General features: G+C 61.7%; 82 protein-coding genes. 52 read left to right on the top strand and 30 right to left on the bottom strand.

From position 1 onward, the window contains the following. The first annotated feature begins 55 nt into the window (after positions 1–55). The 4 genes from O4H53_RS20045 to repC all read left to right on the top strand — a co-directional run bounded on the left by O4H53_RS20045 (position 56) and on the right by repC (position 4533). Complete coding sequence (locus O4H53_RS20045; protein WP_017470241.1) at positions 56–394, top strand: DUF736 domain-containing protein; 339 nt, start codon at positions 56–58, stop codon at positions 392–394. Between the two features lie 228 nt (positions 395–622). Further along, on the top strand, positions 623–1978 hold the full coding sequence (locus tag O4H53_RS20040) for a ParA family protein (RefSeq protein ID WP_331284246.1): 1356 nt from the start codon (positions 623–625) through the stop codon (positions 1976–1978). After that, a complete protein-coding gene (locus O4H53_RS20035; protein WP_269366631.1) occupies positions 1975–3018 on the top strand; it encodes a ParB N-terminal domain-containing protein in 1044 nt (347 codons plus the stop codon). Before O4H53_RS20040 ends, O4H53_RS20035 begins: the two co-directional genes overlap by 4 nt. Before the next feature lie 234 nt (positions 3019–3252). Then, entirely contained in the window at positions 3253–4533 is a 1281-nt protein-coding gene (repC, locus tag O4H53_RS20030; protein WP_269366630.1) for a plasmid replication protein RepC, read from the top strand. A gap of 12 nt (positions 4534–4545) precedes the next feature. Here the strand turns inward: repC and O4H53_RS20025 are convergent, their stop codons facing one another. Then, positions 4546–5661: a tyrosine-type recombinase/integrase gene (locus O4H53_RS20025; protein ID WP_269366636.1), complete on the bottom strand. Its 1116-nt coding sequence runs from the start codon at positions 5659–5661 to the stop codon at positions 4546–4548. A gap of 157 nt (positions 5662–5818) precedes the next feature. Here O4H53_RS20025 and O4H53_RS20020 point away from each other — a divergent pair, with 157 nt between their 5' ends. The 14 genes from O4H53_RS20020 (at position 5819) to O4H53_RS19955 (ending at position 31489) form a co-directional block, all read left to right on the top strand. Continuing rightward, the gene (locus O4H53_RS20020) at positions 5819–6703 is read left to right on the top strand and encodes a DUF1403 family protein (protein WP_269366628.1); all 885 of its coding nucleotides are present in this window, start codon (positions 5819–5821) and stop codon (positions 6701–6703) included. A gap of 2 nt (positions 6704–6705) precedes the next feature. Beyond that, the gene (gene scpB, locus O4H53_RS20015) at positions 6706–7320 is read left to right on the top strand and encodes an SMC-Scp complex subunit ScpB (protein WP_269366627.1); all 615 of its coding nucleotides are present in this window, start codon (positions 6706–6708) and stop codon (positions 7318–7320) included. Positions 7321–7647: 327 nt separating this feature from the next. Continuing rightward, on the top strand, positions 7648–8934 hold the full coding sequence (locus O4H53_RS20010) for a Fic family protein (protein WP_269366625.1): 1287 nt from the start codon (positions 7648–7650) through the stop codon (positions 8932–8934). Positions 8935–9050: 116 nt separating this feature from the next. Next, positions 9051–11579 carry a tellurite resistance TerB family protein gene (locus O4H53_RS20005; RefSeq protein ID WP_269366623.1) on the top strand — a complete coding sequence of 843 codons (2529 nt, stop codon included), beginning with the start codon at positions 9051–9053 and terminating at the stop codon, positions 11577–11579. Continuing rightward, entirely contained in the window at positions 11572–12879 is a 1308-nt protein-coding gene (locus O4H53_RS20000; RefSeq protein ID WP_084353833.1) for an ATP-binding protein, read from the top strand. Before O4H53_RS20005 ends, O4H53_RS20000 begins: the two co-directional genes overlap by 8 nt. Positions 12880–12884: 5 nt before the next feature. Then, positions 12885–15062, top strand: coding sequence for a DEAD/DEAH box helicase (locus tag O4H53_RS19995; protein WP_269366621.1), 2178 nt, complete (start codon positions 12885–12887; stop codon positions 15060–15062). A 50-nt stretch (positions 15063–15112) separates the two neighbouring features. After that, the gene (locus O4H53_RS19990; protein ID WP_269366619.1) at positions 15113–17719 is read left to right on the top strand and encodes a PD-(D/E)XK nuclease family protein; all 2607 of its coding nucleotides are present in this window, start codon (positions 15113–15115) and stop codon (positions 17717–17719) included. After that, on the top strand, positions 17719–21111 hold the full coding sequence (locus O4H53_RS19985; RefSeq protein ID WP_269366617.1) for a UvrD-helicase domain-containing protein: 3393 nt from the start codon (positions 17719–17721) through the stop codon (positions 21109–21111). Before O4H53_RS19990 ends, O4H53_RS19985 begins: the two co-directional genes overlap by 1 nt. A 14-nt stretch (positions 21112–21125) precedes the next feature. Continuing rightward, the gene (locus O4H53_RS19980; RefSeq protein ID WP_269366616.1) at positions 21126–24464 is read left to right on the top strand and encodes a DEAD/DEAH box helicase; all 3339 of its coding nucleotides are present in this window, start codon (positions 21126–21128) and stop codon (positions 24462–24464) included. Between the two features lie 1001 nt (positions 24465–25465). Next, the gene (locus tag O4H53_RS19975) at positions 25466–25804 is read left to right on the top strand and encodes a DUF736 domain-containing protein (RefSeq protein WP_017470241.1); all 339 of its coding nucleotides are present in this window, start codon (positions 25466–25468) and stop codon (positions 25802–25804) included. Positions 25805–26432: 628 nt separating this feature from the next. Further along, the gene (locus O4H53_RS19970) at positions 26433–26609 is read left to right on the top strand and encodes a hypothetical protein (RefSeq protein ID WP_269366612.1); all 177 of its coding nucleotides are present in this window, start codon (positions 26433–26435) and stop codon (positions 26607–26609) included. A 412-nt stretch (positions 26610–27021) separates the two neighbouring features. Then, the gene (locus tag O4H53_RS19965; RefSeq protein ID WP_269366610.1) at positions 27022–27621 is read left to right on the top strand and encodes a helix-turn-helix domain-containing protein; all 600 of its coding nucleotides are present in this window, start codon (positions 27022–27024) and stop codon (positions 27619–27621) included. A gap of 12 nt (positions 27622–27633) precedes the next feature. Continuing rightward, the gene (locus O4H53_RS19960; protein ID WP_269366608.1) at positions 27634–29562 is read left to right on the top strand and encodes a relaxase/mobilization nuclease domain-containing protein; all 1929 of its coding nucleotides are present in this window, start codon (positions 27634–27636) and stop codon (positions 29560–29562) included. 13 nt (positions 29563–29575) lie between these two features. Next, positions 29576–31489, top strand: a complete 1914-nt coding sequence (locus O4H53_RS19955; RefSeq protein ID WP_269366605.1) for a type IV secretory system conjugative DNA transfer family protein — start codon at positions 29576–29578, stop codon at positions 31487–31489. Positions 31490–31588: 99 nt separating this feature from the next. Here O4H53_RS19955 and O4H53_RS19950 read toward each other — a convergent pair whose 3' ends face one another. Then, positions 31589–32608, bottom strand: a complete 1020-nt coding sequence (locus O4H53_RS19950; RefSeq protein WP_269366603.1) for a LacI family DNA-binding transcriptional regulator — start codon at positions 32606–32608, stop codon at positions 31589–31591. Positions 32609–32761: 153 nt separating this feature from the next. On the opposite strand from O4H53_RS19950, the gene O4H53_RS19945 reads away from it, so the two are divergent. The 3 genes from O4H53_RS19945 (at position 32762) to O4H53_RS19935 (ending at position 36743) form a co-directional block, all read left to right on the top strand. Then, the gene (locus O4H53_RS19945) at positions 32762–33703 is read left to right on the top strand and encodes a dihydrodipicolinate synthase family protein (protein ID WP_269366601.1); all 942 of its coding nucleotides are present in this window, start codon (positions 32762–32764) and stop codon (positions 33701–33703) included. A gap of 64 nt (positions 33704–33767) precedes the next feature. Next, positions 33768–34766, top strand: a complete 999-nt coding sequence (locus O4H53_RS19940) for a TAXI family TRAP transporter solute-binding subunit (protein WP_269366599.1) — start codon at positions 33768–33770, stop codon at positions 34764–34766. Between the two features lie 63 nt (positions 34767–34829). Further along, positions 34830–36743, top strand: a complete 1914-nt coding sequence (locus O4H53_RS19935) for a TRAP transporter permease (protein ID WP_269366597.1) — start codon at positions 34830–34832, stop codon at positions 36741–36743. Between the two features lie 39 nt (positions 36744–36782). Here the strand turns inward: O4H53_RS19935 and O4H53_RS19930 are convergent, their stop codons facing one another. The 14 genes from O4H53_RS19930 to O4H53_RS19865 all read right to left on the bottom strand — a co-directional run bounded on the left by O4H53_RS19930 (position 36783) and on the right by O4H53_RS19865 (position 48195). Continuing rightward, positions 36783–37796 (bottom strand): ATPase, T2SS/T4P/T4SS family, encoded by a 1014-nt coding sequence (locus O4H53_RS19930; RefSeq protein WP_269366595.1) that lies wholly within the window; start codon positions 37794–37796, stop codon positions 36783–36785. Beyond that, positions 37796–39220 carry a TrbI/VirB10 family protein gene (locus O4H53_RS19925; protein WP_269366594.1) on the bottom strand — a complete coding sequence of 475 codons (1425 nt, stop codon included), beginning with the start codon at positions 39218–39220 and terminating at the stop codon, positions 37796–37798. The genes O4H53_RS19930 and O4H53_RS19925 overlap by 1 nt, the downstream gene beginning before the upstream one ends. Positions 39221–39222: 2 nt before the next feature. Further along, complete coding sequence (locus O4H53_RS19920) at positions 39223–39957, bottom strand: TrbG/VirB9 family P-type conjugative transfer protein (protein WP_269366593.1); 735 nt, start codon at positions 39955–39957, stop codon at positions 39223–39225. A 5-nt stretch (positions 39958–39962) separates the two neighbouring features. Further along, complete coding sequence (locus O4H53_RS19915) at positions 39963–40643, bottom strand: virB8 family protein (RefSeq protein WP_269366592.1); 681 nt, start codon at positions 40641–40643, stop codon at positions 39963–39965. A 17-nt stretch (positions 40644–40660) separates the two neighbouring features. Continuing rightward, complete coding sequence (locus tag O4H53_RS19910; protein WP_269366590.1) at positions 40661–41674, bottom strand: type IV secretion system protein; 1014 nt, start codon at positions 41672–41674, stop codon at positions 40661–40663. Next, a complete protein-coding gene (locus tag O4H53_RS19905) occupies positions 41675–42100 on the bottom strand; it encodes a hypothetical protein (RefSeq protein ID WP_269366588.1) in 426 nt (141 codons plus the stop codon). Positions 42101–42108: 8 nt separating this feature from the next. Next, a complete protein-coding gene (locus tag O4H53_RS19900; protein WP_269366586.1) occupies positions 42109–42876 on the bottom strand; it encodes a type IV secretion system protein in 768 nt (255 codons plus the stop codon). After that, complete coding sequence (locus O4H53_RS19895; RefSeq protein WP_269366585.1) at positions 42873–43985, bottom strand: transglycosylase SLT domain-containing protein; 1113 nt, start codon at positions 43983–43985, stop codon at positions 42873–42875. Before O4H53_RS19895 ends, O4H53_RS19900 begins: the two co-directional genes overlap by 4 nt. Further along, positions 43982–44191: a hypothetical protein gene (locus tag O4H53_RS19890; RefSeq protein WP_269366582.1), complete on the bottom strand. Its 210-nt coding sequence runs from the start codon at positions 44189–44191 to the stop codon at positions 43982–43984. The genes O4H53_RS19895 and O4H53_RS19890 overlap by 4 nt, the downstream gene beginning before the upstream one ends. Then, the gene (locus O4H53_RS19885) at positions 44188–46617 is read right to left on the bottom strand and encodes a type IV secretion system protein B4 (protein ID WP_269366581.1); all 2430 of its coding nucleotides are present in this window, start codon (positions 46615–46617) and stop codon (positions 44188–44190) included. The genes O4H53_RS19890 and O4H53_RS19885 overlap by 4 nt, the downstream gene beginning before the upstream one ends. After that, positions 46556–46834 (bottom strand): type IV secretion system protein VirB3, encoded by a 279-nt coding sequence (locus O4H53_RS19880; RefSeq protein WP_269366579.1) that lies wholly within the window; start codon positions 46832–46834, stop codon positions 46556–46558. The genes O4H53_RS19885 and O4H53_RS19880 overlap by 62 nt, the downstream gene beginning before the upstream one ends. 111 nt (positions 46835–46945) lie before the next feature. Further along, a complete protein-coding gene (locus O4H53_RS19875) occupies positions 46946–47227 on the bottom strand; it encodes a TrbC/VirB2 family protein (RefSeq protein WP_009574106.1) in 282 nt (93 codons plus the stop codon). Positions 47228–47243: 16 nt separating this feature from the next. Next, positions 47244–47777, bottom strand: a complete 534-nt coding sequence (locus O4H53_RS19870; RefSeq protein WP_269366576.1) for a lytic transglycosylase domain-containing protein — start codon at positions 47775–47777, stop codon at positions 47244–47246. A 103-nt stretch (positions 47778–47880) separates the two neighbouring features. Continuing rightward, positions 47881–48195, bottom strand: coding sequence for a hypothetical protein (locus O4H53_RS19865; protein ID WP_008335576.1), 315 nt, complete (start codon positions 48193–48195; stop codon positions 47881–47883). 132 nt (positions 48196–48327) lie between these two features. On the opposite strand from O4H53_RS19865, the gene O4H53_RS19860 reads away from it, so the two are divergent. Next, a complete protein-coding gene (locus tag O4H53_RS19860; protein WP_269366575.1) occupies positions 48328–48906 on the top strand; it encodes a hypothetical protein in 579 nt (192 codons plus the stop codon). On the opposite strand, the gene O4H53_RS19855 is transcribed toward O4H53_RS19860, so the two are convergent. The 9 genes from O4H53_RS19855 to O4H53_RS19815 all read right to left on the bottom strand — a co-directional run bounded on the left by O4H53_RS19855 (position 48900) and on the right by O4H53_RS19815 (position 59750). Then, positions 48900–49100 carry a hypothetical protein gene (locus O4H53_RS19855; RefSeq protein ID WP_269366574.1) on the bottom strand — a complete coding sequence of 67 codons (201 nt, stop codon included), beginning with the start codon at positions 49098–49100 and terminating at the stop codon, positions 48900–48902. The genes O4H53_RS19860 and O4H53_RS19855 overlap by 7 nt on opposite strands. 75 nt (positions 49101–49175) lie before the next feature. Then, complete coding sequence (locus O4H53_RS19850; protein WP_269366573.1) at positions 49176–49385, bottom strand: helix-turn-helix transcriptional regulator; 210 nt, start codon at positions 49383–49385, stop codon at positions 49176–49178. A gap of 314 nt (positions 49386–49699) precedes the next feature. Continuing rightward, on the bottom strand, positions 49700–53143 hold the full coding sequence (locus O4H53_RS19845) for a pyruvate carboxylase (RefSeq protein WP_269366572.1): 3444 nt from the start codon (positions 53141–53143) through the stop codon (positions 49700–49702). Positions 53144–53208: 65 nt separating this feature from the next. Next, positions 53209–54300 (bottom strand): ABC transporter ATP-binding protein, encoded by a 1092-nt coding sequence (locus O4H53_RS19840; RefSeq protein WP_269366570.1) that lies wholly within the window; start codon positions 54298–54300, stop codon positions 53209–53211. Continuing rightward, positions 54300–55352: an ABC transporter ATP-binding protein gene (locus tag O4H53_RS19835; RefSeq protein ID WP_269366569.1), complete on the bottom strand. Its 1053-nt coding sequence runs from the start codon at positions 55350–55352 to the stop codon at positions 54300–54302. The genes O4H53_RS19840 and O4H53_RS19835 overlap by 1 nt, the downstream gene beginning before the upstream one ends. A gap of 3 nt (positions 55353–55355) precedes the next feature. Next, a complete protein-coding gene (locus O4H53_RS19830) occupies positions 55356–56201 on the bottom strand; it encodes a carbohydrate ABC transporter permease (RefSeq protein WP_269366568.1) in 846 nt (281 codons plus the stop codon). A gap of 1 nt (position 56202) precedes the next feature. Next, positions 56203–57066, bottom strand: coding sequence for a carbohydrate ABC transporter permease (locus O4H53_RS19825; protein WP_269366567.1), 864 nt, complete (start codon positions 57064–57066; stop codon positions 56203–56205). 67 nt (positions 57067–57133) lie between these two features. Then, positions 57134–58666 (bottom strand): ABC transporter substrate-binding protein, encoded by a 1533-nt coding sequence (locus O4H53_RS19820; protein WP_269366566.1) that lies wholly within the window; start codon positions 58664–58666, stop codon positions 57134–57136. A gap of 31 nt (positions 58667–58697) precedes the next feature. After that, positions 58698–59750, bottom strand: a complete 1053-nt coding sequence (locus O4H53_RS19815) for an NAD(P)-dependent alcohol dehydrogenase (RefSeq protein WP_269366564.1) — start codon at positions 59748–59750, stop codon at positions 58698–58700. 246 nt (positions 59751–59996) lie between these two features. Between O4H53_RS19815 and O4H53_RS19810 the strand changes: the two genes are divergently transcribed. Next, complete coding sequence (locus tag O4H53_RS19810; protein WP_269366562.1) at positions 59997–61784, top strand: sigma-54-dependent Fis family transcriptional regulator; 1788 nt, start codon at positions 59997–59999, stop codon at positions 61782–61784. 21 nt (positions 61785–61805) lie between these two features. Here O4H53_RS19810 and O4H53_RS19805 read toward each other — a convergent pair whose 3' ends face one another. Continuing rightward, positions 61806–62636 carry a GNAT family N-acetyltransferase gene (locus tag O4H53_RS19805; RefSeq protein WP_269366560.1) on the bottom strand — a complete coding sequence of 277 codons (831 nt, stop codon included), beginning with the start codon at positions 62634–62636 and terminating at the stop codon, positions 61806–61808. Between the two features lie 327 nt (positions 62637–62963). Continuing rightward, on the bottom strand, positions 62964–63239 hold the full coding sequence (locus tag O4H53_RS19800; protein ID WP_269366558.1) for a hypothetical protein: 276 nt from the start codon (positions 63237–63239) through the stop codon (positions 62964–62966). A 50-nt stretch (positions 63240–63289) separates the two neighbouring features. Here O4H53_RS19800 and O4H53_RS19795 point away from each other — a divergent pair, with 50 nt between their 5' ends. The 3 genes from O4H53_RS19795 to O4H53_RS19785 are packed head-to-tail and all read left to right on the top strand — an operon-like array spanning position 63290 to position 64914. Then, on the top strand, positions 63290–63583 hold the full coding sequence (locus O4H53_RS19795) for a hypothetical protein (RefSeq protein ID WP_269366557.1): 294 nt from the start codon (positions 63290–63292) through the stop codon (positions 63581–63583). Positions 63584–63606: 23 nt separating this feature from the next. Continuing rightward, positions 63607–64716 carry a WD40 repeat domain-containing protein gene (locus O4H53_RS19790; RefSeq protein ID WP_269366554.1) on the top strand — a complete coding sequence of 370 codons (1110 nt, stop codon included), beginning with the start codon at positions 63607–63609 and terminating at the stop codon, positions 64714–64716. Between the two features lie 18 nt (positions 64717–64734). After that, positions 64735–64914: a hypothetical protein gene (locus O4H53_RS19785; protein WP_269366553.1), complete on the top strand. Its 180-nt coding sequence runs from the start codon at positions 64735–64737 to the stop codon at positions 64912–64914. On the opposite strand, the gene O4H53_RS19780 is transcribed toward O4H53_RS19785, so the two are convergent. Further along, complete coding sequence (locus O4H53_RS19780) at positions 64911–65864, bottom strand: hypothetical protein (protein ID WP_269366551.1); 954 nt, start codon at positions 65862–65864, stop codon at positions 64911–64913. The genes O4H53_RS19785 and O4H53_RS19780 overlap by 4 nt on opposite strands. An 83-nt stretch (positions 65865–65947) precedes the next feature. Between O4H53_RS19780 and O4H53_RS19775 the strand changes: the two genes are divergently transcribed. The 16 genes from O4H53_RS19775 (at position 65948) to O4H53_RS19700 (ending at position 85616) form a co-directional block, all read left to right on the top strand. Beyond that, on the top strand, positions 65948–67207 hold the full coding sequence (locus O4H53_RS19775) for an RNA polymerase factor sigma-54 (protein WP_269366549.1): 1260 nt from the start codon (positions 65948–65950) through the stop codon (positions 67205–67207). Between the two features lie 558 nt (positions 67208–67765). Next, a complete protein-coding gene (locus O4H53_RS19770) occupies positions 67766–69430 on the top strand; it encodes an aromatic/alkene/methane monooxygenase hydroxylase/oxygenase subunit alpha (protein ID WP_269366547.1) in 1665 nt (554 codons plus the stop codon). 82 nt (positions 69431–69512) lie between these two features. Continuing rightward, on the top strand, positions 69513–70571 hold the full coding sequence (locus O4H53_RS19765) for a 2Fe-2S iron-sulfur cluster binding domain-containing protein (RefSeq protein WP_269366546.1): 1059 nt from the start codon (positions 69513–69515) through the stop codon (positions 70569–70571). A gap of 51 nt (positions 70572–70622) precedes the next feature. Beyond that, positions 70623–71684 (top strand): aromatic/alkene monooxygenase hydroxylase subunit beta, encoded by a 1062-nt coding sequence (locus tag O4H53_RS19760; protein ID WP_269366544.1) that lies wholly within the window; start codon positions 70623–70625, stop codon positions 71682–71684. 22 nt (positions 71685–71706) lie between these two features. Next, positions 71707–72081: an MmoB/DmpM family protein gene (locus tag O4H53_RS19755; RefSeq protein WP_269366542.1), complete on the top strand. Its 375-nt coding sequence runs from the start codon at positions 71707–71709 to the stop codon at positions 72079–72081. A 73-nt stretch (positions 72082–72154) separates the two neighbouring features. Continuing rightward, positions 72155–73225, top strand: coding sequence for an NAD(P)-dependent alcohol dehydrogenase (locus O4H53_RS19750; RefSeq protein WP_269366541.1), 1071 nt, complete (start codon positions 72155–72157; stop codon positions 73223–73225). A gap of 36 nt (positions 73226–73261) precedes the next feature. Continuing rightward, on the top strand, positions 73262–74284 hold the full coding sequence (locus tag O4H53_RS19745) for an amidohydrolase family protein (RefSeq protein ID WP_269366539.1): 1023 nt from the start codon (positions 73262–73264) through the stop codon (positions 74282–74284). A 4-nt stretch (positions 74285–74288) separates the two neighbouring features. Beyond that, complete coding sequence (locus tag O4H53_RS19740; protein ID WP_269366537.1) at positions 74289–75092, top strand: iron-sulfur cluster assembly protein; 804 nt, start codon at positions 74289–74291, stop codon at positions 75090–75092. Positions 75093–75155: 63 nt separating this feature from the next. Continuing rightward, positions 75156–76787 (top strand): molecular chaperone GroEL, encoded by a 1632-nt coding sequence (locus tag O4H53_RS19735; protein ID WP_269366535.1) that lies wholly within the window; start codon positions 75156–75158, stop codon positions 76785–76787. Positions 76788–76849: 62 nt separating this feature from the next. Next, positions 76850–77893: an NAD(P)-dependent alcohol dehydrogenase gene (locus O4H53_RS19730; RefSeq protein ID WP_269366533.1), complete on the top strand. Its 1044-nt coding sequence runs from the start codon at positions 76850–76852 to the stop codon at positions 77891–77893. Between the two features lie 103 nt (positions 77894–77996). Further along, entirely contained in the window at positions 77997–78392 is a 396-nt protein-coding gene (locus O4H53_RS19725) for a VOC family protein (protein WP_269366532.1), read from the top strand. Positions 78393–78426: 34 nt separating this feature from the next. After that, the gene (locus tag O4H53_RS19720; RefSeq protein ID WP_269366531.1) at positions 78427–78951 is read left to right on the top strand and encodes a Twin-arginine translocation pathway signal; all 525 of its coding nucleotides are present in this window, start codon (positions 78427–78429) and stop codon (positions 78949–78951) included. An 18-nt stretch (positions 78952–78969) separates the two neighbouring features. Beyond that, positions 78970–80541 carry a GMC family oxidoreductase gene (locus tag O4H53_RS19715; RefSeq protein ID WP_269366529.1) on the top strand — a complete coding sequence of 524 codons (1572 nt, stop codon included), beginning with the start codon at positions 78970–78972 and terminating at the stop codon, positions 80539–80541. A gap of 82 nt (positions 80542–80623) precedes the next feature. Next, positions 80624–82828: a catalase/peroxidase HPI gene (gene katG, locus O4H53_RS19710; RefSeq protein ID WP_269366526.1), complete on the top strand. Its 2205-nt coding sequence runs from the start codon at positions 80624–80626 to the stop codon at positions 82826–82828. Positions 82829–83050: 222 nt separating this feature from the next. Continuing rightward, entirely contained in the window at positions 83051–83620 is a 570-nt protein-coding gene (locus tag O4H53_RS19705) for a hypothetical protein (protein WP_269366524.1), read from the top strand. After that, positions 83598–85616 carry a sigma-54-dependent Fis family transcriptional regulator gene (locus O4H53_RS19700; protein WP_269366522.1) on the top strand — a complete coding sequence of 673 codons (2019 nt, stop codon included), beginning with the start codon at positions 83598–83600 and terminating at the stop codon, positions 85614–85616. Before O4H53_RS19705 ends, O4H53_RS19700 begins: the two co-directional genes overlap by 23 nt. Positions 85617–85627: 11 nt before the next feature. On the opposite strand, the gene O4H53_RS19695 is transcribed toward O4H53_RS19700, so the two are convergent. Beyond that, entirely contained in the window at positions 85628–86092 is a 465-nt protein-coding gene (locus O4H53_RS19695; RefSeq protein ID WP_269366520.1) for an Lrp/AsnC family transcriptional regulator, read from the bottom strand. Between the two features lie 129 nt (positions 86093–86221). Between O4H53_RS19695 and O4H53_RS19690 the strand changes: the two genes are divergently transcribed. From O4H53_RS19690 to O4H53_RS19645, 10 genes are all read left to right on the top strand, one after another. Beyond that, positions 86222–88585, top strand: a complete 2364-nt coding sequence (locus O4H53_RS19690) for a 1-deoxy-D-xylulose-5-phosphate synthase N-terminal domain-containing protein (protein ID WP_269366518.1) — start codon at positions 86222–86224, stop codon at positions 88583–88585. A 126-nt stretch (positions 88586–88711) separates the two neighbouring features. Then, positions 88712–90856, top strand: coding sequence for a ParB/RepB/Spo0J family partition protein (locus tag O4H53_RS19685; protein WP_269366516.1), 2145 nt, complete (start codon positions 88712–88714; stop codon positions 90854–90856). Positions 90857–90982: 126 nt separating this feature from the next. Next, positions 90983–91363: a DUF3768 domain-containing protein gene (locus tag O4H53_RS19680; RefSeq protein WP_269366514.1), complete on the top strand. Its 381-nt coding sequence runs from the start codon at positions 90983–90985 to the stop codon at positions 91361–91363. 118 nt (positions 91364–91481) lie between these two features. Continuing rightward, the gene (locus O4H53_RS19675) at positions 91482–91778 is read left to right on the top strand and encodes a hypothetical protein (RefSeq protein WP_269366512.1); all 297 of its coding nucleotides are present in this window, start codon (positions 91482–91484) and stop codon (positions 91776–91778) included. A gap of 79 nt (positions 91779–91857) precedes the next feature. Further along, positions 91858–92241 carry a DUF6878 family protein gene (locus O4H53_RS19670; protein ID WP_269366511.1) on the top strand — a complete coding sequence of 128 codons (384 nt, stop codon included), beginning with the start codon at positions 91858–91860 and terminating at the stop codon, positions 92239–92241. A 1-nt stretch (position 92242) separates the two neighbouring features. After that, on the top strand, positions 92243–92719 hold the full coding sequence (locus tag O4H53_RS19665) for a DUF6915 family protein (protein WP_269366510.1): 477 nt from the start codon (positions 92243–92245) through the stop codon (positions 92717–92719). 105 nt (positions 92720–92824) lie between these two features. Then, positions 92825–93460, top strand: coding sequence for a hypothetical protein (locus O4H53_RS19660; protein WP_269366509.1), 636 nt, complete (start codon positions 92825–92827; stop codon positions 93458–93460). Positions 93461–93974: 514 nt separating this feature from the next. Then, positions 93975–98366, top strand: a complete 4392-nt coding sequence (locus tag O4H53_RS19655) for a strawberry notch-like NTP hydrolase domain-containing protein (protein WP_269366508.1) — start codon at positions 93975–93977, stop codon at positions 98364–98366. Beyond that, positions 98363–99409 (top strand): DUF7146 domain-containing protein, encoded by a 1047-nt coding sequence (locus O4H53_RS19650; RefSeq protein WP_269366507.1) that lies wholly within the window; start codon positions 98363–98365, stop codon positions 99407–99409. Before O4H53_RS19655 ends, O4H53_RS19650 begins: the two co-directional genes overlap by 4 nt. A gap of 299 nt (positions 99410–99708) precedes the next feature. Further along, positions 99709–100620, top strand: a complete 912-nt coding sequence (locus O4H53_RS19645) for a DUF2493 domain-containing protein (RefSeq protein WP_269366506.1) — start codon at positions 99709–99711, stop codon at positions 100618–100620. A 120-nt stretch (positions 100621–100740) separates the two neighbouring features. Here O4H53_RS19645 and O4H53_RS19640 read toward each other — a convergent pair whose 3' ends face one another. After that, a complete protein-coding gene (locus O4H53_RS19640) occupies positions 100741–101076 on the bottom strand; it encodes a hypothetical protein (RefSeq protein ID WP_269366505.1) in 336 nt (111 codons plus the stop codon). Positions 101077–101764 lie beyond the last annotated feature (688 nt).

The raw sequence follows: 101764 nt of genomic DNA, 5'->3' as shown, positions 1-101764 counted from the left end.
GGCCTTGGCCAGCTGCAAGGTGACCATCATTGCAACGCAAACAAGGAGAAGAGCAATGACCACGAACTGCATCAAATTCACCAGCGCCGACATCGAAACCGCCAAGGGCGTCGGCTCCATCTCGACCCTGACCTTCGACCTCGACATCACGGTCGAACCCGTCGCAAGCACGAACCCGATGGCCCCCACGCACCGCGTCCTCGGCCGCTCCCCGCGCGGCAAGCTGGTCGAGTGCGGCGGCATCTGGAAGAAACAGAACAAGGAGACCGGCGCCGACTACTACACGCTGACCATCCGCGACCACGGCTTCAACGCGAACCTCGGCAAGGCCGCGAACCAGGACGATCTGTCCCTGCAGGCCGTGATCCCCTGGGGGCCGAAAGACGCCGCGTAAGCCATCAGCCAGACCGCTCCGGCGGTCTGGCTGCACCAGGCTCCGAGGTTTTTGCACGCGTGCAAAATCACTTCGGCGGCTCAGGTTGCTGTCCTTATTTTCAATCGGTGTAGCCCATATTGTGCGCCGGAAATCCTGTAGGCGTACAATATCTGTACATTTCCTCAAAAACCGTGCTATTTACAACTCGGAGCGATTCCGTGAGAGAGTCGAAATGAGAGCGGTGTAATGGGCGGCAGTATAGAACAGTTTCTTCAAGAGCTCGAGCGGGGCCTTGGCCGGACCATGGTCTCGGTCAACAAGGAGTTGACGATGCGCGAGCGCATCAAGCGCTCTTGGTCGATGCGCCAATGTGCTCGCTTCCTGAACATTAGCCATCAGCATCTGACGAAGTTCGCTAAGGACAATGAGGATTTTCCTGCCGGCAGGCATGTAGGGCGCGAGCGTGTTTTCACCCTGACGGAGCTGATGCACATCCGGGCTTTGATGGCTGCCTCAGCAAAGCGGCCTGAGCATTTTCTTGCTTGGCGCAAACCCGACGATCCTTTGCCCGTCATTTCGTTTGCAAGTCAGAAAGGTGGCACTGCGAAGTCGCTTAGTGCTGCGCACTTCGCTCAGTACCTGAGTCTGCACTACGGCATGCGAGTCGGCGTCATGGATGCTGACCCCCAGAGCACGATCACGCTCTATTTTGTCGGCGGCGAAGAAATGCCAACTTTGCCAGATGACGAAACTCCGACGATGGTTGACTTCGCGGGGCTGTTTCAGACCGACGAATCCATCCCCTACACTGACTATGATGCGGAGACGCTTGACGGGTTTTTCAAGAAAACCTCCTGGCCGGGCGTGCGGCTAGTACCTGCGCATGGCGAAACCTCAGAAGGTGAAATTCAAATCGCGAGGTTGTTGCGAGCGGGCACCCCGGAAAAGCGGTTCTACAGGTTCCTAAGAGACTCCATAGATCGTTGGAAAGAGGGGCATCCACCGGTCACCCGTCCGAATGAACTGGTGAGCAACGGTAGGGTCGACCAAGCGAAGCTTGAAAGTGCCCTCAACGAGACCTTAGACTGCATCATTATCGACTATCAGCCTGCGCTGACACTGTTCCAGCTGAACTATGTGATGGCGTCTACTTCGTTGATTATCCCGCAGACGATGAAGGGGTTCGACATTGCGACCTTGTCCACCTTTGTGACTGGTCTCCTCACCATGCTGCGCCACATTTTCGCGACGGATCGGATCGATATGGGCGGTGCGGCACATATGCTGTTGCCCACGATCGTGCAGAGAACAAATGAGCAAGATCTCACACAGGTCGGCAACCTGCTCGAAAACTGCCCAGATGAGGTGCTGCCGGTATTCTATCTTCGCTCTGATGCTATTTCGAACGCGTCGGACGTTTATCAATCCGTCTACGAGTACGACCCAGATACGCCAGGCAAGCGAAAAGGCATCAACAGGTTCATCGAGAATGCTGACGCAGTGAATGACGCCATCGTCTCACGCCTCTGGCCTGGTCTTGAGCGTGGCTATGCCGAGGATTGGATGCAGAACTTCTACAATTTCGAGGAGGAAGCCGAATGAAGCGAACACTGAGCAGCTCGGTCCTCAAGAAAAAGCCCATGCGCCCAGATGAGGATGTGTCTGCGGCTCCTGGATCTGGTGCAAGCGAACAGGTTCACGAAGACGAAGCGAAACTGGTTGGTGGGGTTAAGCCAAGACTGGGCGGCTCTGGCAGTGCTTGGAAGGCCGGAGCGCTTTCAGACGCCAGCCAGATGCTTCACGTTGAGCGCGCACAGGTCGTGGAGCGCATTCTCGCGGGTCGACATGAGTTGCAGATTGATCCGTCTCAGATCGTGGACGTGATTGGATCGGACCGGCGTGAAGATTGGCGCGACCAAGAGGCATTCGAGAAGCTCAAAGAGAGTATCGAGAAGAATGGTCAAGATACACCCATTCATGTTCGGCCAGCGGATCCTGATTGGCGACCGGATGAACGTGAGCCCGAGAATGTAGAAGGCGTGACGTTCCAGTTGATCGTGGGTCGGCGACGCCATGCGATCCTTGAAGCTTTGGGATTGCCTGTCCGCGCCATTCTGGCTCCACAATCCCTTCGGGGTTCCCGTGAAGAGCAGTTCGAGATGCTATTCATGCGCTTCCGGGAGAATGAGGAACGTGAAAACCTCAGCGCTTTTGAGCGCCTGGTTTCGATAGGCGAGATGTTTGAGCGGCTACAAGATGCCAAACCGGACGAGAAGATAACTGCAACCGAGTTCGCCAAGCGTGTGGGTGTCCATAACAGCGCGGTATCACGTGGTCGCGCTGTCTATGCCGCTAGAGCTGAGATTTTGCACGCGTGCAAAGATGTCTACGATCTCAGCCACCGTGACCTCGAAAAGGTTCTTGGTGACCTGACTGAGAAGCAGTCCAAGCCTGCAAAAAAGAAATCGCAAAGCCCAAAGAAACTCACGGTACAGCGAAAGATCGGTTCGCGGAAATTGAGTGTTACAGGGCAGGGCGGGAAGCTCTCTGTCGCTGCCACGGGGTTAACATTGGATGAGGACATTCTCAGAGGTTTGAGTGATGTCATCGCTGAGTATTTGGAGAAACACGGATCGAAGTAAGAGGCAGGAGCCGCGGAGACGGTGGTCTTCGATCCAAACGAGGTAAGAAACAGGAGCGGATATGCTTTGAGATAACGGCAAAAGAAAAGCCCCCAAGCTGAGGGCCTGAGAGCTTATCAAGATTAGTTTGGTCGCTATCAAGATAGTTCTCCGGCGAATCACTGTCAACAGCAACGCTCCTGAGCGAACGGGATTCTTTTGCCCTCCATTAAGCAGAGGAGGCGAGAACTATCCATGAAACATACAGGTTGGCGCAAGCCGACACCGGGTCTTGGCATTGCAGAGCAGCTTGCCCAAGCCGGTGAACAGGTTGCTGTACCCAAAACGCGGGCCTTCGTGGCCGTGAAGCGCGTGGGGGCCTACATTGGCCTCAAGGCCGGAGACATGATGCTCCTCGACACGCTCGGTGCCTTTACTCAGGCGCAGGACTGGGAGGAAGGGCAGCGCCCGATCGTCTGGGCGTCCAACGCCTATCTGATGGAGCAGACCGGGTTCTCGCTCTCCGCGCTCAAGCGCCATGCACGGCGTCTGGCCGAGATCGGCGTGATTTCCTTCCAGGACAGCCCGAACGGCAAGCGGTGGGGCCGCAGGGACGCCGAGGGGCGCATCGTCGAGGCCTATGGCTTCGATCTGTCGCCGCTGTCGGCGCGTGTCGAGGAGTTCGAGGAGCTTCATGCCGATTTGCAGGCCGAGCGCGAGCTCTGTCAGCGCCTGAAGCGCCAGATCACAGTTGCACGACGTATGATCCGCGCTCGGATTGAGGCGGCCGTGAGCAGCGCGCTGCGCGGCCCCTGGACGCAATTCACAGGCCTTTTCGAGGAGCTTCTGGATCGGCTTCCGCGCCGCCACGAAGCCTCAGAGCAGCTTGTGCGCCTGCTGGGCTGGTTCAAGGAGCTCCAGGAGCGCGTCGAAGCGGCCTATCTCAAGGCAACCGAGGTCGTGCTGCCTGTGGAAAACATGCCTGAAACAAAGGAACAAGTTCCTGAGAAGACTCAAGAAATGAACCCCAGGGAGGTCATTTCCGACCCTCATATACTAATTACAAATCAACTTAATCCTGTAACCCGTAATTCCTCAGAAAATGAGGAAGGCGCGGCCGTGGTGCCCAATGCTCATCCCGAAGATCAGATTGATAGGGAGCTGGAAGAGTGGGTTGCAGAGGTACGCAAGAAGCGCGCGGCGCTGGATCTGCCTACTGTTATGCAGGCGTGTCCGGAATTTGCGTCCTGGGCCCGCAATATGGGTGGGTTCCTCAAGGATTGGGGCGATCTGCACCGGGTTGCGGGGCAACTCAGGCCGATGATCGGGGTCTCCCAGCATGCCTGGAACGTGGCGCAGGACCGGCTGGGCAAGCAGGTGGCGACAGCGGCTCTGGCGCTTGTCTTCGAGAAGCATTGCGCGGGCGAGGTTTCCTCGCCGGGCGGCTATCTGCGCGGCATGGTCGAAAAGGCCGGGGCAGGGGAGTTGCATCTCGAGCGCAGCTTCTATGGCAGGCTCAGCGGTCAGGCTGCGTGATGGGGCAGGGGGTCAGAGACCGGCGGCCTTGGTCAGATTCACTCGGAACCGGTCGCGTCGGCGCTGGTAGCGGCGAGTCATCTCGGCCGAGGCATGACCGAGCTGCTTCTGGACATAGCGTTCGTCGACTTCTGCTGAACTCGCGAGCCCGGCACGCAGCGAGTGACCTGAGAACAGCGCCAGTCGTTCTTTCTCGGGCAGCTCGGACCGGATGCCGGCGTCCAGAACCGTGCGCTTGATCAGGCGGGCGACATGCTTGTCGTTGAGCCGGGCATCGAGGGCGCGCTTGCCATCGCGTGAGGTGCCAACGAAGACCGGACCGAAATCGATCTTGGCAAAGTGCAGCCATTGCTGGAGCGCGTGCACGGGGCAGGTCTGCTCCTTGGAGCCGCGACCGATCTCGACTTCGCGCCAACCGGTTTTGGCATTGAGGGTCAGGAGGGCACCTTTCTCCATAATCTCGACCCAACCGCCACTGTCGGGCGTATCGTCTTTGTGCACGTCCAGGCTGACGATTTCCGAGCGGCGCAAGCCTCCGGCGTATCCCAGAAGAAGGATTGCCCGATCTCGCAGCCCGCGCAGATCATAGGGCAGGGTGGCGACCATTGCGAGGATGTCTTCCGCCAGGATTGCTTCCTTCTGCACCTGCGGTCGCGCGTGCTTACGCTTGATCCCGGCCAGCACCGTGGCGATGTGACGGTTCTTGCGATCGAGAGTGAACCCCCGTTGCGTGTAGTTCCAAGCGAGGCCTGACAGGCGGCGGTCGATGGTCGAGACGGACAGGGGGCGGGACGCCGCCTGCGAAAGGGAGGAGCCCGACCCGGAGGCCAGATCCGCGAGGTAGAGACCGATCATTTCCGGTGATGGTGGCAGCGGGTCCGCACCCTTCATCCGGCACCAGCGCGCGAAATGCGCCCAATCCTTCGCATAGGCCTTCAACGTATTGTCCGAGGCCGCGGCGCGCGCGTAGTCACGGGCGGTGTCGACCAGGCGATCCAGTGTGCCGGAACCGGCGACATGGGAGGGCAGGGCGATGTCATCGCTTTCCTCTTGATCTCTCTCGTCGACGCGAGCATCATTCAGCTCATCAGAGGGCGCTGACGTTGATTTCTCGGTCTCTGAGGGCATCTTTCCAATGAATCTGGCGGTGAAATTGAACTGCTTCCCAGCATAACTTTTTGTGTCCGATAATGCAAACTTATTGGACATAGCGGAACGCTACAGGGTAGGGCGGTTAGATTGCTATTTTCTCGAATAAAGCGCCGCGTTTGTGTAGGCTTTGGGTATGACTTTTGCCCGGCCAGACCCCATCAGCAACCTCGACACGTTACCCCGGATGCCCGCCTGGGTCACCTCTGCACGGACTGAAACCCTTGAAGATGTTGCGTTTTTGTCGGGCGCGGCGCTCAATCACCTGCATCTTGTGTTGGGATGCCAGGAAGTGCCCCAAGCCTTGTTGCGGGACCGGCTCGCGCTGCGTGCGGCCGAGGCTTGCGTCGCGTTCTCAGGACGGTCCGAGCGGGCAGGGGAGTTGCGCGATGCGGTGCACCTGTTGCGGCCCGGCGATCTGCCCGGCCCGGCGGGCGAAACCTACCTTGCCTGGCGGCGTGCGGCGGAGCGGCCGGTGTCGATCAAAGCTCTGGGCCGGGCGTTGCCGACCCTCGAGCCGGGCCCGATCGCAACCTTGCTCGACGCGGGGAAAGGCGGGCCGGTGACCCGTGCCGCAATGGTGCTGGAGGCGGTGCTGCGCGAGGCGCCGCGCGCAGACGTAGCAGGGCTGATCCTCGCGGATGCGGCCCTCGCGCAGGCGCTTGGTTGGGACCGTCTCGTGCCGCTGCTGGCCCCGGGCCTGAAGCGTGCCGACCTGCGCAAGCAAGGCGATGACCTTTGCTTGGCCTGTCATCGGGCGCTCATCTTTGCGGCGGTCGAGGCCGTGCGCCTTGCCGCCGATCTCGCGCGTCGGGCGGCGCATCTGAACGCCGTCGCGCCGAAGCTTCGGGCCAAGGGCGCTGGCGAGGCCGTCGAGATGTTCCTGACCCGCGACGCTGTCGCACCGTCGACTTTAACTTTGCCGGATCGCGCCGCGCGGCGGCTCTGCGACCGGCTGGTCGATCTTGGCGCGGTCCGCGAGCTGACCGGGCGCGACACGTTCCGGCTCTACGGGGTGTAGGGATGGCGAAGGATCGTTCCGACCTCGATCTTGACCGCGAACTTGCCGACCTGCCGCCGGAGCTGCGCTGGCGCGAATGGATGCGGCGGATCGAGGCGGTGCTTTTTGCCTCTGCCTCGCCGGTCCCGCGCGAGAATCTGGCCCGAGTGGTGGGGCAGGGGGCCACGGTCGATCTGCTGGTCGAGGATCTGGCCGCCGATCTGGAGGGGCGGGCCTTCGAGATCGCCCAAGTCGCCGGCGGCTGGATGTTTCGGACGCGAGCCGCCTATGCGCCCGCGATCCGCGCGGCTGCGGATGTCGGGGATCAGTTGCTGGACCTGAGCGAATTCGACATCGCGGTCCTGGCGGCCGTCGCCTATCACCAGCCGATCACCCGCGATGGCCTCAAAGACATCTTCGGCAAGGAAATCAGCCGCGAGCTGATCGGGCGGCTGCATGCGCGTGGCCTGATCGGGACCGGGCCAAGGTCGCCTCGGCGCGGGGCGCCCTATACATTCGTGACGACCGAGCAGTTCCTTGTCGCGTTCGGGTTGGAGAGCCTCCGCGATCTTCCCGATCGGGAGCAGCTGGTGGATGCCGGGGTTGTGGGCGAAGCACCACAAGTCGATTTCGGATAGCGAGTTGCCGATCTTGTTGGGCGCTAAGGATCTGAGAGAGCACTGTTTTACCTCACCATGGTTTCGAATCTTGCCGATCTCCGTTGCCGATGCTTGGCGCAAACTCGGTCGTTCTGGTTATCGTTTCATCTGCAGCGCAACGATTCATGTGGGGCACCAGAAATATTCACAATTTCAAGGTGATAATCGTTTCGTGTTTTTGACGAAGTTGGCTTTTGCTTCCTGACGCCTGAATCGTTGCAAAATCCGCGCAACGAAAACTTGCGCCTGGGAAAAGTGTAGGTGTATCAATATCCTAATCGTTTCACGCTTGCAGGATATCGTTTCATGGCCCTGTCGGATCAAGACATTCTCGACTTTGTCGGTGAGAACCCGGGTGCTGGACGCGATGCCATCCGGAAGGGCATTGCAAGGGATGTGAGCGAAACCACCGTATGGCGTCTCTTGAAGCGCTTGGTGGAAGAGGGGCGCCTCGAAGTAACCGGCAAGGGCAGGGCGACAGGATACAGAATTGCCGGGGGCGCGGTCGTCCGGGCGCATTTGTCGACGCCATATAACCGGCGAGCGCCGGTATCCTATCGACCGGAGTTTCTCGACGCCTACGTCCCAGAAAAGACCTGGTACCTGTCTGCACCAGACCGCGAAAGACTGTTGGAGGCCGGCCGTCCGCAGGGCGGCGCAATTCCTGCCGGAACATACGCGCGCCGGATCCTTGAACAGCTTCTGGTTGATCTTAGCTGGGCATCATCCAGGATGGAGGGCAACACCTACGATATTCTGCAGACCGAGCGACTGATCAGGTTTGGCGAAGAAGCTGCGGGAAAGGATCGAAAAGAAGCCCTGATGATCCTCAACCATAAGGAAGCCATCCAGTATGTCGTCGACAATCTCGATGAGATAGGGCTTCGGCGTCCCGATCTGTTCGCGATTCATGCGCTGCTCTCAGACGGACTCCTGGCGGATCCGGCAATGTCGGGCCGATTGCGAGCGATGCAGGTCGGGATCTCGCACTCGAGCTATCGACCGCTCGACGATGCGGTCACGATCGCAGAGGAGTTCGACATCCTGCTCCACAAGGCTGCGCAGATCACCGATCCGTTCGAGCAGTCCTTTTTCCTCTTGGTGCACATTCCGTACCTCCAGGCCTTTGCCGACGTTAACAAGCGAACTTCGCGCGTGGCCTCGAACATCCCACTTCTAAAGTCGGATCTTGCGCCGATGTCGTTCACGACGATGGACGACAGCGACTATATCGATGGGCTCATCGGGGTTTATGAATTGAACAATGTCGCGCTGCTGCGTGAGGTCTACATGGACGCGTACTTGGCGTCTGCGGAGAAATACCGAATTCTTCGCGCTGAGGTGGAGAGCCCGGAAAAGGCTGCGCTTGCATATCGGGAATTCGTTCGCGCTGCGGTCCGGCGTTGCGTTCTCGAATTCAAGGAGTTCCGAAACGATGCGGTTGATGAGATGGCTTTGGCTGCTGGCGTGCCCGACGCTGATCGAGCGGATGTTGTCGCTTACGTTCGTGAGCAGATCGCTGGGCTCCATGAAGGCAACGTAATCCGCTATCGGCTGAAACCAGACGACCTGAAAGGAGTGAACCTGCGCTAGATCGTTGATCGAACCGGACCGAAGAACGTCTACGCATCAAAAGCGCATTCAATCATTGCGATAGTCGTTGCAATGATGGGCATCCAAAATAGTGTGGTTCGGAGAGGGTTCCGATAATGTCTTCAATACTCAAGTTTTTCCGAATTACATTCTTTCTCGCCCTGTATTTTTTCTTATGCATGGTCGTGGTGACCATAATGCTTCAGGGTTGGCCGGTTGGTGGCCAGATGCTGTTTGCATTTGGTGTTCCCGTCATTCTGGTCTGGTGGCAAGAAAAACGGAGATCGCGGAAAGTCGCTGCAAAGGCGCAAGCTGAGGGGAGTTCCGAAACCCACCCCCCCCGACCTGAGCCGGTGCCGCGGCCAAGTGCCTACGACAAGCGTATCGAGCGTGAGCGCGAACGAACTCGCGAAGCCAATGCGTCTCAAGCACCGGCTGCCGTGCAGGCCTACTCTCCACCAAAGCAGGACTACGCTGAAATCGTTCGGGCTGGAAAGTCTGCGGCGCCGGCACTTGCCGCGGCCGCTGAACGAAATCAGCCCTCGCGAATGGCATCGAGCGTATCGTCCCGACCAACGAAAAGCGGGTGGGTCCCGTCTAGCGAAACAGCTAGCGTGGCCGGCCGCAACATCGGCGGGATGGTCTATGTCGGCACGCCCCCCTTGCTGAACACCTACGGGTATCGTGACAAATGCCGAGCCTATATCGATCCGTCCCTGTCGGTCGCGCGCTCTGGAGCCGACAAAGCTGGAGAAGGTATGCCCTACTGGCCTGGGTACTCGGATATCTCACCTCAGTGCCGGGCGGCCTACCTCGACTGGTTGGCCAGCGGGCGAAACGATGCCTCCTACAACCCCGGCTACATGTTCCTGTACTTCTACGGGCTAGAGCGTCGCTTCTTCGTTGATCAGTCCAATGAAGACGCAAAGGATATCGTCCAGGAAGTTAGGCGGCTGCAGTCACTTTACCCTGACAACCACTCCGTCAGGCGCTATTTGGGTGAGTTCCTCGACATAGCGATGCTTGCCGAAACCGACCTCGACGCGATCGATCCGATTTTTGAGAAGCAGGGCTGGGAACTTCCGTTCTCACTCAAATACGCAATCGGAGCTCGGATCGACAAAGGCGAGAACCTGACAGCTGACTGGTTGCTGAGTTGGCTCATCTGCCATCCGGAAACAAATCTGAGAACTCCCGCGACGCGATGCCGTGACGAGTTCGTCGCTCTTTTCCGTATGCGGTTTGATCGGCGTTTCCCTGATGGGCTCAAAGTGACCAAACCCCGGAAATCACTCACGGCTTCTTATAGGGCCGCCTCGAGCGAGTTTCAGGGGTCTGCCAACCCAACCGTTGATGGCAAGCCGGTCCCGGATATTTCCGGTCTGCGCAAACCGGTCGAGATTGCCCAGGAGTTGGCTGACGAGGTGATGAACGACCTCGACAAGCTCAGTCGCTTCCTGGGCCGAAACCCTGATGGCCGCGGAAGCGTGGAAGCGCATGCCTTATTGCCCTCTGAACTGTGGGATGCCTTCCCATCGGAGGAAATGAACCGCTTGAAATCTTGGGCTGCCGATATCGTCGATCGGGGGGGATTGGTGCCGCTAGAAGAGGTGATCGGACGTCTGGAGGGAGAAACGGACGAGAAGATCGGGAAACGGCAAATGACAGGAGCGGCCGACGCGCTCGCGCGCCTCGGTTTCGGTCTGGCGCCCGACCCTCGGTTTGCGCTCCGGTCGCCCAAGGCGGAAGAGCCTGTTGTGCTGTTTCGTCTGGGCGAGCCTATCGAGCGACTGGAGGACGTTTCCGACAGCTATCGAAGCGCCTTAATCGAATTGGCACTGGGGTCGTTCGTTGCTCATGCGGATGGTCGCATCGCGGAGCCTGAACGCAGGGCGTTGGAAGAGCAAGTTGCTGCCGCGGCCCTCAGCGATCAGGAACGCCGCAGGCTGCGTGCAAACCTTGAATGGTTCCTGGCCGTGCCACCAGACATGACACTTCTGCGGCGCAAATTGAAGGAGGTGGGCCAAGACAGCCAAGCCGCTATGCGGGCAGCGCTGGTCGGTGCAGCACATGCCGATGGCATTATTCACTCCGACGAAGTCGCAAGCATCGAGAAGATCTACAAGGCCTTGGGCCTTGATCCTGCGCTGGCCTACTCGGACCTGCATGCTGGCGAAATTGCGGATGGTCCACACACCGTTCGTGCCTCGCAACCGGGTCGCCCGGGCGAAGCTATACCCGCGCTTGAAAAAGCCAGCGGACCGAAACTCGACGCTTCGCGGATCGCGGCAATCCGTTCGGACACCGAGCGCGTGTCGTCCGTCCTCGGTCAGATTTTCGATGTTGAAGAGGAAGAAAGTGGTGCCTCCGGGCCTGCCAGCCAAAGCCAGCTGGCAGGGCTTGACCCGAAACACGGCGCCCTTGTTCTCGAACTGGTTACTCGGGAGCATTGGTCTGAGACCGAGTTCGATACGATCTGCGCTTCGCATGGCTTAATGGCGTCCGGGGCTTTGGAAGCAGTGAATGAATGGGCTTTTGAGACCTACGATGACGCGCTTCTCGACGAGTATGATGGATATGAAGTGTCTCCGGAGATTGCGGAGGCGATAAGAGAAAAGATGAGTGCGGAGGGCAGGGATGTCTAAGTTGAAACCACGTGAACGCGATGCAATCGTACAGGCGCTGCGGGCCGGGGTCGTGCCCAAGCTCGGTTTGCGCCATATCCAGGTCGGCCGCGTCCGGGAGATTGAAGAGCTCGTCAAGGACATGGACCGGATATCCGATGGCGGATCGGCGATCCGGTTCATCATCGGAGAATACGGATCGGGCAAGACGTTCTTCATGAACCTGATCCGCCTCGTCGCCTTGGAGAAAGGCCTGGTCGTGATGTTCGCGGATCTGGCGCCAGATCGGCGCATTCATGCGACAGGCGGACAAGCTCGCGGCCTGTATGCAGAGATGGCCCGAAACCTCTCGACGCGGACAAAGCCCGATGGCGGGGCATTGGCCAGCGTGGTGGAACGGTTTGTCAGCCAGGCTCACCGAGATGCTGAAGAACGGGATTTGCCCACGGGGACCGTCATTCGTGAACGCCTTGGCCACTTTGAAGAACTTACCGGAGGGTTTGAGTTCGCCGAAGTCATCCGTCGATATTGGGAAGGCCATGAGACCGGCGACGACGAGTTGAAATCCGCAGCCCTGAGATGGCTGCGCGGTGAATTCGCGACACGTACCGACGCGCGCAAGGCGCTTGGCGTGCGAACGATCATCGACGATGCCAGTGTCTACGACCATCTGAAGCTGATGTCGGCATTCGTGTGTGAAGCCGGTTACAAAGGCCTGCTCGTCGGCCTCGACGAGATGGTGAACCTCTACAAGCTCACATCTTCGCAGGCCCGCAATGCAAACTACGAACAGATCCTCCGGATACTGAATGATGTGCTGCAGGGCAGTGCCGAGAACCTCGGATTTCTGATGGGCGGGACCCCGGAGTTTCTGATGAACACCCGTCGAGGGCTCTACAGCTACGAAGCCCTTCAATCGCGTTTGGCCGAGAACACCTTCGCGCGAGACGGATTGGTCGACCTTTCAGGACCCGTTGTCCGGTTGGCCAGCCTGACCCCTGAAGATCTCTTCGTTCTTCTGGCCAATGTCCGGCGGATCATGCAGGACGATGCCGGTGCTCTGCCGGACGACGCGCTCGAAGCCTTTATGGCGCATTGCTCGGACCGGATCGGTGAAGCTTACTTCCGCACCCCGCGCAATACGGTGACGGCATTCGTGAACCTGCTTTCCGTGCTTGAGCAAAACCCCGGTGTCGAGTGGAGCGATCTGATCGAAAAGATCGAGGTCTCCGAAGACCTCGGCGAAGACATGAACGAGGTAGACGAGTCGACTGGTGCTCAAGACCCCGGTGACGATGATTTGATCAGCTTCAAGCTCTGACGCCGATGAGCAGTGCGTTCGACAAACTGGCGAGGCCTGTGCAGAAATGGATACGCCAGAAAGGTTGGCGCGAACTTCGCGATATCCAAGCGCGATCCATCCGGACTATCTGCGAAACCAATGCCGATTTAATCGTTGCGGCCTCCACGGCGGGCGGAAAGACCGAGGCGGCGTTCCTGCCGTTGATTTCACAGGTGCTTGACGAGCCGTCGGGCGGCACCGGTTTCGACCTGCTCTACATCGGTCCGCTGAAAGCCTTGATCACGGACCAAGCCATGCGGCTGGAGGGCATCTGCCAGGAAGCAGAGCTTCCGGTTGTTCCCTGGCACGGGGATGTCTCGCAATCGATCAAGACGCGCGCGTTGAAATCTCCAAAAGGGATCCTGCTGATAACCCCAGAGTCCCTTGAAGCGCTTTTCATTCGTCGCGGTTTGGAAATTGCCCGCCTATTTGGGGCCACGCGGGCGGTCGTGATCGACGAACTGCATACGGTTCTGGATAGCGAACGCGGTGTCCAGCTTCGTTCACTGCTCACAAGGCTCGAGCTCGCGATAAAGCGCCCAATCCGTCGGATAGGTCTGTCAGCTACGCTAGGCGACATGGACCTCGCCAAGGCCTATCTTCGCCCTGACGCAGCAAGCTCTGTCCAGCTGATCGAAGCAGATGGCGGCGAGGCAGAATTGAAGCTTCAGCTTCGCGGCTACCTCTCAGGCGATGAGGATGAAAACAGCCCATCCGCAACGGACGCGATATCAGCCCATCTGTTCAAACACCTTCGTGGCAGCGATAACCTGGTCTTCGCCGGAGCGCGCCAACGGGTCGAGATTTACGCAGATCGGTTGCGGGAGCTTTGCGAACGGGAGCACCTGCCACAGGAATTCTATCCCCACCACGCGAGCCTCTCCCGAGAACACCGTGACTTCGTTGAGCGGCGCTTGAAGGACCCTGCGAAACCGACGACAGCCGTTTGCACATCGACGCTCGAGCTGGGAATCGACATCGGTGACGTGACCTGCGTGGCTCAAATCGGTGCGCCATTCAGCGTCGCGGCGTTGCGACAACGGCTTGGCCGATCAGGCCGCCGTGAAGGACAGCCGGCCATTCTCAGGCAGTACGCTGTCGAAGCCAAGTTGACGCCGGAGAGCAGTTTCGTGGATCGTCTTCGCCTCGGCCTGATCAGGTCCATCGCGATGATAGACCTGCTGCTGGAAGGCTGGTGCGAACCTCCAAAACCCCAAGCACTTCATCTCTCGACGCTCGTTCATCAGATACTGTCAGTCATAGCGCAGCGCGGCGGTGCGTCTGCAAGCGCGGTTTGCAACGTCCTGTGCCGCGAAGGCCCTTTTCGAAAGGTCACAAGCGAAGTCTTCGCAGATGTATTGCGTGCAATCGGTCATCCTGAAACCGGCTTGATCGAACAGGCCGCAAGTGGGCTGTTACTCTTGGGACCGACAGGCGAAAAGCTCGTTGAGCATTACAGCTTCTATGCGGTGTTCCAGACACCTGAGGAGTTCCGGTTGGTCGCAGAGGGGCGGGATCTTGGAACCTTGCCAATCGACAATGTTCTTGCTCCTGGGATGCTGCTGATTTTTTCTGGGCGGCGTTGGGTAGTTCAAGAAATCCATGATCGGGAAAAGGTCATCGTCGTCAAACCCGCTAAGGCTGGTGTGCCTCCAGTCTTCGGCGGCGATGCGGGGGACATTCATGACAAGGTGATCGACCGAATGTTCGCCGTGCTCGAGGGGGAATCCAGCCCAGCTTACATGGACACAGTCTCTTTGATGATGCTCGAGGAAGCGCGTGCTCATTATGAACAGCTGGGGTTTAGGGCCAATAACATGCACAGCATCGGCGAGCATACATCAGTCATTGCGACGCGGGTCGGTACGGTGAAGACATCAACCCTCGCGCTCGCACTGAGAAGCGAGGGGTTTTCGGTCGAACAGCATGACGGGTTTCTGATTGTAGAGGCCGGGGACGAAACGCCCGATCTTCGATCGGCGCTGGAAGATTTTCGATCCGGCGAACCCGTCGATTTGTTCGCAGGCGCAGGCAATCTGATATCAGATAAGTTCCATCAATTTCTTACTATCGAACTTTTGGTTCGGGACGCTGAATCCTCAAAGCTTTCGACACAAGCACTTCCCGATTTGGTCAAAGCTATTCTTCAAAAAGGAACTTGAATATGTCCACGACGTGCCGGTCCACGCTTATTGTCTATGGACGACACGCAATGCGGGAAGCCCGTCTTGCGGCGGCCCGCGGTGGTCAACATGGTCTCCAGATCATGTCGTTCGAACAAGCCGCGGTGCGGCTCGCGGGGGGCTTCGCCCGCCCGATCGACGAAGAAAGCCTGCGCGCGGCGATCCAGACGGTCCTCCCCGAAACACCGATGGGCGAACTGGAAGATATTAAGATGCTGCCGGGCATGATCGGCGCGACCGCCGACACACTGCACAAGGCGTGGCGAGCCGGTATCAATCTCACCACCCGGTCAGATGATCATCCAAGGCTTGAAGCCATCGCTCGCCTGGAGGCCGCTGTTTTCACCGAACTGCCGGGCGGCATGATGCGTCCGATCGATATTGTCGCCGCAGCCATCAGCCGGATCACCCATGCGCCCGCCATATTCGGCTCGATGGAAATCGTCGGGCTGACCGAACTGTCTCCCTGCTGGCGGCCTCTTTTGAAGGCGCTCGCCGAACACATCCCGATGCAATGGACGTCAGGTCCTCGCCCTGTCCCGGCCTGGCTCAAGGAATGCGGCGTCTCCGTCGCTCGTGGCGATGCTGAGGCGCCGGCCATTCGATCCGTCAGTGCTGCGACCGCTTACCATGAGGCAGTAGAGACGCTGCGTTGGGTCCGGGCGCTGCTCGCGTCGGGCGTATCCCCAGCTGACATTGCCATCGCCACCGCGTCGCCGGCCGACTACGACGATCACTTTCTCGCGCTGCGCGCCGATGCCAATATCGATTTGCATTTCGTCCATGGCGTCCCGGCCGTCACCACACGTGACGGACAAGCGGCAGCGGCACTCGCCGACATCGTCGTGCGCGGGCTCTCGCAGTCGCGCTTGCGCCGTCTCGCCGCCCTGTGCCGGGATTCTGCACCTCTGGCGGCCCTTCCCCTTGGCTGGATGCGTGTCCTTCCAAGCGATGCTCCCTTGTCAACGCCGTCCGCCTGGAACCAACTTCTGGCGCGCCTCGCGCCGGACGACTGGCCCGACGGCATCGATCACGCCCCGGTGCTGCGAGCTGCGGTCGATCTGCTGGCAATGGGACCGGATGCGGCACGGGAGATCGGCGAAGCCTTCCTCAAGGGCCGGGCATTGTCCATCTGGCGCAAAGCCCTTCTGGCAGGGCCCGCCGGCGCGATCGACAGCACACTGGAATCACTGAAACAGGATGACGGGCTCGAGGCTTCCGTCTCCGTGGCCTGGATGCCGGCCAGCGCCCTCGCTGCGTCGCCGCGTCGCTTCGCTCGGCTGATCGGTCTCAATTCCTCCCGCTGGCCGCGCGGTATCGCCGAAGATCGGCTGATCCCGGATCACATCATTCCGATGGGCGAGCTCGACCCGCTTCCCGTAAATTTCGCAGATCGCCGTGACTTTGATACGATCCTCGCCACTACGGGCAGCGAGGTCGTCCTCTCTCGCGCCCGACGCGACAGCGACGGCCGGCTGCTGGGTCGCAGCCCCCTCCTCGCCTTCTATGGCGAGGAAACCTATCTGCGGCGCAACGCTGTTCCCACCCATGCCTTCAGTGAAACCGACCGGTTGATGGCGCGGCCGCGGGAATTCGCCGCCGATCCCCAGGCATTAAGCGCGCGTTCCTGCTGGCGCGATTGGCGCATGGCCGATGTGACAGCTCATGATGGCCTGGTCAGGTCCGATCATCCCTTGATTCTAGCAATCCTTGAGCGGACCCAGTCGGCGACTTCGCTCAAAACACTGCTGCGCAGCCCCCTCAATTTCCTCTGGCGCTACGCTCTCGGTTGGAAATCTCCACAAGGCAGTACCGAGCCGCTGGTGCTCGATGCCCTGCAAACCGGCGACCTCATCCATCTCGTCCTCGACCGCGCCCTGCGAAACCTCGAGGCGGCGGGCGGATTGGCTTCGGCTGACACGGCTGCCATTCAGGCTGCGGTGGACGACGCTGCTGGTGCGGTGTCGGCCGAATGGGAAAGCGAACGGCCCGTTCCGCCCGCTGTTGTCTGGGGCCGCACGCTAGGGGACGCGCGCGCTCTTGCCGGACAGGCGCTTGCCTATGGCAATGATCATTTGCCGGGCAGCCGATCCTTTGGCGAGGTTCCGTTCGGCGGGTCCGAGCCCAAGTCCGAGGCGGCATTGCCCTGGGACGCCAGTGTGCCAGTGATCATCCCCGACACCGGATTTCACATTGCCGGCTATATCGACCGGCTCGACATCGCTGATGACGGCAGCCGGGCGCTCGTGCGCGACTACAAGACTGGCAAGCCGCCGAAAGGCGACATCCGTGTAAACGGCGGCCGCGAGCTTCAGCGCTGCCTTTATGCGTTCGCCGTCAAGGCGCTCCTGGGTGACCACATCGCGATCAGAGCCTCGCTACTCTATCCGCGTGAACCGCTCGATCTCCAGCTCGACGAGCCGGACATCGTCCTGACGGAGATCAAGGCATATCTGCGGGCAGCGAGAAACGCATTGACCGGCGGGGCTGCACTGCCCGGGCCTGATACGGGAAGCGACTATGACGATCTCGCCTTTGCCCTGCCGGCAAACGCAAGCGCCACCTACTGCAAACGCAAACAAGCTGCCGCGACCGAGCGGCTCAGTGAGGTCGCGCCGATCTGGGAGGCGGAATGATGAGCAGCGTGAAAGTTCTGAATGATGATGGCGCCCGGCATGACGCGATCAGCCGTCATGACCGATCCATTCTGGTTGAGGCCGGCGCGGGATCGGGCAAGACCGCCGTGATGGCCGGCAGGATCGCTGTCATGCTGGCGCAGGGTGTCGCGCCAAGTTCCATCGCGGCAGTCACGTTTACCGAACTGGCGGCCAGTGAGCTCCTCCTGCGGGTTCGGGATTTTGTTGAAGATCTCGCCGCCGGCCATATCGCACCGGAGCTCCGCGCCGGTTTGCCGGAGGGACTGTCTCCGGCACAGCGCGAGAATCTGATGTCGGCCAGCACGGCGATCGACGAAATCACCTGCTCGACCATCCACGGCTTCTGTCAGCGATTGATCAAGCCATACCCGGCGGAAGCGGATATCGATCCGGGCGCAGCGGTCATCGACCGCAACCAGGCCGATCTCAACTTCCTCGAAATCGTCGACGGCTGGCTGCGCGAGCGATTGTCTGGCGATCAGGGCGGTGTCCTGGCCGAGATGGTGCTGCATAGCCCGGGAGAGACCGTTGCTCTGATGCACAAGATCGCCGAAGCCCTCCGGCGGTCGAGGAAACTGGTCGCACCGCAGGCGATGCCCTTTGCAGGTCACCTGCAAGCCTTCCAGCAGGCGGCCGACGAACTTTCGGCCTTTGTGCAAGGCGCCGGCGTTGATGAGCCGGAAACGGAGGTCGTCGCCTTGCGCTTTTCTGAAATGGCGGCTGCCCTTCCATCGGTTACAGATGGTTCCACGCCCGCCGGGCTCGTCGGGTTGCTGGTTGCACGCCCGCATCCCGACCTTACGACCGGGACGGGCAGCTTTTACGCCTACCGCAAGAAGGGCAAATGGGCGGCAGCGGCAAAGCAGACAGGGCTGTCCAAGGCAGACGGCGACAGGCTGAACGATACGGCCAGCGGTTTGTACGAAGCGTGCTGTGCCGCATGGGCCGCACTACTCCAGGCGGTTTCCGGCCAGGTCCTCACGACATTGATCGACGAAGCACGCACAATCCTTGCGCGCTATCGTGAGCACAAGCGCGCCAGCGCCCAGCTCGATTTTGACGATCTCATCTACGCCGCGCGCGACCTGTTGCGCGACCATGAAACTGTGCGACAGGCGCTCGGCCAGAGGTATTCAAAGGTCTTGGTCGACGAGTTTCAGGACACCGACCCGCTCCAGGCCGAAATCTTCTGGCGTCTATGCGGTGATCCCGGTGATGATCCGCAGGACTGGACGCGTTTCCGGATTCGGCCGGGCGCACTCTTCTTGGTTGGCGACCCCAAGCAGGCAATCTATCGCTTCCGCGGCGCGGATGTCGGCGCTTACGTCCAGGCTCGCACGGCCTTCTCGACACAGGACGCGGACGGCCTCGTCTCGATCTCGACCAATTTCCGTTCCTGTGCCTCGATCCTCACCTTCGTCAACGAACGGTTCGAGACTGTCCTGTCGGCTGATGGCCAGCCCGGCTTCACAGCGCTTGATCCCTTCCACGACGATCCGGAAGACGGCGTCTGCGTCGCGGCGATCGATATCGCGGTCGCTGACGAGAACGGCAAGGCCAGTGCCGAGCAACGACGCGACGCCGAAGCCGAAGCGGTGGCTGAACTTTGCGCACGCTTGATCGGCAGCCATCCGGTCCAGGATCGCAAAGCCGGTGCACAACGCCCCTGCCAGCCGGGCGACATCGCCTTGCTCGCCCCGACCGGCGCGGAACTCTGGCGCTATGAAGAAGCCCTAGAGCTCCGGGGCATCCCGGTCGCAACCCAGGCCGGCAAAGGTCTGTTTCGCCGGCAGGAAGTGCAGGACCTTATCGCGATCACGCGAGTTCTCGCCGATCGTCGTGATACGCTGGCGCTCGGCGCATTGCTGCGCGGCCCGCTTGTCGGGCTCAGCGAAGAGGAGCTCCTGGACATCGTCTGGGCGCTTCCGCGTTCGGAAGAGGAACCCGTCCGGATCCCACGGCTCGACCTCGGCGTCGACCCCGCGGCAATAGTGCATCCGCTGGCGCGCGATGTGATCGAGCGGCTGCAAGGGCTCCAGAAACGCGCCAACAGCACGACACCACACGATCTTCTTTCGCAGGCCGTCGACGTCCTTCGGGTACGCCCGGTTCTTCTGGAGCGGCATCGCGGTCAGGCAGAACGAGCACTTGCCAATGTCGATCTCTATCTCAGCCTCGCCGTCAGCTATGCGGTACGGGGTCTGCGGGCCTTTTCCGAGGCAATGACGGCGGCATGGGCGGATGAGGCCCGCGCGGTGGAAGGCCGGCCCGATGCGCAGGAAGAAGCGGTCGCCCTCTACACGATGCATGCCGCGAAAGGTCTTGAATGGCCGGTCGTCATCCCCATCAACACTATGACAGGGGTAATGGCGCCCGACAGCGCTGTGACCGATCGCCAGACTGATACCTTCTACTGCCCGGTTCTGGGTGTCCCTCCGTCCGGCTATGACGCGGCGCGGCAGGCAGAGAAGGATGAACTGGACTGCGAGCGGGTCCGGCTCTGGTATGTCGCAGCAACCCGCGCCCGGGAACTCTTGGTCTTGCCGCGGCTCGACGTAACGCCTTCGAAATCAGCCTGGATCGGCCTGGTGGACCTGTCCCTGACAGATCTCCCTCACCTTGACGTGTCGCATCTGCCGCTCGACACGATCGCGGCGACAGGCGATACAGAAAACGGTCAGACACGGGAGAGTTTCGCCACTGAGGCTGGTGCGATTGTCGAAAGGCAGATGCACCTGACCTGGCTTGCGCCGAGCCGCGACGAGACGACAACAGGTTCAGTGCTTCAGGAAGAAGAACCGGACATCTGGGCCGGTTCGGCTGATGCTCAGGTGCCGGACGCCTACGCGCTCGCCTCCATCCGGGGCGGACGCGAGCGTGGCTTGATCCTTCACAAGCTCATGGAAGAAGTCCTGACAGGGGAATGCAACGAGGCCGACGAGGCGCTCACCGCGCGTGCTGGAGACCTCATCTCTGCGCTCGGCAAGGAGCCTTCCTCCGATCCGGCGGACGGGCTTTCGCCTGAGGAACTGGCCGGTTGCGTGACGCGAACGCTGGCCTTGTCGGAGGTGGCGGCATTGCGTCCCTCATTGCTCGCTGAGTTTCCGGTCTATGCCTTTCAGCAAGAGGAGGCCGAACTGGTTGCGACGGCGGGCATCGCGGACGCGATTACGGTTAATCCGGAAGGTCGGCCAGCCGTCGTGATCGACTGGAAGAGCGACGTGAATCCCGCCCAGGAGACGCTTGATCACTATCGGGCTCAGGTGCGTGCCTATCTCGATATGACCGGCGCCGAACGGGGCCTGATCGTTCTGATGACGAACGGGACGGTGATCACCGTCCCGCCTTCTCCCCAGACGATTGCGGCATAGCCGAGGACGCGACCATGGCCTCCCGCAAGCGCACCGAGCCCGTCCAAGATGATCTCTTCAATCCCGAAGTCGAACTGCTGCTGCCTGCTCGGCTTGCGATAGAGGGCAAGGCCCTGGGAAGCCCTATACGCCAATTGGCGGCTCCGCCGCAGCGCGTACGGTGCCGTCTGCGTCCCTTTTCAATCCGCCGTGTGACTGGTCATGAAACCACGCTGCCGTCTGGCGAGACACTGAAGATCATCAACGCGAAGACCGCTGCGTCGCTGGAGGCGGAGCTCATTCTTCTGGTCCCCGGCGCGAGTGAGCCGGCGCAGATCGTAGAAGCACTCGACGCCGGCGAAGGCCGGTGGATGGCCCCGTTGCCCATCCGCATCGACACGTTGAGTCGCCAAGTGCGGGTCGAACGGCTGGCCGCGGTTTCGGCATCTTGGTCGGGCGCCTTTCATCTCCGCGAGGGACGAGCAGCCGAAAACGAGCGGCCAGCCCAGCCCGGTCTGCGACGTCCTCAAATCGGCGCACTGCACGCGGCTTTGGTCCATGCGACGCGATCGATCGATCCTGCCACCATCGTCATGCCGACGGGCACCGGCAAGACGGAAACCATGCTCGCGCTCAACGTCCACCAGCGCTTCGAGAGGCTATTGGTCGTAGTGCCGACGGACGCCCTTCGAGAGCAGATCGCGGGCAAGTTCGAGACCTTCGGCGTGCTGAGGCAACAGCAATGCCTGGAAGACAAGGCAGCATTTCCAGTGGTGATGCGCCTTTCGCACATTCCGAGAAGGCTAGCCGACGTGGATGAGATCTTCGACAGTGCCAATGTCATCGTCACAACGATGCAGATCGCCGGTCGCGCCGAAGCGGCGGTCCAGGAGCGGATGGCGGCACGCGCCTCGGCGCTGTTTATCGACGAGGCTCATCACATCGGCGCCCCGACATGGGCGCGCTTTCGGGGCCTATTCGCGGACCGTGAGCCACCGCTCCCGATCGTCCAGTTCACCGCCACACCATTCCGTGAGGACGGCCGGCGCGTCGACGGCGAGTTCATCTACACCTATCCGCTCAAGAAGGCGCAGGCCGAAGGCTATTTCAAGCCGATTCGCTTCGAGGCTGTCTTCGGGCTCGATCAGGCAGACGCCGATCTCGCGATCGCGGGAAAGCTCGGCGAAGTCCTCCAGGGTGATCTGGACGTCGGCCTCAACCATCTCGCCATGGCGCGTTGCCAAACTATCGACCGCGCCAGAGCCCTCCACCAGCTTTACAGCGAGATGTACCCAGAACTTCGTCCGGTCATCGTCCATAGCCAGCAGTCGATCCGTGAACGCCGTGCAAACCTTGCCGCTCTGCGGCGCTTCGAGAGCCGGATCATTGTCTGCGTGGACATGCTCGGCGAAGGTTTCGATCTGCCGGAACTGAAGATCGCCGCCCTGCACGACCCGCACAAGAGCATCGCCGTTACCATCCAGTTTGTCGGCCGCTTCACCCGCCAGGATCCACGCCTCGGCGACGCCACGGTCATCGCCAACACCGGCATTGACGACATTGATCGTTCGCTGGCCAAGCTCTATGCCGAGGATGCCGACTGGAATGCGCTGGTCGAGGCACTCAGCACCGCGAAGATCGACCGGCAAGTCCGCCGTGCCGAGATGTTCAAGGGCTTTGTCGGCGACTTGAGCGACATTCCCCTGCAGACGCTCGAACCGAAGATGAACGCCGTCGTCTATCGCACCAACTGCGACGGTTGGGAGCCTTTGCGGGCCGAGGACTTATATAGTCCCGGCGTATATCTCGGCATGAAGGTCAACCCACACCAGCGTGTCGCCATCTTCGTCACCCGCTCCGAAGAGCAGGCCGGCTGGACCACGGCCCAGCACGCGACCAATGTCACCTGGGACCTGCACATGATGCATTGGGATCCCGATAGTCAGCTCCTATATATCAGCAGCTCGATCAAGGGACCGTATGACCGATTGGCCAAGGCGGTCTGCGGTGAGGCAGCGCGCCGGGTCGAGGGCGAGGAGGTCTTCCGCAGCCTGCATGGGTTCAATCGCCTGATCCTGCGCAATCTTGGCCTGACGCACCATCAGGGACGCGGTGTCCGCTATTCCATGTATATGGGTGTCGATGTCGCCGACGGACTCGACACTGCGAAGTCCCAGTCGCGCATCAAGAACAACGTGTTCGCAACCGGTTTCCTCGACGGTGTTCCCGCCTCTCGTGGCTGTTCGGCCAAAGGCAAGTTCTGGTCGATTTCGCGGGTTCGCGATCTGACTGATTGGGTCGATTGGTGCGCGGATATCGGCAAAGCCGTCAAAGATCCAGGGATCACCACCGATGGCGTCTTCAAGAGTGCGATGCGACCGCGCCAGATCAGCGAACGCCCGCAGGTGCCTCCGGTCGCGATCCACTGGCCGGAATCCCTGTTGACGCAAATCGAGGACCGGATCGAAATCAGTTTCGGCGACAAACCCGTAGCCTTCGCTGAATGCGACATCGAGCTGCTGGATCATGAACGCACGGGTCCATTGCGCTTCACGGTGCGCAGCGATAACCACATCGCCGAATTTGAAATCGTTTTTGCTGAAGGGGGTGCCAGCTATCCGCAGCGCTCTGGGCCGAAAACAACCATCAAGGTCAGCGGCAAGACGAAGTCGCTCTCGGAATCCTTCGGCGAGGATTCCCCACAGATCGACTTTGGGGATGGTTCATTGCTGATCTACAGTCACCTTTATGCTCTGCCTGAAGGCGTCGTGGTGGAACCGTATTCCGCTGATCGGATCGAGGCTTGGGATTGGTCGGAGACCAATATACGTGCCGAGGCGCAGGGTCCTGAAAAGCGGACTGACTCAGTGCAACGGCGCGTAATCGAGACATTGCTCGCAGAGGGCGACGCCTTTGACATCATCTTCGACGATGATGGGGCTGGAGAGATCGCGGACGTCGTCACCCTTCGAGTGACTGAAGGTCTCGTCCAGGTGACGCTTCACCATTGCAAATACTCCAGTTCCGACACGCCCGGCGCGCGGGTGAAGGATCTCTATGAAGTTTGCGGGCAAGCGCAGAAATCCGCACGCTGGCGTGATCGGCCCAACAGAATGCTCATACATATGTTGAAGCGGGAGAAGATACGGCTCGAGAAGGGCCAGACTTCCCGCTTCGAACGGGGAACAGCCGCATTCCTCAAAAAGCTGAAAGCGAATTGGCAGGACTATCGCTACGAATTCGATGTGCGCATCGTTCAGCCTGGCCTGTCGCGATCGGCTGTCACAGAGGAGGGACTGCATCTACTGGCCAGCGTGGAGACTTATCTCCTTGAAACGCGCGCCATGCGGCTGAAGGTTATCGCAAGCAGCTAGAAAGCCAACCTCCAGATAACGGCCCAACCCAATTGCAGTGGAGCGAACGAAATGTTCGGCGTCTTTCTCGTTGAGAGTTGTCCTAGCTTTCCATCTTTTGGTGCGGAGAGGCTCCGGATAATTTGTGTGCAACAGTCGTCCGGATTTGATGATCTTGGCCCCTCCTGCCCTTTGGTCAGGACCGCGCCCTACTCGGTCGGCTGCGCGCAGCCGCCCTCCCCGAGCTGAACCGCCGCCTCTCCCTGCGACGTGCTGCTGGCCGTGCCGTCTCCTCCGGAGCCAGCCCGACCAGCCGTCGCATGGTCGTGGCACCGCTTCATCTCGGCCATTCCGGTTACGGTCACTGGGGCGGGCGCGTGACATTAGTGATCTCGTACCTCGCGTCTCGGCCGGTGCTGTTCCTCGCTTTGCTAGAGATGCTGCACTGCCCCGCCATCATGTGTCGCAAAAGGTGTTCGACGACCGCCGGGTTGCATTGGCCGCAGCTGGCATCAGGCCGGTGATGGTCGTGATGCGCAAATCGCAGGTTATCGGGCTGCCGTAGAGGGTCCGTTCGAAATCCGGGTGAGCCGAGCACGGTATCGATGTTTCGACGGTCTCCCCGCTGCTCTTCCAGACAACACACATCGCTTTGCCACGGAAATCAGTCGTCGCGGCACGTGAGCCAGGGTCAGGCAAAACTCTGACCCGTCCGGGTGCGGATCGGGGCAAGAGGACAGAGAATACGCCGCTCCCCGCAGCATCTCTGTTTGCAGTTCCCCTATCGTCCTTCGCGGCCACCGCACTTCTCCCTTTGTCTGAGCTGCATGACATGCTGGTCGCAGCTGTCGTCCCGTCCACAAAGGTTGTCGCCGATCTTTTTCCCCTGCCCCTGCGGGTCATTCCGCGCGGATCAAAAAGACCGGCGCCTGCCCCTCTCCGCTGCGCTTCGCCTTCGGTGTGGCCAGGCCTTGGCCAGCTGCAAGGTGACCATCATTGCAACGCAAACAAGGAGAAGAGCAATGACCACGAACTGCATCAAATTCACCAGCGCCGACATCGAAACCGCCAAGGGCGTCGGCTCCATCTCGACCCTGACCTTCGACCTCGACATTACGGTCGAACCCGTCGCGAGCACGAACCCGATGGCCCCCACGCATCGCGTCCTCGGCCGCTCCCCGCGCGGCAAGCTGGTCGAGTGCGGCGGCATCTGGAAGAAGCAGAACAAGGAGACCGGCGCCGACTACTACACGCTGACCATCCGCGACCACGGCTTCAACGCCAACCTCGGCAAGGCCGCGAACCAGGACGATCTGTCTCTGCAGGCCGTCATCCCCTGGGGTCCCAAAGACGCCGCGTAAGCCAAGGGCCAGACCGCTCCGGCGGTCTGGCTATTTCTCGTTCCGGGGAACTAGCCCTCGGCCAGCGAAATTTCGGTGTCCGAAGGATGCCGCATATTTCGGACGCGGATGCGGTTTGTCAGTCCGGATTGGTCGCAGATGCGGCTCGGATCGCCAAGTTCAGTGACAGCGTGGGTCGCGCGAACCCGAGACCGTACCGAATGTCCGCGGGGAGAACTGGTAGCCTGCTGAGCGAGGCAAGCGCACCCCTTCTCTCATTCGAGCAAGCCGCGCCTGGGTCGTGTTGGCGAAGCTGCGAGGGCGCCGAACTCACCCTTTGCCGAGAGGGTGTAAACCGCAGATCAACGTCTTGCGCCCGGGGGGCAACGTCTCATGCTAGTGTCACCGCCGCGCGCCTTTCCGTCGACCTGTTGGCCTTAGAGATCGCTAGCCCGGGGTCGAGCGGTCGGCAACGCCGGGGGCAGGTTTCTGGACGGCTGACGCCTTGAGCGCTGCGGAGCATCGCTCACAACAAACCTGCCCCCGGCGTGCTCCATTTCATTCCGCCCCGTGCCGGGTGTAGCCCGCTCTCATACCCCCGGTCTTTTCCACGATCCGTCCAACGACGATCAACGGAAAGGATCACACCATGACACTCGAACAATCCATCGACCTCGCCGAGCTGCAAGCCGACATGGCCTTCGAGGCCTACCTCGCCGCCTTCGATGAAGATGCCCACCCCGAGACACTCGACAGCCTTGAGATCGAGGCGATGATCGCCCGCAGCCGCTACGACGATCTGCGCAATCAGGGACTGGGTCACTGACCTAGACACCCCTGCGGGTCTTCGTATCCGCAGGGGTCTGACGCCGTCTCTCAGAAGCATCGTGACGCTCGCAGAGGGTGCGACCCGCGCCATCCAGCGCGGGCCATTCTCGTGTTCCTGGCGCCGATCCGTGACCGGATCGAGCGTTCGGTTTGCGTGTCGCCACGTGCGTCTTGAACACAAGTTTCGGAAGCTTTTTCGACCTGGTTGTCCTGCATTGATGAGGGCGGGACCCGTTCCATGTCGCGCCGCGACGCGGGGTCTTGATGGCGTCCAAATGCCATCAAAAAGACACATCATGCAAAACGTAATATTGCGCAATGTGATGTATTGAGGTATAAGCGAAGGAGAGAAGGAAGACGTTGGCAGGATATAGCCAATGTTTGCACATTTTGTCCGAGGGGTCTGACCCGTGCCGAGGCCAGCGAAAAACCTGAAGCTTGAAGAGCGCATCGAAGTAGCGCGGCGCTTTGCGGCGGGCGAAAGAGCGAAGGACTTGGCGGCGGCGTTTGGCATCTCTCCGCGCCACGTGACCCGGCTCGCGAAAGAGGAGGCGGGCGAGGGGATCACGGTGCGCGATCCGAGCGAGACAGTGGCGTTCAGGGCCAGCCAATCCGAGCTGGACGCCTTCGATGCGGAGTGGCGCGCGCGGGGTTATGCCAACCGGTCTCAGGCACTCAATGCGGTGCTGCGCGGTCGCTGCGGTTTCCTCGATGTACCCCGTGATCTGGTCGCGGAGTTCTGCTCCGCATGGCGTCAGGCGAAGGACATGAGCGACGCCGGATTGGTGCTCGCCAAGGCGGTCCATCGCGGTCGGCTGGAGGTCTCGGAGGCGGACCGGGCGGTGCTGATCGAGTTGCTCGATCTGGCGCAGTCGATGAGCCGTGAGATGGGCCGGATGAAGGATGCGGCGCAGGCGCTGCGTCAACAGGAGTGGCCGCAAAAGGAAGAAGGGCAGGGGCGGAGAGCGCGGTTCTGGAGGATGACCCGCGCGCGATCGGGAGCGGATTGAGGCTTGTCAGGAATGGCTGATCCGCTCGCCCTCTACACCTCGGTCATGGGGCGGCTCTGGGAGGATGAGCGCATCCGGGGCCAGGCCGCGGCGCGGATCGACGCGCGGCTGGCGGGGCGTCGGCAGGGGCGGAGTTTTGCGCGCGTCGGCTCGATGTCGTCACGCAACGCGCTGAAGGCGGCGTCGGGTCAGAGCCGCGCGGCGGTGTTCAAACGGATCCGGGCCGGGGGCTGCAAGACGCGTGCCTCGCTCGGTGCGCAGATCTCCTACATCAACGACAAGGCGGTCTACACCTACTCGACGATGACCAATGCGCTGACCGATGCGGCGGTGCTTTCTGAGGATCAGAAAGAGGACATCATCGAGGACTGGGCCGGGACCTGGCGCGGCTCGACCAAGCTCGGGTTCACCTCGCACATGCTGCTCTCGTTCCCGACCGACGTGACGGTCGACCAGGTGCGCGACATCGCCATGGACTGGACGGAGCATTTCTTCGAGAGTGGCGAATACGGCGACCAGTGGGACTATGTCCTCGCGGTCCATGACGACCGGGCGCACAAGCATGCCCACATCATCCTGAACAACCGCGGAGTCGAGAAGGGCACCTGGTTCTCTTGCTGGGCCGAGGGCGTGATGTCGCCGCAGCTCATGCGCGAGAAGCAGGCCGAGATCGCGGAAGGCTATGGCGTCATGCTCGACGCCACCACCCGGCTCGAGCGCGGCATCTTCGAGAAGCCCGCCGGGATCGAGGAAATCTACCGCGCCAAGGAAGAGGCCCGCCTGCCGCGTGAGATCGTCATGACAGCCCAGGAATCCGCCATCGCGCAGGCGCAGGTGGTGGGCTTCGTCAAGGACTACAAGAACCTCGCCGACCTGCTGGACCGGATGGACCAGCGCCACATGTCGCGCGCCGTACGCGGCATGGCGGACGGGCTTGGCTCGGGCACGCCGTGGAACTTCACCGAAGGAGAGATAGACATGAAGGACATCAAGACCGTCGGTGACGCGATCGACTATTCCGAGCGCACGATCGAGGCGCTGAGGCTCAAGGCCGAGGAACTGGACCCGACCGAGCGCGCCGCCTTCGAGGCCAAGGCCGCGCCGATCATCGCGGACCTCTCGCAGATGGTGCCGGACCCGGACCTGCGCGCGCGGTTTGGCAAGCAGCTCGAAGAACCCTATCCGCCGGGGGCGGGCAGCGATGTGCTGATCGCCGCGCTGCAGTCCGGCAATGATGAGGGGCTGCGCGACGTGCTCGAGCGCGCCGAGGAGGCAGGCATGGACAGCGAGGAGCTGGTGGCCCGGATCGCGGCGGGTGGCACGCGGAACTACGGCATGGCGCAGGACTGGGTCGAGCGGGACATGAACGCGGTGCTGGCCAAGGACGGTCTCAGCGTCGAGACGGCAAATGATGACCAACTGGATGCCGCCCTGGAAAAGGTCGACGGTGTAATGGACGCGTTGATGGAAAGAGCCAAGGAAATGGGCGTCGAGATCGGCCGGACCCTCGCGGAAGAGGAGGAGGCGACGTTGCCCCTCATCGACGAGGATGACCGGACGCCCAATCCCTACCTGCAGGATCTCGCCGACATGTTGCGGGACGGCAAGCTCACCGAGGAACAGGAGGAGACCGTCGAGCGGACCCTGCAATCTGAGCTCTTCAAGGAACTGGGCGAGGAGGGCTTGGCCGAGCTTCGTCGCGGCAACTACGAGGTGCTGGACGCGGCCCTGCCGAGCAAGCTCGACCAGATCACCGTCACGCAGGAGTTCCTTGAGATGACCTTCGAGGAGACCGGCGACCAGGTCTTCACCGACCGTGCCGCCGGATTGCAGCAGGACAAGGCGACCGAGGTTGCACGACTGCGCGGGCAGAAGGAGGCCCAGGAGCTGGGACGTGATCTCGGTCGGGACCGCGGTCTCGATGACGAGATGGAATTCTGAGGGGATGACCACCATGACCAAGACACTTCCCCTCTGGGCAGCACTTCTTTTCGGTGTGATCTGCGGCACCGTCATCGGCACCATCGTCGCCGCTTTCTACCTGACCCTTGCCCTGAAAATCGGGTTTCAGAGCTTCGACATGCTGGCGCTCTGGAAGGCGAGCGCCGGCACTCGGCTGGCGCACCCCGAAGCTTTCAAGGTAGGCTTCGGCGCCGTCGGCTTTGGGGCCATCGGCCTTGGCGCTCTCGCGCTGGCCTGGACCTGGAAGAAGGAACGGGACGACTATGGCTCGGCGCATTGGCAGGCCAAGGCGGAGCTGAAGAAGAACGACATGCTGCAGGCCCCCGGCAAGGGCTTTGTCTGCGGCAAGCTCGGCGCACCGACGTCCAAAGCTGAGTTCATCTCTTCGACCACCATTCCGCATGTGATGATGGTGGCGCCGACGCGGGCGGGTAAGGGTGTGGGTTTCGTGATCCCGAACCTTCTGAGCTTCGCGGGCTCGGTCGTGGTGCTCGACGTGAAGGGCGAGAACTTCGAGAAGACCGCCCGGCTGCGGGCGCTCAACGGCGACGAGGTCTATCGCTTCAGCCCGTTTGATTGGGCCAATGCCACGCATCGCTACAACCCGCTGGCGCGGATCGCCAAGGCCCCGAGCTTCGCGCAGCGTTTCACAGAGGTCTCGATCCTGGCCGACCTCTTCCTCGACAAGGACAACAAGACGCTCGACACTTTCTCCGAGGCAGGCAAGTCGATCTTCGTCGCGGCCTGTCTGCTGGCGATCCAGCGCGGCACGCCGAACCTTGGCGAGGTGAACAAGATTGTCGCCGGGGGCGAGTACAAGAACGCGCAGTACAAGACCTATGCCGACGAGGCCGAGGAAGACATCCTGCGCGAGCTTTGGACCAACGCGGCCTCGGCTTCTTCGCGGCTGCTGACCTCGAACATACAGGCACTGATGACGGCCGGTCTCAAGCAATGGGACAACCCGGCGGTCCGCTCGGCCACCGAGGCGAGTGACTTTGATTTCTCGACTTTCCGCAAGACCCCGCAGTCGCTCTATATCGCCGTCTCCGAGGATCACATCGCAACATTGGCCCCGCTCCTGCGCCTGATGTTTGCTGACCTCATCGCCTCGATCCGGCTCAACGAACCGGGCCTCGACGAGCCCTGGCCCGTCATGATGATGATCGACGAATTCCAGCAGATGGGGGCCATGCCCTATCTCGAGCGCGCGATCCATTCGCTGGCAAGCTACGGCGGTCGCGTCGCGATGATCGCGCAGTCGCTGGCTTCGCTCGACCGGATCTATGGCCCCGAAGGCCGCGAAAGCCTCGAGAACGGCGCAGGGCTCAAGCTCTACATCACCCCGCGCGACCAGCGCACCGTGAAGGAGGTCTCGGCGGCCGTCGGCAGCACCACCCGCGAGGCGGTGACACGGATGTATGGCCGCAATAAGGGCTTCCTGGGCGCGACGTCGACCTCGGCGCGGTTGGAAGAGCGACCGCTGCTTTCGGAGACCGAAGCGCGCCTGATGGATCCCGACGAGGTGATCATCCTCGCCTCGCCCCAGCACCCGATCAAGGCGAGCCGCATCAAGTTTTACGACGATCCGTTCTTCAAGGACATGTTGGCCCGCCAGGAAGGCAAGCCCTTCCCCTATCCGCCGAGCGTGCAGGGCGTGGGGCCTTGGGGAGGCGATGCTGGTGATGAGGCCGGCGCAGACGAGCAGGCGAAACCAGCCGAGCGCGCGCCTGTGCGGGACCGCTCGCAGCGCCGCGAAGCGCGCGCGATGAGTGTGATGGCGATGGAGGCCGGACGCGGGCAACCAGAGCCAGGGACGCTCGACCGGGAAGCGGCAGTGCCGAAGGAATGGGAGGCGACGCTCGACCGGCAGGAGGATTTCATTGAGGAGTTGTTGGGTGGGTGACGGTCGTAACGCTAAAGATGGCCCGCCAAGCCCAGTGCCTGGGTCGCAATCTTGCCATGGCCAGGCGGGACTTTGGATGGGCTTGTAGTCTCAACTCCACTATCCAATCGGAGCCGTAGATCTCCTGGGTATAAGTGTTGGTGTGACTCTGCGTATCCCGCCTTCGTTCTCACCAAATAGTTGTTGCAAAGCGAGTTCGGCAATGCGGTCGAATGGCACGCGAACAGTTGTCAATGGTACGGGCAGGCGGCTGACAATCGGGATGTCATTGTAGCCGACCAGAGAAATATCGTTCGGCACGCTGCGTCCAGATTGTATGATAGCAGACATGGAGCCGATGGCTGTGTTGTCATTGATTGCAAAAATTGCCGTGGGCGGGTTGACCAATTGCATCAAATTGCGTGCGGCTTCTTCGCCGGACTCAATGCTGAATGTCGAGGCCACGACTAACTCGGGCTCTATCTCTATTTCTGCTTCTGCAAGAGCCTGACGATATCCATCCAACCGTCCCCGCGAGCTGGTCGCATAGTCGGGGCCGGCAACAATGCCTATGCGGCGGTGGCCCAGGTCGATCAAGTGGCGCGTCGCGAGGTATCCACCGAATTGATCATCCCCTACCGAAGCTGCGCTGGCCCCGTTATGGCGCAGTGCATAGACGAAAGGCACGCCCCTTTCCCGAAGCTCGTCTCCGAAATGGTCACCTTCGCGGGCAGTCGTTAGGATCAACCCGTCAACGCCGCGACGGATCAGTGCCTCTGCGGCATTGCGGCTGGCCTCGGGGTTGTCGTCGGTGGTGGCGACAATCGCAAATCTTCCCTGTTGCGCGGCCGCAGCGCTGACGGCCTCGTAAAACATTGCCATGACGGTGTCGGTCAGGCGCGGAACGATCACTCCAATCGTTCCTGTAGACCCACGCCGCAGGCTGGCCGCCGACAAGTCACGGACATATCCAAGCTTTTGTGCAACCTCGCGGACGCGGCGTGCCTTTGGCGAATCGGAGTTCGGCAGGCGTTCGTCCAGCATCCGTGACACCGTCGACTTGGATACGCCGGCTTCTCTGGCGACGTCATGCAATGTCACGCGCGCCTTTGTTTTCATTGATGTTTGAGCGTCAGCCATGGGTCCCTCTCCGGCGTGATTTGCACCGTTTCTTAAAACTACCACTTGACAGGGCGCTCTGGCAATGCATTTTTGGGAACGTTCCCGCAATCGTTCCCAAATGGGTGCGGCACTGGGCAAACGAACACACAACCCCTTGGAGGAGACATCCAAATGCAACCCATGGACCTACGCGGCCTGAACCCCGCCCCCGTCACCGCATTCAACAAAGACGGCTCGCTGGACATCGAGGCGAATGTTCGCATCGCCAAATGGCTGACCAGCTTCGACGACGTGAAATCGCTCGTCATTCTTGGTCACGCGGGCGAAGGCACCTTCTTGACCACCGAAGAGCGTCTGGAGCTGATCCGCGCCTATAAAGATGCGGTCGATGTGCCCATCATCGCAGGCATCACAGGTGAAGGGACTAAAGTGGCTGCGGAAGAAGCCAAACGGTCCTTCGACGCAGGTGCGACGGGCGCCCTGGTCTATCCAAATCACGGCTGGCTGCGCTTCGGTTTCCAGAAGGGCGCGCCGCAGGATCGATACAAGGCGATCTATGAGGAAGGCGGTCTGCAAACCATCCTGTTCCAATACCCCGCAGCAACCAAGGCGAACTATGACCTTGATACTCAGTTGGAGATTGCAGCGCAGGAAGGTTGCGTCGCGACCAAAAACGGTGTGCGCGATATGAAGCGCTGGTATGTCGAGATCCCTGCCTTGAAAGAGGCACAACCCGATCTGCAGGTTCTGTCCTGCCATGACGAGTGGCTGCTGCCTACTATGTTCGACGTTGACGGTCTGCTGGTGGGCTACGGCAACATCGCTCCGGAATTGCTGATCGACCTGATCCACGCCGGTAAAGCACAGGACTACACCGCCGCGCGCGCAATCTTTGAGCGCCTACTGCCCGTGACACGTGCCGTCTACCACCGCGGATCGCACATGGAGGGCACGGTCGCATTGAAGATCGGCTTGCGTCATCGCGGCCTTCTGGATCACGCCACCATTCGTGAGCCGCTGAAGGACTTGGGTGAAGCCGCAGAGCGTGAAATCGAAGCGGCTTTCGAAGCTGCAGGTATCGGCCGTGTCGAGAACCTGATGGCCGCTGAGTAAGGCCAGCAGGATATTGCCCTCGGGACATCCCCGGGGGCAAAGTTATCAAAGGGAGGAAATCAAAATGAACTTCAAGTTCTCAGGATTGCGCATTGCGGCCACCGCCGTGATTACTGCAGCCATCACAGCGACGTCGGTCGCAGCACAGGACATCCGGATCGGCGCTATGCGCGAAGGCTCTGCATGGTATGTATTTGCAGCGACTCTCGAGCAAATTATCGAACCGATCATCGGGGCGAACTCTGTCGAGGTCATTGCCCGTGGCGGCGGTGTTGCAAACCCGATGGTCGTGCAGGGTGGCAAGGCCGAGATTGCCTTGTCCAACGTTGCGTCAGCGGTTTGGGCGGCTGAAGGCGCCGACGTTTATGAAGGCATGTCCGCACCTGACATCCGTGCGCTCGTCGGCGGGCTGAACTCGGTCTATGTCGGCGTCATCGCGACCGAAGCGTTCGTGAACAAGCGGGGCACATCTGACCTTGCTGAAATCTTCGCTTCTGACGAACCCGTGCGCGTCCTGATGAAACCGGTCGGCTCTTCAGCTGTTCCGGTGGCGCACATGATCTTTGAAGGCCTCGGCACTTCTGCCGACGAGATCAAGGCCAATGGCGGTGACATCATTCAGGTGGGCACCGGTCAGATTGCCGACCAGATGCGCAATGGAAATGCCGATATTTATATCGACACGATGATCAAGGGACACCCGACCATTACCGAGGTTGCCCTCACCAGTGACATTGTGTTCCTGGACATTCCAGAAGCCGCCGTCCCTGTTCTGAAGGCGAACGGACTTGGGATGGGCAGCTATGGGCCACGGTGGTTTGAAGGCCACGACGATAAAACTGTCGGCGCTAATCTTGGGACCGTCCTGATTGCGAATGCGTCGCTGGACGATGAGATCGCCTATCAGATCACCAAGGCGATCATCGAGAATGCCGACGCCTTGAAAACGTCTCACGGTGCGTGGTCGCGGTTTGACCCCACCAAGGCAATGTTGCCTGAGAACACAGGTATCGAGCTGCACCCCGGCGCATTGCGCTACTACAAAGAAGCGGGCCTGATGTAAGGCCGCTGGTACTGCCGGCCTATTGCTGGCAGTACGCCCTCCCTTTCAACTTCCAGCGCCTTTTTGGAGGAGAAAATGCGCCTCGAGCCCCCACGCAATCCCACCCTGACCCTTGCTTTTGCAACTGGTCTTGCGCTGATCGCCTTTCAGATTTGGCTGCTATTCTCACCGCAGCAACCCCTGTTCGAGCGCCCGATCCACCTTGCCGCCGCTTTGGTGCTGCTGTTTCTCTATCGTCCGCTGAGGACCGATGCCCTACCCAAATGGCTGCGGGCTGCCATTGACACCAGCCTGATCCTGGCCTCGGTCGCAGTTCTTGGCTACTATCTTACCGGGTTTGTGCGGCTGACAACCCGGATGGAAAACGTCTCTCCGATCTTCCCAATCGACATTGTTTTTGGGGCGATGCTGGTATTTCTCCTGCTTGAAGGTGCCCGCCGCGCGGTTGGTTGGGTTCTGGTATGGGTGCTACTGGTCTTCATCGCTTATGCTTTCTGGGGCGACGTCCTGCCAGGATGGCTGAAATTCCGAGGGTTCGAAACCGACGCCGCGATTGAAATCACCACCATGACCACGGCAGGGGTGCTCGGGATTACCACGTCCACCTCGGTTAGCTTTATCTTCTACTTCATCCTATTTGGAGCGTTTTACGCGGCGGTTGGCGGTGGACAGCTGTTCATTGACCTTGCCATCCGCGCCGCCGGACGTGCCACGGGTGGCACCGCGAAGGCTGCGATCATCGGATCTTCACTGATGGGGTCGATCTCTGGCTCGGCTGTCGCCAATGTCGTCTCAACCGGTGTCTTCACCATTCCTCTCATGAAACGCACCGGTGTTCCGGATCACCGTGCTGCAGGGATCGAGGCGATTGCCTCGACCGGTGGCCAGCTGATGCCCCCGATCATGGGCGTAGCCGCGTTCATCATGGCCGAACTTCTGGGCGTGCCCTATGTCGACATCGCTCTTGCGGGCCTGATCCCCGCTGTCGCGTTCTATCTGGCCCTGATGGTTGTGGTAGACCTCTCTGCCCGTCGTGAAGGCGTGCGCGCCCTGACTGCCGAAGAGGTCTCGCAGACCCCTGCCATCGGCCCGCGCCTGCACCTGATCCTCCCCCCGCTTATCCTGATCGCGATGTTGGTCAGCGGCTTCTCCGCTGCCTACTCGGCAGTGGTTGCTGCTGGCGCCTGCCTTGTCGTTCCGTTTCTTCGTCGCAACACCTGGATCGGAATGAAAGAGATCACCGAGGCGTTGCGCGACGCGCCGAAACAGGCCGCAGAGGTTGCCGTGCCCATCGCCGCAATTGGTCTGGTCATTGCCGTGGCCGTGCAATCAAACCTTGCCCTGAAATTTGCCGGATCGCTGCTGACCCTATCCGAAGGGTCGATCTACGCCTCCCTTATGTTGGCAATGGTGGGTTGCATCGTCATGGGAATGGGCCTGCCCACAGTGGCAGCTTACATCATCGGCGCGGTCCTGTTCGTCCCGGCGATTCAGGACCTGGGCGTCGAGCCTCTGGCGGCGCATTTCTTCATCTTCTACTACTGCGTCCTGTCGATGGTAACACCGCCGGTCGCACTGGCCTCATTTGCCGCCGCAGGAGTCGGCAAAGCCTCGACCGTGCGCACCAGCCTTTCGGCCTTTGGCCTAAGTCTTGTCGCCTTCTTCGTGCCTTTCGCCTTCGTCTTCGACACAGCGCTTTTGGCACAAGGAAGTCTTGCCCAGATCGCCTTCAGCGCACTGTCGCTGATCGTTTCGACAGCACTCTGGGCTGTTGCCTTCGGAGGTTGGGCGGGGCGACCACTTGGCTCGATGACCCGCCTGCCGATCGGACTTGCCGGACTTGCTGCCGTCATTGCGCCATCTGGTTCAACGGTCTGGATTGTGGCCCTCGCCATCGGGTGGGCCTTGACCATAGCCGTTGCCCTTTCCACGCGGCGCGGCAATCGGGCAGGGTTGCGGCCCGATCCGGCAGAATAGAAACCCTAGCCTCGCGCATTGCTCAAGCGCGCGAGGCTGCTATACCTTGCTCGATAGATCACAAGAATCGGTCTTCATCCCCGGCAGATAAAACTCCGTAATCCCCCGCTTCCCCTCGGCCCGCCCGAGCTGCACGATCACATCTATGGATTTTCGAATGTACTCCCGCACTTCGGCAAATGTCAGCGGGGTCCCCGCCTGCAGTACCATGATCGCAAGACGATCGATGGCAAGTGCAGCGGTTTCAGCGTGGATGGTGGAGACCGACCCGCCATGGCCGGTGTTGATGGCCTCGAGATAAGTCAGGGCCTCGGCGCCGCGCAGCTCGCCAACGATGATGCGTTCGGGGCGCATGCGAAGGGAGGCCTGCAGGAGTGCGTTGGCGCTGCGTTGCGACCCGGCACCGCGGTCGCCCAGGAGGGCGACGGTGTTTGGTTGGCCGGGGAAAAGTTCGAAGGCGTCTTCGATGGTGATCAGCCGTTCGTGTTCGTTTACATGCGTCAGAAGGTGCCGGGCGAAGGTGGTCTTGCCGGTCGAGGTGCCGCCACTGATCAGGACATTGAGCCGGGCCTCGACCAGAGTCCGCAGCGCCGCCTCGAGGTTCTCCTCGGCGAGACTGGCAATGTTCTTCATCTTCTCGGCGCGGAGTGCATCGAGCGAGACGGCCTTGCCGAAGAGATAGGTGGGTGTGTAGTCCCGGACGCTGCCCGACGCGAAGAGGCGGATGGTGATTGAGGCGCCGCGATCGATGGCGGGCGGTACGGCAACCTGGACCCGGAGGGGACGGCCCGCATATTCCACCTTGCCGGACACGAGGGGGTTCTTTTCAGAGACGCGGGCCTTGGCGTCGCCGACGATGGTCTGGGCCATGTTGAGGGCTGTGGTCCGATCCACGGTCTGACCTTCGTGGCGCATGGTGGCGTCGCCCGCGACCTCCAGCCAGACCTTGCCGTCTGGGTTGATCGCGATCTCGACCACGTCATCGCGTCTCAGCAGGTCGCGGAACGGGTCGAGATAGCGCTCGAGGTATGAGGCTGGCGACGCCTGATCCATCAGTAGATCACCACATCCCGGTCCACGAGCACGGTGACCGAGGCCCCTTGATCGACATAGATCGTCGGCGCGATCGAGACCTGGTCGGCGATGACCGAACCGACCGCGTCCTGGAGGTCGCTGCCAACATCGCCCAGAACGATGCTGGTCGTTTCGTTGTTGGCGCTTTCCGCAGCGACGGCCGGCGCCGCCCCGATCACGGAGATCAGCGCCGCCCCGCCGAAGCGCTCGGCGAACTTGGTGTCGACAAGACCGGTGAGGCCGGAGCGGCCAAGCTGATCGCCGCCAACGGCGGCGATTTCCATCGAGGTGCCGTCCGGGGTCAGGACACGGGTCCAGAGGATCAGGATGCGCTTCTGGTGCATCTCGATGCCAGAGCGGTACTGGCCAAAAAGGCGGGAGCCCCGGGGGATCAGGATCCGGTCCCCGGAAAACGCCGGGACCGGCTCGGAGACGACCGCGACGACCGAGCCAGGCAGATCGCTGTTGATGGCGGTTTGGAGCGCGGCCTGGATGACAGACCCTTGGGTCAGCGTGCGCTCGGGATGGGTGAGGCGGGCGGCTTCTTGCACTTCGAGCGGTCGCGCACTCTGCAGGAAGGCCTCATTGCCCGAGAGGACCGGTCCGCCAGTGCCAGCGGCAGCAGGATCGGCAACCGCCGCGCCACTTTGGCCACCCCGCGGACCATCGGCATAAACCACGGCGGGGGATTTGATCTGCGCGGTCAGAAGCTCATCGGCGACCCGCTCGGCCTCGCGCTGGCGCTGTTCCTCTTCCTGCCGGCGGCGTTCTTCGAGAAGGCGCTGATCGGCGATCAGACCTTCGCGGTCCAACTCTGCTTCGAGCCCCTCGCGCTGCGCGCGTTCGGCATCAAGCATGGCCTGCAGCCCTTCGATGCGGGTCTCGGTCTGGCGCTGCAGGTTGGCTAGCTCGGCCTCCTTCTCGGCCAGTGTGGCCTCAAGCGCGACCTTCTGTTGGTCGAAGGCTTCACGCAGGTCTGAGACAGCAAACTGGATTTCCGAGTTGCGCGCGGCCTGGCTGGCGGCGAGGGCCTCGCGTAGTTTGGCGATCTCGGCCAGCACTTCGGCGCTTGCCTCCGGGGCAGGGGCGGCAGGTACGTCGAGCGCCTCCTCGACGGCGATCAGCGCGTCATTCACCCGTTGCTCGGTCTCGTCGGGTGGGAACTCCAACCGTCCGCCAGTACCGGGCCGGCGGTCCTGGAAGGTCTCGACGTCGGAGGTCTCCAGCGCGCTGTCGCCCTCCTGCAGACCGGTTGCCAGGAAATACGCGACGCCGGCGCTACCAAGGGCGAGGGCGGCAGCGAGTGCGCCGACCCCGAGGTTGTTGCCGCGGCGTTTGGATTTGCCGCGTTGGCTGAACTGGTCGAGACGGTTCTGGAGATCGGGAGGGGTTTGATCGGCCATGGTCAGTTGCTCACATAGATCGCGCTCTCGTCGCGCCAGGCACAGATCGCCTCGTCGCCGATGCGCAGCGTCCAGTAGGTGTTCACCCCGAGCACGCGGACGGTGTTGCCTTGTTGGGTCCAGTTCACCGTGCGCTCGCGGCCCTGGTCATCGGCCTTGAAGAGGGCGGGCTGGCGGGCGTTTTCCGGGAAGACGAAATACGTGTAGCGCCCGTCGTCATAGATATGGCTGGGGCGGAAGTCGCCCTCGCCGGAGACGCGGTAGTTGTAATTGCGCGGGGCCTCAAATCCTTTGGGCTGGGTCGCACCCGCCGCGCGTCGTTCTTCGTCGGGGTAACGGAAGCGGACCTCGAAGAACATGCCGGTGCGGTTCGGGATCGAGCCCTCGCGCAGATGGAAAGAATAGGTGCGGCGGTTGGTGATCACCGTCATGTTGGTCGAGGCCTGCGCCACATGCGGCTTGATGGTCAGCACATTGCCAAGCTCAGGGATTGGATCGACCTGGAAGCTCTCGGTGTCGCCGACAATCACCGCCTCGAAGCGCTCGCCCGCCCCGAAATGAATCGTGGTCGAATGCCTGAGATCGGTCTCGATCCGGTAAACCTGGTTTTCATTATAGACGGCGGTGCGGATGCGGATGTCGAGCGGGCCGCCTTGCGGCGTGGCTTCGGCGTTCGCGGCAACAGGAAGGGCAAGCGCTAGGAGAAACGTGGTGAGGAGCGCGGGCAGGGGTTTCATGGGGATCAGTTCTCCAGGGTCTCGGCGTCGACGCGGTAGGAGGTCACCACGAAGCCCAAGGGGTTGGCCCAGACGTCCTGAAGGCGCTGGCGGGTTTCGGGTTGGAAGTCGTAGCCGACGGTGGCCACGTAAGACCGGGTGACGGTGCGCGTGTCGCGGGGACGGCGCAGCGTTCGGGTGAAGCGGACCTGGGCCACGCCGCGCTCGATCTGGTTCACGGATTTGATCACCACCTCGATCTTGGCGTCGCGGCCATAGACGGTGATCGGGTAGTCTTCGTTGGTCGAGGACCAGAGATCACGCAGCGTGCGGGCGGCGTCACCATCCGAGCGGTCGAGCACTGAGTTGATGCGTTGCTCACCATCGGTCAGGTCATAGGTCTCTCGGTCATCGACGTAAGCGACCAGATTGGCCTGGATGATGGCGTCACTTTCCGAGAGCGTCAGCGCCTGGACGGCAGCGACCCGGTCCATCTCGCCGGTTTCCTTGTCGACCACGACCACGAAGGTCTCGGTCGACTTGAGCGGAAAGAGGCTCGCGCCCGCGACCATGCCGGCGACGCCCACCAGCACGCCCGCCGCCGCGACGAACCACGCAAAGCGCTCGCGCCGCCGAGGCCCATAGATGAAATCCGCCTCGAAAGCGTCGCGGTCACTTGCTGCGGAACTGGTCACAAGTTTCTTCAAGTCGGTCGTCTTTCAAATCAGGGTTTTCGGAAGGCCTTGGCGGCGGAGAGCAGCGCGGCGGGGCTTTGCCGGATCAACTCGCCGGTCTTCACCACGCCCGTATTGGCCATCTGGTTCAGCTCGTGGGGCGACTTGCCGGTGACGAGGCGCGAGGTGGTGCCGGTGCCATATTGGCGCGTATTCACGAAGCCTTGGCGCGCAAGGCCGGTCAGGCCCACGGCATTGGACGCAATGCCCACGACACCGGTGAGGTTGGAGGCGATGTAGGGGACGGAGGCCATGATCCCGGCGCTGAGGATCAGGATGACGAGAAAGGGCAGGATGAGGCTGACGGTCTCGACATCGCCCGGATCGGCGGAGGCGTCCCCGATGGCCTCGGCGATGGCGACGATGATGCCCGCGGCGCCTGCGGCGGCGACGGGCATGAGCGCATAGCCGATGGTGGCGCGGGTCCAGGCCTCGAAAAGGGATTGGGTCGGCTTGAACAGCGAGGTCACGATCATGAAGGGGGCGATCACGATCATCAGCGCGAAGACGATGCGGGCGAAGGCGATGATCCCGGCGGTGACGGCGGCGAAAACGGCGGAAAGCACGAAGAATATCGCGCCCAGGACCGCGCCGAAAACCCAGCCCGCGCGGTCGCCGATCGTATCGCCATAGGCAGTGATGCGAGCGACCATGTTGTCGAGGCTCTCATAGACCCCGGCCTCGTCGCCCGAGCCAGTAAGGGCGAGGATCGAGGCGCCCACGGAGTCGGGCACGCGCGTGACGATGTCATAGATGACGCTGAAGTTGTCCCAGCTCTGCGCGAATATGCCCACGAGCGCGATCTTCATCCCGAAGGCAAAGCCGGTGCCGAAGGGCAGGGGGCGGAGTTGCATCACCGCGTTGATCCCGAGGAGCACGACAAGGAGCGCGGCCCCGGCGGAGATCACATCGCCGATAGCACCTGCCGAAGAGACAAAGCCGTCCTGCGCCACGGTATCCACCGCCGCGTCGACCTGGCTCAGAATGTCGCGAATAACGCCCATCTACTCGGCACAGGCCTCCGTAACTTGAGCCTCGAGTGCGTCGGCCTGCGCGTAGAGATCGAGCACCTTGAAGGGCAGGCGTGGGTTGTCCGAGGTCTGGAACCGGGGCAGGGCGGTGAGTGCCTGATCCCAGGTGAAGTCGCCCAGCAGGCAGGTGCAGCTCTCCGACGCCAGCGCTTCCTCGGCAATCAGGATGCGCAGGATCGCGCGGTAGCCGTTGCGGAGATAGGCGGTCTCGGCCAGATCGATGGGCGGTTTCGGGACACGGCATGCGTCGGCCTTTTCCCGCGCGATGGCCATCGAGTTGAAGGGGGTGTCACCGGAGGGCTGCGCGGTCGGAGTTTGGGCCAACGCAACACTTGGTAGGGCGGCCACGACAAGTGCTGCGAGACAAAGAGACCGGATTGGTGCCAAGCTGCGGGTCATGAATTGCCTCATGGATCCACCGCCATCGACCGGAATTTGCGCTCATCCGCGAGGGTTGCGGCATCGACAACGCCCAGCTGGCCTGCACTGACGCCCTGGGCCGCTTCCAGCCGCCAGATCTGGGTCAAGATGATGCCGAGCTCGGCGGTGACGCGGGTGTTGAGATCGACGGCGGCCTTCAGCCCGTCCTGATCGTCGATCAGCCCGACCATGGTCTCGAGCCGTTCGAGGCTTTGACCCGCCTCCTCGTGGCTTTCCTGCGCGGCGACGGAGAGCATAGCGCTGGCCCCGGCAGAGGCGGCGATGCGGTTGTCGGCGGGCTGATCCGATCCCGAGAGCGTGCTCAGGCGTTCCGAGGTGAAGCCGCTGCCCGAAAGCACGCGCTCAACCGAGGCCGAGAGTTCTGCGCCCGGATTGAACCCGCTCAGGAAATCGCCGCTGGCCAAGGACTGCGCGGTATTGAGGGGGGCCACCAGCTTGCCGCGAAGGGCGCGGAACTCTTCGACTGTGGCAAAGAGTTCACCGAGCCCGCTGCCCTCAATGAGCGAGGTCAGTTGCGCCTCGAGGTTGGTGAGCTGCGACAGCTGGGTTTCCAGTTCCAGCCGCATGGTGGCGAGCTGCTGCATCTGGACGTTCAGATCCTCAGCCATGTGCTCGAGCTGGGCCACGAGCTGACCAAGCTGTGAGCCATCAAAGGTCGGTACACCTTGGGCTCTTGCGGGCGAGGCGAGCCCGAGTGTGGTGACTGCGGCCACGGTCAGGAGAAGCTGTCTCATTCGGGAACTCCCATCTGCATGAAGTCGCGCTCGGCCAGCCGGTCGGCGACGAGGTGCTGCGCGTGGGCCGCCTCGCGCTGCTGGTTGGCGGCCATCAGCCGGACGCGGAGGTTGAGAATGCGGCCGATCTCGGCCTTGGCGTAGGTGTTGAGCTCCCAGGCCGCCTTGGCATTGGGCTGCGCATCGATCTGCAGGATGATCGCGCGCAGACGGTTGATGACTTGCTCGGTCGTGGCCGAGCTGTCAGCCGCGTAATAGACGCCGGCCTCGGAGATGCTGGCATATTCGGCCAGAGCAAAATCCGAGGGGGAGAGCGTCCCGAGCGCGTCGGCGCCACCGACCACGGTGAGGTATTCGTTGTAGAACTTCGAGATATTGCGCACGTAGCCTTGGGTCTCAGTGAAGGGCGGCACGCCCCCGTATTCGATCACCCGGCCGGGGCCCGCGTTATAGGCCGCGAGCGCATGGGGGATATTGCCGAAGCGGTTGAGCTGGGTCGTGATGTAGCGCGCGCCGCCGCGGAGGTTGTCCTTCACATCATAGCGGTCGACTCCAAGATCGGAGGCGGTGCCGGGCATGAGCTGGGTCAGGCCATAGGCCCCCACAGGGCTTTCGGCGGCGACGTTGAAGCGGCTTTCTTGCTTGATCAGGGCCTGGAAGAGGCAGCGCCACTGGGTGGCCGAAAGACCGGCGCGGGCCACGCCGGGGGCACTCGCGAACTCGCCTGCAACTTCGACAATCATCATCTCGACCGTCTCGCGGCCCTCTCCGAAAAGGCGGCTGTTCATCGGGCTTGGATCATTGTTCGGGTAGACCGCCGCCACTCCGAAATCCGCATTGCCCTCGAGCGCGCGGATATCGAAACCGGGACCGGTGATCGCTGCCGTCATCTCTTCGAGAACGCGCAGCTGGTCGGCCTGGACATCGGCGAGCGTGGACTCGGTCCGATCCTTGTCCTGCTGGACGCCCAGATCCTCGGCCAGTGCCGTCACCCGCGCGATGGCGCGACCGATCGCGGAATTGTCCTGTGTCGGCACTCCCTGGGCATGTGCGGGCAGGGCGCCGAGGCCAAGGCAAAGCCCGGCGGATATGATCGCGACACGGCTCATTCCGGACGGGGCAGGGGCTCGAAGGTGCAGTCGGGTTTGGCCGTCTCCTGAGCCGGTGCGCCCATGGTCGAGAAGGAAAGCGCGGACCGCGTCACCTGCGGCTCGCCATTGCGTCCGAAGCAGGGCGAGGTTTTCTCGGTGTATTTCTCGCATGCCGACAGAAGGCCCGCGGCGGCGCAGAGCGCGAGGAGGGGTTTTGAACTCATATCACATGTCTCCAGAAATCGGGATTGGTGCGCCAATCAGCGGGCACACGGTCCTCGCCGGTGGCACCGCCGCCAAGGATGGGGAGGAGGTCGCCAAGCGCGGAGAGATCGGCATCGACGAAGACGCTGTCGCCCGCCGAGCGAACGAGCGCGATGCGCTGGCCGATGGTGGGCTGGACGAGGAGCGCGGCCTCCTTGGCGTTCACGCGCAGGAAGTCGTAGTCCGAGACCGTGGCGCGGTCGTTCGGGAAGAGGATCTGGGTAGGGACCGTCTCGACGATGGTCTTGCCAACGCGGCTGTCGCGCAGTTGGCTCGGATACTGCGTCATCATGATCACGACGCAGTTCATCTTGCGAAGCGTCACCAGCCAGTTTTCCAGCCGCGTCCCGAAGTAGGGATCGTCGAGGAGCTTCCAGGCCTCGTCGAGCACGATGATGGTGGGACGGCGATCTTCGACCACGCGTTCGATCTGGCGGAAGATGTAGGAGAGCACCGCCATCCGCTCAGTGGTCATGTCGAGGATCTCGGTCATATCAAACCCGACGATGTCGCCCGTGAGCTTGAGGCCCCTGCCGCGTTCGGGTTCGTCAAAGACCCAGCCGTAGCGCCCGCCCGGCGTCCATTCGGCGACGCGGGACTGCAACTCGCCATCATCATCGAGCGACTGGAACAGAGTTTCGAAACTGGCGAAGCGCTGCAGGGCTGCTCCCGCATCGGCGTTCTGGCCGACGGCACTCTGGATATGGCGGGATTGCTCGCCCGAGAGCGTGCCATTGCGCGTGAGAAGGGTCGCAAGCCAGTCCGAGAGCCAGGCGCGGCCACGCTCATCGGTCTCGGTCGCAAGCGGGATCAGCCCCGTGGGAACACCGGCGCGGATTTCATTGTAGCGGCCACCAAGGGCACGCACGGCCATCTCGAGGCCGCGATCCTTGTCGAAGAAGAAGAGCCGCGCGCCGACCCGTTGCGCCTGCGCCGCGAGGAAGGCGGTGGTGAGCGTCTTGCCGGTGCCGGTGCGTCCCAGGACGAGGGTGTGGCCGACCGTGGGTTCCTTGCCGGGGCTGCTCGCCTCATGGAAATTGAACCGAAAGCCCGACGTGCCAACCGTGGGCAGGACCGAGATCGTCTGGCCCCAGGGCGACTGGTCAGGTCCACGCCCCTCGTCGCTGCCATGCAGGGCCGCGAAATCCGCGAAGTTGATCGAGGAGATCGGCGTCTTCCGCGCCCGGTACCCGAAATTACCTGGCGACTGCGCGAAGTAGGTGGCTTTCAGCGCCATGTTCTCCCGCACGATCACCGACATGATCTCCTGTCCGACGCGCTTGATCTGGGCGGCGGCACGTTCGAGCGTGTCGCGGTCTGGAGCATAGACCGCAATCGAGAGGTGATGGTCGCCAAAGGCGATGCGTCCTGCCTCCTGGTCGTCGGCGGCTTGTCCCAGCTGTTCACGCAGCGACACGGCGGCATCGTCGGAAGCCTGCATCTGGCGGATGATCCGCTGGATGCGTTCGGCCATGATGTTGTTCGGGATCGGGCTGAAGGAGTTCGTCAGCACAATGTCGAGCGGCAGGTCGAGCGCGTCGAGCAGCGTGACGTCCGTGAGGGCCGGATAGGTCTTCATCGAAAAGAGCGCGCCGTATTTGACCTGGCCGGTCACGGCGTCGGTCAGGGTGACGACGTCGCCATCGAAGGTCGCGCGGCAGTTGCTCAGGGTATGCGAAAGGGGCAGGGCGCTTTGCCCGAAGGCGATAGGGGAGAAGCTGCCTGCGTTCAGCGTATTGAGATAGCCCAGCCATTCACCGCCCGACTTCGTGAGCCTGACGGGATTGGCCGAGGCAAGCGCCACTTCGAAGAACCCCATGACCTCGTTCAGCTCCTGCAGGCGCGTCGCGCGGTCCTTGACCCAGGCCTTGCGGGCCAGGGTCCGCAGGAGCGGTATGCGCGCGGAGATATCGGGGCGTCGGATGACGCTGAGATAGAGCTGGCGCTTGGCGGGGCGGAGGTCTTTGACATGGGCCTGCCAGCGCGCGTCAATCGCGGCGGCAAAGCTGTCGCCCTCGATGGAGCGCATCCCAAGATCCTGCGGCACGGAGATGCGGTGGATGTAGAAGCCGAAGGCGTTACCGGTCTGGGCGACGATGGCCGCGACCGCGCGTTTGAGCGCGTCGAGCCGGGCGTCTTCAGTGGTCATCGGGTTCAGACCATCAAGGCGCAGGGTGGCCAAGAGGTCGCCCTCGCGCAGCACCATCACATCGTCATCGGCGAGGGCAAAATACGGCAGGTGTTCGGCGAGATAGCTCTCCCGCGCGAACGCCCCGCCGCCGGCCTGAAGCAGAGCGGTTCCGTGAGTGGAAAGAGTGCCCGCATCAAGCGCCAAAGCTGTCGCCTCCGTGCAGGGCCCGGTTCCTCGTGGGGCGCACCGAGCCATAGGAGACGCGCAGGACCTCGAAGAAATGCGGCTCGCGGTCGGCGACGAACCAGAGGATCGGATAGGCGACGAGACCAATCAGGAAGAAGACCATGGACTTCGTCCAGATGAACGGCAGAACGACCCCGGTCGCCAGCACCACGAGGTATCCGACAGGGAGACCCAGATACTTGGGCGGTCGGGCGAGGCCCAGAAAGAGGGGGGATCGTTCTGCCATTGGGTGATATTCCGGTTCAGAAGAAATTGTGTGTCCGGAGAGTGACCCGAGGCAGCGTTTGCGAAGCACAACGCGTTCGGGTCCCTCGTAGGACGCTATTTTGCCGGAATGTCACGAGAAGCCGTCGACGATGGTGCCGGCCGAGAAGATCAGCACGATCCCGATGATGACCGAGGCGAACCAGCCCCAGTTGAGGCGCCCCATCATGCACATGAAGCCGGTGCCGATGACGGCGAGCGTGGCGACCGCGATCCCGATGGGACCGGTCAGCGCGGCCTCGACGGTTTCCAGCATGGTCTGGATCGGTGACAAGTCCTGCGCGAGAGCGGGCGTTGCGAAAGCCGCCAGGGTTGTGGCGGCAGGCAAGAGGCGGCTGAGGCGATGTCGAAGCATGCGAAGTTCCCTTGTTTTACTGAAGATCGATGAGGACCGGAGCGCGCGCAGGCACCCGGGCAGCGACGCGGATGTCTGGCGAGGAAACGGGCGTGCCCGAGAGCCGGGTCCGGATCCGATGGATGCGCGCGATGTAGTCGCGGGTCTCGGCGAAGGGTGGGACACCGGAATACTCCACCACGCGGTGCGGCCCTGCGTTGTAGGCCGCGAGCGCGAAGTCGATGTCCTTGAACGTTCCGAGTTGTGCGAGCAGGTAGCGCGCCGCGCCGTCGAGGTTCTGGGACGGGTCGCGCGGATCGACCCCGAGGGCGCGGGCGGTGTTGGGCATCAGCTGACCAAGACCGTAGGCACCCTTGGGGCTCACGGCAGTCGGATTGTAACTGCTTTCGGCCTCGACCAAGGCGCGGAACAGGACCTGCCAGTCGTCCGGACCCAGACCAACCTGGCGCAGGGCACGGTTCCCCTGGTGCCGGACGGCAGTCGTCCGGATCAGGGAGAGGATGTCGTCGTGGCCAGACGGCGGTGTGGCATCCAGCGAGGCAAGAACCACCCCGGCCTCAGCGCTATCACTCAGCCCCGCCCACCCAGGCCGCGCGCCATGAAACGTCCAGGCCGATGTCCGGGCCGTGCCGTCGAGACCGAAGGTGATGACGTCAGCCGCGCTCCTCGAGGGTGATGCTGTAGTCAGGACCAAAGCGCAGATCGCGCCCGTCACCGAACTCGAGATGATGTTTGAAGAGCCCCGGCCATATGTTGAAATACCGCGGCTCTGGCCCGTGCGGGGTGATCCGGGTCGAGACCAGAATGGCTTCCGGCTCACCCTCGCGCAGGTAGATGCACTGGTAGCGCGGCTTGCCATCGTCCGTGAACCCCACGAGTTCATACCGGCAGCGGAACGCGATGCCCTTTTCGGACAGGTCTTTGACACCATCGATGGTGATCAGGATCTGGTTGCGCGCTATCGGCATGTTCGGACTCTCCCCACGAGAGCCCTTCTACTTCACGACACTAAGGCCATAAAGTCATATGGAGTCAATACGACATATTGCAGAGAAATACATATTGCGCGATAGTCTGCGCAACTTTTGCGGGAGAGCGACATGAAGCGACAGGCGATGGCAGCGGCGATGGGAGTGATGGCGGTGTTCGGAGCACCTGAGAAGGCACAGGCCTACGACATCGACTGCGCCATCATGCTCTGTATGGCGGGTGGTTTCCCGCCGAGCGCTGTCTGCGCGCGGGCCTATCGCACCATGATCCGCCGCATCACGCCCTGGCCGAGCCGGCCGCCCTTCGGGGTCTGCACCTTTGCCCATGTGCCGGTTGAGCTAGGCGGGCCCGGCGGAGAGGGCGAGCTCGACACCAACCTGCCGGAATACGAATGGCTGAACCGGACCCATGTGATCTGGTTCACCGGGCGCTCCTACGAGCCGCGCGACGAGCCGCGTCAGTGGGATTGGTCGATCCGCTCCTGCGATCGCGAGAACCGGACCTGCCGCTACATCCAGCGCGTCTACGGATCCCACACGCCGTGGCCCGCGACATTCATCTCCGAAAGCGGTCAGGAGATCGCCTATCCGACCAGCGGGGGCCTATGGCACTTCTATTCCCGCAGCATCATGGTCGAATACGGCGACTACGAGGGCAACATGGGCCACTCGGAGTGGTTTTCTTACTGATCCGGAGCCCCCGATGCCTTCAGGGAGACCGGGCGCAGATCGGCAAGGTCTGCATCAAAGCGTTCCGGATCGACATGCCAGCGGCGGCTCACTGAGCCATCATTCCAACGGTAATCGGTGAACAGGTGAATCTCCTGCGCACCATCGTTCAGAAACCCCTCCTGAAAAGGCCAGCCTGTCTTTCTTTTACCCATTGAACTCACGACGCTCCATCTGACTACCTTTCGAGACGTTCCATTCGAGGACGCATCCGTGGCTGGCAAATATGGCTAGCGTTTTGTGAAGAGCTCTTCGGGGTCGACGTTCAACGCCCTGGCGATGCGTTCGAGAAGGTCGAGCGAGGCCGCGAACTTGGCGTTCTCGACCTTGCCCATATGGCCGCGGCTCACGTCGGCCCGATGAGCAAGCTCCTCCTGGCTGAGGCCGCGGGCGCGTCTCAAGTCCTGGATGTTCAATGCTACACGGTCCCGCAAGTTCATGCCGTTGAGGCGGACATGATGCGCGAAATATCGCCACGCGATATATGTTACATTCGGAGCTGCAGAGAAGAATTGTTGGAACGGCGCGAGGTCGCCGGAGTGGGATTCCTGCCGATACGCAGGTCACGGGATGGTCCGTCTCGCAAACATTATGGGCCGTTCAATCTTTTTTTGGAAAAGGGCGGCACCGGAGGGAGATACCGGTGCCGCCAGTCGGTCTTCCACAGGGAGGTTAACAGGACGAATTCTAAAGGGAAATTTGGGGCTGACCAAAAATCGTATAAGCCAAATTATGTAAATAAATCTTCTCGCGATCACTCCAATTCAATCAAAAGATCCTTGGCGTCGATCTGCGCGCCGTGCGTCACGTGGACGGCTTTCACCGTTGCGTCGCGGTCCGCCGACAGGCCGGTTTCCATCTTCATGGCTTCGATGGTCAGAAGCAGATCGCCTTTGTGCACCTGCTGGCCGACCTGCACCGCGACCGAGGCGACAACGCCCGGCATCGGCGCGCCGACGTGGTGCGCATTGCCGGTTTCGGCTTTGGGGCGGGCGGCGGTGGCGGATTTGACCATGCGGTTCGGCACGCGCACGGTGCGCGGCTGGCCGTTCAGCTCAAAGAACACTTTGGCCTCGCCTGCATCATCGGTTTCACCCACGGCTTGCAGGCGGATTTCCAACGTCTTGCCCGGGTCGATTTCCACGCTGATCTGCGCACCTGGTTCCATGCCATAAAAATAGACCGGGGTGGGCAGGGTGCGCACCGGACCATAGTCGCGGTGGCGGCCCATGTAATCCAGGAACACCTTGGGATACATCAGGTAACCGTTCAGATCCTCGTCATCGATGTCCAGCCCCAGCAGCTTTTCCGACAGCTCGGCGCGGGTGGCTTCCAGATCGACCGGCGCAAGATGCGCGCCGGGGCGCCTGGTGTCAGGGGCCTGACCTTTCAGAACCTTGGCGACGATACCGTCCGGGAAGCCGCCCGGAGGCTGGCCCAGATCGCCCTTCATCATGTCGATGACCGAATCCGGGAACGACACATCGCGGGCGGGATCTTCGACCTCGAACCGGGTTAGGTTCTGGCTGACCATCATCAGGGCCATGTCGCCGACAACCTTGGACGAGGGTGTCACTTTGACGATATCGCCAAACATCATGTTCACGTCGGCATAGGCCTGTGCGACCTCGTGCCAGCGTTCCTCCAGACCCATCGAACGGGCCTGCGCTTTGAGGTTGGTGAACTGGCCGCCGGGCATTTCGTGCAGGTACACCTCGGAAGCGGGGGCTTCCAGGCCGGCCTCGAAGGCGGTGTACTGGTGGCGCACGGCCTCCCAGTAGTTCGAGATTTCGCGCACCGCGCCCACGTCGATGCCGGTGTCGCGGTCGGTGTGTTTGGTGGCCTCGACGATCGAGCCAAGGCAGGGCTGCGAGGTGCCGCCCGAGAAGGCGTCCATCGCTGCATCCACCACGTCAACACCTGCGTCCGCTGCCGCCAGAACGGTGGCCGCCGACACGCCGCTGGTGTCATGGGTGTGGAAGTGGATCGGCAGGCCGACCTCGTCTTTCAGGGCCTTGATCAGCTCGCGCGCCTGCGCGGGTTTCAGAAGGCCTGCCATGTCTTTCAGGCCAAGGATATGCGCGCCAGCCTCGCGCAGTTCTTTGCCCATAGCGACATAGTATTTCAGGTCGTATTTCGACCGCTTGGGGTCGAACAGATCGCCGGTATAGCAAATCGTGCCTTCGCAGACCTTGTTCGCATCAATCACCGCGTCCATTGCGACGCGCATATTTTCGACCCAGTTCAGGCTGTCGAACACGCGGAAGACATCCACGCCGCTGGTGGCAGCCTGTTTGACAAAGGCTTGCACCACGTTGTCGGGATAGTTGGTATAGCCAACCCCGTTGCTGGCACGCAGCAGCATCTGCGTCATAAGGTTCGGCATCTTCTCGCGGATGTCGCGCAGGCGCTGCCACGGACATTCCTGCAAGAAGCGATAGGCCACGTCGAACGTTGCGCCGCCCCAGCATTCCACGCTGAACAGCTGCGGCAGGTTGGCTGCATACGTCGGGGCGACCTTGACCATGTCAATCGACCGCATCCGCGTGGCCAGCAGCGACTGGTGGCCGTCGCGCATGGTCGTATCGGTCATGAGCAGCTGCTTTTGCGCCGCCAGCCAATCGGCCACGGCCTGCGGGCCCTGTTCGTCCAGCAGTTGCCGGGTGCCGGGCAGTGGCGCATCGGTGCGTAATGCGGGCACGCGCGGTTGGCGCGCCTCGGCCGAGGGTTTCGGGCGGCCAGCGGTCTCGGGGTGACCGTTCACGGTGATATCCGCGATATAGGTCAGGATTTTCGTGGCGCGGTCGCGGCGGGCCTTGAAGTTGAATAGGTCCGGCGTCGTGTCGATGAACTTGGTGGTATATTCATTCGACAGGAAGGTCGGGTGTTTGAGCAGGTTGATCACGAAGTCGATGTTCGTGCTGACGCCGCGAATACGGAATTCGCGCAGCGCGCGGTCCATGCGGTGGATCGTCTTTTCCGGCGTCGGCGCCCAAGCGGTGACTTTGGTCAGCAGGCTGTCGTAATAGCGCGTGATAACGCCGCCCGCATAGGCCGTGCCGCCATCGAGACGGATGCCCATACCGGTGGCCGAGCGATACGCGGTGATGCGGCCATAATCAGGGATGAAGTTGTTGGTCGGATCTTCGGTCGTCACGCGGGTTTGCAGGGCGTGACCATGCAGCGTGATATCGGCCTGGCTGGCGGCACCGGTAGCCTCGGCTAGCGTCTTGCCTTCAGCGATCAGGATCTGGGCCTGAACGATGTCGATGCCGGTGACTTCCTCGGTCACGGTGTGTTCCACCTGAACGCGGGGGTTCACCTCGATGAAATAGAACTTCCCGGTTTCCATATCCATCAGGAATTCGACAGTACCGGCGCATTCATAATTCACGTACTCGCAGATCTTTTTGCCCAGCTCGCAGATCTCAGCCCGCTGTTCTTCAGAGAGGTACGGCGCGGGCGCTCGCTCGACGACCTTCTGGTTGCGGCGCTGGACCGAGCAGTCACGCTCGAACAGGTGATAGATCTGGCCGTGCTGGTCGCCAAGAATCTGCACCTCGACGTGACGGGCGCGGGTGATCATCTTTTCAAGATAGCCCGCGCCGTTGCCAAAAGCGGCCTCGGCCTCACGCCGGCCTTCCAGGACTTTTTCTTTCAGCTCGTCGGGGCGGTTGATCGGACGCATGCCTCGACCGCCGCCGCCCCAGCTGGCTTTCAGCATCAGGGGATAACCGATCTCGGCGGCTTCTTTGGTGATGGCGTCGAAATCATCGCCCAGAACCTCGGTGGCGGGGATGACCGGCACGCCCGCCTCGATCGCCACGCGGCGGGCCGAGGCCTTATCGCCAAGCGCGCGCATGGTTTCGGCTTTGGGGCCGATAAAGGTGATGCCATTGGCGGCGCAGGCGTCCACAAAGACGGGGTTTTCCGACAGCAGGCCGTAACCGGGGTGGATGGCATCGGCCCCGCATTCCTTGGCGACACGGATAATCTCGGGGATGGACAGATAGGTCGCCACAGGCCCGAGCCCTTCGCCGATCCGATAGGCCTCATCTGCCTTGAAACGGTGCAAGCCTAGCTTGTCCTCTTCCGCATAGACGGCAACGGTCTTTTTGCCCATCTCGTTGGCGGCACGCATGATGCGGATCGCGATCTCCCCCCGGTTGGCAATGAGGATCTTCTGGAAATTGGTCATGGGCGGTCTTTTGTCTCAATTGCAACGGTGTCGGTAGAGGGCTAGGCGGAGCGTCCCGGGGTGGGTCAGGTTCCGGCGGTTGTTACGAGTTGTCCGTCCCGGAAAAGAAGCAGGTCCGAGCGATCGACAGACAGGCTGACTGTGTCGCCTGCTCGGAACCTTGGTCTGTGGCGGGTCTTGACCTTGAAAGTCTCCTGCCTGTGCGATCGCAGCGTATAGACTGCATCGAGACCGAGGTCTTCGACCTTTTCCACCTGGGCCGGGGCGCTACGGTTCGGTCGCGCCGGTTCGAGGCGGATATGTTCAGGCCGCACGCCGATCTGCGCGTTTTCGGCGGACAGGGTGCCGCACATGGCGACGCCCACCCCGATCGAAGGGGCGACCAGCTGGTCGCCCTCACGTTCCACCGCGAACAAGTTCAGCGGCGGCGATCCGATGAAATAGCCGACAAAGGCATTGGCGGGGCGGGCAAAGAGATCCTCTGGTGGTCCCGACTGCTGCACTTCGCCGTCCTTCATCACAACGACCTCATCGGCAAAGGACATCGCCTCGCTCTGGTCATGGGTCACGAGGATCATCGTGATCCCGGTTGCCTTGTTGATGTCTCGCAGCTTGCGGCGCAGGTTGAACTTCATTTGGGGGTCGATGACCGTGAGCGGTTCGTCCAGAAGAACCGCAGCGACATCGTCGCGCACCAGTCCCCGCCCCAGCGATATGATTTGCTTCAGATCCGCGCTCAGCCTTTTTGCCGGTTCGTCCAGCCGCTCGGTCAGATCGAGAATATCGGCTATATGCGCGATCCGCGCTGAAATACTTGCCTGATCCCAGCCTCGGCATTCTAGCGGAAACGCGAGGTTCTGGCGCACCGTCTTAGTGGTGTAGATCACCGGAAACTGGAAGACCTGCGCGATGTTGCGTTCAACTGTGCGGGTTCCGGTCACATCGCGCCCGTCAAAAAGCAACCGCCCTTCGCTCGGTGTCAGAAGCCCCGAGATGATGTTCAGCATTGTCGTCTTGCCGCAACCTGAGGGGCCCAAGAGAGAATAGGTCTTTCCGTCCTCCCAGACCAAATCGACGGGCTTGAGCGCGTAATCCTTCGGGTCGCGCGACGCGGCATGATAGGTATGGCCAAGGTGGCTGAGGGTGATTTCGGCCATCACGCAGGTCCTCCGGAATGATAGGTGCCGTCTTCGCGGAAGATCAGCAGCCGCGCCGGGTCCGTGGCAACGCCCAATTCGGTTCCCGAGTGCATTTCGTGGATGCCTTCCAGCAGCATGACCGCATCGCCGAATGGCAGATGGAGGTGGACGATGGTATCAGAGCCGGAAAACTCGGACAGGCTGATCCGTGCCGGGATTGCGCCACCGATCCTTAGCCCATCTGGGCGGATCCCAACTTGCAGGGACTTGCCGGGCGGCATTTTCAGTCCGGGCAAGGGTGCCGTGACACCACCCGCAAGGTACACCTCGCCCGGCCCGGCTGTGCCCGTGAAGATCGAGATCGGTGGGTCGCTGACGACACGGGCGACATCGACCGTAGGTGGCGCGTCGAAAAGCGCGGTCGGATCGCCCTCTGCCACGATCCGGCCTTCGTGCATCACGATCATCCGGTCGCCAAGCTGTATCGCCTCGGCTGGCTCGGTAGTGGTGTAGAGAATCACGCCACCGACAGAGTCGTGCAGCAGCTTGGGGAATTCCTCGCGCAGCTGTTCGCGCAGCTTGTAGTCGAGGTTGGCCAGCGGTTCGTCCATCAGCAGGATGCGGGCCTTTTTGACGATGGCCCGCGCCAGTGCGACCCGCTGCTGCTGCCCGCCGGACAGGGCCAAAGGTCGACGGTCTGCGAAATCGGCCAGCCCGACCAGCTGCAATGCCTCTTCGGCGCGACTCGCCGCCTCGGCCCGGCCAACGCCCTGACGGCGCAGCGGGAAAGCCACGTTGTCTAGCACGGAGAGATGCGGGTAGTTGATGAATTGTTGGTATACCATCGCCATCTCGCGGTTTCTGATGGGGACGTGGGAAAGGTCAGTGCCGTCAAGCTTGATCGTGCCGCTTGCCACTGCATCCAGCCCGATCAAGGTGCGCAGAAGCTCGGTCTTGCCCGCGCCAGTGCGCCCGAGGATTGTGTAGATTCTGCCGGCTTCAAAGCGCGCGTTCAGGTCACGTAGTGGGGATTTCGCCTGAATGGTGGAGAGGTTTTCAAGGGTCAGCATGGGTTACCTGAATGCTCCCGCAAGCGAGCCGCGCGACATGAACCGTTCGACCACCACCGCGATCAGCGCCAGCGGCGTGACCGAGATCAGCGCAAAGGCCGAGAGCGACCACCAGGGCGTGACCGAGGAGTTCAGCGAGACGATGGCCACCGGCAACAGCTGCGTTTCGGTGAAGGTGAGCGTGAAGGCGAAGAAAAAGTCGTTCCATCCGAAGATCAGGCAGAACATGCCCGCCACCACCAGCCCTGCCAGAGAATTGGGCAGGATCACCCGGAAGAAGGCGCCGATGGGGGTGCAGCCGTCGATCATCGCCATTTCGTCCAGCTCGCGCGGGATCGAGTCGAAGAAGTCGATCATCACCCAGACCGCGATCGGCAGCAGCAGCGCGATATAGACGATGACCAGCCCCCAGACGGTGTCGAGCGCCGAGATTTCTTTGAGCATCAGGAAAAACGGAATCGCCAGCACGATGGGCGGCATGATGCGCTGCGAGATGAAGAAGAAGGTGATGTCGGAGTTTTTCACAAAGCCGGCGCGGAACTTGTAGCGGCTGAGCCCGTAGGCGGCGAGCGTTCCCAGCGCCAGGCTGATGACGCTGGCCAGCAGCGTGACCATGGCCGAGTTCAGGAAGGGCGTGACGATGTTGATGCCTTGGCTGCCCGAGGCGAAGAGCGACCGCCAGCCCAGCGTGGTCGGCTCGAACTCGACCCAGGGCAGGTAGCGCGCCCCGCCGGTCACCGAATTGGCATCCTTGAACGAGGTGCTGAGCGCCCAGAGAAAGGGAAAGACGACAAACGCCGACCAGCCCAGCAGGCAGAGGTATTTCAGCAGTTGATATGAGCGGGACATCTTACCCCTCCTTGCCGATCAGAAGCCGCGCGAGCAGCTTGGCGATGATGGTCAGGGCGGCGATCATCAGCACCAGATAGGTCAGCGACAGCGCCGCCGAATAGCCCACCTGGAAATCGCGCAGACCCCGGATGTAGATGTAATAGGACGCGGTCTCCGTGGCGGTGCCGGGCCCGCCCGAGGTCATGACATAGACGGTGTCCATGATCTTCGAGGCCTCGATCAGACGGATCACCAGCGCCCCGATGGAAATCGGCGCCATCAGCGGAAAGGTCACCTGCCAGAACGTCCGCCAGGGTCCGGCGCCGTCGATGGCGGCGGCCAGGAAGGGCTCGCGCGGGAGCGAGACGAGCCCGGCCAGCAGCAGCAGGAACATGAAGGGCGTCCATTGCCAGATCTCGACCAGCGCGACGCTGACAAAGGCGCCTGCCGCGCTCGACAGCCACGGCACCGGGCCGATGCCGACATAGGACAGCAGGTCGTTCGCGGGGCCCAGGCTTTCGTGGAACACGGTGCGCCAGATCACCGACATCACCACCGGCGTGGTCATCATCGGCACCAGGAACAGCACCCGGAAGATCCGCCCGCCGCGCATCTCCTTCCAGACCGCCAGCGCCAGCGCAAAGCCCAGCACGTATTGCGCCGTCACGGTGAGCGCGCTCAGCGCCGACAGCCGCAGCAGACTCTGCCAGAAGCGGCTGTCCTGAAAGACGCGCAGATAGTTGCGCCCGCCGATGTAATCGAGCCCGGCCTGATAGACATCCCAGCTCGAAAAGCTGACCCGGACGGTGAAGACCAGCGGAAAGACGATGATCGCCAGCAGGGTCAGCAACGCGGGCAGCAAGAAGAAATGCTTGATTTTCATTGTAGGAAAACGCGTGTCCGATTGGGGAAGGCGAGCATGCCTCCTTCCCCGTTGCGGTTTGACGGGCTCAGTTGTCGCCGTCTTCGAGGCGGACGAGGTTGGCATAGGCCTCGCGCAGACGGTCTTCGCCGATCCGGTCGACGATGCCGCGCCATTCCTCGGCCACACCGTCCAGTGCCTCCTGCGGGGTCTTCTGCCCGGCCATCGCCTCGGCCACGCCATTGGCCATCGAGGACATGAACTGGCTCACCCCCGGCACGCGCAGGTCATAGACCCGGTTGGCGCTTTCCTCCATGCCGGCCAGCGTGGCGACATAGCTGTCCGCGACAGCGGCGTCCCAGCCCAGCCCCTGCCAGAAGGTGCTGTCGAAATGGCTGGTCCGATAGGGATTGACCCCGAAACGGCCGATCTGCAGATCGTGGAACGTGTTGGTTTCGTTGGCGAAGAAGCAGAGATAGTCGAAGGCCATCTCTTTTTCCTCCGATTGCGCCGAGACCGCCGAGGTCCAGCCCCAGGTCATGTAAGGCGCGCGGTTCGGATCTTCGAAGCTATCCCACTGACCGGTATCGCGGTTCCAGACCTCGTGGGCACCGGGCAGAGGCGCAGCGGCTACCATGTTGCGGATCCGGCTATCCTCCTGCTGCGCTTGGATGAAGGCGTCGTCCCAGGAGTAGCTCATCAGGGTCTGGCCGCCGCCGAAGGAAAAGATCTCGTCCCCAAGCCCGAAATTGCTGCCGCCTGGCGGGAAGGCCGCCTGAGCCTCGACAAACAACTCCAGCCCCCGCACGAAGCCTGGCGTGTTGATCAACGGCTCCATCGTTTCGAGATCGAAGAAGAAGCCGCCCGTCACGTCGGGGTGTTTGGCATAGGGGGCCGCCCGGCTGATGAAGGCCGAGAACATCAGATCGTCACGCTTGGCGACCTCCGCCGAGCCAAAGTTGACCTCACCGTCGCCATCCCAGTCAAAGCCCGAGAAATAGGCGGCGACCTCGTTGTATTCCTCCCAGGTGGCGGGCACCGTCAGCGCGCGGCCGGTATCGGCCAAGAACCGCGCCTGCAGCTCTTCATTTTCAAAGACATCGGTGCGGTATTTGAGATAGTGCCGATCGCCGTCCATCGGGTACTGGATCATCTGGCCGTTCCACGACGCCACGCCCTTGAAGCTGTCGGTGACGTTTTCCATTCCGGTCGAGGCGACATAGGCCTCGGGTACAGGCGCTAGGAAGCGATTGAAATCGCCGATCCAGAGCGAGCCGTAGAACATCACATCATAGGCGTTTTGGCCGCTCTGGAAGGGGATCATGATCCGTTGGAACAGATCACCGAACGGGACATGCACGACGTTCACCTCGGCGCCGGTCAGCTTGGCGAACTGCTCGGAATGCAGCGCCGTCGGCTCGCCGATCACTGGGATCGCATGGGTGATGATGTTCAGCTTGCGACCGGAATAGTCCTTGGCGTCGATGGCCGCGTAATTGCAGGTGCCCGGCAGATCTTGCTCGATGCCGAAGTCGGTGTAATCTTCTGCCATGGCCGGGCTCAGCGATCCGGCGACGGCAAAGGCTAGGATCGAAAGCGATCCCACGAGTTGCTTCTTCATGTTTTTCCTCCCTGGTTGTCGAACTGGTAGTTTAAGGTATCAGGACCGCGCGGCCCCGGATCTTGCCGGCATGCAGCATGTGCAGCGCGCGGTCGGCGTCCCGCAGGCTGAATTCTTGGGTTTCGAGATTGACCAGTCCGCGATGGGCCAGCTCCATCAACTCGGTCAGTTCCGCCCAAGTGCCGACCAGATTGCCGATGATGTTCTTTTCGGTGATGACGAGATCGACGCTCGGCACCACCACGTCCTCGCCGTAGCCGACGACGTAGTAGCTGCCCGCGTTGCGGGTCATGGCGATCCCGCGCGAGGTGGTGCCGCGCTCGCCGACGAAATCCAGAACCGCCTCGGCGCCATGGCCGCGGGTCAAGGACAGGATCGCCTCGACTTCGCCGCCGTCCGCCTTCACCAGATGGTCGGCGCCGCATTCCTGCGCAAGCTGCAGCGAGGCGTCGGAGGTATCGACGACGATGATTTCGGCGGCGCACATCGCCCGCAGCACTTGGATGGCGATATGCCCTAGCCCGCCGGCGCCGATCACCACGCAATATTCGCCTGGCAGAAGATGCCGTGTCGCCTTCTTGGCCGCGCGATAGGCGGTCAGTCCGGCATCGGAATAGGGCGCCACGTCCTTGGGGGTCAGCGTCTTGGGCAGCGCCACGGTATTGCGCGCCGAAGTCACCAGCGCCTCGGCATAGCCGCCATTGCTGTCGAGACCGGGGAAGCGGCCTTCGCCATGCATATCCTGGCCCCGGCGGCAGGCCAGGCAGGTGCCGTTCGACACTTTTGGATGGACGATCACCGGGTCGCCCTTTTTCAGCCCCTCGACTTCGGGTCCGATCTCCTCGATCCAGCCAGCGTTCTCATGGCCGAGAATGAGCGGCAGAAGCCTGTTTCCGGTCGGGTCCATGTGCGGGCGCCACACCCCCTCGATCACATGCAGATCAGTGCGGCATACCCCGGCACCGCCGACGCGGACGATCACATCGGTCGCGCTGGTCAGGACCGGGTCGGGTACATCTTCGAACCGAAGCCAGGACGGAGCCGTCAAGGCGTCGTCGTAGCAATGAAGCACTTGCGCCTTCATAATGTTATCCTCCCTCGAAACACGGTATCGGAGCCTTTCTAGTGACCGAAGTCCGGGTCGGGGGAAGGTGAGGGTGTTCAGTTTCCACCTTATCGTGAGGCGAAGGTGTTCAATTTCTGCGCACACAGGAGGATTACGGACGTTGGCAGAGATGTTAACGTTTCCGTTGGAGGAGATATCAGGGAACGGGAGGGGCCAGTGAAATCGCCATTGATAGAGGCTCGCAGATCACTGGAGAGCAACGGAGTGTTCGCCCATGGTGCCGTGCCCGAGGTAATCGCTGACAGCTGGTATCGCTGCCTAGATTTGGGGCTAGATGCGACGGCTAAACCTGTAGATGCGGTACTGTCCTACACCGAGTTGCGTCTGGCTCGCGAACGCGACAAGTCCCTAATCGCCGTTGTCCGTCCCGAGCTGGAGCTGCTGAGTAAACAGATCGCCGGGACCAATTTTATGACGGCCTTCGCCGATTGTGAGGGCGTCGTGCTGGACGCGATCGTGGACAATGAATTCAGAGCTTCGGAATGTTCCCGTAGTATTCGGCTCGGCTCCATCTGGCGTGAGGATGTGCGCGGTACTAACGCCCTGGGCCTGGCCTTATTCAGCGGAGAAAGCAGCATGGTCACAGGGTACGAGCACTTCTTTTCGAGCCAGTGCGGTGTCTCGTGTATTTCGGCCCCAATATTCGACAGCACTGGGCAGATAGTCGGACTACTGGACGCATCGTCAGAAATCGCAGCGCGGCAGTTCCATACCAAGGCGCTGGTCGATCTGGCGGTGATCAATATTGAAAACCGCCTTTTTGTTGAAGACCATCGCGGCGACCACATTATCCAGTTCCATCCGCGCCAAGAATACCTTGCCACCCAGAGCGTTGGAATGATCAGTTGTACCGACGACGGGGTCATAACTGGTGCCAACCGCCGCGCTGGCGACATCCTTTCCGGCATCGACCTCTCCTCCCCACGCACGTTCGGAGAAGTGTTTCAGGGCAGCTTCGGGCGGATGCTCGCTACGACGGACTCGGTTCGTCTTGTCGATTGGCTTAATGCCTCGTATTTTGCGCGTATCCGATTGACACGACCCATGCGCACCTCCAGATCGGTGGCGATCTCGCTCGCGGCGAAGCCTGTTTATTCCGTCTCCGCTTCCGGCAGCGCGCCCGTTTTTGGAGATGAACACGCCCGTAGCAGTTTTCGGAGCGCCGAACGCGCCATGAAGATCGGCCTGCCCTTTCGTGTCGTGGGTGCAACCGGAACCGGTCGTACGACCTTTCTGCGAACGGTTCATGAAAGCGTGAGAACCGATCGCCCCCTGATCGCAGTAGATTGCAGGATCGCCGGAACAGTGGACGAGGACGGTACCTTGACGGCCCACACCCAATACGACGCACAGGTCGACACTATCTATGGCGAGGTCGGAGGGACACTCGTTCTCGAACATCTGGCAGCTATGACGCCCGCGTCCGCAACATCTCTAGCACATCTGGTTGCGCAACTGTTGCAACCTGCGGCCGGGACGCGCTGGTGCATCGTGGCGACCGACGAGACCGACGAGGCACAGCCTAACGACTGGTGCGATAGGGCTTGGGCGACCCTGTCGCGCCTGACGCAGATGACTATCCATCTGCCCGCATTATCCGAACGAACCGATTTCCAGCAGATTGCCAAGGCAATGATGGCAGGCATATCGCCTTCCCATCAGCTTGGACATGCTGCACTCGCGCAGTTGGAAAAATTGGACAGGCCGCGCAACCTGGTCGATTTGGAAACCCAGCTGAGAATCCTCGCTGTGCGCTGTCCAGTTGGTGTGATCCGCGCAGAACAGGTACAGCGCTTTCTCGGCACCAGTGGGGAGCAACCGGAAGTCTGTCAGCGCTGTGCGGGCCATGCGGTGCGTGAGGCTAAATGCCGCGAAATCAACCGTGCTTTCCGGCAATGTGGGTCGAATGTCGCACTAACAGCCCGCAAGATCGGCGTATCGCGCAATACCGTTTATTCCCATATCGTGAAACCGCGCGGCACGGCCCTCTGAGCTTACCTCGTTCCTGCCCTGTCAGGCGCTGAGCCCAGGTATAGCAGCCACGAGGCCTGGCATGTAGCGAACCGCATCATCCGGCGTGAGGAACCGTACAGCGCCCACGTCGGTACCGTTTCGCAGCATCACGCCCACGAGACGGCGATGGTCATCTTCAATAACGAACAGGCCCCGGCCGGGGTAGCGGCAGCGATGCTCTTCGATAAAGCGGCTCAAGGCTTCCGGGGTGGGCCAGTCCACGTCCTCATCTCGCAACGGGAGCAGGTGCATAAGGCCTGGCGCATCCCTCTGCGTGGCCGGACGCAGAGTTGCCGGGCCGCAGACCTGCACCGGCGGGTTCAGGGCCATCCATTGCTCTGGCGTCATGACGTGATCCAGGCAGGCAAGCGCGCGGCCTTCGGATTGAAAAAACATCCGGCGGCCCTGTAGCTTTCGCGAGAACCCCAAAGAAGACAGCACCGCCCGTGACGCCTGATTGTCCTCGCGGCAGGTGGCCAGAAGCGGCGGGGCCAGAGTGGCAAAATGCGCCGTGATCGCAGCGCGCAATGAGCGCGACATGAAGCCACGGCCCCGAAAAGCGGGATCCATCCAGAACCACAGGTCCGGGACTAGGCAGAGGCAACCGACCATAACGCCACCCAGCTCAATTACCCTCAACCTGCGATCCGGGTCTTGACCAATGGCCTGGATTTCTTCCGCCTCCGCCGATCCGAACGGTTGTTTCGTCGCCGCCATCCAGCGCGCGATATCCAGATCGCCAAGGTGCCGCAGGATCGTCGGCGTGTCGCCTGCAACCATCGGTCTCATGTGGATGTCGTCGTCGGCAATGACCTCTGGAAATACGTTCATGTCAAAGTTCCGCTTGCTCGGATCACGGGTTCAGGCTTTCCCGGATCGACGCGCGAATCAACCGTGTGATTCGTTTCCCGGAAAGTTTCTCCGGGTTTCTGCGGCGCAGAAAGAATCTTTTGGAACAGAGCGTTACACTCGCCCCCGACCGGGCGTAACGATGCTTTACAGTTTCATCTTTTTTGGCGGCAATCCGCCCGGAAAAGCATGGATTGGTTTGCACTGCGTGGGCCGCTGGATAGGCTGTTGCGCACTTCATCAATCGGACGCTCAGGGGAGGGGAGGCCGATGCAGCAACTGACCATCCAGAGCGGCCTTGGCCCGGTCTCAGTGAGATCTTGGCGTGTCGGGTACGTTTGGAAGGAAATCCCAGATTGCAGACAGGTCTTTGGCCATGCGGGCATGGACCTGCGCCATGATCCTGTCGCGTGTTTCGGCCGAAAGCGCCTCGACGCTTTGCTGCACCGCCCGCAGATCCAGCGGCGCACCGTTTGCGATGGCCTTGTCTACGGTGGCCCGGCAATCTGCGACATCGGGGGCATCCATTTCGGCCAACACCTGTTGCAGGGCAACAAAGAAGCGGGTGTCGGCTGGGTCGAACATCGGGGCAGGGACTCCGTTTGCGGTGATCTTGCGGGTAACGGGTGCAGATCATGACCGCCCTGCCACGTGAGATCCAGACAATTCTGGCGGAGCGCATCGCACTGATACAGGCGCTTTCGAAAGCCAACAGCGAAAACCTCCGCCTCAACCAGATCGCGAGCGGCCTGATGTTCCTCGACCAAAAGGACGGGGTCGACGGTGCCGAGCAGGATCCGCGCAGTACCGAACGCGATGCCAACGACACCGCGCTGGACCGTTGCCGCGATCATATCGAAACGCTCGAAGCGCAGCTTGCTGCGCTGGACCTGGAACTCAAGAAAGCCACGGAAAGTATGCCAGAATGACAATACAAGATGCCGCACCCTCTATGTCGCTATTTGACCTGATTGCGCGCTCGTGGGAGCTTGGATCCGGCGTCTGCGACGTGCGGTTCAATGCGATCAGTTCGTCCGTTGCGGTCAGTCTGGAAGATGGCACCCTGGCGTTCATTCCGATGAAGGATGCCGATGACCCCGAAACGCGGCTCCGCATCGAAGCGGACACGGGCCGAATGACTATCCGACCGCGCAGTCAGGCGCTGCCGATGCCGGCTCGAACCGATCATCCAAAGTCAGCTGTCGGCTTGGGTTTGCGCCGTGTCGCGCAGCAGGGTTTTGTCTTTGTGCATGTCGATCAGTCCGAGATCTGGCGAGCCACCGCGCGCGGCCAAACCCTGCGTGTGGCCAAGGCGGGACGCGAGCCAGTAACAGCGCTGGCGACCTTGCCGGACCGGCAGGGTATCCTCGTCGCACGAGGGTCAGGCCTTGAGATCCTCTCGCCCGAAGACGGCTTCTCTTTCAGAGCAGCGATGCTGGATCACGACATCCGCTCCATTGCGGCCTCACCCGATGCTTCGCGGATCGCTTGCTGGGGTCAAGGGCACGTGACGATCCTTCGGACCGAAGATCTGTCGGCCGACGCTCGGATCGACTCCAACTGTGAGCCGGGTGTGCTGGACTGGTCCCCAGACGGGCGTTGGCTAATCGGCGGAAGTGGCGATAAGGCGGTGCTTCTGGTCGATACGGACGCAGGTTTAGCAGATCGTATTGTCGATTTTCCGGCCCCAGTCACTGCGGTTGGTTTCAGCCGCAAAGCTGGCACGATGATAACTTCGGGCGCCTTTCGGGTGACCGGCTGGCGATTGCCCTATCTGCCTTTCGGCGATCACGAGGGTATACCCGTAGAGACGGGCAAGCCCGGCCTGACCATTGTCGAAACCGTTGCGGCTCATCCAACGCGCGATCTGTGTGCTGCAGGATATGCCAATGGTCTGGTCACGCTGTGCCAGATCGGCAAACGGGAGGAAATGATGCTGCTGGAAGGCAAAGGAGATCCAGTGACCGCTCTCGAATGGTCGCCGGACGGTGCGCATCTCGCCATCGGCACCGCAAGCGGAAAGGCCGCGATCGCGACTTTTCCGAAAGTCATGTTCAAATAGCTCAAACGGGAGGAAACCATGATCGAGGCACTGAGCACGGAAGAGCAAAGCAAGGATCGCTACTTTCAGTCTTTGGCGAAGATAGCCGAAGAGATGATCGACGATCATGGGAAGGACTTCGCCACTGGCGCCCTGATCCTTGCCGCGCAATGGATCGCGCAGGGTCGTATCGGCAAAGGCGAAGATGCCATGCATTAGATTGCGCGGACGCGCCCTTTTCGCTTCGGGTCATGAGAGGGTGCGGTCAAACTCGGGATCTGGCTGATAAGAATTGCGCTGAGCGGCGCGGCGAGCGGGGCGAAGGTGCCTGGAGCCGTCACCCCGGCGCAGTCCAGAAGATCCGCTAGGTCAGGTGTCACCAGCTGCGCATAGGCACAAAATTCATGGATCCTGAATGTCGCGAAATAGAGGCTGTCATCGTTCACCAGGGGGCTGTCCCGGTCGTTCGTCCGCGTCATCGGGTTCACAAGGTTGCTATGTACAGCGGTGCTGAGGATAGTCAGAACGGATTTGCGCCATTTCGCATAGTCGGTGTCGGCGGAGTGATCGATCCCGACGCTGTAGAGTTTTTCCGAAATGGCTTTGAACGCCCTCCCGCCCGCAATGTGCCTGCGCCAGAATTCGTTCGCGTCCTCGGCGGTCCGGCAGTCGGCAAATCTCTGGGACAATTTCGGGCGGATCAGCAGCACGAGAGCGGTGTCCACGTCTTCGGAGAGCGACCGAGCAATCTGCATTGCCGGCATGGGAAGTCCGGTCAGGGACAGCAAGCGCAGTGCTGTCATCTGTTCGGTCAGCCGCGCCGTTACGCCCGCGAGACAGTGCCATTGGGTCAACGACATCCCCTCGATCCCCTGACTGTGAGCTGCGGCCGTCGCCGCATGCAGGGCGCGGACCCACAACAGGGCATGATCGTAGAGGAAAACCAGATCGACTGCAGCACTGTCGGTCACGTTCTCCACCCTAGGCACGGCACGGAAACCGGGAAGCGCCCGGATTCCGCCCCGCCAGGCGGGATCAAAGTCCAGCCCTCTGGCGGACCAGAGCTGCTTGGTCCGCGCCAGCAATTGCGGCGACAGGCCCGGATAGGACAATTCGGGCGGCGTGTGGTGAAGCGGCGTGATCGCTCCGGGGGGAATGGGGTCGGTCATGTCGTCAAAGGTCCTAGGGAAACCGGAGCAAGGGTACACCGCGATTTCGAATTCTGGCCAGTTGTTTTGGCGGGGACCGGCCAATGAGCCTGTCGACCCGGATAAGTATCAACCAGTCTCAGGTGTTCCGGATGGGACATGTGATCGGTGTGTTACAAATGTCCGGCGAAGAACTGGACGAACATCTGTTGCAAACCGCCCGCGACAACCCGTTTTTGGTGGTGCGCAAGCGCCGTGGCGCTGCGATGAGGGCCGGCGGTGTCGCGGATCTTATGGAGACTTTGGTCGCGGACAAACCGACCGGCCTATTCGACCACGTGATGCGGGAACTGACAGGGCTGATGGCGCGCGATGCGCGTATGGAACGGCTCATCCTGGGTTTGATCGAAGAACTCGAACCGACCGGCTGGATCGGCCGGTCGGTGCCCGAAATCGCCGAAAAGCTGGGATTGGGGTGTGATCTCGTGGACATGGCGCTGACGCTGGTTCAGAAACGGATCTCTCCCGCTGGCCTGTTCGCACGTAATCTTGCCGAATGCCTGCGCCTCCAGCTTGAAGAGCAGGAGGCTTTGGACGGCGAAGCGGAGGCAGTTCTTGCACATCTGCACCTGCTTGAGCGCGGTGGCCCCGCAGCTCTGGCGCTGGCGACCGGACTGGAGGACGCGGCGGTGGCCCGGCTGTTGTCGCGGTTCCGGCGTCTTGATCCGAAACCGGGAACCCAGTTTGCCACGGACCTGACTCTGACGCGGGAACCGGACGTGCTTATAGTGCCCGACGGAGCAGGCTGGCAAATAAACTTCCGGTCGGGCACCGAGGCCGAGGTGGCGGTGCTGCCGAAAGCGGCAGAAGGCTCTGCGTCGGAATGGCGGCAGGCACATTCCGACGCGCGTGCCCTCAAACAGGCGCTCGATCTGCGCCAATGCGCGCTCCAGAAGATCATCGAAGTCATGGTTGAGGTGCAGGGTGGTTTCTTTCGTGATGGACCGGAAGCGCTTAAGGTTCTTACGCAGACCGCGATCGCGGCCAGGACCGGGTTTCACCCGAGCACGGTTAGCCGGGTTCTCAACGGGTTGCTGATCGAGGGGCCGAACGGGATTGTCTCGGCGCTGGCCCTCTGCCCGCGCAACTCCAGACGAAGCGGGGAGTGCAGCGCGCCGAAACCGAAGGTGATGGCCCGTCTGCGCATCCTTCTGAAGTCGGAATGTGCCGTCCATCCGTTCTCTGATCAGCGTCTGTCCGAACGGCTTGGCGCCGAGGGGCTTGCGGTCTCTCGGCGGGTGGTCGCGAAATACCGCCAGGAACTGGGCTATGCCGGGGCAGCGGAACGGCGGCTGCGCGTTTGACGCCCCTGCCCTGTCCGCATTTTTAATCACAATATACCGCGAAGATCCTGCTGCCGGAGCGCCCGTGCGTTCCGCGAAACGTTGTCGTCACGCGGCCGCGTTACACGCCTATGTAACGTCCGCCGTGCCGAGTGTAACGCGCCTTTGTAAAGAAATGTGACACTTGCGGAGCGCGCTTGAAATGCTGCATCCGCACATCCGTCTACGCAAAATAATTATCCAAAAAATAAATATGTTTATCAACATATTATACGGAAATTGAATGCTGCACCTGCACATTTCAGCGCAGCGGAACCGATCTTGCATGAAGAGTGGCATAACAGGCGGTCTTCCACCGGGAAGGTCAGTCAAAGAACGAAGGAAAGGGAGGAGATATGTCGTTTGGGCCTCTGGCTTGCGCCAATGGCTTTGCCAATCGACCGGTCTCGATCTTCCCCACCTTTGCCGAAAACCCGTGCGGTTTGGCGCAGGCGCCCGCCGCACGCAAACGCAACGGCGAAAGCCGCCATTCCGTGACCGGTTTGATGCCGGTTCCAGAGCTTAAAGGAGGCTCATGGCATGACTTTGACGCTTAACAAGATCACGTCGCAACGTGGTATCTCGGTTGGGGAGGCCACTAAGAAGATCGCAGACCTCGGGTGGAACCCGACGTATGTGCAGGAAGCCGCAACCTTCCCCACGGATTACAAGATCACCAAGGCCCCGCGCGACCCGATGAAACAGGTCCTGCGCTCCTACTTCCCGATGGAAGAGGAGAAGGACAACCGGGTCTATGGCGCGCTCGACGCGGCGCTCCGGGGCGACATGTTCCGCAATGTGGAGCCGCGCTGGATCGAGTGGATGAAGCTCTTCCTCGCGATCATCCCCTTCCCGGAAATCTCTGCCGCGCGCTCCATGGCGATGGTCGCCCGCCTGTCTCCGGGCGAAGATCTTCGCACCGGTTTCACCATGCAGATGGTCGATGAATTCCGCCACTCCACGATCCAGATGAACCTGAAGAAGTGGTACATGGAAAACTACATCGACCCGGCGGGCTTCGACATCACCGAAGAGGCCTTCGGCAAGTGTTACGCCACCACCATTGGCCGCCAGTTCGGCGAGGGCTTCATCACCGGCGACACCATGACCGCCGCCTGCATGTACCTCACCGTCGTGGCGGAAACGGCCTTCACCAACACGCTTTTCGTCGCCATGCCCTCCGAGGCCGCGCGCAACGGTGACTACGCCCTGCCGACGGTGTTCCTCTCGGTGCAGTCGGACGAGAGCCGCCATATCGGCAATGGCCACTCACTCCTGATGGCGGCGCTGAAGGAGCCGGAGAATCACCTGCTGCTGGAGCGCGACCTGCGCTACGCCTTCTGGCAGAATCATGCCATTGTCGACGCCGCCATCGGCACCTTCATCGAATACGGCACCACCAACCGCGACAAGGAGAAGGAATCCTACGCGGAGATGTGGCACCGCTGGATCTTCGAGGATTACTACCGCACCTACATGCTGCCGCTCGAAAAATACGGCGTGAAGATCCATCACGACGACGTGCAGGAAGCCTGGAACCGGATCACCAAGAAAAACTACGTCCACAAGGTCGCCCAGTTCTTTGCCGTGGGCTGGCCGGTGAACTTCTGGCGGATCGAGGCGCAGACCGACAAGGACTTCGAGTGGTTCGAGCACAAGTATCCGGGCTGGTACGCGGAGTTCGGCGACTTCTGGAAGTGGTACGCGAAGCTCTCCAAGCCGGGCGAGACCGTCATCACCTTCAATCAGGACACCGGCTACGTCTATCCGCACCGCTGCTGGTCCTGCCTCGTGCCATGCCTCATCCGCGAGGACATGGTGGTCGACGAGATCGACGGGCAGCTGCACACCTTCGCCCACGAGCTTGACCGCTGGACCGCCGTTGAGGCCTTCTCGGACGAGTATCAGGGCCGCCCGACGCCTGCGATGGGCAAATTCTCGGGCAAGCGCGAATGGGAAACGGTCTATGACGGCTGGGATCTGGCCGACGCAATCGTCGATCTGAATTTTGTCCGCGAAGACGGCCAGACGCTGGTGCCGCAGCCGCATCTGCGGTTCGACAACAAGGATATGTGGAAGCTCGAGCATGTCCGCGGACACACGCTGCGCTCGCCGCTGAACATGCTGCGTGGAATGAACGACGCGGAGCGCGAAGCGCATATCGCCGAATACCGCGCCGGGTTCACGATCAACCCTTGCAACTAACCGAAACGACCGGGAGCCGCGTTGACGGCTCCCGGTCCCTCGGCCGCGCGAAAGGCGTGTGCCGTGTCCCAGGGAGGAAAGAATGACGGAAGTCTATACCGTCCGCTTAGAGCCTGTTGGCGTGGAATTCGAGGTCGAAGAGGGCGAAACCGTTCTCGACGCTGCGTTCCGCCAGGGGATCGCGCTGCCGCATGGCTGCAAGGAGGGGCAATGCTCGGCTTGCAAATGCGTCCAGCTAGATGGCGAGACCGAGATGCTGAAATACTCCACCTTCGCGCTGAACGAGAGCGAGAAGGACAGTGGCCACATCCTCATGTGCCGGACGCTGGCCTACAGCGATCTCGAGATCGAGCTACTGAACTATGACGAGGAGGTTCTCTCCAAGTCCATTCCGGTCCGGCAGTTCTCCGGCAAGATCGTCGACTTCCAGAAACTGACCCACGACATCCGAGGCGTTCAGATCGAGTTGGATGCACCACTCAAATTCTGGGCAGGCCAATATGTCGACATCACGGTCAGGACAGAAGCGGGGGAGGAGATTACACGTTCGTTCTCCATGGCAAATCCGCCGAGCGAAACCCAAAAACTCGGCTTCATCATCAAGAAGTACCCCGACGGACGATTCTCCAACGAACTCGACGAGGGCGGCATCAAGGCCGGAGCCGAGGTCGAAGTCGAAGGACCCTACGGAATGTGCTTCCGACGGGAAGGACGAGACGGACCCGTGATCTTGGTCGGCGCGGGTTCGGGCATGTCCCCGGTCTGGTCGATCCTGAACGATCACGTCGCATCAGGCGAAGTTCGCCCGGTCTATTTTTTCTACGGTGCCCGCTCGCGCGACGATCTGATCCTGCTGGACGAGATCGACGCCTTGACCGCGGCCAATCCCGCCATCGAATTCATCCCTGTGCTGAGCCACGCCGACGACGATGCCGAATGGACGGGCGAACGGGGCTTCGTTCACGAGGCAGTCGACCGGCGGCTGAAGGCGCTGGGGACCGACGGCGAAGGAGATGTCTATGCCTGCGGTCCGCCGCCGATGATCGACGCGCTGACTCCGGTACTCTTCATGCACGACTTCGATACCGACCGCATCTTCTACGACAAGTTCACGCCCACTTCCGGTTCTTCGGGCCACTGATACCGGTCCGAACGCTAGTGACGTGACTACAACCAACCAAGGGAGGCTACAATGGTAGCAACATCCAGTTCCGTGGGATCCGGTGCTGCAGGTGCAGCAGAGTTCGTTGGCTCGAAGAGCCGCAAGTACAACTACTTCACCCCGCGCGGCAAGCGGGCGACGCATTACGAGGACGTCACCTGCGACGTCCAGCCCGATCCCGAACGCTATTTGATCCAGAACTGGATCATCGAGTTCGAGGGTGGCAAGGGCGGCGGCGCCTACCAGAAGGGCAACACCGCCGCACTGTCGTCGAACTGGCACGCTTTCCGAGCACCTGACCAGGAATGGGAGCGGACCCACTACCAGCGCCAGTCGAAGATCGAGACCATGGTGCAGAACGTCATCACCAACGCCCGCAAGGCCGGCGCGCACAAGGTGTTCGACAAGGTGTGGCAGACCATCCTGCAAAAGCACCTGGGCGCATGGAAGCACGCCGAGTTTGGCCTTGGCACCTCGCTCATGCAGGCGCAGCGCTACGGCTACACGCAGATGATCAATAACGCCACGCTGACCAACTCGTCCTACAAGATGCGCCTCACGCAGGACATAACGCTGTATCTGGCCGAGATCGGCATGGACATCGACGGCTGGGACGACGAGCTGGGCAAGAAAACCTGGCTGGAGGATCCGATCTGGCAACCCTGCCGCGAGGCGGTCGAGACGATCATGGGCTCGGAGGATTACCTCGAGCAGTATTTCGCCATCAACATCGTGTTCGAGCCGCTGGTCGGCGAGCTGATCCGCTCGGGCTTTTTCATGCAGGCGGCGGCGGCCAACAACGACTTCATCACCCCGCCGGTGATCTCCGCCGCTGAGGCCGATTACGAGCGTAACCTCGCGAACACGGTCGACCTGATCTACCTGCTGGCCAATGACGAGCAGCACGACGCGCACAACAAGGCGCTGTTCAAGTCCTGGCTCGCCAAGCATGGCGCGCTCGCCGAGAAAGCCGCCGACGCGCTTCAGCCGATCTGGTCGCAGCCGCATTCCAAGCCGGTCTCGTATCAGGACGTGAAAGAGGTCTCGCGCGAGCGTCTCAACCAGATCCTCGCCGAGCTCGGGCTCAACTAATCATCCAAACAGGGAGACTGCGATGTCCAGCACAGCGCGCAACGCAACCAAGCAAAACATCTTCAAGTCGATGAACGAGATCGACCTCAGCTCTCGCGAGGTCTCGCACCAGTGCGGTGTGACGATGAACGACAGCGTCGAGGCCCGCGCCATCGCCGAGTTCATGGAAGAGAACAACCCCAACGTGACGGTGACCTACAACCCCGCCACCATCCGCATCGACGGCGAGGGCAAGCTGATCTTCAAGATGGACGAGATCACCGAATATCTCGGGCGCGAGATGACCGCGGAGATCTTCGAGGTGAACACCTCGACTCACTACGGCCGCATGGTCCGGGTCGACGACAACACGGTGATCCTCTTCGGCGACATGAACGAAGTGATGGAATACATCTGAGCGTTTGTCCGGGGGCACTGCACCTCCCTGCCCCCGGCTTTCACAAGACAGTCAAGAGGGTCTCATGACAAGTATGATGAAAGCTGCGTGTTTTGTCGAAAAAGGGCGCATCGTCCTGGAAGACAAGCCGATCCCCGATGTCGGGCCGAACGACGCGCTGATGCGGGTCACGACCACGACGATCTGCGGCACCGACATCCACATTCTCAAGGGAGAATACCCGGTTGAAAAGGGCCTGACCATCGGCCACGAGCCAGTCGGCGTGATCGAAAAGCTCGGCTCTGCGGTCAAAGGCTTTCAGGAAGGCCAGCGCGTGATCGCGGGCGCCATCACCCCCTCGGGATGGAGCAACGCCTGCCTGTGTGGCTACTGCTCGCAGGACGGCGCGGGCACCAAGCACGGCTGGAAACCCATCGGTGGCTGGAAATTCGGGAACACCATCGACGGCTGCCAAGCGGAATACGTGTTGGTGCCCGACGCCATGGCCAACCTCGCCCCCATCGCGGACGGTCTGACCGACGAAGAGGTACTGATGTGCCCGGACATCATGTCGACGGGCTTTGCCGGTGCCGAGAACGGCGACATCAAGATCGGAGACACGGTGGCGATCTTCGCCCAGGGACCGATTGGCCTTTGCGCCACGGCGGGCGCGCGGCTAATGGGCGCCAGCCGCATTATCGCCGTCGACCGCATCCCCGAACGACTTTCCATGGCGCGGAAGATGGGGGCTGACGAAGTGGTCGACATCGGCGCCTCGAACGACCCGGTCGGCGCGATCATGGAGCTAACGAACGGGCGCGGCGTCGATGTGGCCATCGAGGCGCTCGGACTTCAGGCCACCTTCGAAGCGGCGCTGCGAGTTATCCGTCCGGGCGGCACGCTATCCAGCCTCGGGGTCTACTCCAGCGACCTGACCATTCCGCTCGATGCCTTCGACGCGGGGCTCGGCGAAAAGAGCATCCGCACCGCGCTTTGCCCCGGCGGCAAGGAACGGATGCGCCGGATGATGGATGTCGTGCGCTCGGGCCGGGTCGATCTGAAGGAGCTCGTGACGCACCGCTACAGTCTCGACGACATCGAAGATGCCTACGACCTCTTCGGCAACCAGCGCGACGGCGTGCTGAAGATCGCAATCACCACCTGACCCGAAAAGGTCCAGTCATTATAAGGAAGGAAAGCCATGTACATCACACCCGAAGGCAAAGAGATCTTCGTACTCGACGGCCATGTCCACTACTGGGACGGCAGCCCGGAAAACCAGGCGAACATCCATGGCAAGCAGTTTATCGACTGCTTCTATGCCTATCACACCGGCTTCAGCCCCAAGGAAGAATGGTGGCCCAAGGAGAAGTTCGAGAAGTACTCCGAGGATGACCTTTATCGCGATCTGTTCGTCGAAGGGCCGGACGACATGGCGATCATCCAGTCGACCTACCTGTCGGATTTCTACAAAAACGGTTTCTCATCGATCGAACGCAGCTCGAAGATGACCCAGCGGCACCCGGAACGCTTCATTGTGAACGGCACCTTCGATCCGCGCGACGGCGAGAAGGCACTGGAGTACATCCACTACATGAAGGAAGAGTTCGATATTCAGGGCGTGAAGATGTACACGGCTGAATGGAACGGAAACTCCAAGGGCTGGCGCCTCAACGATCCCGATGCCTACAAGTGCTTCGAGCTTTGCGACAAGCTGGGCATCAAGAACATTCACGTTCACAAGGGTCCGACCATCAAGCCACTGTCGAAGGATGCTTTCGACGTCAGCGATGTGGACTACGCGGCAACCGATTTCCAGAACCTGAACTGGATCATCGAGCATTGTGGCCTGCCCCGGCTCGACGATTTCACCTGGATCGCGACGCAGGAATCGAACGTCTACGGCGGGCTCGCGGTGGCGCTCTCGTTCATCTACAATCGGCCGCGCCACTTTGCAGAGATCATGACCGAGCTGCTGTTCTGGATCGGCGAGGACAAGATCCTGTTCGGATCCGACTACGGCATCTGGACCCCGCGCTGGCTCGTTGAACGGCTTTGGGCGCTTAAGCTTCCAGAGGAAGTCGTAGCTGGGCGGGGTGTTGAGCTGACCGATCAAGCGAAGGAAAAGATTCTCGGCCTGAACGCGGCCAAGTTGTACGGCATCGACGTCGAAGCCAAGAAAAAGCAGCTTGCTGGCGCACCTGTGCAGATCGCTGCGGAGTGATCGGATGTTCGTAGCCAAATCGACGGCCGAACGTGAACTCGAGGTCTGGGATTGCCTTGCGGCAGTCTCGGATCCCGAACTCGACGAGCCGATTACTGATATGAACTTCGTCGAATCCGTGCGTGTGAGTGACGACCTTACGGTCCGTGTCGAGTTCCGGCTGCCGACCTATTGGTGTTCACCGAACTTCGCTTTCCTTATGGCTTTTGGCATCCGCAATGAAGTTATGGCTCTACCTTGGGTCCGCGGGATGGATGTGCATCTCTTGGACCATTGCCTCGGCGACGAGGTCACCAAGGGCGTCAATAGCGGTCGTCCCTTCCATGAGATATTTTCCGAAAACTGCGATGGTGCCGTTCTTGAGGAAGTGGCAGAGAAGTTTCTCGCCAAGGCCTTTGATCGCCGACAGGAAGTCATGCTGCTGGGTCTCGAAGCCCAGGGAAAATCGACGAACGACATTGTCTCAATGACTCTGGGTGACCTCAAACAGACTCGCTTTACAGGTGAGGATGAGCTGCGGCAGTTGCCGCGATATCTCGACATTGTGACAATGAAAGGACTCGCCTCGGCGGATCAGGACCCGGCCTTTCCAACCTGGCATGGCGATCGCATCGCGGCGGATGACCTGCGCGCGCATCTTGGCCGTCTGAGGAGCACCCGCATCAACATGGAGTTCAGCGGCGCCCTGTGCCGGGGCCTCGCGGAGAGCCGCTACAAGGAAGTTGAGGTCGGTCCCGAAGGGCCAACGCTGGTCGATTTCATTGCGGGCCGCGTTCCGCCTCGAGAGGCTTCAAGGGACGTTCGCTAAGAAACGAAACAAGTCAAAGAATGGGAGGAGGCCCAAAACTGATTTGGGTCCAAGGAGGAAAATATGGCCAAATTGATGGTACACGGTAAGATCGCCCGCAAATGTCTCGCGCGAGGTGTCGCGCGGCTAGCGGCGGCGGTCGAACCCACTTTAGGCCCCAAGGGGCTCAACGCGATGGTGGACCGCCCGGTGGGCACCCCGCTGGTGACCCGGGACGGCGTCAGCATCGCCTCCGAGATCGAACTGCGTGACCGCTTCGAGAACATGGGAGCTCAGGTGGTCCGCGAAGTCTCGATGCAGACCAACGACGTGGCGGGCGATGGCACCACCACCGCCATCGTACTGGCGAATGCGCTGATCCAGAACGGTGTGGAGCTGACCGACAACGGCGTGCGTCCGGTCGATCTCTGCCGCGGCATCGACCTTGCAGTTCAGACTATCGTCGAGGCCATCGACGCCTCGTCCCGCGATTGCGACGACAACCCGGCCTATCTCGAATCCGTTGCCCGCGTGTCCGCCACCGATCCCAAGCTCGGCGAACTGGTGGCCGAGGCCTATGCCCGCGTCGGGCGCGACGGCGTGATTTCGGCGGATTTCGGCGTGACCATCGACACCACCATGGAGGTGGTGGAGGGCATGTCCTTCGAGCGCGGCTACATCTCGCACCATATGGTGACCGATCGCGAGCACATGGAGGCGGTGCTACGCAACCCGCTGATCCTGATGACGGATCAGAAGATCCTGAAGCCTGCGGTGCTCGACACCGCGCGCAGGATCGCCGACGAGGAAAACCGCCCGCTGCTGATCATCGCCGAGGAGATCGCGCCTGAGGTGGTCATCACCCTGCTGGAAGACGGCGGGGCCGGGAAATACCTGATCGTGCATCCGCCGGAGTACGGCCATTGGCGCCAAGCGATGCTGGACGACCTGGCCATCCTGACCGGCGGCGAGGTTCTGGCCCGCGATCTCGGCAAGAAGGTCGAGAACGTCACCCGTGCCCAGCTCGGCGGCGCCGAGACCGTGCGCACCCAAGCCTCGCACACTTCGATCCTGCGCGGCGAGGGCGACCCGGACGCCATCACGGCCCGCCGGGCCCAGGTGCAGCGTCAGCATGATGTGGCCCCGCCCAACATCGAGAAGGACAAGCTGCGCGAGCGTCTGTCCAAGCTCACCGGCGGCAGCGCGATCATCTATGCGGGCGGCTTCACCCCGGTCGAGCAGAAGCGCACCATCCAGCTGATCGAGGACGCGCTTTGTGCGGTCCGGGCTGCGGCTGAGGATGGCGTGGTGGCCGGCGGCGGCACCGCGCTGGCGCAGATCGCGCCTTGTCTCGATGCTCTGACCGTCTCCGGCGACATGGCCCGCGGCGTGGCGCTGGTGCGTTCGATCCTGACCCAACCGGTGCGCCGGATCGCCCGCAACGCCGGGGCCGAATCCGACGCGGTGACTGATCGGGTCGTCGGCGCGCCGAAGGACCACGGCTACAATGCTGCCACCGGTGAATTCGGCGACATGTTCGAAGCCGGGATCATTGACCCCGCCCGGGTGCCCGCGAGTGCACTCGTCAACGCTGCCTCTGTCGCGACCCTGATCCTGACCACCGAGACCCTCATTGGAGACCTGGAAGAGGGCGAGGCTGATCCGACCGAAGGCCCCGCGCTTGGCGGCGGTGCCGAGCTGCTTGGCAGAAAATAGGCCTCAGGACATTTCGGGCCTCCGCTGACCGGCGGCCCGCTCAGCCAGAAGGAAAAGAGATCATGAAAGCAGCAAGACTCTACGAATACGATCCCGCGATGAACGTGCAGCTGAAGATTGAAGACGTTGCTCCTCCCACAATCACGGCTCCGGACGAGGTGATCGTCAAGGTCGGTGCGGCCGGTTTGTGCCGCACCGACCTCCATATCATCGAAGGTGTTTGGAAAGACATCATGGACGGCGATGGCAACCTCCTGCCCTATATCATGGGGCACGAAAACGCCGGTTGGGTCGAGGATGTCGGCAGTTCGGTCACTTCGGTGAAGCCTGGCGATGCAGTGATCTGCCACCCGTTCAACGCTTGCGGCATATGTTTGAGCTGTCGGTACGGTCATGACATGTACTGCGACCACGGAAAGTTTCCGGGCCTCGGTCTCGACGGCGGTTTCGCGGAGTATTTCAAGACCAACGAGCGCGCGGTGATCAAGCTGAACACTGGTATCACCCCGCTGTCGGTCGCTCCCATGGCCGATGCTGGCATCACGGCCTACCGAGCTGCCAAGAAGGCCGCCAAACTGCTGCATCCCGGCGGCTACGTGGTTTTGCTGGGCATCGGTGGGCTCGGCCATATCGCGCTTCAGGTGCTCAAGCATACATGCGGCGCGCGGGTCATCGCGGTGGACCAAGAACCGGGTGCACAGGCGCTGGCCAAGGACTTGGGTGCTGATATTGTGATCGCGGGCGGAGCCAATCTGGTCGAGCAAATTAAAGATCTGACCGGTGGGGGCGCACATGTGGCCATCGATTTCGTCGGCGAGCACGGCACCGAAAACCTATGTTGGCAGATGCTGCGCCAAGGCGGCGAGCTGATCATGGTCGGCTACGGCGGCGAGGTTCGGGTGCCGACGCTTGAGCTGGTCGCTAACGAGATCAAGATCGGCGGCAGCCTGGTTGGTGATTTCGTCGAACTGGTTGAGCTGATGGAGATGAACGCTGACGGCAAAGTGAAGATGCATCAGACCGAATACAAGCTCGACAACATCAATCAAGCCATCTCGGACTTTAAGGCACGTAAATTCACCGGTCGTGGCGTCATCGTACCCTGAGTTTCCTCCGGGGCGTGCGTGCCTGCGCACCCCGATACCGTGGGCAGCAAATCCTTCCCGGCTGCCCACGGACTTACCCTTTCCCTTCAACGCAGAGGCTCCCATGGCCAAAGCCATCCATTCCATGATCCGCGTGCTCGACGAGTCGCGCTCGGTCGATTTTTACCGTCGTGCCTTCGGGCTCGAGATCGCCGACCGACTCGATTTCCCAGAATTCACGTTGATCTATCTCAGTAACCCTGAAGCCGGATTCGAGCTGGAACTGACGATAAACAAGGGCCGGACCGAACCCTACAAGCTTGGCGACGGCTACGGTCATTTCGCTGTCTCGGTCGCGGATCTCGACGCCGAGCACGCGCGCTTCGAGGTCGAGGGGTTGGCCCCCCGCAAGCTGGTCGAGTTCGCGCCCGCCGGCACCCGTGTAGCCCGCTTCTTCTTTGTGGCCGATCCTGATGGCTACCAGATCGAAGTGCTTGAGCGAAGTGGACGTTTTTCTTGAAACACCACATCTGTAAAGGAGGACAGAGAGTACAATGACCACATCTGAAAGCAACCGGGGCCTGACCCGACGCATGCTGCTGTCGCAGGCCAGCGCCTTCGGCGCGAGCTTTGTCGTTGGCGCGGGCTTTATCGCCGCACCGGACGCAGCCTGGGCAGCGGAAACGCAGCACCTGAAGCCCGAGACCTTTGCGACTCTGGTGCAGATGGCACGAGATATCTATCCGCATGACCGCGTCTCCGACGAATATTATGTGATCGCGGTCAAGGGCTATGACAGTGCCGAGGCCGCCGCCGATATCGAGGCGGGCATCGCTGCGCTGGACGCCGCCGCGCAGGGGCGCGGCTTTACCCGCTATCTCGGTGTCCCGTGGGAGCGCGACCGCGTCGAGCTGCTGCGCGCCATCGAAGAAAGCGTCTTCTTCCAGAACATTCGCGGCGGTCTCGTGACCGGCCTCTACAACCAGAAAGCGGTGTGGCCGCTATTCGGCTACGAGGGCGAGAGCTTTTCCCACGGCGGCTACATCGAACGTGGCTTCGACGACATCAATTGGCTTTGAACAGGAGGAGAAGCACTCATGTCTGCACCGTTTGACCATTCCGACGACAGCGTCATTGTGATCATAGGCACCGGCGCCGGGGGCGGCGTCCTTGCCAACGAGCTGGCCCAAAAAGGGGTGAGCGTTGTCTCGCTCGAAGCCGGCGGGCGCTATCTGCCAGAGGATTACATCAACGATGAATGGGACAGCTTCGGCCAGCTTGCCTGGACCGATGCCCGCACCACCTCGGGCGACTGGCGCGTTGCCAAGGACTTCCCCGGCTTGCCCACCTGGATCGTAAAGGCCGTCGGCGGCTCGACCGTGCACTGGGCCGGCGCCAGCCTGCGTTTTCAAGACCACGAGTGGAAGGCCGCGACGACTTATGGCCACGTGCCGGGGGCCAACCTGCTCGACTGGCCGATCGACAGCGCCGAGATGGCGCCCTACTACGACCGGGCCGAGAAGAAACTTGGCGTGACCCGCACCAATGGCTGGCCGGGCCTGCCCGGCAACAACAACTTTAAGGTTCTCGAAAAAGGCGCCAAGGCGCTTGGTTACGAAGAAGTCCACACTGGCCGCATGGCTATAATGAGCCATGAGGACGGAGATCGCCTGATGTGCCAGCAGACCGGCTTTTGCTTCCAGGGCTGCAAATGGGGCGCAAAGTGGTCCTCTGCCTATACCGAGATCGAAGAGGGCGAAGCAACGGGAAACCTCGAAGTGCGCATCAAGAGCCACGCGGCACGAATCCTTCACGACGAAAGCGGTAAGGTGACGGGCGTCGAATACTTCGACGAGAACGGCGATCTGCAGATGCAGGCGGCGCGCGCGGTCTGCGTGGCGGGCAACTCCATCGAAAGCCCGCGCCTGCTGCTCAACTCCGCTTCGTCTATGTTCCCCGACGGGATGGCCAATAGCTCGGGCCAGGTTGGGCGCAATTACATGCGCCACACCACCGGTTCGGTCTATGCGGTCTTCGACCAGCCGGTGCGCATGTGGCGCGGCACGACCATGGCGGGGATCGTCCAGGATGAATCGCGCCACGATCCGTCGCGCGGCTTTGTCGGCGGGTTCGAAATGGAAACCGTGTCTGTGGGCCTGCCCTTCGCTGCGGCCTTCCTCGATCCCGGTGCCTGGGGACGCGAGTTCGCCTCGGCCCTCGACGGCTACGAGAACATGGCAGGTATGTGGATCGTGGGCGAGGACATGCCGCAGGAGACCAACCGTATTACGCTGAACGGCGAGGTGAAGGACCATTTCGGCCTGCCTGCGCCAGATGTACATTTCGACGATCACCCGAACGATATCGCCATGCGCAACTACGCCTATGAACGGGGCGCGGCGATCTATGATGCAGTCGGGGCAACCCGTGTTTTCCCTACGCCGCCCTACCCGTCAACCCACAACCTCGGCACCAACCGGATGTCGGAAAAGGCGCGGGACGGCGTGGTGAACAAACATGGCCAGACCCACGACATCGCAAACCTGTTCGTTTCCGACGGCTCGCAGTTCACCACCGGCGCCGCCGAGAACCCGACTCTGACCATCGTCGCGTTGGCGATCCGTCAGGCTGAGTTCATCACCGACGCGATGAACCGGGGCGACATCTGAGCGCACGATGTTCCGGTCCGGCACCCACGTGGTGTCGGGCCGGCCCCCTCCCCCAAAGAAATGAACGACAGGGACAGAAAGAATGGACGGAAACGACTTGAAGAAGACCGGCGGTTGCCCAGTCATGCATAATGCGACGAACCGCGCGGGACGCGGCAACAAGGACTGGTGGCCGAACCAGCTTAACCTGCGCATCCTCGCGCAGGGCGGCGACGATCCGATGCCCGAGGGTTTCGACTACGCCGAGGCGTTCAAGGCGCTGAATCTGGACGAGGTCAAAGCCGACTTGACCGCGCTGATGACCGACAGCCAGGACTGGTGGCCCGCCGATTACGGCCATTACGGCCCGTTTTTCATCCGCATGGCATGGCACTCGGCGGGGACCTACCGCACCGCTGACGGGCGCGGCGGCGCCTCGACCGGAACGCAGCGCTTTGCGCCGCTTAACTCCTGGCCCGACAACGGCAACCTCGACAAAGCCCGCCGCCTGCTCTGGCCGATCAAGGAGAAATACGGCAACGCGCTGAGCTGGGCCGACCTGATGATCCTTGCCGGCAATGTCGCCATCGAAAGCATGGGCGGCCGTACCTTCGGCTTCGGTGGCGGTCGTGCTGATGTCTGGGCGCCCGAGGAAGACATCTACTGGGGCTCGGAAACCGAATGGCTAGCGCCGTCGGACAATCCCAACAGCCGCTATTCCGGCGAGCGTGACCTCGCTAACCCGCTGGCTGCGGTGCAGATGGGCCTGATTTACGTGAACCCCGAGGGCCCGGATGGCAACCCCGACCCCATCGCCAGCGGCCGCGATATCCGCGAGACCTTTGGCCGGATGGCGATGAATGACGAGGAAACCGTGGCGCTGGTCGCGGGCGGCCACACCTTCGGCAAGGCGCATGGTGCGGGCGATCCGTCGCTGGTCGGCTCCGAGCCCGAGGCGGGCGCGCTTCAGGATATGGGCTTTGGCTGGCTGAATAAGCACGGCAGTGGCAAGGGCGTGGACACCACCACCTCGGGTATCGAGGGGCCGTGGACCGCGAACCCCACCAAGTGGGATATGGGCTATTTCGACGTGCTCTTCGGCTATGACTGGGAGCTTACGAAATCCCCAGCCGGCGCGAAGATCTGGCACGCTAAGGCGCTCAGGGACGACGACCGCGCCCCGCAGGTCGACGGCTCTGGTCAGACCGTGCCGCTGATGATGACCACCGCCGACATGGCTATGCGGATGGATCCGATCTATGGCCCCATCTCGAAGCGCTTCCACGAGAATCCCGACCAGTTCGCAGACGCTTTCGCCCGAGCGTGGTTCAAACTGACCCACCGCGATATGGGCCCGAAACCCTGTTATCTCGGCAAGGAAGTTCCGTCCGAGGATCTGATCTGGCAGGATCCGGTGCCGCCGGTCGACCATCCGCTGATCGACGACGCGGATATAAAGGCGTTGAAGTCGGAAATCCTCGGCTCCAGCCTTTCGGTGGCCGATCTGGTCTGGACGGCTTGGGCTTCGGCCTCGACCTTTCGCGGTTCGGATAAGCGGGGCGGGGCAAATGGAGCCCGTATCCGGCTTGCCCCGCAAAAGGACTGGGAGGCGAACGATCCCGCGCGCATCGCCCGCGTGCTGGACACCCTGAGTGGCATTCAGTCGGCTTTTAACGGTGGTGCGTCGAACGGTAAAAAGGTTTCTCTTGCGGACCTGATCGTTCTGGGTGGCTGCGCGGCTGTTGAAGTGGCGGCCACAGCGGGTGGGTACAGTGTCTCCGTGCCTTTCGAGCCGGGGCGCACTGATGCGACCCCAGCCCAGACGGACGCGGAATCTTTCGAGCCGATGGAACCGCTCTCCGAAGGATTCCGCAATTACCAGAGCCAGAGCTTCCGTTATCCGGCCGAGGCGCTGTTGGTGGATCGCGCACAGCTATTGAAGCTTAGCGCACCCGAGATGACGGTCCTTGTCGGCGGTTTGCGTGCCATTGGGGCGACTTGTGGCACGGACGGGATTTTGACCAGCTGTCCCGGCACGCTGAGTGCGGATTTTTTCGTCAACATTCTGGACATGGACACGGAATGGACGCCCCTGGATGATGCAGAGACACGTTTTGAAGGGCGAGATCGCAGTACCGGGAAGGTTAAGTGGACCGGGACGCGGGTCGATTTGGTCTTCGGTTCCAACTCGCAGCTTCGGGCCCTGTCTGAAGTCTATGCCAGCGGAGCCAACGCCGGGATGTTCGTTGAGGACTTTGTCGCCGCATGGTGCAAGGTGATGAGTGCGGATCGGTTCGATCTGGCCTGATCTGACTGCGCTGCTCTAGTGAATGCGGCCCGAACGCCACATGGCGTTCGGGTGTCGTCGAAGAACCTGTAAGTAACGCGCTACATGCGGAAGACAGGCGCGCCTCGGCATTAGTCGGTCAAAAAAGCTGCTCAAAAACTGAGCAGCATAAAAAGATGCGTCCGTTTTGACGTAGCGTTGTAGCGGACGAAGTGTTAGAGTCCAAAATGGGAGGAGAACGCCTTGGATATATTTTCAAAGCGTGAGGGACCGCGGTCTGAAGACGTGCGGGCTCGGAAGCTGATAGCTGAAAATGCCGGAACGATTCGCAAACTTGCGGATCAAATCAGCAATGGTGGCTTCACAAAGATGCGACAGGACCGGGCCCGTCGCAACGAGCAGCCGAAACCCGAAGGCCTTCTCATCTATACCATGTCGGCTTCGACAAAGGCCGACGACCCCGACCCCTATATCAGAGTAAGCCTGAACGGGCGTGTTGTTCTTTCCGATCGGTCCACCGGCCGCCAGATCCAGCTGCTGGGACAGATCCGCAGTACAGCAGGATCGAAACGCTTCGTCCTCGCGACAGAAGAGAATGGCTATATCTCTCCTGTCTGTGACGAGACCCGGGATGCCCTTGCATCTTATGATGGCGTCGAGATCGGACCGGGCTTCACCGAAAAAGACATCGTCCGGACGTTCGGGACTTGCTTGGGGCTGGTGGAGACGCAGCATTCGGGTGGAGAAAGCTCCGTTGCCCGAACCAAGACAGGGAACGGTCAACCCGAAGATGACACGAGCGAGCTATTATAAGGCAAGCCACGACAAAACTGTTCTGAATCATGCAGTTCCTGACCGTGCGACGGAGCGTAATATACGTGTGGCCTGGGAAACATTCGTCACGTCAGGCCAGAGCGGCGAGGACCGTTCTCGCCATGTGAGAAGCGACATTTTGGCTTCTTGGCAGCGCAGTATGGATCTGGGGGTCGATGCCGGTACGCTCTCATCGCGGAAGTTCAAAGACGAAAACGAAATCCATCTGCGCCGGGCGCGCAACGCGCATCTTTGTCGGGCAGCCTTGTCCGCATTCAAGCGGCTCGAACCTCATCTGAGCGACGCCAAATCTATCCTGATCCTTGCCGACGACCAAGGCGTGATCATCGATTCCATCGGAGATGCTTCAGTCCTCGAAGAGGGGCAAAGCATCCATCTGGAAGTCGGCGGTCAGTGGGACGAGAATGTCGTCGGAACCAATGGGATTGGCACGGTTCTCAGAACCGGAAAACCGATGTACGTCCACGCCACAGAGCATTTCGTCGAGGGCGTTCAGTCCTGGACATGCGCCGGTGCGCCGATCCACAATCCGTTCGACAACTCGGTGATCGGTGTCGTGGACCTTTCCGGCCCACCGGACATATTTCGCCGTCACAACGTGGCGTTAGTTCTTGCTGCCGCGCGCGAAATCGAGATCGCGCTGGCGGAACAGCAGCGGCAAGACCGGACTCAGCTTCTCGAGGCGTTTCTCCAATCCAAGTACAATCACAGTGACAGTTCCGTCTTACTTCTGGACCGCAATGGGCGCATCCTATTCCGGCGGGGTGTGGACGACGCGTCGTTCCCGGCTTCCGACAAGCTCCTAGTCGGGCACAAACTCCTGCCAGACCTTGAGGCTTTTTCAGATAAGGACCTGCCGAGGCTGTTGCCACCGGACGTGCAGGCGCAGGGGTTAGAACGCTTAATGCTTGACAACGCCTATCAGGGTGCAGCGTTGTTTCTACGGTCAGGGCAGAAAAAGGTCCCTCTGAAGAAGAGCAGCCTTACCATACGCCCGCGGCGGAATGTGCCGGAGGACACGATCGAGATCATCGGCACCTCGTCGAAAATGCTCGAAGCGATTGAGCTGGCGGAGCGAGCGGCAAAGGCCAATATTTCGGTTCTGATCCAGGGGGAAACCGGCGTCGGAAAGGAGCTTTTTGCGCGTCTGATCCACAGCCGGCTTGGGCTGCCCGACGCACCCTATGTACCGCTCAATTGTGCCGCGGTCTCGGGGGATCTGATCGGAGCCGAGCTTTTCGGTTATGTCGACGGAGCTTTTACCGGTGCTGTTCGCGGAGGTCGGCCCGGTAAGTTCGAACTGGCTGACGGCGGTCTTCTGTGCCTGGACGAGATCGGAGACATGCCAATCGAACTTCAGCCCTATCTGCTGCGCGCGCTGGAGCAGCGCGCAATCTATCGGATGGGGGACAGCAAGCGGCGTCCGGTCGATGTGCGGCTTGTCGCGATGACCAACCGCGACTTGCGGTCCGAGATTGAAAAAGGCGCATTTCGGCGAGATCTCTTCTATCGCATTGGGGTGGTCACGATCATGGTTCCGCCGTTACGCGAACGAAGCAGTGATATCCTTCCGCTTATCGAACATTTCTCAAACCACTACGCCGAAAAGATCGGCCGTGCGAAGATGACGTTCGGCGCCGCCACACTCGACCTGCTTTTGAATTACCGATGGCCAGGCAATGTGCGTGAACTGCGGAACACTATTCAACGCATTTACCTTGTCGGATCGGGTCCCGTCGTGACGATCCGTGATCTGCCTCCGGAACTTCGAGACGATTTCGACGAGACCGAAGAGGACACGCTCGAAAGTATCCTGCGCGGCAATTCTGGAGACCTGGAAAGCATCGAGGCAAGCGCCATCCGCCGGGCCTTACTGACAGAAAAAGGCAACCTGACACGTGTTGCGGCGGTGCTGGGAATCTCGCGGCCCACGCTTTATCGAAAGATGCGTCAGTATCGCATCGAGCGGACCTGACCAGATTTCCATCAATCCAGGCGGGCCGGAAGGTATTTCACCCGGCGGATCGGAATCGACGATTCCAGCGATGCAACCCCCGGCAGCTTGGTAAGGCGGCCGGTCAGGAAGCGTTCGAATTCGGCCATGTCGCTGACCGCAATGCGCAGAAGATAGTCGAAGCTCCCGGTCATCAGCCAGCAATCGACGATCTCGGGGCAGCGCCGGATCTCGGTCTCGAAGGCGACCAGCCGGTCGTCGATCTGCCGGTCGAGCCGGACGGAGATGAAGACGCTGAACCCGTAGCCCAACCGCGCGTCGTCGATCCGGGCATTGTAGCCGGTGATATAGCCTTCGGCTTCGAGCTTGCGGATGCGGCGGGCGCAGGGCGAGGGCGAAAGACCCACCCGGTCGCTCAGCTCCTGATGGGTCAGGCGCGCATCCCGCTGCAACTCGCGCAGGAGCTTGTAGTCGATTTCGTCAAGGTCTGCGTTCATTCGTGACGGATTCCATCGCCCATTGCGGAATATGCGCTTGATATAGGCGCAGATCATCCGAATCTTCAGAAAAATTGGCAAGAAAAATCCTGGCGAAGCCTGTATCCAGAAGCGGACAGGGAGGCCGGGATGACAGACGAATCCACATATCTGAAGACCGTCGAACAGCGCCTGTTGTGGCTGTCGCATTGGATGATCCACAACGCCAACCACATCCGGCCCAAGGCGGACGGGATCAAGGTCGGCGGGCATCAGGCGTCTTCAGCCTCCATGGTGTCGATCATGACGGCGCTCTACTTTTCGGCGCTGCGCCCCGAGGATCGGGTGGCCGTCAAGCCGCACGCCTCGCCCGTCTTCCACGCAATGCACTACCTGATGGGCAATCTTTCGCGCGAAAAGATGGAGAATTTCCGCGGCTACGGCGGTGTCCAGAGCTATCCGAGCCGCACCAAGGATACCGACGACGTGGATTTCTCGACCGGGTCGGTCGGGCTGGGCGTGGCGATCACCTCCTTTGCCTCCCTCGTGCAGGACTACATCCGCGCCAAGCCCTGGGGCGCCGAGGCACCCGCGGGCCGGATGGTTGCGCTGATGGGCGATGCGGAGCTGGACGAGGGGAATATCTACGAGGCGCTTCAGGAGGGGTGGAAGAACAATCTGCGCAATTGCTGGTGGATCATCGACTACAACCGCCAGTCGCTGGACGGGATCGTGCGCGAGGGATTGTTCGAGCGGATCGAGAAGATTTTCGATGCGTTCGGCTGGGATGTGATGCGGGTGAAATACGGCCGCCTGCAACGCGCCGCCTTTGAAGAGCCCGGAGGCGATGCCCTGCGCGGCTGGATCGACCGCTGTCCCAACGCGGAATATTCCGCGCTGACCTATATGGGCGGCGCGGTCTGGCGGCGGCGACTGATGGAGGATCTGGGCGATCAGGGACCGGTCTCGGCGCTGATCGAGCGGCGGAGCGATGCCGCGCTTGCCGAGCTGATGGAGAACCTCGGCGGCAATTGCGTGCAGACCATGGCCGAGACCTTCGCCGCCATCGACCATGACCGTCCGACCTGCATCCTCGCCTATACAATCAAGGGCTGGGGCACGCCGATCGCCGGGCACAAGGACAACCATGGCGGGCTGATGACCAAGGCGCAGATGGCGGAATGGCAGGTCCGGATGGGCGTGCCCGAAGGCGCGGAGTGGGAGCCTCTCGCGGCGGTCCGCGATCCGGACGGCCTGCGCGCATTTCTTGCCCGGGTGCCGTTTTTTACCCGCTATCCGCGGCGGTTCGCCGAAGACCGGCTTGCCGTGCCGGCCATCGCGGCGCCTGCGGATCGCGAGATCTCGACCCAGACCGCCTTTGGCAAGATGCTGGGCGAACTGGCGCGGGACACCGGGCCGCTTGCCGTGCGGATCGTCACCACCTCGCCCGATGTCACCGGCACGACGAGCCTTGGCCCCTGGGTCAACCGGCGCAAGCTCTTTGCGCGCAAGGCGCAGGCCGATGCATTCATCGAGCACCGCATCCCGTCCACCGCGAAATGGGAATTCGCCCCGGAAGGCCAGCATATCGAGCTTGGCATCGCCGAGATGAACCTGTTCGTGCTGCTGGGCGCCGCGGGTCTTGCCCATTCGCTCTGGGGCAGGCGGCTGATCCCGATCGGCACGGTCTACGACCCCTTCGTGCATCGCGGCCTCGATGCGCTGAACTATGCCTGCTACCAGGATGCGCGCTTCATCATCGTCGGCACGCCGTCCGGTGTGACCCTGGCGCCCGAAGGCGGGGCGCATCAATCGGTCGGCACACCGCTGACGGGCATGGCGCAGGACGGGCTCGCGGCCTTCGAGCCCGCCTTTGCCGACGAGCTGGCGGTGATCCTGGAATGGGCGTTCGACTACCTGCAGCGCGACGGCGAGGGCGATCCGGACGAACGCACCTGGCTGCGGGACGAGACCGGCGGCTCGGTCTATCTGCGGCTGACCACGCAACCGCTGGAACAGCCCGGCAAGCGGGCCGACGACCGCTTCCGCCAGGGCGCGATCGACGGTGCCTACTGGCTGCGCGAGCCGGGTCCGAATTGCAGCGTGGTCATCGCCTATCAGGGGGCGGTCGCCGCAGAGGCCATCGCGTCCGCGGGTCTGGTGGGGGAACACCGGCGCGACATCGGGGTTCTGGCCGTGACCTCGGCCGACCGACTTGCCGCCGGCTGGACGGCGGCGCAGCGCGCCCGCGCACAGGGCAACGCCACGGCTCAAAGCCATATCGAGCGTTTGCTTGCCCTGCTTCCCGAAACCTGCCGCATTGTCACTGTGCTAGACGGGCATCCGGCGGCTTTGGCTTGGCTCGGATCGGTTGCAGGGCACCGGACGATTGTGCACGGAGTCGAGCATTTTGGCCAGACCGGCACCATCAGCGATTTGCATCGACATTTTGGAATTGATAGGATTGCGATTTCAAATTCGGTTGCAAAATTCACATATGGCCCTGATTTTTAGAGAGTTTAATAATCATCGCGGACGAGAAATGGAAACGGGAAAAGCCAGAGAAAGGGAAGCCCGGGTGCCGGGCTTGAAAGGATAGAGAGAGTCTCTTCCGGGTCCGGCGTGACAAGGACCCAGACCATGGCCAAGACCACGACCCGACCGAAACCCGCCACCTCAAAGAAGACCGGCGCCGCCGACATCCGGATGATCCCGCTCGACCAGTTGGAGCCGAGCCCGCTCAACGTCCGCAAGGTTGCAGCAAGCGCCAGCGATGACGCCGAACTCCTCGCCAGCATCCGCGAGACAGGCATCAAACAGAACCTGGTGGTTCATGCGCTGTCTGAGACACGTTTTGCGGTCGATGCGGGCGGCCGCCGCCTCAAGGCGCTGAAGCAACTCGTCGAGGAAGGTGTGATCCCCGCCGATCACCCGGTGCCCTGCCTCGTGGAGGACGAGCGCAACGCCATCCTCACCTCCGCCACCGAAAACCTCCAGCGCGCGGCGATGCACCCAGCCGACCAGTTCGAAGCCTTTGAGGCGATGATCGGCGAGGGCCGCAGCGAAGACGAGATCGCGCTGAAGTTTGGCGTCTCCGTCGACCTGGTGCGCCGTCGCCTCAAGCTCGCCCGTGTCGCGCCGGAGATCATCGAGCAGTTCCGCGCGGGCGACCTGACCCTCGAATGCGTGATGGCCTTCACGCTGACCGACGACCATGATCGCCAATTGGCGGTCTGGAACGCAGTGAAAGGCAGCTATCACATCCATCCGCAAAGCATCAAACGCCAGCTGACCGAGACAGCACATTCGGCGAACTCGGCGCTTGGTCGGTTTGTCGGCATCGAGGCCTATGAGACGGCGGGCGGCGTTCTGCTGCGCGATCTCTTCGATGATCGTGCCAGCGCCCATATGGAAAACCCCGAGCTCCTGGAGCGACTTGCCATTGAGAAGCTGCAAGCCGCGGCCAAACCTTTCGAGGCGGCTTGGAAATGGGTCGAAGTGCATCTCTCGGTGGATTACGGCGCGTTTCGCAGTTTCGGGCGGGTCTATCCGCAGGACATCGACCCCGATTCGGACCTGCTCGCTGAAGAAGAACGTCTGATTGCGCGCGAGGAAGAACTGGCGGCGCAGAATGACGGCGAGGACTGGACCGACGCTGAAACCGAAGAGTACTACGCCATCGAGCCGCGCCTGCGCGAGATCGAAGCCCTGCAGCGCGAACGGCAACCTTACGCAGACGAAGATCGCGTCATCTCAGGCGTGGTTCTGACCATCGGTCATGACGGGGCGCTGCGCGTCGAGAAAGGCCTGGTGCGGCCGGAGGACATTCCAGCGGTGCCCGAGCCCGACGAGGTCATCGCAGATGCGGACGGCGCCCCCTCCCCTGCCCGGCCACAGGTAACGCCGCCGACATCCTCGACACCGGTGCCGACCTCCGACCCTGCCGCGACTTTGCGCAAGGCGGACGGGATTTCGGCGAGCCTCGCCGACGATCTGCGGGCCACGCGTCAACACATCCTTCGGGCGCATCTGGCGGCGGATTTCGAGGTGGCGTTTGATGCGATGATCTACGCGCTCTGCGAGCAGGCTTTGGGGCGGTCCTACAACAACGAGGCGCTCGATATCTCGATCCGACCCTTCCAAGCGCAAAACCGCGAGGTGCTGCATGCGGACACCGTCGCCCAGAAGATGCTCGAGGCGCTGGAACAGGACCTCGCCACCGATTGGATGAAGCTGGAGAAGCCCGAAGACTTCCGGGCGATGTCGGCGCTGCCCATTGCCGACAAGCAGGCGCTTTTCGCCTGGGCGACGGGTTTAGCGGTTAAGCCGCAGCTCTCCTCCGACAATCGCCCCTCCCCGATCATCGAGGAGATTGGCGCACGGCTTGACGTCGATGTGGCGGCCTGCTGGCGCCCCACAGCACAAAACTACTGGGGTCGGGTCAACAAGGGTCATGCAGTTGCCACGGCGCGCAAGCTGATCGGCGACGACTACGCCGAAGATCACAATCGCGAGCGCAAGGGCGATATCGCCGCCGCGATGGAACGGGCTTTCGCGGAAACATCGGGCGAGACGGAAGGATTCAACGCCGCGACGGTTGCAAAAACGACGCGCTGGCTGCCCGAGGGGATGGTGTTTGCCGGAGCGACTGAGGCCGACGCCAAAATGATTGGCGATGCGCCCGAGGCGGAGGAAGGCGACGTGCCCGCCGCAGACGCTGTGGCCGAGGCGGAGAGTGATGAACCGCCGTCCTTGCCCGCCTTCCTCAGCGAGGATGCAGCCTGACGAAGCAAACATCGGTCTGATTACCACATGAACTTTGGGCCGTCCTCACATCGAGGGCGGCCCTTTCCGGCTGGCGGGTTGCCTACAGCCGATATCGGATCGGCTGGCCCGTCCCGGAGATATCCCATGACCACCATCCTCGACCTCGATCCCGTCAAGGAAGCCGAACGCATTGCCGCGCAGAACGATGCGTTTCGACGTTCCATCCTCGGCACTACGCCTGTCACCGATGCCCCGCAGGGCCAGTTCGTGATGACACGCGGCGTCGCGGCACTTGGACCCGACGCCCAACTGGATCTCACCCGTCGTGTTGCCGCCTTCGACGGGTTCAATGCCGACAGCGACCCGCAGGGATGGCACGAAATGGGTGTCATCGACCTCGATGGTACGACAGTCTGGTTCAAACTCGACCTCTATGATGTCGACTACACGTACGGCTCGCCTGAACCTTCCGACCCCGGACAGACGCGCCGGGTTCTGACCCTGCTTCTGCCGTCAGAATACTGACGACCCCTCTTCCCCCAAACCTGGCCCTGGACCGCCCTTGCACAAAGGGCGGTCCTTTCGGGCTGGCGGGTTCCATGGGGCGCGATGGTTGCGTCCCGCCCGCCGCAGGAGACCAGAGATGGCCAAGACACTCGACTACCAGATCACCCTCTACCCCGCGCATCGCGATGGCGCCTTCGTTGTTACCGAGTTCCAGATGCTGGGGAGCTACCCCGAAAAGCGCATCCAGGCCGCTGGCATGGATGACCTGATCGACAAGGTGACGCAGTTCGCAATGGAGCATGGTGAGAGTTGCAGCGCTTCGGTGCGTTGCCTCGCGCCGCGCAAACCGCCGGGGTTCAAGCGCGCGACCGAGAACCTCTATTTCAACCTGGTTGACCGGACGGCCGAGAAACGCGGCGACGCTGCGGCCTGAAGCCCTCACGCGGGAAACCTCCGGGGCGGCCTCGCGTAACGGTCGCCCTCCCCTCCCCCAATTCCAAAGGACCAAAAACATGACACAAGCGACTGATTTCTATGCGCAGATGCTCGAATCCCAGAGACACGCTGCCGAACAGCGGGTCGAGACCCGCGCGGCACTTCTCACCGAGCTGCGCGCCCTCGGCGTGACCAGCATCGAGGTGCAATACGAAGGCTACGGCGATTCCGGCAATGTCGAGGACGTTGTCGTGACGCCTGACGCGATCATCCTCACGGAAGAACTACGGCGCCGCGTCGAAGACTTCGGCTGGGACTTCGCCTATGCGCTGAGTCCCGGCTTCGAGAACAACGAAGGCGGCTATGGCGAACTGACCTGGGCGCTCGAGGCAGACAAGATCGATGTCAGCCACTCGAACCGCTATATTGAGACCAACACCACCGAACACGAGGGGCTCTGACATGGCACATCCCCTCCATCACGCAGAAAGCTCAGCCCGAAAGTTCGGCGGCGTTCCAGATGATTATCAGTTCGTGCATGACTGGTTCGACTCATCCAAAGAGCACCTGGCCCTCTTTGTCCACCGAGCATACCGCCATCATACGGCCGGAATCTATGATGCCCAACGGATCTTCGGACACAGCCTGACCAACAGCGCAGGCCGGGTCGTCCCGATCCGCTGGATTGGCGAGCAGCATGTGCGCGAAGACTGCCAGGGGCGGATCCCGTCGCTGGCGGACTGGCTCGGACGCATACAGCCGGAGCCGTGGATGGCCAATGGCCGGATCGACAACGACCCGACGCAGATCGGTCGCGATCCGCGCGCGGTCTGGATCGAGGCGGTGGTGGGTCACCAGACCATTCTCGGTTTCGAAGACTGGCTTTTGAAGGTCTCTGTCGAGCACGTCCAGCATCGTCAGAACCGCGCTGCCGCCTGATCCGCCGGTCGGCAAACTCGCCAACCATCTGACCACATCCAAATCGACCCGCCTGCTCCTTAACCGGCCAAGCGGGTCGATTGCATTTCAAGAAAGGAAATCGATATGCAAGACCTCGTCTATGAGGAGGCCTACCAAGGCCACATCATCAAGATCTACCATGACCCGGATGCTGAAAGCCCACGGGAGTGGTCCAACCTCGGCACGCTCATCTGCTGGCATCGGCGCTATCGGCTGGGTGACAGCCATCAGTTCGAAAGCCCCGAGGCGTTCCTGCGCGATCTTGCCGATGTTTCGGATCAGAGCGACCTTTCAATGGACCAGCTGCGCGAGCGCGCCGAACGCAAGTCCGTCCTTTTGCCCGTGTTTCTTTATGATCATTCCGGGCTCGCCATGAACACCATCGGATTCCACTGCCCGTGGGACTCCGGCCAGGTCGGCTTCGTCTACGCGACGAGAGAAGCAGTCCGGAAAGAGTTCGGTGTGAAACGTGTCACCAAGGCGCTGCGTGAAAAGGCTGAAGACATCCTGCGCGGCGAAATCGTCACCTACGATGCTTATATTGGCGGTCGGGTCTATGGATATGTAATTGAGCAGGACGGCGAGGAGGTCGACGCTTGTTGGGGGTTCGTCGGTGACTATGAGACCGGCTGTTTGTCCGAAGCGCGGGAGGCGGTGCCCACATCTTCGCCGGGTCAAACACGCGAGTCCGCTGCCGCTCAAGCGCGGGCTCACGCTTAGGAACCGGCACAGATGGCATACGCTCCCTTTCTTGCGGGAATCCCAATCGGCCTCGCATTGCTGCAATGCAGAAATATCATGGCCCGGTTATTGTGCGGTCGCAGCATGACCACTATGTTTCGAATGTGATCGGTTCTCTCCTCCTCCCTGAACCGATCCGGAATAATCGGCGGCATCCACCTCCTCCCGGATGCCGCCTTTTTCTTTTTCAAAGATCTTCCTGAAGGTTGTCCAAGTTTTGTCAGCAGCCGCTCGGTGGACGACGTAGCCGTTTCGGATGCGCAGGCCCCAAACCGCCCAAAACTTTGGCGAGCTGGTAATACGTTAAGTTGACAAGGACTTCCGCGACAGCGCCCACAGACCCATCCCCAGATTCTGGGGATAAGTTACCGCTGCCGGAGCGGAGATCAGCAATCCCATGAAAGAGCGAGAGGCAGGGCGGGAGGGGTGACCCCTCCCGGGCGAGAGAGTGCGCGCGGGGCTTGGGGCCAACCCTAAACCCCGGAGATTGCCGATGAACGCTCACCCCCATTCCGTCCCGCTTGCGCCCGAGGCCCTTGCCCTGCCGGAACCCTCGCGCTTCGCCCAAAACCTGATGCAGGCTGCGAAAACCCTTGTGCCGCAGTTCGAGGCGGGCTGCCCCATCGACGCCGCCGCCCTTCGCGCCGCGATGGAGGAGGCCTTCGGGGCCAGCGACACCAGCGGCACCTGGGTCTGGAAAGACGCCTACGAGGTCGCCGAGATCGCCCAGATCCTGGTGCTTTCGCGCTACGGTGCGCTTATGCAGCGCCAGGCGGCCTCGCCGCAGGCCTTCTTCACCATGATCGAGCGTCTCGCCGCTCTGGCGCCGTCGCACACGCGGCGCTCTGAGGACAGCGTCCGTCTGCAACAATTCTCGACCCCTCTGCCTCTTGCGGCCATTGTTGCGCAGGCGGCGGGGTTTCGGGATGCCGACCTGGTGCTCGAGCCCTCGGCCGGAACCGGCATGCTGGCGATCTTCGCCCGGATTGCAGGTGCTCGGCTGGCGCTGAACGAGCTTGCGGAAACTCGCCGCGCCCTGCTGGAACACATGTTTCCGGATGCTGTCCTTTCTGATCACGATGCTGCGTCGATCGACGACCGCCTCGACCGCTCGATCGCGCCCTCAGTCATCGTAATGAATCCGCCGTTTTCGGCTGCGAACCATGTCGAGGGTCGGTTCCGGCAGGCCACCAGCCAGCATGTCCTGTCCGCCCTGGCACGCCTCGCGCCGGGTGGGCGTCTCGTCGTCATCACCGGCGAAAGCTTCCGCCCCTCCACGAAATCCTTCCAGTCGACGTTTCAGCGGATCGGTCGGAGCGCCGATGTGGTGTTTTCCGCTGCGATCGACGGCAAGGTCTTCGCGCGGCATGGCACCACGATCGACACGCGGCTGACGGTGATCGACAAGCGCCCGGCTGGCGCCGGAGTAACTGCACCGGTCGAGAGCGAGGCGGCCTATCATCTGCTCTGCACGACCACGGGTGATCTTCTCACTGCGGTGCTGACTCATTGTCCCGAGCGCTGCAGCCCCCCGCCCTGCCCCACCAGCGCGGCTTTGGCGGTGCCGAAACCCGCTGCGCGGACCAACCTGCACGCCCTGCGCAACGCCGCCCGCCAGGAAACCCGCGCCCTCGCCGAAGAACGCGCGAGGCATCCGTTTGACGACATCGAGACGGCACCGCTCGACTACCTGCCAAAAGCCTGGAGCGAACCCGAGGGCACGCTGCAGGACACGGTCTACGAGGCCTATGACCTTCAGGCGATCCGGATAGACGGCGCGGCGGTGCATCCGACCGCACTTGTCCAATCCGCCGCCATGGCATCGGTCCCGCCGCCCGTGCCGACCTACCAGCCCCTTCTGCCGAAAGCCCTCGTCGCTGACGGCCTTCTCTCCGCGCCGCAGCTGGAAAGTGTCATCTATGCTGGCAATGCCCACGAGACACATCTCAAAGGCTGGTTCAAGCACAGTGAGATCGAAGGCCAGCTGATGGCGGCCACTGAGAGCGACGAGGGTTCCTTCCGTTTTCGCAAGGGCTGGTTCCTTGGCGATGGCACCGGCTGCGGCAAGGGGCGGCAGGTCGCGGGCATCATCCTCGACAACTGGCTCAAAGGGCGCCGCCGCGCGGTCTGGGTGTCAAAAAGCGACAAGCTCATCGAAGATGCGCGTCGCGACTGGATGGCGCTCGGGGGTCGTGAAAGCGATATCGTGCCGCTCTCGAAATTCCGCCAGGGAAGCGACATCAGGCTACCCGAGGGCATCCTCTTCGTCACTTACGCCACGCTACGCTCGGCCGAACGCGAGGGCAAGGCCTCCCGCCTCGACCAGGTCACGGCCTGGCTCGGTGAGGGGTTCGACGGGGTCATCGCGTTCGACGAAAGCCACGCCATGGCGAATGCCGCAGGCGAAAAGTCCGACCGCGGCGACAAAAGGGCCTCCCAACAGGGTCTTGCGGGCCTCGCGCTGCAAAACGCCGTTCCCGATGCCCGCGTGCTCTACGTTTCGGCCACTGGGGCGACGGTCGTCGGCAATCTCGCTTATGCGTCCCGTCTTGGCCTTTGGGGCACCGGGGATTTCCCCTTCGTAACGCGGGCCGAGTTCGTTGCCGCGATGGAGGCCGGGGGCATCGCCGCCATGGAGATGATCTCGCGCGACCTGAAGGCGCTCGGTCTCTATCTGGCGCGATCGCTCTCCTATGCCGGGGTTGAATACGAGATGCTGGTCCATGAGCTGACGCCTGCCCAGGTCGCGATCTATGACAGCTATGCCGAAGCCTATCAGATTATCCACACCAACTTGGAGGCGGCCCTTCAGGCCTCGGGTATTTCCTCCGAGACCGGTACGCTGAACCCCCAGGCGAAATCCGCCGCGCGCTCGGCCTTCGAGAGCAATAAGCAGCGCTTCTTCAACCATCTCATCACCGCCATGAAATGCCCCTCCCTGATCCGTTCGATCGAGGCGGACCTGGCGGCGGGGCATTCGGCCGTGATCCAGGTGGTCTCGACCAGCGAGGCAGTGATGGAACGGCGCCTCGAAGAGATCCCGCCTTCGGAGTGGGACGACCTGCAGGTCGATTTTACGCCGAGGGAGAACATCATGGACTACCTGATGCACTCCTTCCCGACTCAGCTCTTTGAGCCTTACACCGACGAGAACGGGGACCTGCGCTCGCGCCCCGCCCTCGATGGCGATGGCAATCCGATCATTTGCCGTGAGGCGGAGCGGCGGCGGGACGATCTTGTTGAGCATCTTGGGGCGCTCGCCCCGGTGCAAGGCGCGCTCGACCAGATCCTCTGGCATTTCGGCGGGGAGGCGGTGGCCGAGGTCACGGGGCGCAAACGGCGCATCGTGAAGACGCGTGAGGGGCGGCTCAAGGTCGAGAACCGTCCCGCCTCGTCCAACCTCGGTGAAACCCAGGCCTTCATGGATGATGCCAAGCGCATCCTGATATTCTCTGATGCCGGCGGTACCGGTCGCAGCTACCACGCCGATCTCGGGGCAAAGAACCAACGCCTTCGGGTGCATTACCTCCTTGAGCCTGGCTGGAAGGCAGACAATGCAATTCAGGGGCTCGGGCGCACCAACCGCACCAACCAGGCACAGCCGCCGCTCTTTCGCCCCGTGGCGACAGACGTGAAGGGCGAGAAACGGTTTCTCTCCACCATCGCCCGCCGTCTCGACACGCTTGGGGCCATCACCAAGGGGCAACGCGAGACCGGTGGGCAGAACATGTTCCGCGCCGAAGACAACCTCGAGAGCCCCTACGCCCGCGCGGCGCTGCGGCAATTCTTCTACAAGCTGCGCGCGGGCAAGATCGATGCCTGCTCCTACGCGAAGTTTCAGGAGATGACCGGTCTGACGCTCGATGAGGCGGATGGCACCATGAAAGAAAACCTGCCGCCGATCCAGCAGTTCCTGAACCGCTGCCTCGCGCTCCGGATCGACATGCAGGACGCGATTTTTGAGGCCTTCGGCGGGTTTCTTTCGGCCATCATCGAGGACGCTCGGCAGGCGGGCACGCTCGATGTCGGCCTTGAGACGCTCAAGGCGGAGAAATTCGAGATTGTCGACCGCAAGGTCATCTTCGAGCACGAGGCGACGGGGGCGACGGCCACCGCCCTGACCGTAGAGCGCACGGATCGAAACGATCCGCTGACCTTGCCGCGGGTCAAACAGATCTGCGCCGACACAAAGGGCGCGACGCTGTGCTGGAACAAGACTTCCAAGCGTGCAGCACTCATGGTGAATGCGTCGGCTTTCATGGACGAGGATGGCGCGCCAATCCTTCGGGTGAAGCTCCTGCGTCCCATGACGACCGAGATCCTCGTGCTTTCCGAGTTCTCGAAATCGCACTGGGAAGAGATCGATGATGCGATGTTCGAACAGCTCTGGCAGGCCGAGGTAGACGCAGTGCCGGAGTTCACCACCTCGAAGATCACGCTGATCTGCGGGCTTCTTCTGCCAATCTGGGATCGCCTGCCCGCCGACAACATGCGCATCTATCGCCTTCAGACCGAAGACGGGGAGCGCGCCATCGGCCGTCTTGTCAGTCAGGAGCAGCTTCTCAATGTCTACGCGCGGCTCGGGCTCGACTGCCAGATCGAGATGACGCCGCAGGAGGTCTTTACGACCGTGATGGAGGCCAGGACAAGTCTAAGCCTGCTCGGCGGCTACCAGCTGCGCCGGTCGTTGGTCATGGGCCAGCCGAGGCTTGAATTGATTGGAGCGTCGGGCACGGCCCTCCCCGGTCTGAAGGCCCTGGGCTGTTTCACCGAGGTGATCCAGTGGAAGACGCGTGTGTTTATCCCGGTGGACGGTACCGAGGTTCTGGCGCGTGTGCTCGCCGAGCATCCCGTTGGCGCCAGCGCCGCGGATGCCGCCGCATGAGCGCGCGGCGCAGCATCGCAGACCTCTCGGCCGATCTGGCAGATCGTGCCGAGAGTTTCTGCCGCCAGTATTTCCCCGAGGGGCGCATGCAGGGCAATTATTGGCAGGTTGGCGATACCTCGGGGGCCAAGGGCCAGAGTCTCGCCATCCGCCTGCAAGCTCAAGGTGGGCGTAAAGCCGGGTCCTGGACCGACTATGCGACGGGTGAATTTGGCGATCTGATCGATCTGCTGCATGAACGGCTTGGGTCGGTCACGCTGAAGGAAACGCTGCGGGAAGCTCGGTCCTTCCTCGGCGAGGCCCCCTGCCCTGCCGTGCCGCGAGACACCCAAACCGGTGAGCAACCAGATGCCGCCTCGAGCAAGCGCATCGCGCGGGCGCGCAAACTCTTTGCCGCGGGCAAGCCGGTGCTTGGCACACTGGCTGCCACCTATCTGCAAGGGCGCGGGACTACACGGCTGGGTCCTGCCCTCCGTTATCACCCGCGGGTCTTCCTGCGGCAGGGCGAGGACGATCCCGATCCGCCGCAAAGGGCCCCTGCCCTGCTCGCCAAGATCACCGACAATCGGGGCCAGATCACCGGCTGCGCAAGAGTTTTTCTCGACTCGTCCACCGGCGGTTTGGCCGGGATCGAGAGCCCGAAACGGATCCTCGGGCAGCTGCACGGCCATGCCATTCGCTTCTGGTCCGGCTCACCTCGCAGCGATCTCATCGTCGGCGAAGGGCTCGAGAACACCCTCTCGGTTGGCACCGCTCTCCCGGAGTTCGATCTCGCCTCCTGTCTCACCGCCAGCCATCTCGGCCTCTTCATTCCGCCGCCGGGGATCAAGCGTATCTGGATCGCGCGGGACAATGACGAAGCTGGACGTAACGCATCAAAGAGACTGCGTAACCAACTGGAATCGCGTGGAATTACCTGTGGTGAACTCGTGCCGAGCATGTGCGATTTCAACGACGATCTGCGGGCATTCGGCAGAGATGCGCTGCGTCGGTCCCTGTTAGGGGCCGCGAAAGCACAAGGTCTGGAGATCGAGGACGGGTGACCGCTAACCTTCTCGAAGATGCCTGACTGGGCCAAGGTTCCGCCGGTTCGATCTGATCCCGTTTGGATAAGGGGAGCGATGGACCAGCGGGTCGGGGCTGAGTGCCCCTCGCCCGGGCAGCAATGCGCCCGCTACCCAGAAAATTCCCCTGCCCCTTCGGGCCATTCCTCGCGGGGACAATTTTCCGGCCCGGGGCGCATTCTCCGCTGCGCTCCGATCCTGACGGATGCGGCCCGGTCGCCGCCGGTCCTGTTATCGCCCCATCCAAATCGGGTCAGATCAAACAGAGGAACCAGACAATGCCACATCAGACAGACATCCAAGAGGAAACCAGCGTGACCTCCGCCATCCTCGACCACCTCGCACTTCACGGCGCAACGCCCGGGCCCGGCGAGACCGATCATCGCCCCCTGCCCCAGCCGGACGAGGTCGAGCTCGCCATGGCGACGCTTTTCGACACCACCATCGGCCTCCTCATCGGCAGCCAGTTGGAAGACAATCTTGAAGAGATGCTCTGGTCCCTCACCTCGATCTTCCATCGCCGGCTGACCCATATCCAGAAGCTCCTCGATGACAACGAATTCGAGGTCCGGGAGAGTCTGTCGATCCAGGACGGCTCCGAGGTCGCCTCGGTTGAGCTCGAGCGCCTCCAGTTGATCGGGCTCAAGCTCTGGGACCATCGCGACGCTTTCGAGCAGATGCGCGATCTGGCCGTGGACCACTTCTCGGCCAACACCGGCTCGCCCTGGCTGCCCCGCACCGGATCCAAGGTCTCGCATCGCGGTCTCACCTCCGCGGTGGTGGACAGCCGGGCCTATCTCTCGGCCAAGCGCCGCAAGGAGACCGAGGTGCACTGCCCCGAAGGCACGCGGATCGCGTTTTCGGGCGGGGACTATCAGGCCTACGATCTGATCTGGTCCGTTCTCGATGCCACCCACGCCAAATACCCCGACATGGTGCTGCTGCACGGTGGTACGCCCAAAGGTGCAGAAATGATCGCGGCCCGTTGGGCAGATACCCGTGGTGTCACCCAGGTGGTCTTCAAGCCCGACTGGAAGAGCCACGGCAAGGCAGCCCCCTTCAAGCGCAACGACAAGATGCTCGATACCATGCCCCAAGGTCTGATCGCCACGCCCGGTTCGGGCATCACCGAGAACATCGTCGACAAGGCCCGCAAGCTCGGGATTCGCATCAAGAGGATCGGGGCTTAGGCCCCGGTTCTACCATGACATCAGTCAGAGCGCCCTGTGCGGTTCGCTCTATGAGTTTACAGGGGTGCCATTTCTGCGGGATTTGGTTCGACAGACTGCTGAGTGTGTGGATGAGTATTTCTATCTGGTCGCTGTCGCGGGCCTTCCTGAAGCCTCGTGACGCTCTCGTCGTCCCGCGATCAGCGGGATGTTTGCCGAAAGGCACCCCATGTCGGCCAGGAAACTGACCAATCCGATGATCGTCTTGAACTCGCGCAACTTGAAGACGCTACGGCTCGTGACAAGCATCTTCGCATCCTGGCCATCCTTCGTCACCGCGTGCACGCCCCAGGAGCCATACCAACTGTTGTGGCGCTTCTCGGCAGTCTGGTTGCAGATCGCTTCGATGAGGTAGCCATCTGAGAGCAGATCGCGCAGGCCATCTTCAGTGACCACGTTCGGTGTTGCGCCGTCCAACAGCTGATCCTTTTCACTTATGCAGACGCGTATCGGGATTGGAGCGGACCCGAGCTTTTGCCTGATCTTCCGAGTCGCATGCGTCGTTTGCTCAGTTTCGCGATGCCATTCGGGACATCCTCGAAGTTCGCAACGCGGCCCGGGCTAATGCCGTCGGGGACAGATGCGCATGTCCTCGCCCTGGCATTTCATCTTCTTCAGCCTGTCAGATCACTTTCTGCTTGAGGTCCCTGTGAGTCGGCCGAGGAACTGAAAACGAGCCGGTGTTGCGTTGCGAAGGGTCCTGGTGTGTATCGAGAGATCAGGTGTGACTGTGCAAGGATCGCTTCGGCGTTGCTGGCTATCGGCTGTTCCCCTACCTTCCTTCGCGGCCACCGCACTTCTCCTTTTGTCTGAGTTGCATGACATGCCGGTCGCAGCTGTCGTCCCGTCCACAAAGGTTGTCGCCGATCTTTTTCCCCTGACCCTCCGGGTCATTCCTCGCAAGGCAAAAAGACCGGCGCCTGCCCCTCTCCGCTGCGCTTCGCCTTCGGTGTGGCCGGGCCTTGGCCAGCTGCAAGGTGACCATCATTGCAACGCAAACAAGGAGAAGAGCAATGACCACGAACTGCATCAAATTCACCAGCGCCGACATCGAAACCGCCAAGGGCGTCGGCTCCATCTCGACCCTGACCTTCGACCTCGACAT

Origin of the sequence: Sulfitobacter sp. G21635-S1, assembly GCF_027213915.1 — a bacterium.
Taxonomy (GTDB): domain Bacteria; phylum Pseudomonadota; class Alphaproteobacteria; order Rhodobacterales; family Rhodobacteraceae; genus Sulfitobacter.
The sequence above is the reverse complement of the archived record's forward strand: the minus strand, read 5'-3'. Positions and strand labels throughout refer to the sequence as shown.

Excerpts from the sequence above, each read along its gene's own strand:
- O4H53_RS20045 (WP_017470241.1), top strand. The coding sequence starts at position 56 with ATGACCACGAACTGCATCAAATTCACCAGCGCCGACATCGAAACCGCC.
- O4H53_RS20040 (WP_331284246.1), top strand. The coding sequence starts at position 623 with ATGGGCGGCAGTATAGAACAGTTTCTTCAAGAGCTCGAGCGGGGCCTT.
- O4H53_RS20035 (WP_269366631.1), top strand. The coding sequence starts at position 1,975 with ATGAAGCGAACACTGAGCAGCTCGGTCCTCAAGAAAAAGCCCATGCGC.
- repC (WP_269366630.1), top strand. The coding sequence starts at position 3,253 with ATGAAACATACAGGTTGGCGCAAGCCGACACCGGGTCTTGGCATTGCA.
- O4H53_RS20025 (WP_269366636.1), bottom strand. The coding sequence starts at position 5,661 with ATGCCCTCAGAGACCGAGAAATCAACGTCAGCGCCCTCTGATGAGCTG.
- O4H53_RS20020 (WP_269366628.1), top strand. The coding sequence starts at position 5,819 with ATGACTTTTGCCCGGCCAGACCCCATCAGCAACCTCGACACGTTACCC.
- scpB (WP_269366627.1), top strand. The coding sequence starts at position 6,706 with ATGGCGAAGGATCGTTCCGACCTCGATCTTGACCGCGAACTTGCCGAC.
- O4H53_RS20010 (WP_269366625.1), top strand. The coding sequence starts at position 7,648 with ATGGCCCTGTCGGATCAAGACATTCTCGACTTTGTCGGTGAGAACCCG.
- O4H53_RS20005 (WP_269366623.1), top strand. The coding sequence starts at position 9,051 with ATGTCTTCAATACTCAAGTTTTTCCGAATTACATTCTTTCTCGCCCTG.
- O4H53_RS20000 (WP_084353833.1), top strand. The coding sequence starts at position 11,572 with ATGTCTAAGTTGAAACCACGTGAACGCGATGCAATCGTACAGGCGCTG.
- O4H53_RS19995 (WP_269366621.1), top strand. The coding sequence starts at position 12,885 with ATGAGCAGTGCGTTCGACAAACTGGCGAGGCCTGTGCAGAAATGGATA.
- O4H53_RS19990 (WP_269366619.1), top strand. The coding sequence starts at position 15,113 with ATGCGGGAAGCCCGTCTTGCGGCGGCCCGCGGTGGTCAACATGGTCTC.
- O4H53_RS19985 (WP_269366617.1), top strand. The coding sequence starts at position 17,719 with ATGAGCAGCGTGAAAGTTCTGAATGATGATGGCGCCCGGCATGACGCG.
- O4H53_RS19980 (WP_269366616.1), top strand. The coding sequence starts at position 21,126 with ATGGCCTCCCGCAAGCGCACCGAGCCCGTCCAAGATGATCTCTTCAAT.
- O4H53_RS19975 (WP_017470241.1), top strand. The coding sequence starts at position 25,466 with ATGACCACGAACTGCATCAAATTCACCAGCGCCGACATCGAAACCGCC.
- O4H53_RS19970 (WP_269366612.1), top strand. The coding sequence starts at position 26,433 with ATGACACTCGAACAATCCATCGACCTCGCCGAGCTGCAAGCCGACATG.
- O4H53_RS19960 (WP_269366608.1), top strand. The coding sequence starts at position 27,634 with ATGGCTGATCCGCTCGCCCTCTACACCTCGGTCATGGGGCGGCTCTGG.
- O4H53_RS19955 (WP_269366605.1), top strand. The coding sequence starts at position 29,576 with ATGACCAAGACACTTCCCCTCTGGGCAGCACTTCTTTTCGGTGTGATC.
- O4H53_RS19950 (WP_269366603.1), bottom strand. The coding sequence starts at position 32,608 with ATGGCTGACGCTCAAACATCAATGAAAACAAAGGCGCGCGTGACATTG.
- O4H53_RS19945 (WP_269366601.1), top strand. The coding sequence starts at position 32,762 with ATGCAACCCATGGACCTACGCGGCCTGAACCCCGCCCCCGTCACCGCA.
- O4H53_RS19940 (WP_269366599.1), top strand. The coding sequence starts at position 33,768 with ATGAACTTCAAGTTCTCAGGATTGCGCATTGCGGCCACCGCCGTGATT.
- O4H53_RS19930 (WP_269366595.1), bottom strand. The coding sequence starts at position 37,796 with ATGGATCAGGCGTCGCCAGCCTCATACCTCGAGCGCTATCTCGACCCG.
- O4H53_RS19925 (WP_269366594.1), bottom strand. The coding sequence starts at position 39,220 with ATGGCCGATCAAACCCCTCCCGATCTCCAGAACCGTCTCGACCAGTTC.
- O4H53_RS19920 (WP_269366593.1), bottom strand. The coding sequence starts at position 39,957 with ATGAAACCCCTGCCCGCGCTCCTCACCACGTTTCTCCTAGCGCTTGCC.
- O4H53_RS19910 (WP_269366590.1), bottom strand. The coding sequence starts at position 41,674 with ATGGGCGTTATTCGCGACATTCTGAGCCAGGTCGACGCGGCGGTGGAT.
- O4H53_RS19905 (WP_269366588.1), bottom strand. The coding sequence starts at position 42,100 with ATGACCCGCAGCTTGGCACCAATCCGGTCTCTTTGTCTCGCAGCACTT.
- O4H53_RS19900 (WP_269366586.1), bottom strand. The coding sequence starts at position 42,876 with ATGAGACAGCTTCTCCTGACCGTGGCCGCAGTCACCACACTCGGGCTC.
- O4H53_RS19895 (WP_269366585.1), bottom strand. The coding sequence starts at position 43,985 with ATGAGCCGTGTCGCGATCATATCCGCCGGGCTTTGCCTTGGCCTCGGC.
- O4H53_RS19890 (WP_269366582.1), bottom strand. The coding sequence starts at position 44,191 with ATGAGTTCAAAACCCCTCCTCGCGCTCTGCGCCGCCGCGGGCCTTCTG.
- O4H53_RS19885 (WP_269366581.1), bottom strand. The coding sequence starts at position 46,617 with ATGGCTCGGTGCGCCCCACGAGGAACCGGGCCCTGCACGGAGGCGACA.
- O4H53_RS19880 (WP_269366579.1), bottom strand. The coding sequence starts at position 46,834 with ATGGCAGAACGATCCCCCCTCTTTCTGGGCCTCGCCCGACCGCCCAAG.
- O4H53_RS19875 (WP_009574106.1), bottom strand. The coding sequence starts at position 47,227 with ATGCTTCGACATCGCCTCAGCCGCCTCTTGCCTGCCGCCACAACCCTG.
- O4H53_RS19865 (WP_008335576.1), bottom strand. The coding sequence starts at position 48,195 with ATGCCGATAGCGCGCAACCAGATCCTGATCACCATCGATGGTGTCAAA.
- O4H53_RS19860 (WP_269366575.1), top strand. The coding sequence starts at position 48,328 with ATGAAGCGACAGGCGATGGCAGCGGCGATGGGAGTGATGGCGGTGTTC.
- O4H53_RS19855 (WP_269366574.1), bottom strand. The coding sequence starts at position 49,100 with ATGGGTAAAAGAAAGACAGGCTGGCCTTTTCAGGAGGGGTTTCTGAAC.
- O4H53_RS19850 (WP_269366573.1), bottom strand. The coding sequence starts at position 49,385 with ATGAACTTGCGGGACCGTGTAGCATTGAACATCCAGGACTTGAGACGC.
- O4H53_RS19845 (WP_269366572.1), bottom strand. The coding sequence starts at position 53,143 with ATGACCAATTTCCAGAAGATCCTCATTGCCAACCGGGGGGAGATCGCG.
- O4H53_RS19840 (WP_269366570.1), bottom strand. The coding sequence starts at position 54,300 with ATGGCCGAAATCACCCTCAGCCACCTTGGCCATACCTATCATGCCGCG.
- O4H53_RS19835 (WP_269366569.1), bottom strand. The coding sequence starts at position 55,352 with ATGCTGACCCTTGAAAACCTCTCCACCATTCAGGCGAAATCCCCACTA.
- O4H53_RS19830 (WP_269366568.1), bottom strand. The coding sequence starts at position 56,201 with ATGTCCCGCTCATATCAACTGCTGAAATACCTCTGCCTGCTGGGCTGG.
- O4H53_RS19825 (WP_269366567.1), bottom strand. The coding sequence starts at position 57,066 with ATGAAAATCAAGCATTTCTTCTTGCTGCCCGCGTTGCTGACCCTGCTG.
- O4H53_RS19820 (WP_269366566.1), bottom strand. The coding sequence starts at position 58,666 with ATGAAGAAGCAACTCGTGGGATCGCTTTCGATCCTAGCCTTTGCCGTC.
- O4H53_RS19815 (WP_269366564.1), bottom strand. The coding sequence starts at position 59,750 with ATGAAGGCGCAAGTGCTTCATTGCTACGACGACGCCTTGACGGCTCCG.
- O4H53_RS19805 (WP_269366560.1), bottom strand. The coding sequence starts at position 62,636 with ATGAACGTATTTCCAGAGGTCATTGCCGACGACGACATCCACATGAGA.
- O4H53_RS19800 (WP_269366558.1), bottom strand. The coding sequence starts at position 63,239 with ATGTTCGACCCAGCCGACACCCGCTTCTTTGTTGCCCTGCAACAGGTG.
- O4H53_RS19795 (WP_269366557.1), top strand. The coding sequence starts at position 63,290 with ATGACCGCCCTGCCACGTGAGATCCAGACAATTCTGGCGGAGCGCATC.
- O4H53_RS19790 (WP_269366554.1), top strand. The coding sequence starts at position 63,607 with ATGTCGCTATTTGACCTGATTGCGCGCTCGTGGGAGCTTGGATCCGGC.
- O4H53_RS19785 (WP_269366553.1), top strand. The coding sequence starts at position 64,735 with ATGATCGAGGCACTGAGCACGGAAGAGCAAAGCAAGGATCGCTACTTT.
- O4H53_RS19780 (WP_269366551.1), bottom strand. The coding sequence starts at position 65,864 with ATGACCGACCCCATTCCCCCCGGAGCGATCACGCCGCTTCACCACACG.
- O4H53_RS19775 (WP_269366549.1), top strand. The coding sequence starts at position 65,948 with ATGAGCCTGTCGACCCGGATAAGTATCAACCAGTCTCAGGTGTTCCGG.
- O4H53_RS19770 (WP_269366547.1), top strand. The coding sequence starts at position 67,766 with ATGACTTTGACGCTTAACAAGATCACGTCGCAACGTGGTATCTCGGTT.
- O4H53_RS19765 (WP_269366546.1), top strand. The coding sequence starts at position 69,513 with ATGACGGAAGTCTATACCGTCCGCTTAGAGCCTGTTGGCGTGGAATTC.
- O4H53_RS19760 (WP_269366544.1), top strand. The coding sequence starts at position 70,623 with ATGGTAGCAACATCCAGTTCCGTGGGATCCGGTGCTGCAGGTGCAGCA.
- O4H53_RS19755 (WP_269366542.1), top strand. The coding sequence starts at position 71,707 with ATGTCCAGCACAGCGCGCAACGCAACCAAGCAAAACATCTTCAAGTCG.
- O4H53_RS19750 (WP_269366541.1), top strand. The coding sequence starts at position 72,155 with ATGATGAAAGCTGCGTGTTTTGTCGAAAAAGGGCGCATCGTCCTGGAA.
- O4H53_RS19745 (WP_269366539.1), top strand. The coding sequence starts at position 73,262 with ATGTACATCACACCCGAAGGCAAAGAGATCTTCGTACTCGACGGCCAT.
- O4H53_RS19740 (WP_269366537.1), top strand. The coding sequence starts at position 74,289 with ATGTTCGTAGCCAAATCGACGGCCGAACGTGAACTCGAGGTCTGGGAT.
- O4H53_RS19735 (WP_269366535.1), top strand. The coding sequence starts at position 75,156 with ATGGCCAAATTGATGGTACACGGTAAGATCGCCCGCAAATGTCTCGCG.
- O4H53_RS19730 (WP_269366533.1), top strand. The coding sequence starts at position 76,850 with ATGAAAGCAGCAAGACTCTACGAATACGATCCCGCGATGAACGTGCAG.
- O4H53_RS19725 (WP_269366532.1), top strand. The coding sequence starts at position 77,997 with ATGGCCAAAGCCATCCATTCCATGATCCGCGTGCTCGACGAGTCGCGC.
- O4H53_RS19720 (WP_269366531.1), top strand. The coding sequence starts at position 78,427 with ATGACCACATCTGAAAGCAACCGGGGCCTGACCCGACGCATGCTGCTG.
- O4H53_RS19715 (WP_269366529.1), top strand. The coding sequence starts at position 78,970 with ATGTCTGCACCGTTTGACCATTCCGACGACAGCGTCATTGTGATCATA.
- katG (WP_269366526.1), top strand. The coding sequence starts at position 80,624 with ATGGACGGAAACGACTTGAAGAAGACCGGCGGTTGCCCAGTCATGCAT.
- O4H53_RS19700 (WP_269366522.1), top strand. The coding sequence starts at position 83,598 with ATGACACGAGCGAGCTATTATAAGGCAAGCCACGACAAAACTGTTCTG.
- O4H53_RS19695 (WP_269366520.1), bottom strand. The coding sequence starts at position 86,092 with ATGAACGCAGACCTTGACGAAATCGACTACAAGCTCCTGCGCGAGTTG.
- O4H53_RS19690 (WP_269366518.1), top strand. The coding sequence starts at position 86,222 with ATGACAGACGAATCCACATATCTGAAGACCGTCGAACAGCGCCTGTTG.
- O4H53_RS19685 (WP_269366516.1), top strand. The coding sequence starts at position 88,712 with ATGGCCAAGACCACGACCCGACCGAAACCCGCCACCTCAAAGAAGACC.
- O4H53_RS19680 (WP_269366514.1), top strand. The coding sequence starts at position 90,983 with ATGACCACCATCCTCGACCTCGATCCCGTCAAGGAAGCCGAACGCATT.
- O4H53_RS19675 (WP_269366512.1), top strand. The coding sequence starts at position 91,482 with ATGGCCAAGACACTCGACTACCAGATCACCCTCTACCCCGCGCATCGC.
- O4H53_RS19670 (WP_269366511.1), top strand. The coding sequence starts at position 91,858 with ATGACACAAGCGACTGATTTCTATGCGCAGATGCTCGAATCCCAGAGA.
- O4H53_RS19665 (WP_269366510.1), top strand. The coding sequence starts at position 92,243 with ATGGCACATCCCCTCCATCACGCAGAAAGCTCAGCCCGAAAGTTCGGC.
- O4H53_RS19660 (WP_269366509.1), top strand. The coding sequence starts at position 92,825 with ATGCAAGACCTCGTCTATGAGGAGGCCTACCAAGGCCACATCATCAAG.
- O4H53_RS19655 (WP_269366508.1), top strand. The coding sequence starts at position 93,975 with ATGAACGCTCACCCCCATTCCGTCCCGCTTGCGCCCGAGGCCCTTGCC.
- O4H53_RS19650 (WP_269366507.1), top strand. The coding sequence starts at position 98,363 with ATGAGCGCGCGGCGCAGCATCGCAGACCTCTCGGCCGATCTGGCAGAT.
- O4H53_RS19645 (WP_269366506.1), top strand. The coding sequence starts at position 99,709 with ATGCCACATCAGACAGACATCCAAGAGGAAACCAGCGTGACCTCCGCC.